The following is a 95757-nucleotide window of genomic DNA, read 5'->3' as shown; positions in this document are numbered from 1 at the left end:
GCAGGCGCCGACGAACTCACAAACCCTGCACCAGCAGTGAAGTCAGCCGTAACACTCTGCGCACCAGCAACATCGAACGCATGCGACAGAGTCGCAACACCGCCACTCACCGTGACCGGGGAGCCGATTGCAGTGCCGTTCGACTTGAACTGCACCGTACCGACAGCATTGTTCGGAGCCACGGTAGCGGTCAGATCTACCGCAGTACCCGTGATTGCCGTAGCCGGAACCGAGAGCGCCGTCGTGGTCTCCACATCCACCGGAGCCGGATCGGACACCGTCACCGTCTGAGCAGGCGCCGACGAACTCACAAACCCTGCACCAGCAGTGAAGTCAGCCGTAACACTCTGCGCACCAGCAACATCGAACGCGTGCGACAGCGTCGCAACACCACCAGTCACCGTCACCGGCGAACCGATCGCAGCGCCATTCGACTTGAACTGCACCGTACCGACAGCATTGTTCGGAGCAACCGTCGCCGTCAGATCAACCGCCGTACCTGTGATGGCAGTAGCCGGAACCGAGAGTGACGTCGTGGTCTCGACATCCACCGGAGCCGAAGCAATGCTGATCGTCGCGAGTGGACCTGCACCAGCGTTGAGAGCGCTACCCTTCGCATCTCGAGGCGTGCATCTGGTCGGAGCCCATTGCGTGCCGAGGAGACTCGCTTTTGCAAGCTGTGTATTGAAATTTTTGTCGTTGCCGTATGTAGCAGCGTCACCGGCAGTTCTGACCTTCGGCTGAATCACACCGGATGCGCCGGCGATCATCGTAATATCGATTGCAGGCATCCTGAACCAACTGTCACCGTTGGTGTTGGTGCTCCCGTCGAGGTTCTTTTTCGTCTTGGGTGCGCGGATCCCACCCTCACTGTTCGTGCTGGTACTGGGACTGTTTCCGATCACCTCGTTGTTACCCGAGATTCGGAGATATGGACCCGCCGCGTCAGGGCTTCCAGCCTCGTTGATGCGGATGACACTGGGAGCGACGTTCTCCAAGTTGAACGAGGTTCCGGGCACGATCGCCGCACTGATGAAGGTGGCATTTGCCGGGACATCGAAATCGTTCTTCAAGCGCGACAAATTGGTTGTTGTGGCGCCCGAATCCGAGTTCGGAAAAGACTGTCCATTGGATTGCATTCGGATAGTGAAGGTTTCACCCGGAGCAACTGATGTGGGGGCATCCACGGTGACAAAACTCGTAGTCACTTTGTCGACAGTGATGAGTGCTTTCGCCTGGCAAGAGGTAGAGAAGTTGAATTGGCTTTGAACTGCTGAGGCTGGGGACCCGACCAGCAGCATTCCGGCGACCATGGCGGTTCCGGTTATGGGCACGGCGAATCGCCGCAACTGAGAGATTTGGGGCATGGGCACTTCCTTCGGAAGGGCAAACATGAGCAGTGGATTCGGACAAAACGTGTGCGCGCCGTCACAACATAACGAAAAAACTAGTACGTGTACTACTTTTGGCAAGACACTTGTCCAATTCACCCCGGACTCACCCTCGTATCACCAGACGCGGGATGGAAAAGCAGGGTATGGAAACTCGATTGAACGCAAAACTATCGCCAAAGCGGCCCATCGACAACGCTTTTGGTGGTCACCGCGCCAATCGGCGGGAAAAAGTTGATATTTCGTCAGTTCAGAAAAAGTTCCAAACCTACCAGTACGAAAGTACGAAAAGGGCCGCGACGGAGTCCGTCGCGGCCCTGATTGTGTTGGTTCAGCGTGTCAGCGAAGCACATCCGTGCCGACAAACGGCACCAATGCCTCGGGCACTCGCACCGAGCCGTCGGCCTGCTGATGGTTCTCGAGAATCGACACGATCCAGCGCGTCGTAGCCAAGGTGCCGTTGAGAGTGGCGGCCGTCTGCGGCTTGCCGTTCTCGTCGCGGTACCGAACTCCGAGGCGGCGGGCCTGGAACGTCGTGCAGTTGGACGTCGATGTCAGCTCGCGGTAAGTGCCCTGCGTCGGGACCCATGCCTCGCAGTCGAACTTACGCGCAGCCGAAGAACCGAGGTCTCCGCCGGCGACGTCGATCACGCGGTACGGAACGTCGATGGCTGCCAACATGTCTCGCTCCCACCCTAGGAGACGCTGGTGTTCGGCGTCGGCGTCCTCGGGACGGCAGTACGTGAACATCTCGACCTTGTCGAACTGATGGACACGGATGATGCCGCGGGTGTCCTTGCCGTAGCTTCCGGCCTCGCGGCGGAAGCACGAGGACCAACCGGCGTAGCGCTTCGGGCCTTCGTTCAGTTCGAGGATCTCGCCCGAGTGGTAGCCGGCCATGGGTACCTCGGAAGTTCCGACGAGGTACAGGTCGTCATCCTGCAAGTGGTAGATCTCGTCCGAGTGAGCACCGAGGAAGCCGGTACCGGCCATGATTTCCGGGCGTACGAGCACCGGCGGAATCATCATCGTGAATCCGTTGGCGATCGCCTTCTGCGCAGCCAACTGCAGCAGTCCGAGCTGGAGCATGGCCCCGTAGCCGGTCATGAAGTAGAAGCGCGAACCCGAAACCTTGGCGCCGCGTTCCATGTCGATCAGGCCGAGCGACTCGCCCAGCTCGAGGTGATCCTTCGGCTCGAAGTCGAACTTCGGAATCTCACCGACGTGTTCGAGAACGATGTAATCGTCCTCGCCGCCCGCCGGCGCACCTTCTTGTACGACGTTGGAAATCGCGCGGTGTGCGGCGTCGAGCGCGGCCTGCGCCTCGTGCTGCGCGGCCTCGGCTTCCTTGACCTTTGCCGCCAGTTCCTTGGAACCTTCGAGCAGTGCGGGACGCTCCTCCGGAGATGCCTGTCCGACCTTCTTGCCGAAGGCCTTCTGCTCTGCACGGAGGTTGTCTCCGGTCAGAACGGCAGCGCGTCGGGACGCGTCGGCTTCGAGCAGAGCGTCGACCAGTCCTGGATCTTCTCCACGGGTGCGCTGCGACTCGCGGACGATTTCGGGGTTCTCACGGAGAAACTTGAGGTCAATCACGACTTCGAACTTTACCCACTCACTGCAGCTCTCCGACGGTCACGTCCACGTCGGAGAGGGGGAGATCACGATTCGAGCAGACTCAGGTAGTCCTCGCGTCCGAACATCCGAGCCGCGTCGACGGCAGTCGGGTGTCCACCTTTCGGGTTGGCTCCCCCGCTCACCAGCGCTTTCACCACCGCATCCTCGCCCTTGAAGACCGCCCCGGCAAGGGGCGTCTGGTTCTTGTCGTTGGGCCGGTTGACGTCGGCGCCGCGCTCGATCAGGGCAACGACGGCGTCAGCGTGACCGTGGTACGCCGCCAACATGACGAGCGTGTCGCCACTCTCGTTGGTCAGATTGACGGGAACTCCGGCATCGACGTACGACGCCAGCCCGGCTGCGTCACCGGTTCGTGCCATGTCGAAGAGCCGGCCCGCCAGCTCGACAGCCTCGGGATCGAGTGGGGTGTTTTCGCTCATGACTACAAAATACTCACAGACGCGATTGTGAGTTTTGTAGTGAAGGTTCGATATCGCCACGGCAACAGGCATGATGGAATCGATGTCCGAAGACAAGATCGAGAAGTCGCCAGATCCGGCAGATCCCCAGGGGACGCCGGCGAAGAAAACTGTCTCAGCGAGTCGCACCCGTCGGGTCCTGGCTGCTGTGGCGGTAGGTGCGGTGGTCGCCGCGATCGCAACGATCGCGATTTCCGGTGGATTGAACAAGGACGACTCGTCCTCGGTCAGTGTCAGTGGCGGCGGTCCCGCAGCGACGGGATCGACTCGCGACGACGCCTTCACCGCGGCTGCGGCCGGCGACTGCCTCAACTGGACGCCTGCGACCGAGTCGGGCGGGGACCGCACGGACATGTCAAAGGTTCAGTGCGGAACTGAACACCGCTTCGAGGTTGCCGGACCACTCGACCTCTCGGTGTTCCCCGGCGCCGAGTTCGGCCCCGGTTCCCGGTACCCGGGCGCCCTTCGGTTCGCCGAACTACGCGACGAGCACTGCACACCCATCGTCATGTCCTACCTCGATTCGAAGTTCGATCCCAAGGGCAAGTTCAGCGTCGGCCTGATGTTCCCGAGCGAATCGGGTTGGGCTTCGGGTGAGCGCGCACTGCGTTGCGGCTTGCAGTTCTCGACCACGACCGGCGAACTACAACCGTTCGTGGGCCGCGTGGCGGACCAGGACCAGTCGAACGTGTGGGACGTCGGCACGTGCATCGGCATCAACCAGAACCTCCCGACCGATCCGGTCGATTGCGCGAAACCGCATGCATACGAGGTTATTTCGGTGATAGACCTCGGCACTCAATTCCCGGGCGCAATGCCGTCGGTCGAAGATCAGGACCGCTACCTCGAGGGCGTCTGCACTCAGGCGTCCAACGAGTATCTTGGTTCCGCAGACGCGCTTCGCGACAAGACGCTGACACTGTTCTGGGACAACATTTCACTGGAAAGCTGGTTGGCCGGCAGCCGCCGAGTCAATTGTTCGATCGGCAAAGAGGTCGAAACCGGCGGGTTTGCCGCGATCACCGGAAGCGCCAAGGGCGACATCCTGATCAACGGCGCCGCTCCGGTCCCGCCACCCGCTGCACCGGAAGGTCGGTCGTTGCCGACGCCGTTGCCCGGCGCAGCTCCGCCGTCGTAAGCCATGACGGTAACTATGACGCCCGACCGGTTCGAGGAACTGGTCGGCGAGGCGCTCGATCTGATTCCGCCCGAACTTGCCAAGGCAATCGACAATGTCGTGGTGCTTGTCGAAGCACGTGACGAGGAAGAGCCGGGGCTGCTCGGTTTGTATCAGGGCGTCGCTCTGACCGAGCGGGATTCTCATTACGGTGGGTACCTGCCGGACACGGTCACTATTTTCCGCGATTCGATACTCGACATCTGCGCATCCGAGGACGAGGTTGTTCACGAGGTTGCCGTGACCGTCATCCACGAGATCGCGCACTACTTCGGCATCGAAGAAGACAGATTGCACGAACTCGGCTGGGGCTGAGGGCAAAGTCGTCCGATTTCGGGGGGAACCAAAAGCGGGCGGTAGGCATCAAAGTATGTGCGGGGGGATATCGACGGCTGTGCGCACGGCCTCCCGACCACTTATCCGCCCTGGTCAGGAAGGAGTTCGGCACTATGCACGTCGACCCTCAAGCCCTAGTTGCCGCCGCAATGGAACTCGAGTCTGCGGCGACGCGATTGCGCGGAATCGTCTCTACTGCGCAGCCGACGCTACGCGTTCTCCCAGCGGGATCCGAAGAAGTGTCCGGTAGCGCGGCAAATTACTTCAACACCATCTCGGGCAGCCTTGCCTCGTCCACCGATCGGGCAATCGAGGAGCTCACCGCGGCTGCGGCAGCTCTGCGCAAGAATGCAGCTGCCTACGAGCTCGAAGACCAGCTCACCAAGTCCAGCCTGGCAGCCGCACCGATCTGATCGACAGAAATCGAGCTCGGTAACTCGGCAACACAGTCACACTTCCTGGGGGGAAGAACAATGGTCGGCATCACCGGCGTCATCTGGTATCCACGGGGCGCAGCACCCAACTCCGCAGCACTGGTCGCCGGAGCCGGGCCGGTCCCTCTCGGCGTGGCGGCCGGGGCCTGGTCCACCGTGTCGTCCGGACTGACCGACACCGCTGCATCAATCTCTCGCGTGATGGCGGACCTTCGCACCGGGTGGTCCGGAGAAGCAGCGGATGCCGCATTGAGCAAGTTCGCGCCGTTTCAGGAATGGGCTGCTGCTGCCGCGTTGCTCGCGGGAGAAACTGCAGGTAAGGCCCAGGTGCAGTCCGGTTCGTACACGGTTGCCACCCTCGCCATGCCGTCCCTGGCCGAGATTGCAGCAGTTCAAGCGGCCAAGGTCGCCGCGTATTCCATCGGCGGGGCGCTGGTAGGCGGAGCCGCTGCAGCCGAGGCTGCCGAAGAAGCTCTCAAAATTCGAGCGGCGGTGACAATGGAAACGTACGACGCCGCAACGGCCCATCTGGCCGTGCAGCAGAACTTCGACTCACCACCGTCCATCGCGGAACCCACAGCTGGGGCATCCGCTTCGGCCGAAAGCCCAGGCAGCGCCGCACGACAGTCCGTCGTGCAAGCGGCATCCACGCTCGCTGACGCAATCGCGGATCCCGTGCGCGCCGCCACCGCTGCTGTCGCATCCGTAGTTTCCAACCCGGTATTTGCCGCCGCTGCCTCACAGGCCGGTGCCATCTCCGGTGGAGTTGCCACCGCAGCCAGCGCCACCACCACCGCAGTCACAGGCGCCACCACTGCCGCATCAGCTCTCGCGACGGCAGGAGCAGGACTCACCGGACTGGGCGGCGCGGGACTCGGCGGCGCAAGACTCGGCGCTTCCACACCATCACTGTTCGGCACCCCGTCGGCAAGCCGGGCACCGGCACAGGTCAGCGCAGCATCCGCGACTACCGGAGCCGGAGCAATCGCGGGCTCGTCGTCGAGCAGCAGCACCGGTCGGCACGCTCTTCCTGATCCCTCCACCGGCCAGAGCGCCACGCGCCAGAACCCCGTGACCTCGCCGGTTCAGGGCACCGCGGATACCGTCAAGGTGGATCCGGCCCGAACCGCAGGCGGATCTGCGCCGATCGCCGGCGGCCGTCATGCGGCCCAATCTGAAGACGAGACCGAGCACGACACACCCGATTACCTGAAGCACTTCGAGCACTTCGCCGACGGCCGAACAGTCATCCCGTCCGTGATCGGTGGCGCACTCGAAACTGCAGAGCATTGATGGTGGACCTCGGCACCTCACCTGAGGGGTGGAATTTACCTGTCGTCGCCCTGTCACAGGACGAAATCGACTATGTACGTGAGCGACTCGGACTCGATGCGCTTCCCGTGGTTCTCGGTGGCGCGACGGTTCACGGCAGTGCGAGCGCTCACCGTACGGCGATGCAGTCCGCGGCAGATTCACTCTCCGAGCGCGATCTCCTCCCCGGCGGGGAGATCCATCACGAACTCAGTGCCCGCCTGCGCGTCCTGACCCACCCCAAGTGGGAGTTGGCGCTGCGTCGGCATGTCGGCGGAAGCATTTCACGCCTCTGCGTCGCGCAGGGCGAATTCCTTTGTGTCGAAGCGACTTCAACTGATTCTTCGTTCGCATTGCGCAGCGTCACCGCCGAAGCGACTGCACCCGTTGTCACCGCGCTCGGCAGCGCCGAAGCAATGCCGATTGCCGTGATCAACGCACCGACCGAGATGCTCAGCCTGGCATTCGGCGCCGGCCCGGATGCAGGCAGCGTAACCTCGGCCTTGATCAACGCCGGGATACCCGAAGACGACGCGCGCCAACTGGGTAGCGCAATCGTCACATGCACCGCCTTCGCCGAATTGGTCGGAATACCACACAGTTTGGGAGCGACGACGCTCATGACCGGCGCAGTGACTGTGTACGACACCTTGTCGGGTCGGCTGGTCGGTTCGACCACTCGGGCCGCCGACGGCACCGAATGGACGTCCATCAGTTCCGGAACATCCCATCGCCTCCGACAAGCCGTGAACGCGCTGGTAACCGAACTCGAGGAATCGGCGCCGGAGACTTCCGGGTAACCTCGGGGCGTCCCTTCAACGCCCGGAGCCTTACTTCAGCATGCAGTTCTCGCGTCAACCGTCGTCACCGGGCGAACAAGGCTCGGTCGCCACGATCGACCGGCCGAACGAAGAACGGGCAACAACACCGCACCGACAAGACCTGAACGGACTGCGTGGCCTCGCCATCGGTTTGGTGGTCGTGTTCCACGTGTGGTTCGGACGGGTATCGGGCGGGGTGGACGTCTTCCTGGTTCTGTCCGGATACTTCTTCGTCGGCTCACTGGTTCGACGCGCCGAAGCCGGGGGTTCACTCAACCCGGTCCCGGCACTGCGGCGGGTGTTTCTGCGGCTGTTCCCCCTGATCGCGGTGGTCAGCATTTTGACCGCACTGGGGACCGCGTTGCTGCTGCCACGCACACGCTGGGCCGATCTGGGCGATCAACTGATCGCGGTGCTCGGGTTCTTCCAGAACTGGCAGCTCGCCAGCACCGCAAGCGACTACCTGGCCGCCGACGGCTCGGTCACTCCCCTGCAGCACCTGTGGTCGATGGCCGTACAAGGTCAGTTCTATCTCCTGGCCATCGCACTGGTCTCCGTGATCGCTTATGTCGCTTCACGCGTGAATCCCAACTATTTCCGCCCGTCACTCGCGGTCACCCTTCTGGTTCTGACCGCAGGATCTTTCCTCTACGCACTCGCCAAATCTTCGCGTCACCAAGCCTGGGCGTACTACGACTCCGGCGCCAGGTTGTGGGAATTGGCCCTCGGTGGTCTGCTGGCCGTTCTGATGACCAGCACACGCAGTCGGCAGATCGCATCCCTGCCGTTCTCGGTCAGAGCAACGATCGGCTGGGCGGGGCTTTCGTCGATCCTGTTGTGCGGCATAGTGCTCGACGGCGCCCAGCAGTTCCCCGGCCCGTGGGCGCTGGTGCCGGTGCTGGCCACTCTTGCGCTGATCCTGTCCGGAGTCGGCGACGACACGCCTTGGACGTCGAAGACGCTCGCCCATCCGGCACTGACGTGGCTCGGCTCGTTCGCATTCGCGCTGTACCTGATTCACTGGCCGATTCTGGTGTTTGCACTCGTGATCACCGGACGCCCCGAAGCCGGCCTGCTCGGTGGGGCACTGATCATCGCCCTCTCCGTCGCGGGGGCGCTTGCACTCCGGCGCCTGATCGAGGTTCCGGTGGAACGTGGAGGCCGCTCGCGCCGGTACACCGTCCTGGCATGCGTCGTCACCGCTGCCGTGGTCCTCGCCGCTTCGGTCGCCTGGCAGTCGTACGCGAGCAGCCAGACGACGGGCCAGCGGGCAGTCGACACCCTCGACCTCTTGACCCATCCCGGCGCACTCGCGCTCACCGACGGTGCCGAAGTACCCAAGGCGTCGATGGTTCCCTCGATCTTCGATGCGCCACTGGACCTTCCGGCCAGTACGCTCGACGGCTGTATCGCCGATTTTCTCGAGCGGGACGTCGTCCACTGCACCTACGGCGACGCCGACGCCGACAGAACCATCGCCCTCGCAGGTGGTTCGCACTCCGAGCACTGGCTCACTGCGCTCGACGAACTCGGCAAGAGTCACGGGTTCCGCGTCGACACGTATCTGAAGATGGGCTGCCCGCTCACCATCGACTCCATGCAGACGTTGTCGGACAACGACTATCCGGATTGCGTCGACTGGTCGCGTGGAGTGCTGACCGAGTTGGCCGACGCCTCACCCGATTTCGTGTTCACGACGGCAACCAGGCCGAGTTCCGACGGCCCTGGCGACGTGACGCCCGAGTCTTACGTACACGTGTGGGAGGAACTGGGGCGCGACGGTATCGACGTACTCGCCATCCGCGATACCCCGTGGCTGCACCACGACGGCGTCGCCTACCGCGCGATCGACTGTCTGGCGACAACCACGTCACCCGATCACTGCGCGATGCCACGGTCCGAAATGCTCAGCGACGTCAATCCGGCGCCGTCGGCGATCGGCGATCTGACCAACGTCCGTCTACTCGACCTCAGCGACGGCGTCTGCGGACCGGAGTTGTGCCGCGTCGTGGAGGGAAATGTGTTGGTGTATCACGATTCCCACCACCTGACAGCCAGCTACGTGAGCACGCTGTCCGCTGAACTCGGGCGCCAACTGAGCGTCCAGACCGGTTGGTGGTGAAGCCGACCGTCAGCCCATCACGTCGTCGGCACCGGGGATGAGTCGATGCTCGAACGGCGGGTTGACGGTTCCCCAGCGCAGGCACTCCCAACCGCCGTCGACCGAAGGCAACAGTTCGACGGTCTCGGTGTTGGCCAAGTGGTTGTTGGCTGCGAACAGACCGGGGACACCGGCAAGCTGGGCTGCGACAAGACGGATCGCCGCACCATGACTGACCACGACGATGTCGCCGCCGTCTCGTGAGCCTTCGAGAAATTCTTCGCGCAACGAATTGACGACGGGGACGTACCGCTCCAGGACGTCGTATCCCGTTTCACCACCGGGGATGCGAGCGCCGAGGTTGCCGGTGTGCCAGTGATGGAACGTCTCCATGAACAGTCGGTGCGCGGCCTCGTCGGTACGATCTTCGAGGTCACCGGCCTGCACCTCGTGCAATCCGTCCCGCACATCCAGAGTGACACCGGCGGCCTGCTCCACGAAACCTGCGGTCTGCCGGGCACGCAAAGCCAACGACGATACGAGTGCCAGCGGAGGCGCCGAAGCCAGGCCGATGCCCAACGTCTCGGCCTGCGCCAACCCTTCCGGCGTGAGCTTTGCTCCGGGTAGTGCGGTGTCGAGACGTTTGGCGACATTCGCCTCCGTCTGACCGTGCCGAACGAGGATGAGCCTTCCGGTCATCGTTCTCCCCCTCCATGCTTGAGTTCGTCGATCCACCGAATCGCTTCTTCGTCCGAAGGAGGTTGTGGCCCGGTCGAATTCGCTGTCGCCCACGACCCCAGGAAGCGGACTCCGGATTTACGATGCAGCGCACGCATCGCCTCGGCCACCAGCGAGTCCTCGACGTGTCCGACGCAGTCCACGAAGAACCGGTACGTGCCCAATTCCGTTCGCATCGGCCGTGATTCGATCCGAGTCAGGTCGATACCGCGAGCGGCGAATTCGGAGAGTGCACGCACCAGGGAGCCGGGAGCGTTGTCGAGATGAAGCACCAGCGCGGTGCGATCGGCACCGGTCCGCGCCGGAACCGGGGCCGGCTTGGTGACCAACACGAAACGTGTGCGGGCGCCGCCTACATCGGCGACGTTGTCCGCCAGGCTGTCGAGTCCGAGCATCTGACCTGCCAAAGCCGTGGACACACCGGCGTCGACGGTTCCGGCCTGCACATCCAGGGCCGCACCGGCGTTGGACGACGCCAACACCACCTCGGCCTGGGGCAGGTTCTCGGCGATCCATCCGCGGACCTGCGCGCCCGCATGCGGGTACGCGCCGATCGTTCGGACCTGATCGGCGGTGGTCCCGGCCCGAACCAGGATGGAGAAACTCACGTCCAGATCGGTTTCGGCGACGATCTGCAGCGGAGAACCGAGAGCGAGTGAATCGAGCGTCGGAGCTACGCCGCCTTCCACCGAGTTCTCGAAGGGAACCACGGCTCCGTCCACGGAACCGTCGCGAACCATGTCGAGAGTCGCCGGTGGACTGCCGGCCGGTACTCGCTCGACGGTTTCGCCGAACGCGCCCTCAGCCTCCAACTGGGCGAGAGCTATCTCCGTGAAGGTTCCCGACGGACCGAAATACGCGATTCTTGGCACGCCTAAAAGATTACGCACCGACCCACGCCGGTCACTGCAAACCCGCGGCACGCAAAGCCGTTTCCACTGCAGGCAGATCCGCGACCTCGATCGTGAGCAGCACCTCACGCATGGCCGACGCGGCTTCGGGGATCAGCGCGGCAAGTTTTTCCGGCCTCGGATCGACCATCGCGGCGCGCACGTCGTCGCCGCGCAGTGCAGCGACGGTGCCACACAGCAGGGCGATCACCTCGTCGCCGTCGGCCGCGCGGGCTACGAAACCGACGGACTCGTGCGCGAGTACCGCCAGGAAATCAGCCACTTCGGTGGGCGTAAGACCGGCGGCGAGTCCGGGGATCCGGCCACCTTCGCACAGACGCAGCGCCGCTTCGGCGGGTGTCAGATCCTCTTCGCCGCCGTCGACATACACAGCGAGCGGAGCGGGCAGGCGCAGCGCGATCGCGTCGTCGATCTGGTCGGTGGTGACGTCGACGTCGAATCGGACGGCCTCGTACGACGCTTCCGTGTCCGCACGCAGTTCTTCCGGATCGATATCGAGACGGACGACAACCCGGCCTGCTGCTTCGCCACCGATCAGAACCGACGCCGGAACAACCGGGAGAAAGAGTGCTTCGAGGAGTCCGCGCGAGTTTCTCGGGGCGGGCAGCCCGAGTGAGAGAGGAATGGCCACAGACAAACCGTAACCCCGGCGCAGGCGGCGGATTCCACGCGAGTTGCGCAAAAGTCTTGCGATTCACACCGAAGCGCCTTAGGTTAGGGTTACCTCATCATCCGATGGAGTTCGAGAGAACACCCGCCAAGGGGGCAGCATGGCAACGAAGACCAGCACCGGCCCGTCCACCGCCGAACGCGTCCGCAGCGCCTGCGTGCGCGCACAAGACGCAGTTCTCGCCATCGAAGGCAGCGATCCCACCGTCACGTCGGTGCATCACCTGCGTTCGAACGGTGACGTCGTCGTTGCAGTCCCACATGCCTCCGCAGCTGCGGCCCTGGCCTGGAACTCCGGCGGCGGCGGCCTGCCTGCCGTCCTCGAGATCACCGATCACGCACCACTGCGGCTGCGTGAGCCCGTACGCTCCCTCGTGTGGCTTCGCGGCTCGTTGCACGCCGTGCCCGACTACGAGGCACGCGTTCTCGCCGACGACGTCGCATCCGAACATCCCCACCCGGGGCTCCTCGACATCGGCCACACCTCGGTCCTCCTTCGCTTGAGCCTGGCTTCGGCTGTAGTCGCTGATTCAACGGGGGCAGAACCCGTCGCCGTGGACGAACTGCTGAACGCCAGCCCCGATCCCTTCTGGGAAATGGAGACCGCATGGCTGCAGCATCTCGACGAAGACCACCGCGACCTCGTGGACCTGCTCGTGCGCAAGCTTCCCCCGTACATGCGCACCGGACGCGTTCGCCCACTCGGCATCGACCGCTACGGACTTCGCCTGCGGGTCGAGGATCACACCGGTGACCGCGACGTGTGGATGCCGTTCGCCAACCCCGTCGACGACGCTCCCGCGCTGAGCCGCGCCATCCGAATGCTGGTCGGGTGCCCTTTCCTCAACGGCCTCCGATCGGGCGGCGCATCAAACGGCTAGCGTTGCGCGGGTGAATGCCCGCGAAACCGTCCGCACCTGGTTACGGCCGCCGTCTCCCGTCCCGGCCGGCCCGGCCCTCGATCCGGCCGCCAGACGCGGAGTCTGGATCGAGATCACCATCGTTCTGCTGGTCACGTTCGGACTCAGCGGATTGTCCGGGATCCTCTCGCTCGCCGAATCCCTGGCGACGCCGGTTGCGCTCTCGGATCAGACGGTTGCACTCAACCCGTCGCGGGCCGCCATCGACTGGATCGACCTGGCGCGCCAATTGCTGGGCGTCGCAAAGCTTCTCGCGTGGGCAGCGCTGGGACTCTATCTACTGTGGCGTTCGGGGATCGGTCCACGTGCTGCGGGACTGACCCCCAAGCCTCGATTCGGGCGCGACATAGCACCGGGATTCGGCCTCGCCGCTGTGATCGGTCTCCCCGGTCTGCTGTTCTATCTCGTGGCTCAGGCACTGAGCATCAACCTCACCGTCCAGGCCAGTGCGCTCGACGATCACTGGTGGCGAGTGCCGATCCTCGTACTGTCCGCGATCGCGAACTCCGGTGCCGAAGAGGTGCTGGTCGTCGCCTACCTGATCACTCGCCTCCGAACGCTGGGTTGGAGCGAGAACAAATCACTGCTCGCGTCGTCACTCCTGCGCGGCAGTTACCACCTCTATCAGGGATTCGGTGGCGGCGTCGGAAACGTGATCATGGGGCTCGTGTTCGGCCGGTACTGGCAGCGCACCGGGAAACTCTGGCCGCTGGTCATCGCCCACGCTCTCATCGACATGGTGGCGTTCATCGGTTACGCCCTCCTGCGCGATCACGTCTCCTGGCTGCCGTGACCGGTACCGTGAACTGGTGACCGGCGACTCCGAATATCCTCAGCGCCCTCCGCGGCGCCAGCCGCCAGGGCCACCTCCGCGTGGACCGATGCCTCCGAGGCAGAACCCTCCACGCCAGAATCCACCCCGTCAGGGCCCACCCCCGCAGCGGCGTCCACCGATGCCGCCGGAAGGGCCGACGGTCATTCGCCGCGACGGACGCCCGCAGCAGCAGAATCCGGCCAATCAGGCCTGGTCACAGGTCCCACCACAAGCGCCGCAGCAGCCCAGGCGTGAGGACTGGGCGCCGACCCAGCGCCCGCAACCGTTTCAGGACGACCCGCGCAGGCAGGGCCCGCCGCGTCAGGATCCGCAGCGCCAGGCGAAGTACGCGCCCGCACCGCCGCGCCGAACCCCGCCGAACGCCCCGCCGCGCCCTCCCGAACCTCCGAAGCAGCGACGCCCCCGCAAGCGTCGTAGCTGGGGTAAACGTATCGGCATCACGTTGTTGGTCTTGCTGCTCGCGCTGGCCGGCGCGCTCTATTACGTCGACAGTTCGCTCAATCGAATCGACGCGCTGCCCGACTACGCGGGACGCGTCGCCGATACTCCGGGCACGAACTGGCTGATCGTCGGGTCCGACAGTCGTGAGGGGCTCACCCCCGAGCAGGAGCAAGCCCTTGCGACGGGCGGTGACACCGGTCCCAAGCGCACTGACACGGTCATCTTGGTCCACGTCCCCAAAAGTGGGAAGACGACTATGGTCAGCATCCCTCGCGATTCGTACGTTCCGATTCCCGGCTACGGGTCGGACAAGATCAACGCCGCCTTCGCCTTCGGTGGCGCTCCATTGCTGGTGCAGACCGTCGAAGAGGCAACGGGGCTTCGCATCGACCACTACGCCGAGATCGGATTCAGCGGGTTCGCCGGCATCGTCGACGCCGTCGGTGGCGTCAACGTGTGCCTGGCACAGCCGATCGACGATCCACTGGCCGGGATCAACCTCCCCGCCGGATGCCAGGACTTGAAGGGTTCGGACGCACTCGGGTTCGTGCGAACTCGCGCAACGGCGCTCGCCGACCTCGACCGCATGAACAACCAGCGCCAGTTCATGTCGGCGTTGCTGTCGAAGGCGACGAGTCCGACCACGTTCCTCAATCCGTTCCGGTTGTGGCCACTCGTCTCCGATACCGCCAAATCTCTACAGGTCGACGAAGGCGATCACATCTGGAATCTGGCCTCACTCGCCTGGGCGCTTCGCGGCGGGATGACCACCACGACGGTTCCGGTCGCCGGTTTCGAGGACGTGGACGGTTCGGGCAACGTGTTGTTGTGGGACAAGGCGCGCGCTTCGCAGTTCTTCGACGCCCTGGCCAACGATCAGCAGATTCCACAGGATCTGATCACCACGGGGTAATCGCCCTGAGTTCCGGTAGTACCGCGGGAGGACAAGCCCGGCGAACAAATCGCTTTCCGGCAGGACGCGGAATCGGCGGCCGAAAAATACCGTGAAGGTATGAACACAACACACCGCCGATTCCGCACTCTCGCCGTCGTTGCCGCCGCCGTCGGAGCTGCTGCACTCGTGACGTCCTGCTCCGGAACCTTCGAGAAGTTCGACGAATCCAAGGCGTACAAGAAAACCGAAACCTTCTCTTTTGCACAAGCATCCAACGGAATCGACACACTGCCGAGTTGGGTTCCCGCCGGCGCAACGGGTATCGACGAGGTCATCCGCACCACCGGCAACGAACGCATCCTGCGAATGACTGCGAACATCGCGGAGATAGATCACAACAGCTGCATCGCACGACCCACCGTCGAAACTCGTCCCGCATCGTTGTCCGCACAGTGGTGGCCGACGGGGGTCGAGAAGGGCAGTTCTTTTCAGTGCGGCGATTGGTACGTCGGCGAAAAGGACTCGTTCGTCTACGGGTACCGACCGGAAACTGTGGGCTTCGTCATCGATCAGCTCGACAAGAAGTAGCTCCCTCTCAGCGGCGACGACCCAGTAACCTGTTGGGATGACACAGGCGAAGAACTCGAGCGAATTCACCACTCTGCTGCGTCAGCAGATCCGTAACGAGTTCACTGCATCGCAGCAGTACATCGCGGTAGCGGTGTACTTCGATGCACACGATCTTCCGCAGATGGCCGCGCGCTTCTACAGCCAGGCCACCGAGGAACGCGGTCACGCGATGATGATGATCCAGTACCTGCTCGACAACGACCTCGACGTGGACGTTCCGGGCATCGACGACGTCGTGACGAAGTTCGACAGTGTCCGGGCTCCGGTCGAGTTGGCACTCGAGCAGGAGAAGACGGTCACGGAGCAGATCACGCAGCTGGCACGCACCGCGCGCGATACCGGCGACTACCTGGGCGAGCAGTTCATGCAGTGGTTCCTCAAGGAACAGGTCGAGGAAGTGGCAAGCATGACAACACTTCTCACCATCGTCGACCGCGCCGGCGACAACCTGTTCCACCTCGAAACGTTTGTCGCACGCGAGATGAACACCCCGGCCGCTGCCGACGCAATGGCGCCGACGCCCGCCGGCGGCGGCGTCTGAGGGCCACCGGCCTACCGAGTCTCAGGCCGCTCGGCGGCGTTCAGTGATCTGAGGAAATTGTTGTACGCCTCAAGATCACTGTCGCCGTCGATCTCGGCGCGGCGGTCCAGGTCGGCATTCATCCGTTTGTCGTCGCGGTTCCAGCGCATCGCGAAGATCACGACCACCACCAGCGCGACGGGCTCTCCGTACGACCACGCGAGGGCGCCCGCCAGCTGCTGATCCTGCATCACGTCCACGCCCCACTCCGGAGGCGGATCCACGAACGTGGTCAGCAGCGGCTTTGTCGCCATCATGAGTACGACGCCGATGAACACGTGCAGCGGCATCTCCACGAACAGGTCGAAACACCGGCCGAGGTAGCTCTGTCGCACCGGCAGTGGGCCGGTGGCGAGCACCGGCATGATGAATAGCAGACCGCTGGCGAGAAAGAAGATCTCGAGAAAGACGTGTCCAGCCGGTAACGCCGAGACGGTGTCGAAGATCGGCGACAGGTAGATCCCGTAGTAGCTGAACAGAAATACCGGGATCGTGAACCCGGGGTGCAGCATCCACCGCGCCGGACGGCTGCGCAATGCCGAGAGGGCAAGCGCGAGAATGCCTTTTCCTATTCCTCGGTGCGGCGTCGAACGTAGTAGCAGCAGTCCCGGCGAGCCCAGTACCCAGAGCGGCGGGATCGCCATCGAGAGCGTCAGGTGTTGGAACATCCAGACGCTGAAGAGTTCGTAGCCGTAGCTCTCGACCTTCAGTCCGGTCACCGCGATCAGCAGCAGGCACCCACCGAGGAAACACGCTGTCCGATGCCACGGCCACGGTCGCCCACTCGCGCGAACTCGCTGAGCGCCAGTCCAATACCAGAGTGCAAGAACAACTCCCAGGGCAGGAAGAAGCGGGAGGGATGAGGTATCCCACTCCAGCATCTGCCCGATCGACGGCGGCGGCGTGTCATTCACGAACGCTTCACCGGCGGGTCCTCCTTCGTCTCCATGCGGGTACCGTCGACTCTACACCTAACTACTATGTTGGATAGTATTTAGGAATTCGACGGAAGGTACAGGTGCACAGCAGTGTCCAGAAGCATGAAGATATCCGCCGCCCTGATCGCGGTGTTCGCGGTAGCACTGATCACGTTCATCACCGTCGATCCGATTCGGGCAGACAACGAGAACGCCGATCGGGCAGCACAATCCACCGCCGTCCTCACCGACGACGCGTACCGATTGACCTCGGCCGCCGACGGCAAGGTGAACCTGGTCGAGTTCCTCGACTTCGAATGCGAAGCCTGCCTCGCGCTGTACCCGACGATGGAGCGGATCAGAGCGGAGTACGAGGGTCGAATCACGTTCGGCATCAGATACTTTCCGATTCCGAGTCACACCAACAGCACTCTCGCGGCGCAGGTCGTCGAATCCGCATCTCGCCAGGGCAAATTCGTCGAGATGTACAAGCAAATGTACGAGACGCAGTCGCAATGGGGTGAATCCGCCGAATCACAGGAGGCGCTGTTCCGTTCCTACGCACAAGATCTCGGACTTGACATGGCCCGATTCGAATCCGACCTCGGCAGCCGCGGCGTCCGCGAGCGGGTCGAGCGCGACTTCGAAGAAGGCCGACGCCTCGGCGTCCAAGGTACTCCGACGCTGTTCCTCAACGACGTGAAGCTGGACCAGATGCCGAGCTACGAGCAGTTGAAAGCCCAGATCGATTCGGCCTTGGGAGAATGATCAGGTCAGAACAGCGCAGATCCCCGCGGAGACGGCCACCGTCACGGCTGCGGCAACGGCCGTCGTGACAGCGGCCGGCGCACAGGCCGCCACCGCGCAGGTCAGTCGCCGAGGCGACGCCACGTCGCCGTCGACCAGGGAACTCAATCGCACCGCGGTCGCGCTGCCGCGATCGCTCAAGCTCCAGTCCGGCTGAGGAAGCGGCGATTTCGACACCACGGCAAGGGCGGAACGCACCGCAGCCGGGCTGGTGACGCGAGCGGCGTGTCTGTCCGCCGACAGTTCGACGATCGCGCCGACGGCAGCGGGTGCCGCCGCGAACAACGGCACTCGCGGAAGAACAGCGGCCAAGACTTCGCACGCACCGACAATTCGGTGATGACCGCCGCTCAGGTGTGCACGCTCGTGCGCGAGGACAGCATCCCGCTCGCCTCCACTGAGAGCGGATGACAAGCCTTGCGTCGCAACAACAAATCCAGGCTTTCCGGCGACGCTGTACGCCATAGGCAGCGGATGATCCAGCCACAACACGTCGGACTCCGAGTTGTCGCGGCGCGCGACGATCGAGAGAACATCACGATGGAAATCTCGGACCCTCGCGTGCTCACGTGCCTGCTTGCGGCCGGCCAGCACGATCCGAACAGCGATCACACCCACCACAGCAACGGCTGTGCCGGTGATCAGTTCACCCACCCATGAACTCGTGCCGTGCGCGAAGGCGCTGAAACACCGAGCGATACCGTCGACCAGCCCCTCGACCGGCGCGTGGCTCGGCCACACCAGAACCAAGACCGCGGAGAGAGCGAGATACAGAGCCGACGCCATGCTGCCGAGCCACGCCGCGAGCAGCACCGCCGGTGACAACGCCGAGGAAACGGCTCGCAACACTCTCGGAACCAGGAATCCCACGAGCATCGCACCGAGAAACATCGGCAACGCCAATGTCATTGCACACCTTCCCCGGAAAGACCCCGGCGCAGGGCCTCGTTCTCGGCATCTGTCATGGTCTTGGCGAAGTGCAACAGCACGGCAGCGGAATCGGAACTGCTGTCCAACAATTCGCGCAGTGCTCTGGATGTGGCCTCTTCACGGCTGCGACTCGGCCGATAGAAGTAGGCGCGACTCTTCTTCTCACGACTCACCCAGCCCTTGTCGTAGAGATGCGTCACGACGGTCAGGATGGTGGTGTACGCAAGTTGTCGACGCTCACCCAGGGTCTCGACCAGATCCTTGACCGAGAGCGCGTCGTCGGACTGCCAGAGCACATCCATGACCTCGGCTTCGAGTCCGCCCAGCCCCTGCATTGCTCCTCCATCGCGTCGTGACAGAACTTCAGTCGCCCGTGGTCTTCTCCCCGAACGACACGCCCCGGGAATTCAGGTACACGAGCGGATCGGTCTTCTGTCCGTCAGATTGCCACACCTCGTAGTGCAGGTGTGGTCCTGTCGATTGTCCACGATTGCCCACGGTCGCGATCAACTCACCCGCCCGCACCTTCTGACCCGCAACCACGAGCGCCTCGTTGATGTGTCCGTAGACGCCGACGGTCCCGTCGTCCTGCTGGATGCGGACCCAGAGCCCGAATCCCGCGGCGGGACCGGATTCGAGCACAACACCGTCGGTCGCCGACACGATGGGCGTTCCGATCGCGTTCGCGATGTCGAGACCGTAGTGGGTGGTTCCCCACCGTGGACCGAAGTTGGACGTCATCGTCCCGCTGACGGGGGCCATCACCTGTGGCTTTTCGGCCTCGAACGCCAGCGCCGCTCGCTCGGATTCGAGTTGTCGCGTCTTGCCGAGTTGTTCGGCTATTCCGGCAAGATCCGTCGGCCGGACAAGGTCGAGGATCTCCGGCGCCGACACCGCAGATGCATCCTCGACTGCAATCGGCGGCGGCGACGCGTGCCCGATGGAAGTGCCGGACGCGAGGATTGCACCCGTCGCCACGGAAACCGCGGCCATGCGCCCGCCGGGTCTGATCGGCTCGGATTTTCGATGTCTTCCCACTTCTCGGTCCTCGCGTCGATGACAAATGAAGGTCTACGCCGCCACCTTACAACTATGTTGCATAGTTTTTAAGACATGCACTATTGCGCATATATGCATATGTGTCTATGCTGGCGTCGACGAAAGGACCTTCGATGTCACACGGACACGGGCACGGAATCTCCCCCGCCGAGGCTGCGACCAGCAACAGCGGCAAGCATGTCAACAAACTGTGGATCGCCGCCGGCCTCGGGTTGGTGACCTTCGTGCTGCAGGTGACGGTCGGCCTCTTCACCTCGTCACTGGCCCTGCTCTCGGACTCGGCGCACGTGTTCACAGACATCTTCGGCATCTTCATGGCGCTCGCCGCGATCCTCGTCGCACAGCGTGCCGCCCGGCGCCCCGACCGTACTTTCGGCATGTACCGCGCGGAAGTGTTTGCGGCACTGGCCAATGCGATCCTGCTCTTCGCAGTCGCCGGGTGGGTGCTTTACGAGGCCGCCAGCCGCTTCACGGATCCGCCCGAGGTTCCCGGCCTTCCCGTCGCGACAGTCGCCGTCGTCGGTCTGGCGATGAACGTCATCGCCTTCCTCATGCTGCGCAGCGGCGCGAAGGAAAGCATCAACATCCGCGGCGCCTACCTCGAAGTCATGGCGGACATGGTCGGGTCCGTCGGCGTCCTGGTCAGCGGCTTGGTCACGCTCGCGTTCGGTTGGCGCTACGCCGACCCCGTCATCGGCGTCGCGATCGGCCTCTTCGTCTTGCCACGTGCCTTCAACCTGGGCCGCCACGCCGTTCGCATCCTCCTCCAGCAGGCTCCCGACCGCATCGACGTCACCTCGATCATCGAGAAGATCAACGCTCTGCCGGGAGTCGTCGACGCGCACGATCTGCACGTCTGGACACTCACCTCGGGGATGGAAGTTGCTTCCGTTCACGTCACCGCGGTCAGTGACGCCGATCCCACAACGGTGCTCGCAGCAACCCGAACCTTGCTTGCCGAGGTATTCGAACTGGGGCACGCCACCGTACAGGTGGAACTACAGGGAAGCGACGGTAAATGCGCGGAACTCGCCTGGTGAAATGGACATTCCTAAATGAAACATTCGAATTCACCGGGCTCGATAACCTCACCGAATTCGAAGAAAAATTAGGTCTTCTTTAGTTTGGGAACGCTTACCACAATAAGGTCATACTGGGATGACAGGGCCTCTGACCTGCACTATCTTGGAATTCATGACTTCTGGGGAGACTCACATGACCAAATTCCACGCACTACTCCGAGACCAGATTCGCAACGAGTTCAACGCTTCGCATCAGTACATCGCGACAGCGGTTTACTTCGACAATGCGGATCTGCCACAGTTGGCAAAGCACTTCTACAAGCAGGCTGTGGAAGAGCGTAACCACGCCATGATGATCGTTCAGTATTTCCTCGATCGCGACATCAATGTCGAACTCACCGGCGTCGACGCCGCGAAGGCCGACTTCAAGGATGCCCGCGAGCCCATCGCTCTCGCGCTGACGCAGGAGAAGACGGTCACCGAGCAGATCGTCCAGCTCGCGAGCACTGCCCGCGAAGAAGGCGACTACCTCGGCGAGCAGTTCATGCAGTGGTTCCTCAAGGAGCAGGTCGAGGAAGTTGCAAGCATGACAACACTTCTCACCATCGCGGACCGCGCAGGCGCCAACCTGTTCGACCTCGAAGACTTCGTGTCCCGCGAGATGAGCACCGTCGGTGACACCACCGGTGCACCGAGCGCAGCCGGCGGAACCATCTAGCCTGCAGCACTCACGGATTTTGCCCTCGAGCCGAACGGTTCGCTTCCTGCCAGCAGGATCGAACTGATCAGCTCGGGGGCATCTGTCATCGGTACGTGCCCAAGGCCGGGCAGAACCATCAACTTTGCCTGCGGGAACGGCTTTTTCACGCGCTGCGCCTGATACACGGGCAGGATGAGATCGCGTCGACCCCACGCAACCGTCACCGGCACAGTGGGATCCACGATGGGCGGCAGCACGAAGTCCATCTCGAGACCGAGATCGACGAGTTCGTTCGACACGAGCGAACGGCAGTCGGCCAACGCCGCTGCATAACCGACATGACTCGGATGAGCGAAGAACGCGGCGAGCGCCGGATAGCGAATCAGCTTGTACCGCAATGCGCGTGGCAATCCGTCACCCATGAGCTTGGCCGTGCCGCGCAGTGCACGGAACGTGTTGATCGCTCGCACCTGATCGAGGTGATTGACAAAGAACCCGGCCGGCGAAAGAGCTGTCGCCGACGCGACATCTCCGCGCGCTGCCAGCGAGAGGGCAATCCAGCCGCCGAGGGAGTTTCCCGCGACGTGGGCACGCTCCCCCGCCGGCGTCACTTCCTTGACGAACTCACTGACATCGTCGATCAGCTGTCCCATGACGTCCGGACCGAGTTCGGGCAGCAGCGACTCTCCGTGACCCGGCAGGTCGACGGTGACGACGCGGCGGTACGGCGTCAGCTGGTCCAAAAGCGAATCCCACGCCTGCCGTCGATGGACGATGCCATGGACGAGCACAAGCGTGGGACCACTACCGGAGATGTCATGCGACAAGGTCATGTCACCAACATTAACCGTAACTTCGCGTAACGCCTATAGTTCGGGCGAAAAAATCAGCGCAGCGTGACCTGACGACCACGAAGTCCGTCGCGCGAGCGAAGCTCGGCCGAGGTCAGCGGAGCATCGACGGCCAGAGCCTCGGCAAGACGCTCACCGAGCTCGACGGTTGCCGCTACCCACTCGTTTGCATGCTTTTCGCGGTCGAGGTCGAAGACGGGAACCAACAGGCCGTGGGTGCGGAACGAGCCTGCGTAGCGCGAGCCCTCACCCAGATGCAGTCCACCGGTCGCGTGCACGCGCGCCAGCGCGAGCATCAGGTCGTCTTCGCTCTCGGGACGAACCCAACGCAGGTGCGCCTTCTCGCCGGCGTCGACCCACCACGCGGCAACGAGGCCGTCGCCTTCGAGGCGTGCAGAGGGCATGATCGCCGAGTTGGCGTGCTGCACGGTGGCGGCAACCTCGGGATCGGTTTCGACGCCCTCGGGGATCCACCAGTTGAAGTTCTGGTGCACGGTGATGTCGAGCAGGGCCGAGGGATCGACGACAGCGGTGACTGCGGGGGTCTCGGAATCGGGGTTCGCGGCAGAAAGCGCGTCGCCGGGGGCCGCGTCCTTGATCCAGTTCACCGAAGCGGCGAGGTCTGCGCCGAGGTCGGCCGAGTGCGCCTGAACCTGGACACCGACAAATCCTGTGGCCGTCTCGCCCTCGTCGCGGACGAGTGCGGCAACAGCGCCGGGGAGGACCGTTGCCAACGTGACGGGACGGTCGGAGCCGATGACCGGCAACGGAGCCGTGGCGGACGGAACGAATTCGCGCAGCGCAACCAGATCGCACTCGGCGGCAAGGCCCTCGAACGGGCGGCTGACTACGCCGGCAGCGGCTTCACGCTCTGCTTGGCGTGCCGCCAGCTTCTCTGCGCGTGCGCTGCCCTGCTTCGGTCCACTGTTTCTTTTGCTCTTCTTGGCCACGAGGGCAAAATCTACACGCTGCCCAGCCATTGCTTCGTGCGCCCGGGATGGTTGGTGGCAACCCAACTGACCCCGAGCTCACGACACAGGTCCACATCCGCCTTGTCGTCGACGGTCCAGCAGTACGTCGCGCGACCCGCAGCAGCGGCCCGATCGACCAGATCGGGATGTTCGCGCAGCGCCTTGATCGACGGCCCGATCGCCGTAGCGCCCACAGCCGTCGACGCACCGCCGCCGAGGTACCGCGACGCGTCACCGAGCAGGACCGTCGGCAGCAGCGGTGCCGAACGACGCACTCGCCACACCGCACTCGCCGAGAAAGACATGACGACAGCGCGCGAATGATCGGCCGACGGCGGTGACGCGATCCCGAAGCGGTGCAGTTCCGCCAGGAGTTTGGCTTCGACCAATCCGCCGAACCTCACGGGGTGCTTGGTCTCGATGAACAGCTTCACCGGGCGCGCAAAATCCAGAGCGAGGGTGATGAGGTCGGAGAGAGTCAGCAGTTCGGCCGGTTCGCTCGTCGACCCGTAGTCCAGAGCGTTCAGCGAATCGAGCGTCATCTCGCTGACGATCCCCGTGCCGCTGGAGGTGCGGTCGACCTTGCGGTCGTGAACGCAGACCAGGTGTCCGTCGCGGGTGAGCCGGACGTCGCATTCGAGCCCGTCGGCACCCTCCTCGAGGGCCAGTTCGTAGGCGGCGAGGGTGTGCTCCGGCCGCGCAGCCGACGCACCTCGGTGCGCAACGACGAGTGGACCTCGACGATCTGGGCTCACAGGGCAGCGGTCTCCTTCTCGTCCAGCACCGTCTTCTCTTCCAGCACCGTCTTTTCTTCCAGCACCGAGCGCGGCACTGGCACCCACCGGGTTTCCGATTCCGGTTCACCGCGCCAGCTCTTGCGCTCGATCCGGCGGATCACGACGAGTGTCAACGCCGCGGTGACGGCAGCGATCAGTGCGATGAAAGCGTTCAGCAGAACCCCGTCGGCCATTGCCTGAATCCCCGGGCGTGATCGCCAGTACGCGTTGACCACCAGCAGCAGAGCGCTGAATCCCCAGAAGCCCCACCAGATCTTGACCAGCAGGGTTCCGCGCGGATCGCGGCGGACCAACTCGAAGAGATAAACGGCCGGCATCACCAGGTTGAGGATCGGCACAGCGCAGCCGACGACAACTTCCGACGCTGTGCGTGGATCGGATTCCCGGACACCTGCGAAGTGTTCACGACGCCGACGAAGCAGCCAGCACACAGCGGCGATTGCCGCGAAGACCGAGATCAGCAGTCCACCCAACTGAGTGAAGTACACGGCGGCGTCGGAGACCGTGAGCAGCGGCTGCGGGATCAGCCTGGTGCGGTTGCGGACCAGGATCGCGTATCTGCCCAGTTCGGCGAACACTGCCAGTCCGTAGAGGATCGTTGCGAGCGTCAGCAACGGCCCGGCTCGGTCGGCCATCCGGTCCGCTCGCGAGGGCGGCACCGGTGAGGTGTCGACGACGTCCCGGAGTCCCCACTGCGGGACAGCGTCGTAGCGCGGAGTGGAGAAGCTACGACGCACTGGTGCGTCCCCCACGCCGCGGGGGTCGGACGGGGAGCGCGCGATCCAGCGGAAGCCACGGCGGTTGGGCGGTTGGTAGATCTCGGTGCGGGTGGGGATCAGCAGGACGCCGCTGCAGCGCGGGCACCACTGCGTCGGGCCGCCGACGACAGGCCAGCGTGCGGCGCACCGGGCGCAGACCTGAACGACACTCACAACTTCGATTCTGTCACGCCGTATCGGTAACGGCAGCAAATGGATTCACTCCCGATTTGTGATCGAACCTCCACCGCGTTCACCTGCATTGTTCGAATAATGTGACCTCCACCACTTAAAAACTCGAGTTATCCACAGTTTCCACAGGTTCATCCACAGTTCTGGATGAATGAATCGGGCTTTATCCACAGGTCACGGGCAAGACCCTGAGAATTTGCTGACAGGTGTTAGCGAACGATGCACAGGCTCGAGGATGAATTTGACACCGCAGGTCAGTGAACTTTCGGGCGTCGACGTCATTTATCCCGGCAAAGTTCACAATCCATTCAGAAAATGCTCCCGAAAAGACAGAAAAGACCGGTATCCCCTTTTTATGAGAAGTCGGTTTTTGACACACCTGGAAGCATGACCGTCGATGACTTCTCCACAGCCCGAGCCAACTCTGACGTTCACCCCGAGACGGGTCACGCAGCTCGCGTTCGTGTTGATCGGATGTCAGCTCGTCATTCGCGTCTGGGTTGCCGCGAGCAATTACTTCTACTGGGACGACCTCATCCTGATGGGCCGTGGAGGACGCTTCCCACTCTTCTCGAGCGAACTCCTGCTCTACGACCACGACGGTCACTTCATGCCCGCGGCCTTCTTCTTCACCGGGTTGATCGCCCGTATCGCGCCGTACAACTGGGCGCTGTCGGCAACGCTGCTCGTCATCGGTCAGGCCGCCGCGTCGTTGGCGCTTCTGCGCACTCTTCGGTTGGTCCTCGGCCGGCGACCGGCAATGTTGATTCCGTTGATCCTGTATCTGTTCGTCCCGCTGACACTTCCGGCGTTCTCGTGGTGGGCAGCCGCGCTCAATGCATTGCCGCTCCAGATCGCGCTGGCCTGGGCATGCGGCGACGCGATCAAGCTGTACCGCACCGGGCAGGTGCGCTACGTGTTCTCGGGCACCGCGGTTTTTGTCATCTCCTTGCTGTTCTTCGAGAAAGCAGTGCTCGTTCCGTTCGTGGCACTCGCTTTTCTGGTGCTGTACTTGCGCACACAAGGTGAAGGAACGCCGATACGAAGTGCGATCACGAAGTGCCGACTCCTGTGGACGGCCTGCGCCGCCGTGCTCGCGATCTGGATTCCGGTGTATCTGACAACTGTCGAATCTCCGATCACCGGATACGGCCGTTCGATGTCCACCGAACTGCTGCATCACGGAACGTCTTTGGGGATGCTTCCCACTCTTCTCGGCGGCCCCTGGCGCTGGGAGCGGTGGATCCCCAGCCCCGCCTGGGCCGATCCGCCGACGCTCTTGGTGGTCGCATCCTGGGCCGCGCTGCTGACGACGGCCGTGATGACAGTGCGTGCCCGACGCGGCTCTGCCTGGATCTGGGCTGCCGCGGCGCTGTACTTCCTGGCCTCCGTGGTGGCGATGACCGCTACCCGATCCGACGCCGACACCACTTACGAGTTGGCGCAGACCTTGCGTTACTTCACGGATTCGGCGACGGTGTTCGCCCTCGCCGCCGCTCTTATTCTCGCTGCGCCTCGGCGACGTCCGGCCCGTTTGCCCGTCGCAGTCGCCGCCGGCCTGTCAGTGCTCTTCGTGATCAGTTCGCTCGTCTCGACCGTCACGTTCGTCGACATCTGGCGCGAGAACCCGACCCGCGACTACCTCGCGAACGCGCGAATGTCGTTGTCACAGAATCAGGATGCTCCACTGCTCGAGCAACCCGTCGCGATCGAAGTGCTCCTTCCCGTCGCCTTTCCGAACAATTTGGCAAGCAACGTTCTCGCGCCGCTGCCTGATCGCCCCGAATTCTCTTCCAGCACTCCGATTCTGCGCACCATCGACGACAGCGGTCAGATCGTCGATGCCGAAGTGACCTGGACGAGAAGGATTCCCGAAGGAACGGCGCCGAACTGCGGCACCCGCGCCGAAGGCCCGACCGAGCTCCCCCTCGACGGCCCCCTGGCCGGCTGGGAATGGACGGTTCAGCTCAATTACCTCGCCAGCGCCGACGGAACGATCGATGTTGCGTTGGAGTCCGGTGACGCAGTATCGGTACCCGTGACGCAGGGTTTGCACCCGGCATTCGTGCGCCTGGTCGGCCACGGAAACAGTGTGAAGATCACGCCGACAACGCCGGGACTTACGCTGTGTTTCGGCGCCGGACAAGTCGGTGCCGTCGTCCCGACCCCCGCAAAATAGTGGCAGAGTGGAAGTCATGGAGCTGCGTATATTCACCGAACCCCAGCAGGGCGCTACCTACGAACAACTACTGACTGTTGCCCAGACCGCCGAAAAACTTGGCTACGGCGCATTTTTCCGCTCGGACCACTATCTCGCCATGAATTCCGACGGCCTTCCCGGGCCCACCGACGCGTGGATCACGCTCGCCGGAATCGCCCGCGAAACATCCACCATCCGCCTCGGCACTCTGGTGACGTCGGCTACGTTCCGTCACGCCGGACCGCTGGCCATCTCGGTCGCACAGGTCGATCAGATGAGTGGTGGCCGCGTAGACCTCGGCATCGGTGCCGGCTGGTACGAGGAAGAGCACCAGGCGTACGGCATCCCGTTCCCGGCGCTCAAGGATCGCTTCGAACTGCTCGAGGAAACTCTCGACGTCGTGACCGGTCTGTGGCGTACTACGGTCGGCGACACGTTCGACTACGACGGTAAGCACGTGCAGATCAAGAACTCTCCCGCGCTTCCCAAACCGCACCAGGTCGACGGTCCGCCGATCCTGATCGGTGGCACAGGCAAGAAGAAGACTCCGGCGCTCGCCGCTCGGTTCGCAAACGAGTTCAACATCCCGTTCAAGTCCCTCGAGGAAACGAAGGACATCTTTGCGCGGGTTCGTCAGGCTTGCGTCGAGCACGAGCGCGATCCGAACGAATTGGTGTACTCCAACGCTCTCGTCCTGTGCTGCGGCCGCGACGAGGCGGAGATCAAGAAGCGCGCCGAGGCTATCGGACGCGACGTCGACGAGCTACGTGAGAACGGTCTGGCCGGAACACCTTCGGAGCTGGTCGACAAGATCGGCACTTTCGCCGAGGCCGGTTCACAGCGCGTGTATCTGCAGACTCTCGATCTCGCCGATCTGGATCATCTCGAACTCGTCGCAAGCGAGGTCATGCCCCAACTGCAGTAAAGAATGGGCCGGGATCTACAGCGCGTTCGCGTCGAGGAACGCGCGTAGGTCTCGGTCCCACTGGGCCGAGCGGGAACGGTCGAGAAAGACGCGCACCAGCATGAAAGCGATGACCAGCAGCGACATCACGCTGAACCAGGTGAAAACCCCGGTCACCACGGCTGCGACGTCGGCAGCGCTCTGAGTGATCGGAGCTACGGTCTTGTCGCCCTGATCATTGACGTAGATGGGGACCTCGGTGCCGGCGGGCGTCGCCGAGTCGACAGTGACATCACCCGTATGAACCTGGCCGTTCCAGTTCCACTGCGCGCTGGCCATTTCGGTGGTCGGCGCAATGTAATCGGCTGTCGAGGCGGTGGTCTGCGTCGAATCTGCAGTCGTCGTCGCCGAAATGCTGTGTAATTCGGCGGATTGTTTGGCGATCAGTGCGTTCTGGCTCGAAGCAGTCGCAGCCCCTGCCCATACCGCGAGAGGCAGCAGAAGAATCGCGAAAATGATCAGACCGAAGGACATGAACCCTTCGATCCGATCACTGCGGCGAACCATCGGATCGTGGCCTACATGAATGGTGCGTCGGAGCAGCGACGCAGTTCCTCGCGTACTACCTGACATTGTGAGCTCAGTTCTCTCGACGACACACTCTTACATCGAGATTCCCTTTGTTTCGATCTAGTTGCAAGTGTTAACGAGCTGAATCACATGTGTCCTCCAACACCTGTCCAGTTATTCGCTCGGCGGAAGGATGTCCGTCTGCGCCGGAACCTGATCCTGACGGAGCAATCCGACCGGGCAACTGACGCCCGTGGCATGCACCGGGCAGTAACCGCCGGGATTCTTCGCCAGATACTGCTGGTGGTAATCCTCCGCGTAGAAGAAGTCGCGCAGCGGGCCGATTTCGGTGGTGATCGCTCCATATCCGGCTTCGGCAAGCCGTTCACCGAAAGCGACGGCCGACGCATGAGCGATTTCTTCCTGCTCCGCGGACGTCGTGAAGATCGCCGAACGGTACTGCGAGCCCTGGTCGTTACCCTGACGCATCCCCTGCGTCGGATCGTGGTTCTCCCAGAAGTGCGCCAGGATCTGCTCGTAGGAGATCACTGCGGGATCGAAGACCACCAGCACGACTTCGGTGTGACCCGTACGTCCGGAGCACGTCTCTTCGTACGTCGGGTTGGGCGTGAAGCCGCCCGCATAACCCGCAGCGGTCGTGTACACGCCGGGAAGCTGCCAGAACTCCTTCTCGGCGCCCCAGAAACAACCCATCCCTACGACGACCGTCTGTAGTTCGGCCGGAAACGGCGGCGTCAGCGGATGCCCGTTGACGTAGTGCGCGGTCGGAACCGGCATTTTCTGCTCTCGGCCCGGGAGTGCGTCCTCAGGCGCGATCAGCGTGGATTTTGCGGACGCTCGTCCCAGAATGTCGTCGTACCAGCTCATGCTTCGATGCTACGCGCGAGCGACTGTTTCGCCACGCCGTGATCGCCCGGGCGCCGGGCAGCTCCACCCACCGGTAGCCGATTTCTGCTACCGCGGCCGTGGCCAGAAGGAAGAGCGCAAACGCCAGCGTCGGTCCGACGTACAAAACAGTGTTCTCGACGACGCGGTACAGGATCAGGGTGTGCACGAGATAGATGACGTAACTACGCGTCGAGAGCCACTTCACGACCGGCCAGCGCGTCGGGACGCCGTCGTAGCGGCCGATGAGAACTACCGCTGCGGCGACTACCGAAATGGTCCACAGATAGTGCTCACCGGCCCAGTAGACGCGGAACTGGGTCGCCACGATGATGACGTGCATCTGGACGAGGACGGCCGCGATCAGCCAGCGGCCGGGAGCGAGCTTCGCCCACGCGAGGTACATGATCTGGCCGAGGAAGACGGCCGGCAGCGTCGCGGCGATCTTGGACAGCATCGGCACGGTGTACGGCAGCGGCGCGTAGACGTTGTAGAGCAGCACCAGCGAGCACAGCGCACCACCGGCGAGCGGCATGACGATCGGTCGCAGCCGCAGTATCGGGCGAGCCGCGACACATGCGAGATAAAAGAGGAATTGGACGGTGAGTGTCCAGGTCACTCCCAGAACTGCTACCTCGGGCTTGAGAAAGAATCCGCCGAGAAAAAAGCTCATCAACGCTTCGGTATCGGAAATACCTTCCTGACCGCTGAACATTCCGTTGATTCCGAGGCGGACCAGAAGAATGGCAATCGCGGTCGCCACCCAGAATGCGGGCAGCAGTCGACTGAATCGGTTGGTCAAGAACTTTCCGGGGCCGTCGCGAATCGCGGACCGCGTCACCAGAGCGCCGGTAAGCATCATGAATACTGCGACGCCGACAAAAGAGAGGTGCTGGTTGAGTTCGGCAGGCTCGATCAAAACGCCGTAGACGACGTCGATCACCCACCAACCCGAGCCGAGATCGTCGATGACGTAGAAAGAGATGTGGGAGTAGATCACGGCGGCAACCGCCAGGGCTCGCAACAGGTCAGCGCCCGGAAGATTCACCCGAGGCGCGGCCGCCTCTGGTGATTCCGGGAGGAAAACTGGTGCGGGCATCGCGCAAGTTTAAGGTTCCGTTCACCCTTACGACGAATTTGCGCATATTAGCTTACCCTTAGATCGGGGCAAGTTCGGTTTCCCAAACTTTATTCTTTGGTGATTACTACCTGAGCCGGACTGTTGCGGACGGTGTACGAATGTTATTGGGTGGAAACCCGAAGAATGATTTGCACATACGCGAGTGACGTCACGCCGTGACCGGTGATCGACGCACTCTAAAGCACCAGGGCTCACCAGCCCGCAAAGAAGGGACCCTCGTGTCTGTTTACACGCTGCCGGAACTCCCCTACGACTACGCAGCCCTCGAGCCGCACATCTCGGGCAAGATCATGGAGCTGCATCACGACAAGCACCACGCGGCTTACGTTGCCGGTGCCAACGCTGCACTCGAGAAGCTGGCCGAGGCTCGTGAGAACGACACCATCGCAGCGCAGGCCAACCTGCTCGAGAAGAACCTGGCGTTCCACCTCGGTGGCCACACCAACCACACCGTTTTCTGGAACAACCTCAGCGCTGACGGTGGCGACAAGCCCGAAGGTGAACTCGCCGCAGCGATCGACGACAACTTCGGTTCGTTCGATCTCTTCCGCGCTCACTTCTCCGCGAACGCCAACGCCATCCAGGGCTCCGGCTGGTCCATCCTCGCGTGGGACTCGATCGGACAGCGTCTGATCATCGTCCAGCTCTACGATCAGCAGGGCAACATCTCCATCGGCCTCACGCCGCTGCTGCTCCTCGACATGTGGGAGCACGCTTTCTACCTCGACTACCAGAACGTCAAGGGCGACTACGTCAAGGCATTCTGGAACATCGTCAACTGGAACGACGTTTCGGCTCGCTTCGACCGTGCACGTACCCAGACCGCAGGTCTGATCGTCTAGTCACGCTCTTCTTGCGAACGGCGGCGCCTCACCAGGGGCGCCGCCGTTCGTGTCAGCAGAGCACCACCGAGCAGGACCGTCGTGGCTCCGAAGACCAATGCCAGTGTGCGAGTTCCGGAGTCACCGCTGCCCGCGGTGGTCTGATTCACGGCCACCGGATCCGACAGCACCGAGGTCAGCTGAACCTGCTGCGGGGTGGTCATCGCGGGAATACCGGATTTTGCGCCGTCGAGGCCCGTGACCAGTGACTTGGCGATTCCTTGCAGCGTCGTGAATCCCTGGGTGATCTGATCGGTCACGTCACCGAGCATCTGCGGCGCCTGATCAGCGATGGGAATGAGGCCGTCGTTCAATTGTCCGGCAGCACTGCTCAGTTGATCGCTCGCGCCTTGCAGCTGCCCGACAGCGGTGCGGACTAGATCACCGAGCTCCGTATCGGGCCCGACCGAGCCACCCAACAGCGCCGGAACGGTGCCCAATTGCGCATTCAGCGCACCGAGATCCGAACTCACACCGGCCAGTTGCGCTGTCACGTCAGGCGGGATCGGAAGGCCGTTCAGCGCAGTCTGCAGCGCGTCGATTCGTGTCTTCAGTTCCGCGGTCGAGGTCGACGCCTCCCCCAGCGTCAGGCCCAGTGAGTCCGCGCGCGTGGCCAGCTCTTCCGCCGACCCCGACGCCTGATCGACAACACCGGACACCTGATCCGCGACGCTCATCAGCTCCAACGCCCCGGACCGTGCGGTCTCGAGGTACGGCAGCAGAGTGCCTGCGCCTGCTTTCACCTGATCGATGGACTTTCCGGCCTCGTTGGTTCCGGCGACCAGAATCTGTGCGGTGGTGAGGTTTTGATCGATCGAGCGTCTGGCGGCCGACGTCTGAGCCAGCAGGCCCTTGATGCCGTCCGCGCCGACCTGCGCCGATACGGCCCGAGTCAACTCGGCCGACTTCTCCGAATCCGAGCCCTTCACCTCGAGGTCGACGCTCGCCTGCCGTGGATCCATGCCGAACATCGACGCGACGGTTTCGCTGAAGTCCTCCGGCACGGTCAACGTCGCGAAGTAGTTCCCGCCGGGGTTGTCGACCACCTGGAAGTCGAAGTCTTCGTTCTTGCCCAACGTGTCCACCAGCGTGTCGCCGGCCCGAAGTTCCTTGCCGTCGAGCGTGGTTCCCGCGTCGGCGTTCACGATCGCGACGGTGTTCGAGGTGTCGGCACCGCCCGCGAAGATCACGAACCCGATCCCCGCCACCGCAGCCGCGACGATCGCGGCCACACCACCGACTGCCAGCCGTCGACCGAGTCGTGACGGCCGGCGATGGGAGTTTTCTGTGGTGTTCTCGGCGCTCATGGGCGAGACGATAAAGCAACAACTTGTAGAAACACTGAGAGCCCTAGCCTGCGGGCGTGGCCGGCTTCTCAGACTCCTCTGGTTCCTCCTTCGGCATGTCCCGAGGGCCACTGATCAGGATGTCGGCCCAGCGCGTGGCTGGGTCGATATCGAGCAGGACGGCCTTCACCAACAACGAGAGCGGGATCGCCAACAGCGCTCCGAGCGCCCCGAGAACCCACGACCAGAAGACAAGTGAGAGGAACGTCATCGTCACCGACAGTCCGACGGCGTCGCCGACGAACTTGGGTTGGATGATGGACTGGATCACGAAGTTGATGACGGAGTAGACGACGATCACCCACAGCATCAGCCACGGCCCGCCCTGCAACAGTCCCAGGAGCGCCGGTGGAATCACGCCGATGACGAACCCGATGTTGGGGATGTAGTTGGTGATGAAGGACAGCAACGCCCACAGGACGGGCAGCTGAATGCCCATGAGCCACAGCGCGCCACCGTCGAGTACCGCCACGATGAGACCGAAGACCGTCGAGACCACCAGGTATTTGCGAGTTCCGGTGGCAAAGGTGGAGAGCGCGTAGGAGATTTCGGGACGTTGCTCGGACAACACATGCAACCGCGAGCGGATGCTCATGCCGTCGAAGGCCATGAACAGCAACAACGCGAGAATGAACACCAGATCCGACAGGATGCCGAGCAGGCCCTCCAGTCCGCTTTCGAGGACGCCCACAACCTTCGTGAGATCGACACTGCTGAGCGTGCTTTGGATCTGTTCGGTGCTCACTCCGAAGTCGGCCAACTTGTCGCGGCCCTCGTTGAGGAGGTTGGTCATCTCCTCGGAGTACTGCGGCAGGATCGTCGCCAACTGAGCCGTCGACACGATCAACGACGCCGCCAACCCGAGCAGGATCAAGTACACGGTGACCAGTGAGCCCAACATCCCGACCCACTTGGGCCACCCTCGGCGCTGTGACCAATCCTGAATGGGCTGAACGGCAATCGTCAGCACCAGGGCCAGGAATACCGGTCCGAGGATGCCGCCGAACACCTTCATTCCGCCGACGGCGACCACGGTGGCGGCAATACCGAGCAGGACGATCAAACCGCGCGGGATCGACCAGTTCTCGCTACCGGACAGCGTGGGGATCGGAGTGGGAGCCTCGACGGCCGGCTTTCCCTTCTTAGAGAACACCGGCTTCCTTTGCCCGGCTCCTGATCTGGAATGCTCCCACGATCATGAAGAGGCCGAACAGGATTGCGTACCAACCCAACAACCAGATGAGGCTGATGATGCCTTCGCCGGGCGCGATGAGAAGAATGATGCCGAAGATGACAGCAAGCACCGATGCGGCGAGCAACCATCCCCAACTGGATCCGGGCAGCGCCTTCATCTTGAAGGCGCCGACAATTCCGAAGATTCCGAACATGATGGCGTAGAAGGCAATTATGTACAGCAGCACCAGCGCAGTGATGCCCGGCCAGACCAGCGCGACGATGCCGGCTCCGACCGAGACGACGCCCGTGAACACCCACCAACCCCACGAGCTCAGATGCTCGCGGTCCCGAATGGCGCGAACTATCGTGATCAAACCGTCGGCGATGGAGTAGATACCGAACAGGAAAACCAAGGCCACCAGGGTAATTCCCGGCCACACGAGCGCGATGATTCCGAAGATCACGCCGAAGATTCCGCGGATCAGGATCATCCACCAGATCTCTTTGCCGTACTGCACGAACGGATTCTGCGTGACCATCAGTAGCCTCCGAAACAAGCGGGTGTCTCTGACCGATTCAACAGCTCTTCAAACAGGGCAGTACCGACAGATCGTATGACTCTTGTGACCTTTCCGCCCATCGAAACGCGCGGCTGATACCGAGTTGTGCTCTTCGGGTACGAAGCGAGGGGACTTTCAGCCTGCTTCTCGAATACTTGCTTCTCGAATACCGGGCGCAGTCCACGATCCCGACAGCACTGCAGCCTTCGGCCAGTACAGGCGCAGAAAGACGTTGAAGTCGCCGGACGGAGCCGGCAGCCAGTTCCGCTCCTTCTCACCACCAGGGGATTCGTGCTGAAGATAGATGTCGAGGGAACCGTCGTCGGCAAACACCAGATCGCTTCGATCGCCAATCGCGTATCGGTCGATCGGGTTGTCCACGAAGAACTGCCGCTCGTTCATCATCGTGAGCGACCAGAAGCCCTCGACCGGTGGCAGCTCGTCCTTCTCGAAGTGCAGGACGTACTTCTTCGCCCCGGTCAGCGGCTTCCCGTCGACGTCCGTCGTGGCATGCGGGTACACGGCATCAGCGTCGAGATTGGCCCCGAAACCGAGCCAGACGATCAGAGCCCGCTGAGCGTAATGGGTTCCGTAGTGCCCCAAGCCGCGGTGCATCGTCCAGCCGTTCTTCGGACTGCCCTCGGCCTCTTCGGCGATCTCGCTCAGCACGTCCATACCGGTTCGCGCAGCTCGATCGAGGGCATCACGTACCTCCTGCGGACGCGACCTCCAGGGCAAGGAGGAGCCGATTCCTATGTCGGACAGTTGTTTCATCATCTCGGTGTCCTCCGGACGCGGAGGATTGTCGTCGAGAAGTGCGTCGAGTCTGGTGAAGAATGCCTCGCCGTCCATGGCGGCCACCTGGTCCACCGGCGGCGTCCGCGTGTCGACGGCAGGGTTCACCGGCATTTCACCAGGCGTGTAGTCCTGCGGGTCACCCGTCCACTCCGACAGAGGAGTGAGTCGCGTCCGGTCCTGCAGGCTGTGCACTTCTGCCAGGTCTGTTCCCCCCGACGTCGCGTAGCGGGCGACTATCCAGTTCATCGCCGTCGGAGACCGCAGCAGCGTCAAACCCTTGGGCACGTTGCCTTTCCAATTCGGCCCGGCCACCAGGTACGGTCCCCCGGTCCGCCCGACTGTCCGAGATCCCGGAACCGTGAACACGTCGCTCCACGCGTCGAGGATGGGGACCAGCCAGTACCGCGTGCCGAAGTCCGGCAGTGAGAGCACCTGCGGTTCCGTCGAGACGTCCAGCCACCCCGACGAGTAGAGAGTGTCCGCGTTGGGTGAGACGACATCGGTGAAGGTCGCATCCGGCGTCGTACGCGCGTATGCGAACTGGTTGAGCGGGGCTTTCATCGCCACCGGCGAAGGCACCGCCGTCATGACATCCCGCGATACCGCAGCAATCAACAGGGGATATCCGAAGATCCACGCCTGCGTTGCCAGGTCTTCCAGCCGAGAACGGTTCTTCGACAGAGTCATGTCTGCGCATACCACCGCCCTCACCAGCGCAAACCTGGCTGGCACTCTCCCTGTCTTGTGTGCCAGTACCGAATGGGTGCATATTTCGATTACCCAACGAGGTGTGCCGGACCGACGCATGCGCGTCTGCCCGAGATTTGCCCCAGCACCGAGGGAGGAACAGAAATGAACAGAAACGAAGCAATAGGCATTTCTCCGTTCCAAGCCGCTGGGTCTTTGCAGGGGTTCGTCATTTCCGGTCGTTGGCCGGACACCACCCAGGAGTGGGCGCAGCTTCTCGCATTGGCTGTCCGCGTGGCCTCGATGCCAGGTTTGTTGCCGACCACGACGGTCTTCGGGGTCCGTGAAGACGTTCCCGAAGATCCGCAGCCGGGCACCGTCGGTCTGGTGGTCGCCGAAGGTCCGGTACTCGGCGATTTCGCCTTGACACCCGGCCGTTTCTCCGACCATCAGCCACCGGCGCTGATCATGCTGCACCCACCGTCGGAAACCACGCCCAGCCTGCCGGAATGCGAGGGCAGCGCGTCGGGGTGCGTACTGCTGCCAGGCCTTCCCTATCTGGGTTTGGAGCATCGTGCGGCGTGGGTCGAGGCTGAGCCGGACGGCACAGTCGTCTCCATGATCAGTCGTGTCGGCATCGATCCGATCAGCGATCCCGACACCGCTGTTTTGGCCATGCTCCTCGCCTCGTGACGGCCCCGGTAAGCGATAAGTTCGGACTCCCAAACTTGCTGTGCGCTTTGCCAATTCGTTTCAGGCGCGCTAACGTGGGCAGCAACGAAGGGGAGTAGCCCCCAATCGCCCGTGTCGACATACTGGTTCGACGCGCTCCGCCTGGTGCGGATCGCGAAGCACCCGGCCTGGCGAACCGAAGGTCCTGTGGCCTCGGTGGGCGAGACCTTCGGCCGGACAAGCGCACCCACTGCGCCTGCCCAGGCCGGAGGCTCGCATTTTTCCTCCGACCTACACCGACCGGAGGAGTAAATCTTGCTTGCCGCAATACTTTTGAGTTTCGGCGTCATTTTTGTCGCAGAACTCGGTGACAAGTCCCAACTGATGGCAATGACGTTTGCCTTGCGCTATCGCTGGTGGGTCGTCCTCGGCGGAATCACCGTCGCCACCACCCTTGTTCACCTCGTCTCGGTCGCCGTCGGCCACTACCTGGGCGTCGCCCTCCCCACCGCGGCGATTTCCATCGTCGGCGGTATCGCTTTCCTGATCTTCGGCCTCTGGACCTTGCGCGGTGACGATCTCACCGACGACGAGCAGAACAAGGCCGGTCGCGTCACGCGATCCGCCTTCATCGCCGTCGCCTCGGCCTTCTTCCTGGCAGAACTCGGCGACAAGACCATGCTCGCCACCATCACCCTTGCGACCGACAACGACTGGATCGGCGTCTGGATCGGGTCGACGGTAGGCATGGTGGCGGCCGACGCTCTCGCCATCATCGTCGGCTCGGTGCTGGGCAAGCACCTTCCGGACGGATTCATCAAGATCGGCGCCGCGGTGCTGTTCTTCGTCTTCGGTGTCTGGCTGCTGCTCGAGGGCATCTTCCCGGACTCGTCGGCCGGCATCATCGGCGGTGGCGTTGTCCTGGCCGTGTCCGTGCTGGGCGCACTGGCTCGGATGATCTGGAAGCGCTCCCGTGCGACCGACTCCGCTACGCACCTCGTCGACGACAATCGGACGCCGATCGACTGACGCTCAGCGAAGAAGGTCGCCGGCACCCCAAATCGCGACCGGGACATGACCTTCTGCCACTCCGCTTGGTCCGAGCAGCTGTCCGAATCGCTTCATCGGGTACAACGAGACACGTCGATCAAGGATCCGCACACTACCGATTCGACGGAGTCGATCCTCGACGACAAGACTCTGCGCGAGGCTGCTCAGCCACACGCTGATCAACATGTTCGCTGTTCCGGTGGTCGCTACCAACAATCTGATCTCCGGCCAACTCGACACAAGATTGCCGAGTTCGTCGGTGGAACCGTCCACAGCGACGTCGAAGATCACTTCGAACGGTGAACCGACGGCCTGTTGCGAGACATCGCAGCGGAAAATCAACTGTTGCGACGCAGTCAGTTGGGCCAAGCGCCGTCGAATCGCAGTCTCGTTCGTTCCACAAATCGCGGCGAGACGCGCATAGCTGGCACGTCCGTCACGGCCGAGCGCCTCCAACAGGGCACCGTCGGACTCGCGGAACTCTGTCGGATCTGCCGGCACCGCAGCGCCCTTTGTCGATGCCGTTGCCAGCTGAGCCCGACCCGCTTGCCCCAGAGCGCCCGGCTCCCAGCTGAACCCGTCCCGGTACACCTTCACCCCGACCCGGCTTCTGATCGACAGAATTCCAGGATCGGCGGCAAGGTGCTCACACACCAAAGCGTCCAAACTCTTGTGGTCGGCGGCCACGACTCCGACGAAATATTCGTACTCGCCTTCCGTCCTGGCCAACAGATAGGCACAGGAGAGTTGACGTAACAGCTCCCCCACGTCGGCAACGGAATCCTGTGTGGTCCTGATCAGGAGATAGCCGAATATGTGGGTTCGACCGATTGCGACCGCGTTGACCCACGAATGACCGTTCGAAACGAGGCGACGCCACCGGCGGGCGATCGTCGTCGAATCCATGTCGAGCACTGACGACAACTGCGTCCACGACGCGCGGGGGTTGAGCTGAAGTGCATTGATGATCTCCAGATCAGATTCCGCGATGACAAATGCGTCGGATTCCGGCTTCATCGGCCCAGTATTGCCGGATTACTGCATTCTGGTCGGTGATCCCTGCCTGTTTGCCAAAGATGTGTGAATCACTTCACAGGTTCACCACTTGGAGGCCCAGTGCTTCGCTCCACCAAAGTCACGGTCGCGTTGCTGTTCGTCGCGTACGCGATCGACTACATAGATCGGCTGGCGATCAACCTCGCTCTCCCCTTGCTCGGTGAGGAGTTCGATCTCGACTACTCCCAGCGTGGATTGATCATCTCCACGTTCTTCATTGCATACACGCTGGCCCAACTGCCTGGTGGACTGCTCGCCGATCGATACGGCGCAGTCCGGATGGCTCTGATCGGGTTGGTGGCGTGGAGTGCCTTCACCGGCCTCACTGCCCTTGCCTGGTCGTTCGGGACGCTTCTGGTTGTTCGCTTTCTCTTCGGTCTCGCGCAGGGAGTGTTTCCGGCAGCTGCAGTAAAGCTCGTTGCCGAGCGGAGCATCCCGGAGCAACGTGCCACTGCCACAGGATGGATGAACAGTTCCAACGCCGTCGGTACGCTTCTTGCCATCGTTGTTGCGGCAGCACTTCTCCCGTTGATCGGCTGGCGTGGAATGTTTCTGGCCGTCGCGGCGCTCGGCGTACTATCGCTCGTCAGCATCAAGTTGTGGCTCCCGCCGGCACTTCCGGCGGAGAACGACCACGGTCCGGATTCCTCCTGGGACAACATGCGCACCGTACTTCGCTCCCGCGCGATGTGGCTCTTCGCCTTGATGTTCTTCGGATACGACTTCGTGATCTGGGGGATGTCGTCGTGGGTTCCGTCGTACCTCCATGACGAACGTGGAATCGCCCTCTCGAGTGCAAGCCTCCTTCTGATTCCGGCTACCGTGGTGGCCGCCGTGACCACCGTCATCGGCGGGCGAATCTCCGATCGGCTGGCTGGCAACAGTCGTGTCGTCGTGGTGCCGTCCATGCTCGCGTGCATCGTGATGCTCGTTTCGATTCCTTTCGTCTCCAACACGGCCTTGTTCGTCGTTCTCGTCACCCTCGGATCTGCCGCTGCCTCTTTCGCTTTCATGCCGTGTTTTGCACTGCCCCTGCGGGCTCTGCCTTCTTCGGTGGTCGGGGCCGCCTCGTCGATGATCATTTTCGGCGGCATGGTCGCCGGAATAGTCGCACCGCTTGTATTCGGATTCATCGTGGACCATCTCTCCTGGTCAGCGGCGTTCGTATCGCTCGCACTCGGGCCCGTCGTGGCGATCGTCGCGGTCATGGCAGCACCACAAACCCGAGAAAAGATGTTGAACCTGGTGCAACTGAAAACCGCCAACTGAAAGAAGATCAACCATGAATCAACTGCTTTCGAATCTCGAGTTCGGAGACCCGTCGCGGTTGCGAACCGTCGAGCCGCACTGGTTCGAGCTCTACCGCGACCTACACGCACACCCCGAGTTGTCCGGCGACGAAACTCGCACCGCCGCAATTGTTGCCGAGGAACTTCGGCGAATCGGCGGCTGGGACGTCACGGTCGGGGTCGGCGGTACGGGTGTCGTCGGTGTTCTCGAAGGGAGCAGCGGTCCGGTGATCCTGCTACGCGCCGACATGGACGCGTTGCCGGTGGCAGAAGACACCGGGCTGTCCTACGCCTCCAGAACTGATGGAGTCATGCATGCGTGTGGCCACGATGTCCACGTAACCGCGCTACTTGCCACGTGCGCCGCACTTTCCGCGGATCCGACATCGATCACCGGGACTGTTGTCGCGGTCTTCCAGCCTGCCGAGGAGACCGGCTCCGGCGCTCGTGCGATGGTCGACGACGGAATCTTCGACCGCTTCCCACGACCGGACCTCTGCCTGGGACAGCACGTGGGCCCGACTCCTGCGGGGATGTTGGTCAGCAAACCCGACATCTTGATGGCAGCATCCGACACGATACGAGTGGTCTTTCACGGCCGTGGTGGACACGCGTCCTCACCGTACGCATGCATCGACCCTTTGTTGATGGCAGCGTCTTTCGCGCTGCGCATTCAAAGTCTGGTCGCTCATGAAGCGGCAACCCCGACAGCACCTGTGCTCACGGTGGGAGCCTTGCACGCCGGCACAGCTGCGAACATCATTGCCGACGACACCGAACTGCTACTCAGCCTGCGAACTTTCAGTGCATCGTCGCGAGATCACATGCTCGAATCGGTGGGCAGGATCGCTCGCGCAGAAGCTGACGGGGCAGGCGCCGTCGAACAGCCGGACGTTCATGCGTACAACGGCTTTCCGGCCACGGTCAACACTCCGGACGCCACGTCCACGGTGATGTCCGACCTGCGACAGGCTGGCTTGGGAATGCATACTCTGTCACAACCACTTTCGGGTAGCGAGGACTTCGGCATCTTCGGCACCGCCGCCCAATGCCCCTCCGTATTCTGGCATTTCGGCGGAACGGCACTTCAAAGTTTCGACGGAACCGCCCTTGCCGCGCTCGCTGAGGGACGGATACCACCCGGCACGCCGTCGAATCATTCACCGCGCTTCGCCCCAGATCCCGCCGCGGCCCTACCCGAAGGTGTTACAGCCATGACCGCGGCCGCGCTGGGAGCCCTTGCGCGGAGCGCGTGATTCCCACACAGACTTACCCAGGGAGATAACGTCATGTCAGACGAACTGCACTACCTCAGCGCCACCGAAGCCATTGCTCACTTTCGCGCGCGGGAATTGTCTCCGGTCGAACTGCTACAGGCAATCATCGACCGAACCCAGAAGTTCGAACCTCACATCAATGCCTTCACCGAAGAGATGTTCGACGAGGCACTCACCGGCGCTCGGGAAGCGGAGAGCCGATATCTCGGCCACGGACCCGATCCGCGGCCGCTCGAGGGAATTCCGGTAGCTGCCAAGGAAAAACACGCTATTGCCGGAAAGTCTCTGACCGAAGGTTCGCTGGCGGGGCGCGGCAACATCGCCCGCGAGAACGCACCCGTGATCGACCGAGTTCTGGCAGCAGGCGGCCTGATTCACGCACGCACGACGACACCGGAATTCTGCGTCGCGGCGTTCACACACTCTCCTTTGTGGGGCGTGACCCGCAATCCCTGGAACCTCGATTACAGCCCCGGCGGTTCATCCGGAGGTGCGGGCGCCGCACTCGCCGCCGGAACTACCACTCTGGCAACAGCATCCGACATCGGCGGGTCGACACGAGGCCCGGCAGGCTTTACCGGCACCGTCGGTCTCAAGGCCTCGTACGGGCGTATCGCCGGGGTCGCCCCGCTGTCCATGGATTCCTACCGTGGCGACGGTCCGATGGCCCGAACTGTTGACGACGCAATTCTCTTGGCCAACGTTCTGATCGGGCCGGACCCGCGTGACCATTCTTCGCTGAAGCCGGCGATCACGCTGCCACACGAGTACCCGTCGGTCGAGGGAATGCGAATTGCCCTGTGCCTGCGGCTCGGTGACTTCCCCATCGAACCTGACATCGAGGCGAACACACGGGCTCTCGCACAGTCGTTGGTCGATGCCGGCGCGATCGTCGAGGAGATCGAACTGCCGTGGACTCGCGACTCGATGGCAGCAGCGGTGAAGGTGCATTTCGGAACGATCATGGGGGCATCCGTCGCGGAAGTTGCTCGCGCCCACGGCGATCTTCTCGCCGATTACACGCTCGACAACGTCGCGATCACGTCGAAGGGCGCTGCGGAAATGTCATTTCTGGACGGCCTTCGCAAGGAAACCCAAATGCAACGAGAGCTCGCCGAGGCGATGGCTCCCTTCGATGCGCTGATCTGCCCGACTTCGGGCACCATCGCCTTCCCGGCAGGCGAGTCTTTGCTCGACGGCCTCACTGTGGCGGGTCAGCACGTGAATACCACCGCCGAAGCACTTCTCACATTGCCGTTCAACGTCGCCAATCGGTGCCCCGTATTGGCGGTGCCGAGTGGACACGCACACAACGGCGTTCCCACGGGCGTCCAGATCGTCGGCCATACGTACGACGAACCGACCGTGTTCCGGATCGGCAAAGCACTGGAGAAGATCCTCCCGTGGGCATACACCGACCAGCATCAACCGAAGCTGAATGTGGTGGCGCCGGCTTCCTCGTGATCGCTGAGGAGATCAGAGCTTGGCCCTGATCTCCTCAGCGATCGGCTGGAACTGCTCGAGGAATGTCAGGGCCCAACCGAAGGACGCGACGCCCTCGTAGTCGAACGAGTACACCTGATCATTCTTGACGGCGCGCAGACGCTGGAAGATGGTGTCGTTCGCCAACTTCTCGTTGATGGGGCCCTTGCCACTGTTGGTGATGATGACGTCGGCCTCGTCGAGTAGCTCCAACTGCTCCTTCGGGAACCACTCGTTGCTGCCGGCGGGAATTGCGAGCGAACGGTCGTTGAACTGGAACCCGGCCTCGCTGATGACCGTCGTCTGATACTTGGTCGGCGAGTACAGCGAGAAACCACTCTCCTCGAAGTACGTGGTGTAGACGACCTTCACCTTGCTCAGCACATCAGCGTTGTCGCTGCGGAACTTGGCGATCCGCGCCTCGTACCGATCTGCCAACTCTTGAACCTTCGCGCTCTGGTTCAGCGCGTCCGCGACTCCGAAGGCGCGCTCCTTCCATGCGTACTGCCCGTCCTCGGCAAAAACCGCGGTCGGTGCGATCGACCGGATCTGCTCGTAAAGATCCGGGTTGTTCTCCGACAGCAGGTTGGTCATCACGATCAGGTCGGGAGACAAAGCCGCTATCGCCTCGGCGTTGGGCTCGTACCAGCGTCCCACCTTCGGGAGAGACCGCAGAGCGGACGCATAGGGTTCCGGGACGCCGTCGGCGTTCTCGTAGTCGACCGGCAATCCGACCGGTGTGAACCCGGCGTCGAACATCGCGGGGCCCGTGTAGTAATCGGCGCTGACCACCCGTTGCGGGTTGGTGGGCACTTCCACCTGCCCCAGAGCCGTGTTGATGGTGCGCATCGAACCCTCGGCCGATTCACCGGAGCTGGTTCCGCAGGCCGTGAGCAATCCGATCCCCGCCAAGGCACCGGCTCCGAGGAAACCGCGTCGGGTAAGTGCTGCGGTGATGCGAGCGAATTCGGCATCGGTGTCAGCGCTGGGCAATAGAAGTGATGTCATGAAAGTGCCTCCAAAGCGCCGGTTTCGAGTTCGTTGAGCCAATTGATTGCAGTGCCGTAGTCGGTGACCTGAGTGCTGATTCCGAATACCCGGCCCGAAGCTGCTGCCGGAATGCGGCTCCACAGCGGGCTGGCGAAGACGGATTTCATTCCTGCAGAATCAGTTCCGTTCGGCTGCTTCGGGTAGATGACGACGGTGACGTCCCGCAGCATTTCGAGTTGTTCGAGCGGGAAGGCTTCGAAGCCGGTGGCTGGGCGCAGGTCCGGGATGAATTCGCCGCGGGTCACGTTCAGGTCGGCGAGCATCGCGCCGGTCACTCCGGTTGGATACAAGATGGAGAAGTGCCCTTCCGAACCACCGATAGCAACCTGGGCCCACCGATTCTCGCCAAGCTGCGCGGCGTATTCGGTGCGGATTCGCTCTTGCATCGCCTGATACTTCTCGCGATTCGACGTCAATGCCGAACCCTTGTTGACCGCGTCTGCGACACCCTCGGCGACAGCGCGCCAATCCGATCGGTTCGTGCCCGAATACACCGCTGTCGGAGCAATTTTCGAGAGCTCGCGGAACATGTCCTCGTCGATCTCGTACGCATCGCCGACGATGAGATCAGGCGCGGCAGCCACGACGGCTTCGCGGTTGACCTCGAGGAAAACCCCCACCGTGGACAAGCCGTCGATGAACTTCTGCTGTGTCGGGGTGAACTGGTCGATGTACGCGCTGTAGTCGAGCGTCGCGACGGGTCGGGCGCCGACGGCTTGCAACTGCCACGGGGTGTTGTATGAGACGGCGACGATGCGCTGCGGATCGACGGGAACATCCACGGATCCGTAGTGCGTCTGCACAGTACGAGTTGCGCCGTCCGCACCGTCCCCGCCCTCCCCACTACTGCATCCGACGAGAGCAAGTGTGGACAGCGCGGCGGCACTTCCGCCGAGAAAGCCGCGTCGAGTCAGGGCAGCGGTGATGCGAGCGAACTCTGCATCGGTATCTGGAGTCGGTAACAGGAGCGATATCATGGGTTTCCTGACGGTTATCCGAATTAGGGTTACCTAAAATTACTCTCACCTGCGCCGTTACGGTGAAGCCTCTTGGCCAAGACATATCTCTTTCGCGCCAAGCCTCCAATCGTTGAACTGGTATTACCACTTGACCTCTTACCGAGAAGCGGGTTACGGTCGGTACATGTTTCAACCCGTTGCACGTACCTCGGCCTCCGGCGCAGTCTTCGACCAGATATCGGTGAAAGTGCTGGCCGGAGAGCTGGCTGCGGGTGAGGTACTACCCAGCGAGCGCAAGCTCGCCGAGGCATTCGGCGTCTCGCGGCCCGCAGTCCGCGAGGCAATTCAGAAGCTCGCCCAGGCCGGACTCGTCGAGGTCCGCCAGGGCGAGTCCACGTCGGTGCGCGATTTTCGACGCCAGGCCGGACCCGAACTTCTCCCCCAGCTGCTGGTGCGCGACGGCGTCCCCGACCTGAGCGTGGTGCGCAGCGTCCTGGAAACTCGCGAGTTGATGGGACCGCAGATCGCTGTGCTGGCCGCCCGTCGCATCTCCGCGGAATCCGCCCGAGAACTCGACACGGCCGTTGATCAACTAGGCGCCACCGAAGATCCAGTGGAGTTGCAAGACCGCGCTCTGGCGTTCTGGGACGTCGTCGTCGACAGCGCAGATTCCATTGCCTTCCGTTTGATCTTCAACAGCCTTCGGGCTGCATACGAGCCGGCTATGACTGCACTTGCATCCGTCATGGTCGCCGAAGTCGGCCAGACCGACCTGTATCGAAAACTGGCCTCCGCCATCACTTCACACGACGAGCCAACTGCCGAGGCGTCAGCCGCACAGCTCCTTCACACCGGCACGACGGCAATCGGCGACGCTCTCACCTTCCTGGAAGGACTGAAACCATGAGCAAGCCTCTTACTCTCGCCGATGCGGCACGGACGTTCCGCAAGTCACCGACGCCGTGGATGATCGGCACCATGCTGCTGGCCGCCGCGGCGGCGCGCATCGCAGTGGGCAACTGGCAGATCACCGACGCCCTCGTTCCGCTCGTGATGCTTGCCGCATTCCCCTTCGTGGAGTGGATCATTCACGTCTTCGTTCTTCATTGGAAGCCACGAACCATTGCCGGCGTCACACTCGATTCACGGCTGGCGCGCAGCCATCGGGAACACCACTTTGCGCCGCGAACCGTCTCACTCATCTTCATCCCGTGGCAGACGCTCCTGATCGTGATTCCCGTTCTGACAGCCGTCGCCCTCCTGGCATTTCCCCGCGTCGAACTCGGTCTGACGTTCCTGACCTGCATTTCCGTGCTCGGCCTCGGTTACGAGTGGACACATTTCCTCATCCACAGTGACTACAAGCCGAAAACTGCTCTCTACCGGTCAGTTTGGCGCAACCACCGCAACCACCACTTCAAGAACGAGCACTACTGGTTCACCGTCACCACCGCGGGAACTGCCGATCGAGTACTGGGCACGTACCCCGATCCCAAATCCGTCGAGACCTCCCCGACAGCCAAGAACCTGCACGGCGCAGCGTCCAAGCTGTGAAGGAAGACCGGTTCCTGGCCCCCAGCTGGCAATGAACTTGAACTTGCCTGTGTATCAGCAATTTTCGTTGAAACTCGTCAGAACCGTGCTTAGTGTCGATGGAGTCAGAAGTTCGAAAAACGCTGTAACCGAAGGACACAACACATGTTCAACGATGTATTCAACAACGTGATCCACCCGATGGTCACGAACTTCCAGCAGTTGGGCCCCCAGCAGTTCATTCCGCAGCAGTTCATCCCACAGGGAGTGTTCCAGCAGGCGCCGCAGGCAGCAGAGCAGGCAGTGACGATCTTCGGTAGCTGATACCGCAATCCACAGATAGCGCCACTCAGGGGTCGTCCGTCCAATATGCTGGACGGACGACCTGAGTGCCTCCGCCTGACAAGGATCCCCATGACCGCGAACACCCCCATCCACGCTTTCACCGACGACGCCCTGGGCGACCTCGACGCCACCGGCGTCGCCGCCCGGATCGAATCAGGCGAGGTGACCGCACGGGAAGTCATGGAGGCATCGATCGCCCGCGCCGAGGCAGTGCAGGGGCAATTGAACGGTCTGGCCTGCACTGATTTCGATCGTGCCCTCGCCAGGAGCAACCGGCCCGCCAAGGGCGTCTTTGCCGGTGTCCCCACCGCGATCAAGGACAACACCGACAGCGCCGGCCTTCCCACCCAACAGGGCAGTACCGCCTTCACCGCGGTCCCCGCCAAAGCCGACAGCGATTTTGCGAAGCAGTTCCTCTCCACCGGGGCCATTTCGATCGGCAAGACCCGACTGCCCGAGTTCGGGTTCAGTGCGTCCACCGAATACATGACGGAAGAACCCGTCCACAACCCGTGGAATCCGGCGTACTCGTCGGGCGCTTCCTCGGGAGGCGCAGCCGCGCTTGTTGCTGCCGGCGTACTCCCGATCGCGCACGCCAACGACGGCGGTGGATCGATTCGCATTCCCGCCGCTGCCTGCGGACTCGTCGGACTCAAACCCACTCGCGGACGCACCATCGCCGATCCGGCCGACAAGTCGATGCCGATCCGGTTGATCGCCCAGGGCGCCGTTACTCGGACTGTTCGCGACACTGCACGATGGATGTCTGCGGCTGAGAACTACTACCGCAATCCGCGACTCGCACCGGTTCGCTTGATCGAAGGACCCAGCTCAACCCGCCTGCGCGTCGGCGTGATCGCCGATTCCGTCACCGTCACCAAGACGGACGACGAGACGCGCAAGTCCGTCGAAGCTACGGCCGAACTCCTTGCAAGCCTTGGCCATCATGTCGAGGACGCAGCACTGCCCGTCGGCCCCGAATTCATCGACGACTTCAGCATTTACTGGGGCTTTCTGTCGTTTGCCATCTCCACCGGTGGCAAACAAATGCTCGGACCCGACTTCGACAAGTCCGGCACCGACAATCTCACCAAGGGCCTCTACACGCTGTACCGGAAGAACCTGGTGAAGACGCCGCGCGTGCTCTACCGTCTGCGACGGCTCCAGCAGCAGTACAGCGCCATGTTCTTGAAGTACGACGTCGTGCTCTCGCCGGCTCTGGGGCACACCACCCCCGAGCTCGGATACCTCTCTCCCGCTCAGCCTTTCGAGGAGCTTTTCGACAAGTTGATCGCGTACACGTCGTTCACGCCGCTGAACAACATCTCCGGAGGTCCCGCGATTTCGCTACCGATGCATCAGACCAGCCATGGTTTGCCGTTGGCTTCGCATTTCTCCGCCGATCTCGGCGACGAGCGCACGCTCCTCGAATTGGCCTTCGAACTGGAAGAGGCTCAGCCCTGGAGAAGAATCCAGGACTGAGCCCCACCCGATAAATACCCTCAGTCTCGCGGCAATCCGAGCATGCGCTCACCGATCACGTTGAGCTGCACCTCGGTTGTGCCGCCGTAGATGGTGGTGGCACGGCCCGAAATGAGCTGCTCCATCGCCTTGTCGCTTGGCTGACCTGGGATGCTGACCGCTCCGGCAGCACCCAGTTCGGCGACGACGAACTCGGCGATCGACTGGCTGATCTTCATCGCCAACAGCTTGCCGACGCTCGACGTCGTACTCACGTCGATTCCCGAAAGTTGCTTGAGCACAACGCGGGAGCCGATGAGGTCGATCGCCTGGCTCTCGGCCACCAGCTCACCGACGCGGTAGCGTCCGATCGGGCTCAGGTCTGCCGACTTCGCGAACTTCAGCAGATCGGAGTCCGAGGCGTACGCCTCCATCTTCTGGCTGAGCGCGACGCGCTCGCCGGCCAGCGTCGTCCGGGCGACGTTCCAACCGTCGTTGACCTCACCGACCACGTTCTCGTCGGGGATGAACACGTCGTCGAGGAACACCTCGTTGAACAGCGCCGAGCCCGTCATCTCACGCAGCGGGCGGACGGTGATGCCCGGTGTCGACATATCGAGCACGAAGTAGGTGATGCCCTGATGCTTCGGCTTGGTGGCGTCCGTGCGGGCGATCAGCATTGCCCAGTCGGAGAACTGAGCAACCGTGGTCCAGATCTTCTGACCGGTGATCTTCCAACCGCCGTCGACCTTTTCGGCCTTCGTCGACAGTGATGCGAGGTCGGAACCAGCACCGGGCTCGCTGAAGAGCTGGCACCACACCAGCTCACCCTGCAGGGTCGGCACGGCCAGCTCTTGCTTCTGCTTGTCCGAACCATGCGCCACGACGGCCTGCACTGCCCACGTTCCCATCAGAAGCTGCGGCATCGAGATACCGGCAGCCTTGATTTCCTGGGAGATGACGATCTGCTCGAGCGGAGCGGCGCTGCGCCCGTACGGCTTCGGCAGGTGAGGCTGAACCCAGCCGCCGTCGCCGAGCGCGATCAGCTGGTCGTCCTCGTCGAGCTCGACCAACTTGGCAAGCTCGGCCGCGATGCCGCCGCGGATCTCCTCCGCCTCTGGCGGCAGTTCGAGAACCGAAGCCCGGCTGACACCGTCAAGTGCCTGCTGCGCAACACGGTTGGCACGATCCTCGCGGGTACCGAGAATGCCGCGGATCGAGAGCGCGCGCCGGTAGTACAGGTGGGCGTCGTGCTCCCACGTGAAGCCGATGCCGCCGTGGACCTGCACACAATCCTGCGCTACCTGCACTGCGGCGTCCGGCACGATGACTGCTGCGATATCGGCGGCAAAATCTGCCGTGTCGTCGCCCTTGTCCAATGCGCTTGCCGCATCCCACACAACGGCGCGTGCCTGCTCGAGCGCAATGCCCATCTGCGCACACTTGTGCTTGACGCCCTGGAACTGGCCGATGGGTCGCCCGAACTGCACGCGTGTCTTGGCGTACTCCGACGCAGTGGAAACGCACCAGGACATGACGCCGACGTCTTCGGCGCCGAGAACGACTGCGGCAATGGACCGTACCCGCGCCTCGGTGAGACCGTCGAGTATCCGTTCGGCGCTGATCTGAGCATTGTCAGCTTCGATCCGCGCACTACCGCGCAGCACGTCGATGCTGTCCTGAACGGTGATCGCGACTGCGCTGCTCTCGAGCACCGCGTAGCGAACGCCCTCGGGCAACTGGATCGGAACCAGCAGTACGTCGGCGTGCTCACCACCGAGCACACCGTCGAGTGCGCCCGTGATCTTGTACCCACCGTCCGACGACTCGGCCGCCAACGGTGCACCCAAGGCGACTGCTGCCGTACGACTTCCGTCGATCAGACCGGGCAGGAACTCGGGTCCCGCCTTGGAATCGGCGACACCGAGAACGGCACTTGCCAATACCGTCGGAACGAACGGGCCGGGAGAGACTGTGCGGCCCAATGCTTCCAGTGCCACTGCCAAGGTCAGCAGGCCGGCGCCGTGACCACCTTGCTCTTCCGGAACCGCGAGCCCGAGAAGGTCCTGCCCGACGAGCGCCGTCCAGAACTGGGGGAACTTGTCCTCGGTCCGCGACTCCACGGCCGCGCGCACCTGCTCGGTGGTGATGGTGCGCTCGGCGAAGGAGCGCACCGAATCTGCAAGCGCGGTGTGCTCCTCACTCAGCCCGAGACCGAGTTCGTATGCGTTGCGTGCCATGCGCTTACAGTCGTTCTGCGAGGTCAGCGGTGGTCCAGGGACCCTCGCTCTCGATGGTGTTCACACCGTGCCAGCCGGCGAGTTCCGTGATGGCCCCACCCTGAACGGCATACACCTTGCCGGTGAGCTTGCAGTCCGCCGCCGCTAGATAGGCCACCAGCGGGGAGATGTTGGACGGCGCAAACGCATCGAACTCACCCTCGGGGACCTCGGCCGCGAAGAGCGCACCCATACCGGGTGTCGCCAGCGTCAGCCGAGTACGCGCGATCGGCGCAATAGCGTTGACACGCACGCCGTATCGATCGAGCTCGTCAGCGGCCACCAGAGTCAGGGCTGCGATGCCCGCCTTGGCGGCGCCGTAGTTGCCCTGGCCCGCGTTGGGCATGAAGGTACCCGAAGCCGAAGCGGTGTTGATGACCGAAGCGTTGACGGTCTCGCCTGCCTTGCTCTGGTCCTTCCAGTACGCGGCAGCGTGGTGCAGCGTCGCTGCGTGCCCCTTGAGGTGCACGGCAATGACTGCATCCCACTGGCTCTCGTCCATACCGGCGATGAAGGCGTCACGAAGAATGCCGGCGTTGTTGACCAGTACGTCGAGTCGGCCGAACTCGCTGACGGCCTGCTTGACGAGGCCCTCGGCGCCGTCCCAGGTGGCGATGTTGTCGGTGTTGGCAACAGCCTTGCCGCCTGCAGCGACGATCTCGTCGACTACCTGCTGCGCGGGGCCGGCATCTGCACCGGAACCGTCGTTTGCGCCGCCGAGGTCGTTGACCACGACGCTCGCACCCTCACGAGCGAAGAGCAGCGCATGCTCACGGCCGATGCCGCGTCCTGCTCCGGTGATGATCGCTACGCGACCGTCGAGACTTCCCATCAGTTCAGATTCCCATCAGTTCAGTTGTCGGACATGAAGACTCATTTGTCGGCGATGACCGCGAGGCCGTCCTTGATCACGAGGTCGCCGACCGCACTGGTTTCGTACGAGTACGACGTGGCTCCGTCTGCCGAACTCGACTTGTAGAACACCGTCTCGATGTCCTGTGTCGGGAGTACGGGTTTCGCGAATCGCACTGCGAGACGGCGCAACCGCTCGGTCTCGCCGCCTGCCAGTTCGGTCAGGGCTCCCCACGACGTGAACGCCATCGTGCACAGTCCGTGGTTGATGATTCCGGGGAGCCCGGACATCCGAGCGATCTCCTCGTCAAGGTGGATCGGCATCGGATCGCCGGAAGCCGGTGAGTACCGGAACGTCTGGTCCTCGTCGATATGCTGGTTCACCACCGCTGCGGGACTACCAGCGCGAAGAGCGTCGTCGAATCGGTGTTCGGGAGCCTTCTCGCCCAGTCCGGGGCCCGCGTCGACCTTGCGGAAGAACGCTGTCATCCATTGCTCGTTGACCAATTCACCCTTGTCGGTTTTGGTTTCGACGTAGATGACGACGGTGGACCCGTTGTCCCGGCCCTCGAATCCGATGGGCTTGGCGCGAGCGACCAGATGGTCGCCAGGGTAGATCGGACGGTGGAACAGGAAGTCCTGCTCACCGTGAACGAGCTTCATCAGCAGTTCGACCGGCGCCACCGACAGCGCAGCGGGTGCCATCGACATGAAGACGGGTACCACCGCGAAGACCGGCGGAGCGATCTCGCCTTTCAGGTGTCGCTCGATGGGGTCGTTTGTGGCAGCGGCATATTCGGCGATGCGCTCGGCTGTCACCTCGAAGTGCTCCGGATCGGTCCATACGTCCAGCCCGGACGTATCGAATTCGACCGCGTTGGTCTTCGGTGTCGTCATCGAGCCGTTACCCGACCAGCTCGGCGAACTTGGCCAGCGAGGCCTCGAGATCAGCCTTGGCGTTCTTGGCAACTGCCTTGCCGATCGGCCCGACGATCATGGTGCCCTTGAAGCTGGCGTCGACGGTTGCCTTCGAACCGGCACCGTCGGCCTCGACCGAGAGGATGAATTCGACGGTGACGCCGGCCATTCCGGTTCCGGCGATCTTCACCATCTTCGGAACCTCGACCTCTTCGACGGTCCACTCGATCTTGTTGGCCATACCCATCACGGAGACGACCTCGGTGAACTTGGCGCCTAACGCGACCTCGGTGGGGAGTTCACTCTTCCAGCCCTGGTGAATGGTGAGCCACTCTTCCCAGCGCGACAGGTCGGAGAGCGCATCCCAGGTCTTCTCGGGGGATGCGGGCAGTACAGCGGAGACGGAAACGGAAGCCATGATGAAACTCCTAGTGGGTAGCTAGCGGGTTGAGGGTGTGATTCAGCGTGCGTAGGGCTTGTATGCGGTCACGACAACTGCACCGCCGAGTCCGATGTTGTGCTGGAGGGCGACCTTCGCGCCGTCGACCTGACGCTTGTCCGCGGTTCCGCGGAGCTGCCAGGTGAGTTCGGCGCACTGCGCGAGGCCTGTTGCTCCGAGGGGGTGGCCCTTCGAGATGAGGCCGCCGGACGGGTTGACCACCCAGCGTCCGCCGTAGGTGGTGTCGTCGGCGTCGACGAGCTTGCCGCCGTCACCTTCGGCGCACAGTCCAAGTGCCTCGTAGGTCAGCAACTCGTTGGTGGAGAAGCAGTCGTGGAGTTCGATGACGTCGACGTCGTCGGCGGTGATCCCGGCCTGGGCGTATACCTTCTCGGCGGCCTTGCGGGTCATGTCCGCGCCGACGAGGCTGATGGCGCTCTTGTCCTCGAAAGTGCTGTTCATGTCGGTGACCATGGCCTGTCCGACGATCTCGATCGCCTGAGCAGCGAGCCCGTGCTTTTCGACGAATGCTTCGCTGGCGATGATCGCCGCGCCGGATCCGTCCGAGGTGGGCGAGCACTGGAGCTTGGTGAGCGGCCCGTGGATCTGGCGTGCTTCGAGGATCTGCTCGAGGGTGTACTCGTCCTGGAACTGGGCGTACGGGTTGTTCAGCGAGTGCTTGTGGTTCTTGACGGCGATCTTCGCGAACTGCTCTGCAGTGGTTCCGAAGCGTTCCATGTGCTCGACGCCCGCGGCGCCGAACATGTACGGAGCCGGCGGCATCGCGAACTCCTGCAGCTCGGCGAGAGCGAGGAGGTGCCGCATGAGGGGCTGTTCACGGTCGTCGTAGGTGGATCCGAGGGACCCGGACTGCATCTTCTCGAAGCCCAGCGCGAGTGCGCAGTCGGCCTGACCACTCTTGACCGCCTGCGTGGCGAGGTAGAGCGCGGTCGATCCCGTCGAACAGTTGTTGTTCACGTTGACGATGGGGATACCTGTCAGACCGAGCTCGTAGACAGCGCGCTGACCTGCGGTGGACTCGCCGTAGACGTAGCCGACGTATGCCTGCTCGACCTCGGTGTAGTCGATACCCGCGTCTTCGAGCGCCTTGGTACCCGACTCGCGTGCCATATCCGGGTAGTCCCACTCGCGGGCTCCCGGCTTCTCGAACTTCGTCATGCCGACGCCGACGACAAAAACCCTGTTACTCATTGCCACTCCTGAAGAGAACGGTATCTGTGTGTGACACGCTGTCCCACCAAAGTATGTGAGACATCTTGTCCAGTCAATGGCGGGGTGAGTATCGTTCGATTTATGACAAAAACAGCCGAGTCGGCGCAGCCCGACGGGCGCAGCACTCGCTGGAATGATCACAAGGAGCAGCGCAAAGCGCGGATCCTCGACGCAGCACTCGATGCAGTCAACGAAGGTGGCGCCGACGTCGGCGTCCAGCAGATCGCCGAGCGCGCCGACGTCCCCCGTTCCGTTGTCTACCGGATCTTCAAGGATCGAGCCGACCTCGACGAGCAGCTGCGAGTCCGCATCCTCGAGATGATGATGACCGACCTGACCCCCACCCTCACGCCACAAGGCACCGTCGGCGAGGCCATCTCACGGGCCGTCGAGACCTACCTCCAGTGGATTGTGAAATATCCACGACTGCACCACTTTTTAGGCAAGGGCTCGCCGAGTACGCGGGCCACCGGTTCGAAAGTGGTGACCGGAACCAAGACGGCAATCGCCGTCCAATTGGGAAATTTGTTGGGCACGATCCTCACCAGCCGTGGCAAACCGTCGAAGATGGCTGAGCCCTTGGCTTTCGGCGTCATCGGATTGGTCGACGTCAGCGTCAACCGTTGGCTCAGCCAGCCGGGTTCCGATGTGACCAGTGCGGAATTGGCCGAATTCCTCGAACGCTCCATCTGGCAAGTCCTCGACGGCAATCTCCGGAGCATCGGTGTCGACATAACGCTGTCGACCCCCATCGCCGACCTGTGACAGTCACCGAACTACCCTGGACACTCGACGGACGGGGACTTCAACTGATCCAGGTTCCATCACTCGCCCTGCACGCACTGGGTGAAGACAACGCCACTCTTGCAATGGAACTCGCACCCAACCTCCTGACCCCGTATCTCCTCGGCGAAGAATGCCAGGGCTTGTGGCGCTACCGGAGCAAGCAGATAGCAGAGAATCCCCTCGACAGCGCGTGGATCACCCGCATCGCAGTCGATGCCCGCACCTCGACGCCGGTGGGGTTGGCCGGATTCCACGGTCGCCCCGATGCGCGCGGGATGGTGGAGGTCGGATATCGCATCGACCCGGCGTTCCGGCGCCAGGGCTACGCACGGGCCGCCCTCGAGATACTTCTCGACGTCGCAAGTCGCGAATCCGAAGTACACACCGTTCGAGCGACCATCAGCCCGGACAATGCCGCATCTCGAAACCTGATCAGCCAGTACAATTTTTGCGAAGTCGGTGAGCAGTGGGACGAAGAAGACGGTCTGGAGACCATCTTCGAAGTCAGTGCCTCTCCGGAACCGTGACAGCCGTCAACCCGCTGGTTTTATCGGTCCAGTGAATGGCACGGTCCTCCAGCATCACCGGCGTCCACAACCTGTATGTCTTCACCTGATGGTGATGACGACACAGGCATTGGAGGTTGCTCGCAATGGTCCACCCACCACGTCTCGGATCGGAAGGATCGAACTCGGTGATGTGGTCGAGTTGGCACCTGTTCGCGGGCACCGAACAACCAGGGAACCGGCAGTGACCGTCCACGGCCCGCACCAATGCGGCCAGAGCCGCTCCCGGAGCATAGGTCAGCGCGCCGGGAGGTGGATCGTGCTGGGCGCCGTGCCCATCCGATCTTCGAACGATGTCCGGGGATCGCGCGACCAACCGTTGCATTGCCCGAATCCGATCCCCGCAGCCGTTCGGTTCGCGACTTGGGCGATCACGTCGGGTGACAAGCGGCAGGACAGTGGGAGCATGCTGCCGACGCGGTCGATTCCCCGCGACCTGGGCGCGGAAATCGACGAACAAGGCCTGCCAGGTGGAATCAGCGGAGAGCTCGCGAGCAAAATCAGGATCGATCGGCCCGTATCCGTCGATGCTCGCGGGATCTGACGTCAATCCGAGGAGCGTCGCCAGATCACACACGATGTGCAACAACGGCTTCCGACGTGAGGATGCAGTCGATCGAGCTGCTGGGGATACTGCCTCGCACGTTTCGCTGCCACACTGGCAAGTCAGCCCCTGTTCGCCGTGCAGGAGAGCTACCAGTGCGTCGGCCCTACGGGTCGAGACATTTCGTGGATCGTGGTTGCAGACGCTTCCGGCGGCCTCGTTGATCAGGCCAAGCGCTTCGACGGCCTCGGTCGCACTGAGTGTTGCCTGCAACTGGGCGAGTCCGTGACGGTCTGCACGCGTGCGAACATCGCGGTGTTCCAGCATCTTCCGGCGACGTTCGGCGGCAGCATCCGGATCGTAGGCAAAAAGCTGGCGCTCGATGTCGCGCTCCAGTTGCCCGGGCGGAAGACGGTGCGCCGAGGCAAGTACCCGGCGCTCGAGTGCTGCGATCGCCTCCGGATCGGCCCCGGTGAGTCCGTCGACAATCTTGCGCACACGCGCATAGTCCAACTCGCCGGCAGCGAAGGCGGCCTTGGTGAGCGGAAGGAACTCCCGTAGGGCATCACCGATCTCGATGTGGACTTCGGCAGTACGACGCGAGCACGTGAGCATGACCGCGATCTCGTTGCATGCGATCCGCCACGCCTTGTCGACATCACCGGACACGTCGAGTTCGGCGTTGAATCGCGACTCCGACAACATGGATGCACCGAGCACCTTTTGCGCGGCTAGCATGTTCTCGCTCTGCGCCGTCGCAAAGAGCATGTCCGGCAACACGAGTGGGTCGACGACAGGACGGCCGTCATCGACGGATGTCCCCACACCGCTCGTCAATCCATCATCGAACATACATTCGACACTAGACCCGCCCACCGACAAGAAAACTAGGGTGCCGGTTTGTATCCCTTACCCTGCATCCAGGCGAGCACATCCAACACCCTGATGACCGGAACGGATTCGACGAGACCTGCTCGTGCACGTAGATCGAGGAGTCGACTCTGCAACTCGTCTTCCCGCATGGCTACGCGAACAGGTTCCAGGTGGGCCGACTTCGTTCCCAACTCCCGCCCGATGACGTCGTCGTAGATCGGGAAGAGTCGCGGACGCTTGCGCGCGATCAGTTTGGACGCCATGGTTCGCCCGACACCGTGAATCTCTCGAAGCGCCGTCTCCAACCGCCACACCGGGGATTCCGGAGTGAAGGGATCGGGTTCGTTCGACAGATCGCGATCCGGGCCCACGTCCGCCAGGAGTCGGTTCAGTTCGGCATTGTTCTCCCCGAGCAGGAAGAAGGCTCCTTGCGCCGGAACCTGAACCGACAGAAGAGTCACCGCAACAAGATCTTCCGCGGTGAAGATGTTCGCATCACGATCGCGATTGCCACTGGGATCCCAGGAATCCCACAACGCACCGGTTCGGAGATAACCGGTCTTTCGGAGCGGCCTCGTGAAATATTCCTGCAGCACGTCGACCGCGCCGTCATCGTCCCCGTCTCGCAGCACACGCGGGAGTCGGATGGGCAACTGATCAACCATGGTCGAGCGACCTTTCCAGTACATATTTGGCGAACCCGGCGTTGTGATACTGCCGAAATGGGCCCTTGCCCTTGGCAACAAGATGCTCCGCGAGCGGACGAACCGTCGTCATGTCGACGGGCAGTTGAGCAAACTGTTCCAACGCATCCGAGTCCTCGAGACTGCAGTCGATCACGGTCCCGTCGCCGTCGGCGGACGCCAACTCGGTGCGTCTGATGGCGACCAGATCGTGCTTGGCGTCGAGTTCTTCGATGCTGCAGCCGGTTCGCGATTCCAGTGCCGAACTGGATACGTAGACGGACATGACGTGCTCGATCGGCTTACCGCCGACCAGATGGCACTCGACGCTCAGAATCTCCATCGGACCGATATTGAGCGTGAACAAGCGATGGCGCTCCGCGGATCGGTTGGTCGACGGCAGGCAACTGATCGTCCACTGTTCGATCTCGACGGCGGCCGGAGCGTCGAACGCGTAGGAGAGAACCTCGGCAATCAGTTCGGCGAGATCTTCGAAGAGCGGGTCGCGCTGCAACCGCTCGAAATTCTCGACAGAAGCGGCGGGACGCACAGGCGCCTTGCTCACGCAGGTCCCCTCTCGTCCGGTGCTTTGCTCTCAGACCTCGCGTCCAAGGTACCCAGCCCTACGCGGGTCTCGCGCGTTCGCCCTCACATACACCCTCGCGTTATGGTTCTCGACACGTACCACCGCCTTACCGATCGCTAACTCGAGGAGCACACGAAGTGGAAATCAAGGGAACCGCAGCACTGGTCACCGGAGCGGCATCAGGCCTCGGCGCCGCAACAGCCAAGCGCCTCGCCGACGCCGGCGCTACCGTCTTCGGCCTGGATCTGCCCGCGTCGATCGAGCGCGCAGGCGACAACGTCCCCGCCGGCGTCACCCTCATCCCCACCGACGTGACCAGCGGCGAAGAGGTCGAAGCAGCGATCAACCAGATCGTCGAGTCGGGCTCCCCGCTGCGCATCGTCGTCAACTGTGCCGGTGTCGGCTGGGCCGGACGCATCCTGTCCAAGAAGGGTCCGCACGACCTCGAGCTGTTCCGCACGGTCATCACCGTCAACCTGCTCGGCACCTTCAACGTCATGCGCCTGGCCGCCGACGCCATCGCCAAGACCGAGGCCGTCGACGAGTCGGGCCAGCGCGGCGTCGTCATCAACACCGCTTCCGTTGCTGCCTTCGAAGGCCAGATCGGCCAGATCGCGTACTCCGCCTCCAAGGGCGGCGTGCACGGCATGACGGTTCCGGCTGCCCGTGACCTTGCGCAGTTCGGCATCCGCGTCAACACGATCGCTCCCGGCATCATCGACACCCCGATGCTCGCAGGCGTCACCGACGAGTACCGCAAGGGCCTCGAGGCCGGCGTTCCGTTCCCGTCCCGCCTGGGCCAGCCGTCCGAGTACGCGCAGCTCGCGCAGATGATCGTCGAGCACGACTACCTCAACGGCGAGACCATCCGCATGGACGGCGCACTGCGCATGGCGCCGCGCTAACCTCCCTGCTGTGCGCCTTTATTAACCGCCCGCGGTTAATAAAGGCGCACAGTTGTCAGAACGAATGAAAATACCCACCGTTGGAGTGGGCAGTTGCGCTGAGGTACTCGGCTACTTCCTTCGCCGGCATCGGTCGGCTGATGTAGTAACCCTGAACCAATTCGCAACCGGCGGTAAGCAAGAGCCTCAGCTGGTCGGCCGTCTCCACGCCTTCCGCCAATGACTGCATACCGAGCGCCTTCGCCACCTCGACCACCGAAGTGACAACTGCCGAATCACCCTCGCTCAGTTCGGTGATGAACGACCGGTCGATCTTGAGGATGTCCAACGGCAGTTTCTTCAAACTCTCGAAAGACGAATAGCCGGTTCCGAAGTCGTCCAGGGCAATCGCAATTCCGGTGGCACGCAGGCGATCCAACTCGGCGACGGCAAGCTCCTCCACTGCTCCCGTCTCTGTGATTTCCAGCTGAAGCCGTTTGCCGGACAGACCGCTTGCCTCCAGCGCATCGTTCACGGCCGATCCGAACCCGGACGACATCAGTTGCACCGGAGAGACGTTCACCGTCACGTAAGTGTCGTCGGGCCACGTCGCGGCTTCGGCGCACGCCATGTTCAGTACCTGAAGCCCCAGAGGGACTATCAAGCCGGTCTCCTCCGCGACATCGATGAAAATGTGCGGTGCAAGCACGCCCCGCACCGGGTGATTCCAGCGAAGCAGTGCCTCGAAACCCTCGACGCGGCCGGTGTCCGCACGAACCTGCGGTTGGTAGTACAACTCGAACTGCCGAGACTCGATCGCAAGCCCAAGTTCTTGCAGGGCCGATGCTCGCTCCCTGGCCCGCGCCCGCAGCACCGGTGAGTATCTTCCTACCCGGTTCTTGCCGGCGGATTTTGCCGCATACAGCGCCAGGTCGGCGGACATGACAAGCGTGTCCGCATCTTCGGAATCTGCGGGTGCGCCGGCATAGCCGATCGATGCACGAACCTCGATGCGATTCCCCCGCACGTAAAACGGCTCACGCAATGCATCCAGATAGCGAGCGAACACCTCTCCGCCGTCCCCTGTTCCCCGCAAGACGACGCCGAATTCGTCACCACCGATTCGCGCACACATGGCGCCGTCGACCACCCGATTGAGCCGTGCAGCAACGGAAATCAACAATTTGTCACCGACAGGGTGCCCTAACGTGTCGTTCACCGACTTGAAATTGTCCAGGTCGAGGATTCCGACAAGGACTTCCTCGCCGGTTCGGACGGTGCCGAGCGCGTCGGACAGCTCCGAGCCGAACGTCCGGCGATTCGGGAGCCCGGTCAGTCCGTCGGTTGCAGCAAGCCACAGAATTCGCCGCTCGTAGTTGTACTTCTCGGTGATGTCCGAGCCCACGCCTCGCCAACCCACGAACTCCGTGGCCTCGGATAGCCTGGGATGACCCGACAGAGACCACCATCGGTCGACGCCGTCGACACGAACGGGAATGACGACCTCTCGAAACGGCATGAGGCGGTCGAGGTGATCTCCGATGACCTGGACCGCGGCTCGGCCACTCTTCGTCGAACCCACGTCGAGCCGATCCAACAATCCGCGCAGCGACAGGGTTCGCAAGTCGGAGACGGGAACTCCCGAGATCTGCGACAGCCGAGCGGAGGTGTGCGACAACGTCCCGGTGGTGTCGACTTCCCACAGCCAGTCGCGTGACCCACCCTCGAAATCGTCGAGAAGCAAACTGACCGTCTGGCGCTCGGCAGCAGCCTCGAACTCGGCAAGACAACGACTTCGGAACGACGCCCAGAGGTACACGACGCCGATAATCAGTGTCACCGAGTACACGACCAACTGGAACGAGAGGACAGCATATTCCGTAGTTCTCTTGGGCAGGATAACGACGAGCAATCCGATGCTGTGCACCAGAATCCACGCTACCGCTATCGACCGAACCGTCGACAATGCTACGGCGCCGGCGCCCATGACTCCGGCGAATGTCGCTAGAAGCACAAGCTTTCGCGAGTTGTCCGTCACGGGAAGCATCGCGGCGGCGAGAACGACAAGCAGAAGCCCGAGCAGGATCACCTCGAGCATGAGCGCCCAGTAGTCGTACCTCGTCGTATGTTTGGGCGTGTACCGGCCCTTCAGGACGACTCGCGGTATCCAGACGCGCACCGAATTGAGGACGACCAAGAAGGCCGCAGAACCCCAGATCACCCGAAACTCGTTGTGACCGGGGGGTACGACATACACAAGCAAAGCGCACACGCTGAGTACATTGACCATGTTGGCCAGTGGCGCGACCGTCGTCACCTGCAGTATCTGGCGTGCGAAGAGGTCGCGCCGCTCGACGTCAGACAGTTCGGCGTCGCTCGCACTCGAAGTCAGCCTGCTCAGCATGCAACACCCTCCATCGTGGAGCCGACCAGATGAAGGTAGCGCGGATGCGGGTTCCGGACACACGATGACGAGAAACTACGAGTTGAAACATACTGTTCAATAGGATGTTTCAGACAATCGCGACAGAACGGATCAGCGCTACAACTCGGAAGCCAGCGGAATTTCCTTCTCCGCGCGGTCCGTCATCCACTCACGGAGGACCTTGGTGGCAATGACGTCGTCCTCGTTGTACTGCAGGATGCGTGTCCGCTGCGTCTCGTCCGGCTCACCGTCGTAGCCGACCGCCTCGCGGTACCACGCCATCGACGCTTCACCCCCGGCCTCGGCGTCACGCCAGTTGAAGCCGGCGACGGGCGCAATCTTCTTGAGCCCCTTGCCGTTCGGGCAGATGAACTGATCACTCACTGCTTGATAAATGTCGACCCACTGCGGACTGTCGATGAACTCGCGAATCTCGTCCTTACTCGGAATCCCGGGTTCACCGGCAAACCTGCGCGCCGAGTCCAACAACCACTTATCCTCGGCTGAACGCGAATAACAGTATGCGGCAAAGGTTTTACCCGAAGCAGCGGCCGCGGCACGCTCCGCCATCAGCCAGCCCCAGAACTCTGCGAACGACCGCGCCTCGTCACGCGTCGGCAGCGGATCCCACGTCGCAAATCCTCGATACATCGAGAAGCCGCCGACATTGAGCAACGTCCCCCACAGGTACGCGCCGTGCTCCTGATAGCTCTCCATGTCGACGTCGATCTCGATGTCCGCCCGAGTCACCGAGATCTTCTCGAACCGCCGCACCAACGGAGCATCTGCCAACCACGCCTTGGCGATCACGACTGCGTCGTCGAAATTTCCGTGCGGCCAATCCTCGAGCGGCTCACCGTCCCAGGCGGCCAGCTGATCGATCGTGTTGCAGCCCACGTCGCGCAGAAGCTCGGCCCGCGATCCGACAGCGACGAGGCTGACGTCGCGGTTGCGGACCAATTCCTGCTTGCATTCGGTCCACCACGGGCACGACTTGCACTCGCTCACCTGTGACGGAGACGTCAGCACCTCACCGCGGGCCACAGCGATACGGTCGGCGAAACGCTCGTCGTAATCGTCGAGAATCGCGCTGAGGTCGTGGACGAGGATGCAGTCTCCGTTGTATCCGATCGCGCCTGCCGTCAGCGACGGGCTCGCCAGCCCACGACGCTCGAGCATCCGATAGACCTGCGCGACGCGCATCTGATCGCGGACCTGACTGCGGACCTTGCGTTTGGGATCGGCCGCGGGCTCCCATTCGAAGAGCCCCGAGGTGATCGCGCCCTGGCCGGGATCGGTCACCTTGTGATTGACGACAATGACGGGGATGTACCCGCCACCCTCGTCGTCACGGATGAGCATTTCGCAGCGACCCTTGCGTCCGGTGTCGCGCTCGACCGGCAAGACCGCGCCCCAGATCCGGTCCGCGCCGGCCTCACAGGCAGCCAAGGTGTCGCGAGCCTGAGCCGACGCCGATTGGTCGGGGTTGATCTTCACCCAACGCTCGGGAGCAGCACCGATCACGAGTTCGGCGATCTCCGCGCGCTTCGCGATCGCGGCATCCTGGCGCTGCTTGACGCCGGTGTCGACGGGTTCCGAAGCCGATTTCCCGGGAAACAACCCGTCCAGACGCACCCGATGACGGCATCGGGTCAACGCCCCCGAATCGATGATCGGGAGCTGGGGCGCGGGGTTGTTAACGGAACACACGATGACGAAGATTATGTGCTCCCCTAGGCTGAAGCCGAAGCGCAGGTACCTGGCAACACACAAACACCTGGAAACGGGGTCCTTTTCGATGGGGTTGTTCAAGAAGCGAAAGTCTCGTGCCACCCGCAAGGCGGAGGCAAAGGCTCTCAAGCACAAGGCTGAGGTCGAGGCGAAGCTCAACGCCAAGAGCCAGCGTAAGCGCGACAAGGTCGAGACCAAGTCGCTCAAGAAGCTGGAGAAAGCCGAGATCGAGTCACAGCACAAGATCGAAAAGGCGCAGATCGCGACCCTGAAGGCGCAGGAGAAGGCCGCTGCGAATCAGGGCCTGACCGTCGCCAAGGTGCGTAAGTACCTGGGAGTGGCACGTCTGCTTGCCCCCGTTCTCCTGCCGATCGCTTACCGCGCAGCCACGGCGGTGCGCGCCCAGCTCGACACCACGCGTGCACAGAAGATGGGCATCGCCGTCGACCAGCTCGGTGACTACACCGGTCACGGCGCGAAGTTGAGCGCTCGTATCGCCGGCGCCGAGAGCTCGGTCACCGAGATCCTCAGCCGCAAGCCCGACGACGCGGAGACGCAGCGTTTCGCCGCCGCCATCCGTGAGCGCCTCGGCGACCTCAGCACGGCAGTTCGCGCTGCCGAGCAGATGCCGCAGGCTCGCCGTAAAGCAGCTCACCAGGCGATTTCTTCCGAACTCGACGGCGTCGAAGCAGATCTGCTCGCACGTCTCGGCGTGCGCTAGACCTGAGAACGCCAGTGAGAGCAGCCGAGCAGTCCGCGACCCTCCGGGGGACAGCTGTCGGTTCCGCTTCGGCTGCTCTCGCTGTCGCCGCGCACGGGATCGGCGGAGGCGAGCTGCCACAGTCGTCGTCGCTGACCCTGTTGCTCGCCGTCTGCGCAACCGTCGGCGCCGTGACGGCCACCCTTCCCGCCCTCTCACGGGGGCCCGCTGCCTTGATCGTTGCTCTGGGTCTGGGTCAGTTGGCCGCGCACACCACCATGACGCTCTCCGAGCACGCTCATTCGCCCGCTCCGGGATTGGTGATGCTCGGTGCTCACGCCAGTGCCACCGTCGCTTGTGCGGTGGCGGTCCTGGCCGCCGAGCGCCTCTACCGAGTTGTCACCCACGCTCTCCACATCGTCCTGGCGTCTCTGGCTCCCGCCGCTGTCACTTCCCGCGGCCACACCGTCTCGACCGGAATCCATCACGGACCTGTCGACGCTCTACTTCGCGCCAGCATCTCGCGGCGCGGTCCTCCTGCCCTGGTCTGAAGATTCGTAGAACGCCCCACCCCTTCACCAGACCAAGAGGACACTTCCCGACATGAAGAACACCCTGATTTCGCGCGCGGTTGTCACGACCGTCGCTACCGGCAGCGCCGTGCTGCTGGCCGCCGGAATTGCTTCAGCACACGTCAGCGTCGTCGCACCAGGAGCTGCGCAGGGCGGATACTCCGTTCTCACGTTCCGCGTGCCCACCGAATCCGACACCGCTTCGACCACCAAGCTGACGGTCGCACTCCCCGACCTCAAGTCGGCACGCACCGAACCGATGCCCGGCTGGACCGCAGTCGTGGAGAAGGACCCCACCTCGTTGGTCGCCAAGTCCGTGACGTGGACCGCCGACCCCGGCGTCGGAATCGCCCCCGGCCAGTTCCAGCAGTTCGTCCTTTCTGCCGGCCCGCTGCCGGAGCAGGACGAGGTCGAGTTCAAGGCCGTCCAGACGTACAGCGACGGCAACGTCGTCAACTGGGATCAGGAAGAGCTTGCCGACGGCAGCGAGCCGGACAAGCCCGCCCCGACGCTGACTCTCGCCGCGTCCACCGGCGATGCCCACGGAGCGCCTGCTGCCGAGACGTCCGCCGCATCCGAAGCCGCTGACTCTTCGTCGGACAACACCGCCCGCTGGCTCGGCGGCGTCGGCCTGGTGCTCGGCGCGTTGGGCGCTGCACTCGGCCTCGGCGCACTGGTCAGGAGCAAGCGCTGATGAGTACCCGGATCAAGGTCATCGCCGTCGGCATGCTCGCGATGCTGGCCACGATGCTCGGAATGGGCACGGCCAGTGCACACTCCGCGGTCGTCGGCTCCAACCCGGAAAACGGTGCGTCCATTCAGGTTGCGCCTGACACGGTTTCGGTCACGTTCAACGAGGCTCTGCAGGCACAGTTCGCGGCGCTGACGGTCACCGGCCCGGACGGCAACCTCTGGACCAAGAGCGATCCGTCCGTCGAAGGACCCACTGTCAGTGCAGACCTCGGCGATCTCGGGCCGACCGGCGTCTACACCATCGCGTACCGCGTCACCTCCGCTGACGGTCACCCCGTCAACGGAACCCTGACGTTCACCCTCACCGAGGCGGGGTCGGGCACTCCCGGCGCTGCCGCCGCGTCGAGTACGGGTGAGTCGGAGTCCGGCAGCATGCCGGTGTGGATCTTCATCGTCGCCGGCGTCGTCGTGTTCGGCGGTGCGCTGTTCTTCGTGCTCCGTAAGCCGAAGTCGAGCTGATCGCGTGACGGGTACGGCAAACAGGTGGTGGTTGCTGTTTGCCGTACCCACAGCTCTGCTGGGAGTCCTGATCGCCTGGGGCCTCGCCAGCCCGTCGGGACCCGAATCGTCGAGCACGGTCCGCGTTCTCGCGATCGGATGTGGTTCGTTGACCCTCGGCATCGCGACGCTCGCCTGGATGGGCCGCAGTGAACGCCGCCCGGCGACAACCCCCGCCGTCATGTGGACTCAGCTCACCGCGGTGGCAGCAGTGTGGCTCGTCGCCGAGATCACGCTCCTCGTGCTCAATGCCGCAGCGGCCGACGGCGCCCCGGTCACCTCGCTGACCATCGGGCACTTCGGCGCATTCGTCTCCGAGGTCAACGTCGGCCGCGTCGGCGTCGCGATCATCGCGTGCGCGTTTGCCGTCGTCTGTTACGGCATCTACGGATTCACCAATCCCGAGACGGTGCCCGTCGCACCGGCATTGGTCGTCTCCGCGTTGGCGCTCGCTGCCCGCCCGATCACCGGGCACATGGCGCAGCAGAGCTTCGGATCGATCCTCGACGCCGTTCACGTCCTCGCTGCGGCCTTGTGGTTCGGCGTGCTCGCCGCACTCGCGCTTGCCGTACCGTCGCGCGGTGCCTGGGCGATCTGGTTGCCCAAGTACTCCGCTCTCGCCTGGCGATGCGTCCTCGCGCTGGTCGTCACCGGTATCGTCAACGCCGTCGTGCGACTCGACTCACTCTCCGCCTTCTACGACACCGCATACGGTCGGGTGATCCTCGCCAAGATCGTGGCGATCGGACTGCTCGTCGCCCTGGGATGGTGGTGGCGCCGGACATGGGTGGTCGCGAGCGCTGCACACCGCATGAGTTCGGACGGATCTCTGCGTCGCGCCATCGGTGAAGTTGTCTTCATGGCCATCGCATTCGGGCTTGCCGCGGCCCTTGCGACAACTGCGTAAGACGTGCCTCAGCGCGACATTTCGTGACCCGCACATTTAACGTTTCACGTCGAGATTTAACCTCTACGTGAGTTTATTTTCCCAGCTTGCGGCGGTTTCCGGCCCCCCTTAGCGTTGCTCGCATGACGGAGGCCCAACGCTCGTTTCTCGTCTGCGCTTCGCAGCGCAGCGGCAGTACTTTGCTGGTCGAATCCCTGCGAGCAACCGGGGTCGCGGGTGAGCCGGAAGAGTTCTTCCAGTACCTCCCCGAGACCTCGCGATCGCCGCAACCGAGGCAGTGGTTCGAAGACGTCACGGACGAGTCCGTCCTGGGTCTGCTCGCCCCGTTCCACCCGGGCACGCCGGACACTCGCACCTCCGAACAGTGGCGCACACAACTTCTCGAACTCGGCCGAACCCCCAACGGAGTCTGGGGTGGCAAGCTGATGTGGAACCAGACGCCGCTCCTACTCGATCGCGCGGCCGGATTGCCCTGGCGCAGTGGGACGGACCTACGTTCCGCACTCCACGACACCCTCGATCACGACCTGCAGTTCATCCACGTCTATCGAGAAGATGTCGTCGCTCAAGCTGTGTCGATGTGGCGCGCCGTGCAGACACAGGTTTGGCGCGACGACGCGACTCCACCGAATCTCTCGGACGGTGCGCAGTACAACGCAGTCGGAATCGCGCACCTGGTGACGATTCTCGGTGAGCAGGAACGCCAATGGAAGCGCTGGTTCGAGGAAGAGGACATCTCTCCCATCGAAGTCGGGTTCCGCGATCTCACCGAAGACCCGCAGTCCGTGGTCGCAAAAACCCTCATCTCCCTCGGCCTCGACGGACAACTGGCCCCGCCACCGCCGCTGCGTCGTCAGAGCGACGGACGATCCCGCGAATGGGTGCAGCGTTATCGCATCGACGCCGAACAGAACGGATATCCCGTCACATGAGCACCGTCACCGATGTCGTCGACGAACTCCGAGTTCTCGAATCCGAAGCGGTTCACATCATTCGAGAGGTGGTGGCAGAACTCGAGAGACCGGTACTGCTCTTCTCGGCCGGCAAGGACTCGATAGTCCTGCTTCGTCTGGCCGAGAAGGCGTTCCGGCCCTCCCCACTCCCTTTCCCGGTCCTGCACGTCGACACCGGTCACAATTTCGAGGAGGTCATCGAATTTCGCGACCGTCGAATCAAGGAGGGCGGGCACACACTTCTGGTTGCTTCCGTTCAGGATTCGATCGACCAGGGCAGAGTGCAGGAGTCGACCGAGACCAGCGGATCGCGAAACCGCCTGCAGACCAGAACCCTGCTCGACGCTCTCGAAGCTGGAAGGTTCGACGCCGCGTTCGGCGGCGCCCGCCGGGACGAGGAACGTGCGCGCGCCAAGGAAAGAGTCCTCAGCTTCCGTGACGAGTTCGGCCAGTGGGACCCGCGAGCGCAACGGGCCGAACCGTGGTCGCTCTACAACGGTCGGATCAGACGCGGCGAGTCCGTTCGTGTCTTTCCGCTGAGCAACTGGACCGAGCTCGACATCTGGCGCTACATAGCCCAGGAGGAACTGGAACTGCCGTCCATCTATTTCGCGCACCAGCGGAGGGTATTCGAGCGCGACGGAATGCTCCTCGCTGCTTCCGAATTCAGCACCGACGCCGAGAACGCCGCGGCAACGACCGAGTGGGTGCGATATCGAACCGTCGGCGATCTGACCATCACCGGCGCCGTTCGATCGCACGCCACCACTATCGACGACGTCGTCACCGAAATCTCGGCCGCGACGGTTTCCGAACGAGGCGAGACTCGCGCAGACGACCGAACGTCGGTCGCCGCGATGGAAGACCGAAAGCGTGAGGGCTACTTCTGATGACGACCACCATCACTCGCCAACTCCTGCGACTGGCCACGGCGGGTAGCGTCGACGACGGCAAGAGCACGCTGATCGGCCGACTGTTGCATGACACCGACAGTCTGCCAACCGATCACCTCGATTCCGTGACCGACGAGCACGGTGTCGCCGACCTGGCTGCACTCTCCGACGGACTACGTGCCGAGCGTGAACAGGGCATCACGATCGACGTCGCGTACCGATTCTTCTCCACCCCGACAAGAAGTTACGTACTCGCCGACACCCCGGGGCACGAACGCTACACGCGCAACATGTTCACCGGAGCATCCAACGCTCACGTAGCGGTCCTGCTGGTCGACGCGAGGACCGGCGTGCTGCGTCAGACCCGTCGGCACGCCAGAATCGCCGCACTGCTCGGTGTTCCGAACCTTGTAGCCGTGGTGAACAAGATCGATCTGGTGGACTTCGACGAAGCGAGATTCGCTCAGGTGCAGGAAGAATTGCGGGCCTTGGCACGGCAAGTCGGACGCGAGGACGTACTCGCCATACCGGTCTCCGCGAAAGCCGGCGACAATGTCGTGACGCGGTCCGAGAACACCGCGTGGTACGAGGGGCCGACGCTCCTCGAGTACCTCGAAGGCGTCGAACTCCATGCGCCCGCGACGCACATCGAGGAGCTTCGGCTTCCCGTGCAATGGGTTTCGCGCCCCGATCCGCAGAATCGTCGCCGGTACACCGGCCGGATCTCGGCAGGCACACTGAGCGTCGGAGACGAGGTAGTGGTCCTGCCGTCCGGATCGAAGAGCACCGTGATCAGTCTGGACACTCTCGACGACAACCGCAGTACTGCCGTTGCACCACTGTCGGTTTCGGTGGAACTGGCCGACGACATCGACGTCGGACGTGGCGACGTTCTGGTCAGTGGCGGTGCGCAGGCTCATTTGCCGGTTCTGGCCCGAGAACTCGAAGCCACCATCTGCTGGTTGTCCAACACACCGTTGCGCGCGGGCGATCGGATAGCGCTCAAACACACGTCCCGGACCGTGCGAGCGACCGTCCAAGAACTGCACACCCGTCTCGATCCTGAAACGCTCGACGAGCAGGACAGCCCAGTCGAATTGGGACTCAACGACATCGGAACGGTCACGCTCCGAACCAGTTCCGTGGTGGTCGCCGACACCTACGACCACAATCGGGACTCTGGCGCCTTCATCCTGATCGACGAGCAGAGCAACGACACCGTCGGCGCCGGCACCATTCTCGAACCACGCGTCGTCGTTCCCGGCGAGCAGACCCGCAACGACATCAAGTGGCATCCGTCCTCACTCGAACGTCAACGGCGATGGGCGTCTACCACCCAGAGGGGCGCGACGATCTGGTTGACCGGCCTACCTGCATCCGGAAAATCTACCGTCGCAGTCGCTGTCGAACGTGCGCTCGTCGACGCGGGACGCACCGCGTATCTGCTGGACGGTGACAACGTCCGCCACGGTATCTCCGACGATCTCGGGTTCTCGCCGGGAGACCGAGCCGAGAACATCCGACGCGTCGGGCATCTCACTCGACTGTTCGCCGACGCCGGCGTGGTGGCGATCGCGTCGATGGTCTCGCCACTACGTTCGGATCGAGCAATTGCGCGCGCGCTCAACGAAGCTGCCGGGCTCACCTTCCTCGAAATTGCCGTCACCACCCCCGTCGAAGAATGCGAACGCCGTGATCCCAAGGGCCTGTACGCACGTGCGCGGGCGGGTGAACTGAAGGGGCTCACCGGAATCGACGCGCCTTACGAGACGCCGGAGGACCCGGACCTGGCATTCGACACAACCGGCGCTGACATCAACGAGCTGGTCGAGCGGGTCATCGCATTGTTGGAAGAGCGCGAAGCCGCAAGGCCCTAGGGATTTTCGGTGTCCGACTCGAGGTAACCGCGGTCCGCACTGTAGGCGGACCGCACGTTGGGTCGGACACCGATCTTCTCGAGGTACGCCGCCATGCGGTGCACCGCCATCGCGCTTCCCAATGCCTCGTCCGGGAGACGATCGTCGGTTTCGGCGCGCCACGTGTGAAGCTGCGAGGACAATTCCGCCTGTATTGCCGAGACTTCCGGTCGATCGATCAGATTGATCTTCTCGTCCGGGTCGGCACGGAGGTCGTACAGCTCCCGGGGTGCGCGTACCGCAAGATGCTCGGTGCCGAGCGCTTTTCCGGAAAGACTGTCCTCGATGTCGAGCGGTAGATCCAGAGCCGGGCGGACGGCGTAGTTCTCGATGTAGCTGTAGTCCTTGGTGCGCACCGCACGAATGGGATCGAAGCTGTCGTGAAAGGTCTTCTCCGTGAACAGGGAAGTACGAACGGGTTCGGACGGCTCGGTTCCGCGGTCGACGAGGGCATCGGCGTGCGAGCGCCCTTCCACCTCGGTGGGGACGTCGATTCCGAGCAGATCGAGAATGGTCGGAACAAGATCCACACCACTGAACAGTGTCTCGTATTCCTTTCCGCCACTGCGATACCGCGCGGGAGGCCGAGCGATCAAGGCAATACCGGTACCCGGGGCGTAGAGCGTCGACTTGGCACGCGGGAACGCCGCGCCGTGATCAGTGAGGAAGAAGACCCAGGTGTTCTCGTCGAGCCCCTCTTCCTCGAGGGTCGCGAGCAGTTCCCCCACCGCGGCGTCGGCCACCTCTACGCTGCCGTGGAATTCGGCCAGATCCTCGCGCACCTGTGGCACGTCCGGAAGGTATCCGGGGACCTCCAGGGCTGCGGTGTCCGCCGGGGTATAGCGATCGGCGGGGTACGGGCGATGCGTTTCGAAGAATCCCGTGGTGAGCAGGAACGGCTCGGGCGGGAAGCGTCGTAGCCAGTTCTGGGCACGCGGAACCACGTAGTCGCAGAACGAGTTGGTGACGTCGTACTCGTGGTAGCCCAGTCGCTTCGGATACGCAGTCTCGTGCTGCATGCCGAAGAGCGAGGTGTACCAACCGTTGTCGGAGAGGATCTGCGGGAGCGTCTGCACCTCAGCGTGGTACTCCCAGCCGTGGTGCGCCAACCCGATCAGACCGTTGTTGTGCGGATACCTGCCCGAGAAGAGCGATCCGCGCGAAGGCGAGCACAGCGGCGCCGTCGCGTGTGCGTCGGCGAACCGGATACCTTCTGCCGCCAGTCGGTCGAGATGGGGGCTGTTGACCCCGGCGACACCGTAACTCGCGAGGTGTCGCCCCAGGTCGTGCCAATGAATGATCAGGACGTTATCTCGCGCAGCCGACACGTGGGCAAGGCTAGTTGCCCCGCCCACGTGCGGCAACAGCTCGAATCAGCAGGATCTCAACTGTTTCTGCCGAGTTGTCTGATCCATCCGCGGGTATCGGCCGGGTCGATGACGTCGTCCAGTTCGAACGTGGTCGCCGCCATCAGCGCCTTGCCCTGTGCGTAGGCCAGTTCCACGAACTGACCGAACAGCGTTTCCCGAGCCACCGGATCTTCGACGGACTCGAGTTCCTTGCGGAAACCGAGATGCACAGCACCTTCCAGACCCATCGGCCCGATCTCGCCCGTCGGCCACGCGACTGTGAACTCGGGGGCGTGGAAGGAACCACCGGCCATTGCCATGACGCCCAACCCGTAACCCTTGCGCAGGATGATCGTTCCGAACGGCACGGTGAGGCGAGCACCGGCAACGAAGAACCTGCCGAACCTTCGAACCGTCGCCTCCTCCTCCGAATCCGGGCCCACCATGAATCCCGGTGTGTCGCACAGCGTCACCAGAGGGATGCGGTGCGCTTCGAGCAGTTCCAGGAAATCCGAAGCCTTGTCCGAGGCTTCCGCGTCTATCGCGCCGCCGAGATGCTCGCTGCTGTTCGCCAGCACACCGTACGGAACTCCTTCGACACGAACGAGTGCGGTTACTACACCGCGTCCGTAGTCTCGACGCAGTTCCAGGACGCTGTCGACGTCCGCGATTGCGTCGATCGCTCCACGAACGTCGTACGAGCGCAGGCGATTCTCCGGCACCACATGCCGCGAGAGCCGCGGATCCGGAGCGGTCCACTCTCCGCTCGCACCCTGGAAGTAGCCGAGGTACTGCTTGGCCAGCGCCACCGCATGAGCGTCGTCGTCAGCGACCAGGTGTACGACGCCGTTGCGGCGCTGGACGTCGATGGGGCCGATGTCCTCGGGGCGAAAGTTTCCGAGCCCGCCGCCCTCGACCATGGCAGGACCACCCATCCCGATGTTGGCGTCCGGTGTCGCGATCAGGACGTCGCACGCGCCGGCCAGGGCCGCGTTGCCTGCGAAACAGCGCCCGGACACGACGGCGACCATGGGCACCCGCCCGCTCAGCGCCGCCATGGCGCGGAAGGTTCCCAGCTCGAGGCCTGCCCCGGCGCCGGCGTCGGTGTCACCGGGGCGACCGCCGCCGCCTTCCGCGAACAGCACTACCGGAACTCGCTTGCGATCGGCGATCTCGAGCAGGCGGTCGGTCTTGGCGTGATTGCGCATGCCCTGGGTACCGGCGAGCACCGAGTAGTCGTACGAGATCACGACGCTCTCGCCGCCGCTGATGGTCGCTACTCCGCCGATCAGTCCGTCGGCGGGTGTGTTGGCGATCAGGTCTTCCTCGCTGCGTCGACTGCGCTGCGCTGCCAGCGCGAGAGCGCCGTACTCGACCAGGCTGTCGTCGTCGACCAGGTCGTAGACGTTCTCGCGAGCAGTCCGGCGTCCCAGCTTGTGGCGTTTCGCCACGGCTGCGGGCCGGGCCGGGTCCAGGGTCACCTCGTGGCGAGCGATGATTTCGGCGAGGTCGGGACGGACGTCGTCGAGGTCCACCTCGTCGACCTCGGCGAGCTTCGATCCTGCGCTTGCACTACGGACGACGAGCAACGGTTCGCCCGCGCCCACCGACCTGCCCGGTGACGACAGGACCCGGACCACTTCGAGATCACCGGGCGCCGAGAGAACATGCTGCATCTTCATCGCCTCGAGGACGGCAACCTGGCCACCCGCATGGATACCGTCACCGACTGCCGCGAGTTCGACGACGATGCCCGCCATCTGTGCACGGACCACATCCTCGTCCGGTGCCACGTCCACAGACGAGGAGGGCGTTTGTGGGCCCACTTCGGGGACAAGGTCCGCCAATCGAGAACCCAACCAGTCGACGTCGACCAGGCCGTCGCGGAAGTCCTTGTCCGACAGTATTGCCTGCAGAAATTCGAGGTTGGTCGCTACACCGTCGATGGCGAACTCACTGAGAGCAGCAATCGACTTACGCACCGCGGCAGGGAAATCCGCTCGACGCGTGTGGGTGACGACCTTCGCCAGCAGCGAATCGTAACGCGCACTCGGCGAGAGTCCGACCGTACCGAAGGTATCCACGCGCACGCCGGGTCCGCCCGGAGGAGTGAAGTTGTCGAGCGTGCCGGAGGACGGCAGCGCATTGCCGTCCGGCGTCATGGTTTCCATGTTGACGCGGGCCTGTATCGCAATCCCCGAAGCGTTTGCCACGGATCCGACTGTCTCCGAGCCCTTCTCGACAGCGATGATCCCTGTTGGCAGGTCCAGGTTCTCGAACGGAACTCCGTCCGCGATCGCGAGCTGCACGGCGACGAGATCGACTCCGGTGACCTCCTCGGTCACCGTGTGCTCCACCTGAATTCGGGGATTGACCTCGAGGAAGACGAACCCGCGTTCCTCGACCAGGAACTCGACCGTCGCGATGCCTCGATAGCCGACCTCGGCGCACAGCCTCGCCGCCGCAGCGTGAAGACGCTCGCGCAGGGCCCCCGACAGCCCCTGCGCGGGCGCAACCTCGATCAACTTCTGATGGCGACGTTGGACGCTGCAATCGCGGTCACCCAGAGCGAGCGCGTGGGTTCCACCTTGCCCCGGTGCCGCCACGATCTGCACTTCGATGTGCCGAGCGTGCTCACTGAGTACCTCGGCGAACAGTGCCGAACTGCCGAATCCCGACTGGGCTTCGGCCGCACACACACGGTACGCGTCGTCGAGCGCTTTCGGGTCGCGCACCGCGCGCATGCCGCGGCCACCGCCGCCGCTGAGCGCCTTGATCATGATGCCGCGGGAGTTGCGCTCGAAGAATTCACGCACCTCGTCGAGGTCGGCGTTCGCCGATGTCGACGGCAGGACCGGCACTCCTGAGTCGACCGCCGCAGTGCGGGCGCTGGCCTTGTCGCCGAAAGTCCGGAGAACCTGGGCGTCCGGGCCGACGAAGACGATGCCCGCCTCGGTACACGCCTGCGCGAATTCGGCATTCTCACTGAGGAATCCGTAGCCCGGGTGCACGTGCGTGGCGCCCGTTTCGGCCGCGATCTTCAGCAGTGCGCTCTGATCCAGGTACGCGGATGCGCCCGACGCTCCGAGCGGCACCGACTCCGTGGCCGCCGCGACGTGCGGACTGGACGCGTCGTCCTCGGCGTACACCGACACCGTCTCGATCCCGAGTTCACGGGCAGTTCGAATGATCCGCAGCGCAATTTCGCCGCGGTTCGCAATCAGCAATCTCACTTGTCCCCCTGAGTGCGCTCGAACAGATCGCCCTTGCGCACCTTTCCTGTCGCTGTCATCGGAAGCGCCTCGAGCACTTCCACTTCGGGCACCTTGTACGTGGCCATGTTCTCCTTGGCCCACGAGACGATCTCGTCGGCCGCAGTGTCGGAACCCTCGACCAGTTGGACAAACGCAAAAGCCACCTGCCCCTTGTCCGGGTCCGGTTTCGGCACCACCGCAGCCTTTTCGATCGCCGGGTGCAGCATGAGCAGCGCTTCCACCTCGGAGGGAAAGACACTCATGCCGTTGGTCTTGATCATTTCCTTGTTCCGCGCCAAATAGTGCAAACCGCCACGCTCACTGAACTTTCCGACGTCACCGGTCTGCAGCCAGCCGTCACGGATGGCGTCGGCGGTGGCCGCCTCGTTGCGGTAGTACGCGGAAAGGATGGACGGGCTGCGCACGATGATCTGCCCGTGCTCGCCGACGGGAACCGGCCTGCCGTCGTGATCGACGATCAGAACGTCGGTGCCGGGCACCGGAATTCCGCAGAACACCGGCTCGCTTTTCAGGTCGTAGTCGCCGTCCTGGAAGCCGAGGGTGATCGTGTCCGCGGTGTGGGTTTCGGTCATGCCGTAGCTCGCTTCGCGCAGAACGCCGCCGGTAGCCTCGCGCCACCGCTGGCGCGTGGCCGGATCGAGTTTGAGAACGAACGAAACTGCCATGACGTTCTGGAGTGTCGAGAGATTTCGCTCCGCGAATCCTGGCGTGTCCATCAGTTCGACGTAATTGTCGACAGTTCCGACCAGCGAGGTCACGCCGTAAGCCTCGACAGCGTCGAGCGTGGTCTCCGCATCCCAACGATTCAGCAGGACCACGGTTCCGCCGTTGACGAGCGGAACCAGGATGCCGAAGTCCTCACCTGCGATCCAGAAGATCGGCAAGAACACCAGGGACACCGGCGGATTGGCACCCACCTGGTCACCGCCCGCAAGCGTCGCGGTGGCCGCGGTGTAAACCATGTGGCGCTGAGTGTGCTCACAGCCCTTGGGCATTCCCGTCGTTCCGCCCGTGTAGTTCAGGGCGGCGAGGGAATCGAGTTCGGTGGCGACAGGAGTCGCCCGCTCACTGGTGATGATCGACTGCCAGTCGCTCAGGCGCGGATCGTCGACCTCGAAGGGCAGTTCGACGGTCGGGATCGCCGTCAGCATGTCCGACACTGCAGTCTTCGCGACGTGTTCGAGTGGAGTCTGTGAGCGAACCTTCTTCACCAACTTCGAGAAGGTGTTCTGCGTCAGTAGGACCTTGACGCCGGCATCGTTGAGTTCGTGAATCAATTCATGTTCACGGAAGAGTGGATTGATCGGCACGTGAACCGCACCGACCTTGAGAATGCCGAGCATCGCGATATGGAACTGAGGGCAATTGACCAGGTGAACGCCGACGCGATCGCCGCGTTCGACTCCGAGTGACAGCAGCCATCCGGCAAAACGATCCGAAAGCTCGTCGTATTCGGAATACGTGATGACCCGGCCGTAGAAGATGATGGCAGGAGTATCCGGCCGCTCGATCGCCCAATGCCGCAAGTAATCGACAAGTCCCCCACCTTCGAGCGGATACTCGACGGCGCGGGGAATGCCGGCGGGCCAATGCGCTTGTTGCAGCGCAGAGATCTCCGCCAGAGCCGCTTCGAGCACGTCTTGTTCTGCCACCGATCACTCCATTCGTAAAAGAAATCTATTTCGACTCTTCGAACCCGATCAACCGCTCGGACATCGTCGTCATATCTGCAATGAACTGGTTCTGCTCTTCGACACTCGCCTTACTCAGTCGTGCTCCACCGGCCATCTGTGCGTCCGAGATCATCTGAACGAGCACCGGGGGCGAAACACAGGGATCTACGTCGTGAACCTGTCGAATCCGTTCGACAAAGCGGACGTAGCGGCTCACGAGCTTTTCGCGAACCGCCGACCAACTGCGCTCGACCTCGGAATCCACCCGCGCCCGATGCTCGATCACCGCGAGCAGGTCACCGTAGGTGTACACGGCCGTGATGAACGCCGACGTGGTCGTTCGGAGAACTTCGCGTAGATCCTCGGCCGCCGGGCCCTCCATGTGCTGAGCGTCGAGGAAGCGTCGGCACATCATTTCGGCGACGGCGCGGAAGACCTCGTCCTTCGACGAGAAGTACGCGTAGAAGGTCGCCCGGGACACATCAGCCCTGGTCGTGATCGTCTCGACCGTCACGGCGTCGTATCCGAGTTCGCCGAAGCAGAGGGCAGCGGTGTCGAGCAGTCCGGCACGGCGTGGACCGTCGCCGAGTTTGCGGGCTGTCCGCGCTCGCTCCTGCGTTTCACTGGTGGTCACCGTCACAGTGTGTGTTGACGTTGACGTCAATGTCAAGAATCGCGAGCCCGGCGCCCCACTTCGGCTTTTTGTTCGGGTCACCCTTTCACACCCCGCATATCGGGTGTAAGACTCTGCCTCTAATGTTTTTCGCCTTTCCCAGAAGGAGTCAATTCCGTGCCGGAAGAATCCGCCTCGCCCTCCTATTCCACAATCAAGGAAACAGTTGCAGCTTTGATGCCGGCACTGGAGTCGGAACTCGTCGAACTTGTTCGTATTCCGTCGATAGCAACAGAAGGTTTCCCCAGCGAGCCCCTGTTCGAGGCTCACGACCTGATCGTTTCTCTATTGGAGAAGTCCGGAGTCACGAAGATAGAGAAACTCGAAATAACAGGTAAAACTGCGCCGGTCATCATTGCAACAGTTCCCGGTCCAGAGGGAGCCCCGACCGTATTGATGTATTCGCATTACGACGTCGTTCCCGCCGACGACGTCGAACTCTGGGATTCACCGCCTTTCGAACCGAGCAAGCGTGACGGCGCGATTTACGGCCGCGGTACGGCAGATTCGAAGGCAAACGTCATCGGCATGATCGGCGCGCTTCGCGTCTTCGACGGAAAGCCGCCGGTGACGGTCAAGCTCGTCATCGAAGGCCAGGAAGAATTCGGCAGCCCCTTCGACAACTATCCGCCGGAAGCCCCCGAATTGTTTGCGGCCGACGCAATGGTCATCGCCGACGTCGGGAGCGTTCGGCCCGGATCACCGACCCTGACCGTCGCACTGCGCGGATCGGCCCAGGTGATCGTCGAACTCACCACTCTCGGAGCCGACAAGCACAACGGCCTCTACGGCGGCGCCGCACCGGACGCCCGCCTCGCGCTCATCCGCGCACTGGCGTCGCTGCACGACGACAACGGTGACGTGGCGATCGACGGCCTCCTGCGCGAACCGTGGACCGGCAGTTCATACACCGAGGACGAGTTCCGCACCCTCGCCGAGATCCAAGACGGGCTTCCGCTGCTCGGAACCGGCGGCATCGGCGAACGCATCTGGTCGGGCCCGGCCATCACCGTGACGGGAATCGACGCTCCCCCTGTGGACGGTGCGGTCAACGCCGTCGCAAGCACTGCCCGCGCCGTGATCAATCTGCGCGTACACCCGCGCCAACCTGCCATCGAGGCGCAGGCTGCTCTGGTCCGGCACCTGGAAGCCCTGCGCCCCTTCGGTTTACAACTGACTGTCACCGCGGGAGAAACCGGCGACGGGTTTGCGGCAGCCGAAGGTGGACCGGCCTTCGACGCGGCATTGTCTGCATTATCGCAGTCGTGGGGTGAACCGGCCGGGCTGATGGCAGGCGGCGGCTCGATCCCCCTCGTGATGGCCTTGGATACAGCAGTGCCCACCGCCGAGAAGCTGTTGTTCGGCGCCACCGACGGTTACGCGAACATCCACGGCCCCAACGAACGCGTCCTGCTCGACGAGCTCGAGAAGGCCGTCGTCGCCAAAGCACTGTTCTTCCAGGAGTACGCACACACCTTCGAGGGGAAGAAATGAGCACCGAGACCGATACGGGATCCGCGCAAACGCCCGCCAAGAAGAAGTTCGAGTTTCCCGGTGCGGTCACGATGCTCGCGATCGTCACCATTCTGGTCTGGGTTGCGGCACTGTTCATTCCGGCCGGACGCTTCGGCGTCGACGTGGACGGCTCACCCGTTCCCGGCAGCTTCGAAACCGTCACGTCTCCGCTCTCGTTCTGGGAACGAATCCAGCAACTGATCCTCTCCCCCGTGAACGGCCTGTACGGCGTCCAGGATTCGATCACCGGGTTCGTCGACACCGACAACATCGGACGGCTCTTCGGTTCGGTCGGCGTAGTCCTCTTCATCATGGCGCTCGGTGCGTTCATCTCGGTCAGCTTTGCCACCCGCAGTCTGGAAACCGCTGTCTCCCAGCTGGCTACCAAGCTCAGCGACAAGGGCTGGTTGCTCATCACCGTCATCATGGTGCTGTTCTCGCTGCTCGGTTCGACAATGGGCTTCTCGGTCGAGACGTTCGGCTTCTACGCCCTGCTCATCCCGCTGATGACGGCACTGGGTTACGACCGCATGGTCGCGGCCACCATGATCATCCTCGGCGCTCTGGTCGGAAACATGGCGTCGACCGTCAATCCGTTCTCGATCGGCGTCGCCTCCGGTGAGGCAGGCGTCTCCATCGGTGACGGCATCGTGCTGCGCGTGATCCTGTGGATCGTATTGACCGCTGTGGCAGTGGTATTCGTTCTCCGCTACGCCGCAAAGGTGAAGAAGGATCCGTCCAAGTCGCTTGTCGGTTTCGACATCGCGGACGACGAAGACGAAGAGCCGGCCGAGCCGGTGGACATCGACGGCAAGCTCACCGGAACTCAGAAGCTGGTACTGCTCATCACCGGACTCACCTTCGGACTGATGATCTTCTCCGTCATCCCGTGGTCGAGCATCTTCGGCGCCACTACCGGTCCGGCCGAGTACGACGCGTACCACGTCACGGCAACCGAGCCCTACTGGTTCGAGTTGAACTGGTGGTTCCCGCAATTGGCGATGCTGTTCATCCTCGCCGCCGTTCTCGTCGGCATAGTCGCGAAGATGGGTGAGAAGAAGATCGTCTCCCTGATCACGCGTGGAGCCGGCGACATGGTCGGACCGGCGATCGTCATCCTGCTCGCTCGCGGCGTCTCGGTGATCATGACCAACACCGAAACCCTCGACACCATCCTCAACGCGATGGAGCAATTGGTCAGCGGCGCTTCGGCGGGGGTCTTCGCGATCCTGGTGATGCTCGTCAACATCCCGCTGGCGTTCCTGATCCCGTCCAGTTCTGGTCACGCCACCCTGGCGATGCCGCTGCTCGCGCCGCTGGGCGACTTCGCCGGAGTCAGCCGAGCACTCGTCATCACCGCCTTCCAGATGGGCCACGGCCTGATGCTGATGGTTGCCCCGACCAACGTCGTCGTTGTCGGCGGGTTGGCCATGGCGAAGGTCGGCTACGACAAGTTCCTGCGTTTCGTCTGGCCACTGCTACTGATCAACTTCGTGATCGTTGTCGTGGTGATCGGCGCAGCAGCGGTATTCGAGTAGTTCAGGCGTGGTGGGCCTCGCGTGCCGCCGTCTCCAGACGGTCGGTGTACTCGGCCCACCACGCCTCATCACCGGGAGCCAGATTGTTGTCGCCCGCTTTCATCCCCGCGGCGCCGTCGATCAGCTCCCGCACGATGTCCGCGTGGCCGGCGTGCCGATGGGTCTCGGTGACAACGTGAACGAGTATCTGGTGCAGCGTGACGTCGCGACGATCCTCCGGCCAGTGCTTCACGAAGCCGGGGGCGTCCAGATCGTGCTCCTCGATCGTGGCGTCGGCGAAAGCCCAGGTGCGGCGATAGGTTTCGACGATGTCGGCAGTGGACTCGTCGGCGCGGGCCCACATGTCGACGTTGAGTTCCTCCGAGCGCAACCACGCGGGGAGATCGGGAACCCGACGGCCGAACGTCGGGCCGAAATACCCGAGCTCGACGCCGATCATGTGTTTGACCAGACCCAGCAGGTTTGTCCCTGTCCGGGTCATCGGACGCCGAATGTCATACTCCGACAGCCCGTCGAGCTTCCAGACGAGCGCATCACGTGCTGCCTGCAGGTACCGCTGGAGATCTTCCTTTTCCGAGTTGGTGGTCATGAAACCAACCTAAACCGAGTGGAGCAGACATTGACAGCGGTCGAGGATCTGACCGAGGTTGCCTCCCGGGCCGTCGCCGCCGAGCGTGACGCCCGGTCGGTGCGCTGGCACAACCCGGCAGCCGTCCGCAAGGCTGCCGCGGCCGTCCGTGATTCGCTCGACGACGAACGATCAGCGCTGAGCCGACCGTCGTACAGCGGGTTGTCACCGTCGCCGCACATGGCGCGCCAACTCGAACTGATCACGACGTTGGAGCCGCCACTGCCCGCCGACGCCGGCATCGGCACCGCCGCGCAGGCCGAGGCCGACGCCGTCGCCGCGGTGACCACCGCACGGATAGCCTTGCGCGCCGCCCACCTTGCGGTTCTCGAAGCACGCGTCGCCGCGCTCGATGCCGGTGACACCGATACCGTCGCCGCCGCGATCCGCGGTTACGTCCCGCTGAACTCGGGCAACCCCGTCGTCCGGCACGTGCAGGATCTCGGCTCCCGGATCCGTGAGGAAGCACGGCACGTGGTGAGTGGTAAGCCTCGGTCGATCGCGTTTCGGCTGGGGCTGAGCCTCGGAATGGGCTTGGCGTACCTGGCATTCATTCGCCTCTTCCAGTGGGACGCCAAGGAAGATCGACTGCCTTATCTTGCGCTGTACGCACTCTCGGGTGTGGTCGGAAGCGTCGTGTGCACCAATGCGCTCAGCTTCGACGCCGGCCGCGTCCGTGCTGCGTTGTCCGGTGGAACCAGGCTCTGGCACGTACTGGTCGCGAAGAACGCGGTGATGCTGCTTCTCGTCGGCAGCGCCGGGTTCCTGCTCAGCGCCGTCCTCGCGTGGCGCTCCGGAAGCAGTGCCGACCTGGTGAAGGCGTGCGGCCAGGTGCTGACCATGATCCTGCTCTGGTTGGGGGTCGCGAACGTGATGTCGGTGAGCTTGCCGCTGCGGGCAGAACCGATGACGGCGCGGCGCCACGACGGCACGTGGAAGCAGTTCCTGCTGTCCTTCGTCATCTCGTACGGTGTCGGACTGATCGTCAATCTGATGCTCTACTGGCGCGTCTGGGCAAAGACGACGCTGCTCGAGCAGATGGGCGGTCCGTGGATTCCGGTCCTGCTGCTCCTCGCGAGCGCGGCCGCGACGTGGCTGTTGCTGACCGTGCTGGCCGTACTCCTGGCCGAGCAACCGCGCTTCCGGCGCGCCTTGCACCGGGAGATGGTGGTCTACCGCGAAGAAACCAACCACTTGCAGGCGACCATTCAGCACAATTCCGGCTAATGTAGCCGTGCGTGGCTGATCCGGGCACGTCGCGAGTACACGCAGTGTCGAGGAAGGCGTGACCCATCATGTCCGTAAAGCCTGGCGCGGCCGCCACAACGGCCGCCGTGAGCACCGCCTCCTGGCTACCACTCATCGTGGTGGTCCTCACCCAGATTCAGGCGTCGTTCGCCGTCAACGCCCTGACCGTCTCGATGGCCGGCATCACCACCGATCTCGACACGCCCGCAACAAGTGTCGGCACCGCGATCACCGCGGGCACCTTCGCCATGGCTGCCTTCATTCTGTTGGGGGCCAAGATCGGCGCCCGTTACGGAACGCGTCTGGTCTTCCAGATTGCCGTCGCGATTCACGGCCTCGCAATGGCCGCGGTCGCCCTGAGTCAGAGCCCGGCAATGCTGTTCGTGGCGCAAGCTGCATCCGGCGCCGTGATCGCCCTCATCGCTCCCGCATTGACGGTCTTCATCGCCACGAACTTCAGTGGCGATCAGCAGGCAAAGGCCATCGGTTACCTGGCAGCAGCAATCCCGGCGGCCGGTGTGCTTGCGCTGCTCATCGCCGGTTCCTTCGCGACGACGATCGGGTGGCGATACTCGTTCGCCCTCGTCGTGGCTCTCGCGGTGGTCAACCTGATCCTGAGCTTCCGGGTCAAACCTGTTCCCCCGCAGAAGGACATCACCATCGACTGGGCCGGCGCCGGCATTGCTGCCGTTGCCGTCATCCTGCTCAGCTTCGGTTTCAGCGGCCTGAACTCGTGGGGCGTCATCCTGGCCACCGACGCTGCGCCGTTCTCGGTCATCGGTGTTTCACCCGCGGCCATCCTGATCGTCCTCGGCACCATCTGCGCGCAGGGATTCTTCCAGTGGACGCGAAGCCGCAAGGCGCAGAACAAGCCTCAGCTCTTCAACCTCGACGTCCTCAAGACCGGCGCCGAGCGCGCCACCACGATTTGCATGGCGACGATGATGTTCGTGGGAACCGCGGCCAACTTCCTCATTCCGCTGTACATGCAGATCATCCAGGGCCGCAGCAGCTTGCAGACGTCGTTCTCGATCATCCCGTACACACTTTCGATCTTCATCGCGAGCACCGTCGTCGCGCGTCTGTACAAGACGTACTCCCCGCGTCTGATCGCACGAGCCGGGTTCGTCGTCGTTGCCGCTGGACTCATCCTGTTGGCCTTCACCATTCGTGGCGACTGGCATCAGATCTTTGTCGTCATCGGACTGATCACCCTCGGCCTCGGGCAGGGCGCCATCGTTGCGCTGGTGTTCAACACCCTCCTCACCGCAGCCCCCAAGGAACTGGCCGGCGACGTCGGCGCCTGGCGAGGACTGGTACACAACATGTCCGGCAGCGTCGGCATCGCGGTGGCCAGCGTGTTCGCCGTCGGAATCCTGGGTACCCTCGTCAGCTCGCAGCTGATCGACAACCCCACCATCCCGGCATCGCTCAAGGTCGAGTCAGGGATCAATCTCGACCAGGTCAACTTCGTCCCCAACGATCAACTCGTCGTGACGCTCGAAAACACCTCCGCGACACAGGCACAGATCGACGAAGCCATCCGGATCAACACCGAAGCGCGCTTGCGCGCCCTGCGAACCTCGCTACTCGTCCTCGCCGGACTCTCCCTGCTCGCCATCATTCCGGCCGGCCGCATGCCCAACGAAGTACCTGCTCTGGAAGAACCGCAACCCACGAAGGGCAAGAAGTAACCGATGTCCAACCAAGACCAATTCGGTCCGATCGAATACGTTGCCGTCGAGTTTCCCGGCGGTGCACCGACCTCCGCGGGATTCGAGCAGCTGCTCACTCTCGTCGACTCCGGCGTGATCCGCATCCTCGACCTCGAGTTCGTCACCAAAGCCGCCGATGGATCAGTGGCCGTCGTACCGGCATCGACCTTCGAACTCGCAGATTTCGATCTGGCGCAGTTCGACGGCGCAGCCTCCGGACTGCTCGACGCCGGCGACATCGCCGCCGTTGGTGACGAGTTGGCCACCGGTAGTGTTGCCGCCGTGCTCGTTTACGAGGAACTGGCCATACTGCCGGTGATCGACGCGTGGACACGCAGCGGCGCAAAGATTGTCACCGAAGGCCACCTGAGCTTGGACGAACTTGCCACCGCACTCGACAACACCGCACCAGGCAATACGGAGAAGGACGCATGAGTTTCTTGAGGCGAGCCGGCCGGGTAGCCGTCGCAAGCTCCATTCACGGCAATGTTCAGCGCCGTCAGCGGACCCGTTGGGCCGCCGAAGATCAGGCTCGCGCAGCGCAGGCCCAGCCGGTGCCGCCGATTCCCGATCTACCACCCCTGCCACCGCAGGCAGCTCCGGCAGCATCGATGGACTTGAAGCTCGAACAGCTCACCAAGCTGGGCGAACTCAAGAATGCGGGAGTATTGACCGAGGCCGAGTTCGAGACCCAGAAGGCACGTATTCTCGCCTGACCTAGCTGCGCCTCCCGAGTGCAAAAGCCATGACGGGAAGCTGCGTCGTCGCGAGATTCAACAGAGATGCCACTCGCGCATCCGTGAATCCTGCGATGGCGCAGCCCGCAAGTCCCATCGCCTCGGTCACGAGGTACAGATTCTGAACCAGCACACCGGCATCCACGTGCATCGTGCGGTAGTGCCGCATCGCGTACTTCTCGAGCGGAGCTTCGACGTCGGCGACCACAAACAGAAGAACCGGGAACACGTCGACGAACTCGGGTTGGAGAAGGCTCGCTCGAAGGTGCTCTCGCACGTCGCCTGGCCGGACAGCTTCGGCACGGCCTCGGGCATATCGGTATACCCCGACTCCGAGCTCGTCTCCGGGTCGGCTGAGAACAAACGACAGCGTCAGTTCGCGCATCCCGCCCGCCGTCGGGCTGCTGACAAGGCTGTGGTGCAACACGTTTGACAGCTCGCCTGCTCGGAGCGCCGTCTGTGCGGGGTCGTAGCGGCTCCGTCGTGCCTGCAAGACGTCCGCGAACCCGCAGGCCGGCAGTGGCGTCGCGGCCGGCAGTTCCACGGATTCACACGTCACCGGCGGCAGTGCGTGCTCGTCGAACGGTAGCTCCGACGGACTCACCGTCCGGTCCAACACTGCATGCAGCGATACGACGGCCTCGATTCGCTCGAGTGCGGTCACGAACCCGGGTGCAGCAGGCGAGACACCTCGCCGGCCCCGTCGATCGAGACCAACTCGCCGGCGAACCACGCCTCCGGAACGGCAAAGATCGCATTCAACGCCGCGGCGGGGGTTCCGGCAAATGCCGTCCGCGCAGCATCCAGGGTGGATTCCCGAGCCGACTCGGTGGAGTAGACGACGAGGACAGCCTTCGGCGACTTCGCGAGCACCGATTCCGTGGCTACCTGGCCGAAGTACTTTCCGTCGGGAAGGTCGTTCTCAAAAAGATTGCTTCCCCCGGCGGCCTCGAGCACACTGCTGTAGAGGCCCCTGGCCAGAGCATAGGACTGTCCCTCCGAAACCTGAACCATCACAGTGGGAACCGGCTCCTGCCCGGCGACAGATGCCTCGGTTGCTGCGAGGGACTTCTTGCCGTCGGCCAGGAGGGTTGCTGCCGCGTCACTTGTTCCGGTCAAGGCGCCGAGACCGTCGAGGTCGGACCAGACGTCGTCGATCCGCCCCTCGGTGACGGCCTTGTGGCAGTAGCCGCTGTTCACGAAGATCGGGATGCCGAGGTCACGCAATTCGTCCATGGTCTGCAATCGGTCACCGTCGAACCAGTATTCCCCGTCGGAGACGATCAGATCCGGACGGGCGTCGAGCAATGCTTCTTTCGCGGGAACTCCGGTGCTCAGTACCGGCACGGCCGCGAACTGATCAGCGAGTTCGGGGCTGGGAGGAGAGAGGTCGGTATTCGATTGTCCGACAATGCGGTCGGCGGCGCCGAGCTGAATGAGAAGTTCCGTCATCGACGGATACAGCGAGACAATCCGCTCCGCCGTCTTGGGCACCGTGACCTCGCGATCACAATTGGTGACGGTGATCTTCTCGGACGACGACGCCGCCGAATCCGCCGTGGAGTTTCCGCATGCGGTCAGTACTGCGGTGGCGGTAACGGCCGAGCACAACAGCGCGGCAGTACGTATCGAGGATTTCAAGACACTGCTTCTTTCGTGTGTAGGAGCGGAGGGGCGAACGAGAGCAGGGGGCGCCCGGTCAACGGATGAGTGCCGAGATGCACCTGAACCCCGAATACTTCGGACAGCAGGTCCTCGGTGAGGACCTCGGCCGTTGGTCCTGTCGCGACAACTACCCCGCCGGAGAGCAGACAGACGTAGTCGCAATACGCTGCGGCCAAGGCGAGTTCATGGATCGCGACAATCGTCGTGGTACCGAGTTCGGCGACCAATTCCATCAATTCGAGTTGAGCACGGATGTCGAGGTGGTTGGTGGGCTCGTCCAGGACCAGCACCGACGGTTGTTGAGCGATCGCCCGGGCCAACATCACACGCTGCTTTTCTCCGCCGGACAGTTCGGCGAAGAGACGTGATCCAAAGCCCTGCATGCCGGTTCGCATCAGTGCTGCGCTGACGATGTCTCGGTCGATCTCGCCGAGTCGAGAGAACGCGCTGTGATGCGGCGTCCGACCCGTTGCAACCACCTCGCGGACACTGAACGAGAAATCGGATGAATGCTCCTGCCCCACAACACCGATGATGCGTGCCGCCGATCGAGGCGAGAGATCGTCCCAAACATTCACCTCGTCCACCTTCACGATTCCGCTTCGCGGCTTCATCGAGCGATACAACGCGCGAAGGAGGGAGGACTTTCCACTGCCGTTCGGTCCGACGAGTCCGACCACGCTTCCCTCGGGCGCTTCGAGGTCTACACCCGAAACCACGAGGCGTCCGCCCCGAACGACGTGAATTCCGCTGGCCGACAATCTCATGACTGCGCACCGCCGTCCCGTCGAAGCAACCAGAGGAAGAACGGTGCACCCAATCCGGCGGTGATGATCCCGAGTGGTAATTCGTTGGGCGCATCCAACATCCGAGCCGCAAGATCGACGATCACCAGGAAGGTGGCACCAACCAACGCGGTCGCGGGGAGCAGCTTGCCGTGATCGGAACCGACCAGAAGTCGTACGGCGTGCGGCACGAGCAGCCCCACGAAACCGATTCCCCCGGCGACGGATACGACAACCGCGGTCAGCAACGACGCGATCACCAGTAGTAGCAACCTGGTACGGCGCACGTCCACGCCGACCGATTGCGCGCTCTCGTCTCCCATGGCCAACGCGTTGAGTTGGCGCGATTGTGTCAACAGAATTGCCGCACAGACGGTGATCACCGCGGCGGGCACACCGAGATCCGACCAACTGGCCCCGCTCACCGAACCCAGCAACCAGAAGAGCACTCCCGAAAGCTGACTCGGATCGGCGCGCAACTGCACAAAACTTGTTGCAGCCGAGAGCAGATAGCCGATGGCAACTCCGGCCAGGACCATGCGCAGCGGGACGAGCATTCCCTCTCGCCGACCCAGTACGAGAACCGCGATCAGGGAGATCATGGCCCCCAGGAAGGCTGCCACCGGGACACCGATCGACAGGCCGGTGCCGATGCCGGTCGTCATGATCAGTACTGCACCGAAGGATGCTCCGGAACCCACGCCCAGAATGTACGGATCGGCAATCGGGTTGCGCACCAACGCTTGCAGCACGGCGCCGGCCAACGACAATCCGGCGCCCGCCAATGCCGCAATCAGAATGCGCGGTACCCGCAATCCCCACACGATCCGATCGAGCAGCGGGTCGACCGGCGGACCGCCGACGTGTGCGTACAACACCGCGAACACGTCGGCAAAGGACACCGACGCGGCACCCGACCACACCGCGACGGTGGAGACCGCGACAAGCACAACCGCCGTGGCCAACAGAAACGGGACGTACCCGCGCTCGCCGACGGGATGTGGACGCGACGGCACTCGTGGTGCTGCCTCGCTGGTCAGCGTCATCGCACTCCTGAGTCGGTGGGGTTCGCAGTCATGAACAGGTGGATCTAACCATAACGACAGTCGTTTTCATTAATAGTCACATGCTCATCTGTGCGGGTAAGGGTCGGTCCGCAGCGCGCTCGCCCACGCGAATAGCGCCCCGACCAGCGCAAAGATGCACGCAACGAGGTAGGCGGTGCCGATGTCCCAGCGTCCTGCGATTGCCCCGGCAATCAAGGCGCCGACCGGCGAACCACCCCAGGCGACCATCCTCGCCGTGGTGTTCACGCGCCCCTGCAGACGATCCGGAGTCAGGCGCTGACGTGCACCGATGCCATTGAGGATGGTGACGGTCGCACAGCCGGAGTAGACGACGAGCGCCGTGATCGCGGCGCCGGTATTGCCGGTTGTCGCAACGACGAACAGCACCACCGGGCCGATGGTCAGCGCCCCGACCGTGATCGCCCCGACCGGCCACTGCGCCGGTAGGCGTGGGAGCAAGACTGCCCCGACCACTCCACCCACGGAGACGGCCGTCCACACGGCGCCGATCATCGGACTCGACGTCGAAATCCCAAGCCTCTCGGATGCGTACACCACCAGGAGCGCCGTAACCGCACCCTGCGTCAGCGAATTGACGAAGCCGACGCCGGTCAAGGCCCGCAGAAGCGGCGACTGCCAGAGGAAGTTGAGGCCTTCGCGTATGTCACGCGCAATTCCGGTTCCCGACTTCTTCGGCGCCGCAGGAGTAATCGAAAACGAGGCTCCGATCGAGGCCATGGCCAGCCCGGCCAGTATGTAAGCCAGTGCATCAGCACCCAATGCGTAGGCCGGGCCGATCGAGGCCACAAGCACGCCGGCTATCGCCGGAAAGACAACATCGATCAGCGTGCTGGACGTCCACAGCGCACTGTTGGCGGCCGGTATCCTCTGCCCACCGACCAGAGCAGGCAGCGCTCCGAAAGCAGCGGCGTCGAACCACACGAAACACGTTCCGATGCAGATCGATACGCCGACGGCATGCCACGCCGTCAATACGCCGAGTGCCTGCGCTGCCGGAATACTCGCCAAAGCAAGTGCAGCTACGGCCTGCGCACACAGTATGACCGTCCGCCGGTTGACTCGGTCTGCCACGGCGCCGGCGAACAAGCCGAACACGAGATACGGCAGAACCGTCCCCGCAGCCGCGAGCGAGGTGAGAAACGGAGACCGGCTGATGTCGAACACCAGGATCGGCATGGCCACTCCGGTGACCGCCGCACCGGCTACGGCAATCGTACGAGCCGTGAAGAACAATCGAAACGATCTGTCCCGAAAGACATGTGGTTGCGCTTCGACGGATCCCGTCGTCGGGGTCTCGCTCATGTATGCACTCTCTTGTACCTGTTGCTCTCCGTGGCGATCTTTCGTACGGTGGCATCGTAATGGAAATGGTTTCCATTACGGAAGGGATGACAATGAGCAACATTTCGTTCGACAGCGTCTCCAACTCGGCTCCGGCCAATGCACTCCAGGGCGTCGGCACCAACGCTCTCGTCGACAACCCGTTCACCTTCGAGCCGGTTGCCGAGGCAACGTCCGCACACGCCCTGCAGGGTGTGGGCACCAACGCCCTCGTCGACAACCCGTTCAGCTTCCAGAGCTGAAACCTCCCCTGATCCAGACTGTTTCGACAGTCTGATCTGCCGATGACCCCGCCCGCATCCGACTCGTCGGGTGCGGGCACCGACAAGGAGATCCGTGTACGCCCTCGCCGACGGACACCAGCTGTATCCGACCCCGGACGGTGTTTGGCATTACCTGACACCGGACGAGAACGCGGTCACGATCGGCGCGCCGGCCGAAGACCTCGCGGAACTCGACAACTTTCTCAGGCGCTCTGGTTCGGTGCTCGGCCCGGGAGCTATCGAGATCGCCGACGCCCTCGTCTCTCGCGGCGTGCTGGCTGTTCCAGGTCAAGTGCCAGAGATTCCGCGCCCACAGCGTGTGCTGATGGACGGGATCGGGCCCGTTGCCGATGCTTGCATCGCCCTGCTCTCCAAGGCTCTTCCGCATCTCGAGGTCGTATCCACTACTGCGCCAATCGAACACGACGTTGCGTCTTCGGACCTCGTACTGTCGGTTGCCGGTGCTCCTCCTCACGACGAGTGGTCGGAACTCGATACCTGGTGCCGCCGAAACCAAACACCGTGGCAACGCGTCCACGCGGAGCTGGGTGAGATCTGCATCGGACCCTTCTTCGACGGTATCGGCAGCGCAAGCTACCGGGACGTCTGCGGTCGACGGCTTGCCGCGTCGCGCGTCCCGGATCATCTGCAGGCACTGTGGAATCACCTCGCCGGCAGCGAACCTCGCCCGCTCGAACTTGAACCCACCGCAGCCGCAATGGCCAGTGCGCTTGCATGTTCGGACGTCGTGGCTGGTGTACATGGCGCACCGCCATCACACCTTCACCACCAGATCCGGATGAATCCGCGAACCCTCATGATGACTCGCCATCCCGTGCTACCACTGCCCGGCGGCGTTCTCGAACCCGCGCCGACGCTCCGGTGATCTCACTCGGCGTGAAGATCCCGGCAGCAGACGGTTCTTCGTTGGCTACGGATGTGCTTCTCCCACCGGATTCTTCACCGCGGGGACTGATCGTGATCCGCACCCCGTACGGGCGTGGATGGCATCTGGCGGAGGGGATCGAATGGCGATCGCGAGGAATTGCATTCATCTCGCAGGACGTACGCGGACGGCACGATTCCACCGGCTCTTGGGAACCGTACGTCCACGAGCGCGAGGACAGCGCCGCCCTGGCCGAGTGGCTGCAGGATCAGCCGTGGACACCGGAGTGCGTCATCGCAAGCGGGGCTTCGTATGCGGCCGGAACCGCCTGGGCATTTGCTACCGAGACCAACAGCGCCGATCGGTCATTTCGTGTAGACGGCGTCGTCTCCAAGGTGCCGACCATCGGAAGCGACCGCGTCAAACGTGATCCCTCGGGGATACTTCTCCTCGCCGAGCATCTGGCGTGGTGGGGCGAGCACGGAGATTCGTCTTCCTCTCGTGAGGGTTTCATCCCTGCCCTGATGCGCTCGGATTCGTCTTTGCTGGAACATCTCCCGGTGCAGTCGATGATCGAGGAGGTTGGTCTGACCTCCGATTCACCGGGCTGGTTGACGCCGATCCTTCGCGCTCGTAAACGCGAAGACTTCGGTGGCGATGATCTGGTGTCCGCGGACGAACTCTCCGAACTCGACATCGCCGGGCTGCACATCGGCGGTTGGGACGATGCGATGATTCGGGAGACACTGCGGCACTTCACGTCCGTGGGGCGCGGGCCGCAGAGTTTGATCGTGGGCCCCTGGGCGCACGACCTCCGCCCTGGAAGGGTCGGCGAGACAAGTTTCGGCCGCCTTCAGGTCGAGTGGATGGAATCGGTATTCGCTGCGCGGCCCCTGACCATCAATCGGGTATTCGACCGGGGTGTCGGCGAATGGTCGACCGAACCGTTTGTCACGGGTGCGAATCGCGTTCATCTCGAACCAGATCGGAAGGATGCGGCCTACAGCTTCCTGTATGACGCCTCACGGGACCGAAACAACTGTGTTGTCTTGACTTTCGATATCAAGCACGACTCCGTACTCTCCGGAACACCATCGGTGGAGCTGAAAGTGCATTCACCCGAGGGCGAAGCCGATTGGATCGCCGAACTGAGCGTCGTAGATCCCGCTGGAGTTACCAGATCGATCGCACGTGGCGCGGGTGTCAGCCTGCAGCCGACGATGGTGACCATCGATCTGGATCCCGTGTTGCACACTGTGCGCGCGGGTGATGTCTTGTCGCTGCGGATCGCCGGATCGGACTTCCCCCGCCTCGCACGCAATCTCGGAGACGGTGATCGCTATCGAGGAACACGCAGTACCGCACTGCACCAATCATTTTCCGGGTCGTTGACCCTGCCGATACTCGGAGGAACTGACGGTGGATGACTTGCTGGTCGACGCCCGGAGCGGCGTGCTGACCTCACTGGAACCACACATTCGCTCGGACATGCCGACGGGCTGGGTCGGTTGGGCCGCGAGGGTGGCCGACACCAGAAACTTCGGCGGCAGCGGTTCACTGTTTCGCGCGGACCCTTACGGATTCGGGGCTTCGATACGCGACGATGCAGCAGCTCGCGGGGCGGCGACCGGTGAGGCCGTCGAAAGATATTGCGGCAACGTGGTCCCCGAGGATCTGGTCCGCAGCAGTGCATCAGCGCTGGAACTGGCCGGCTCACGGGTCGTCGATCCCGCTGAATTTGCGTTGTACAGCGAGGATCAGTACCGCCTTCCCGGATTCCCCTTTGTTCCCTTCACCTCTGATCTGAACATTCGCTGGGCATTGGGTCACACCATGGACGAGAAAGTGCCCACCTACGTGCCTGCGGCCCTGACTTATCTCGGGTACTACACAGGCACCCGTCGCTGCGAGCCACCGATCGCGTCGTTGCAGTACGCCGGAATCGCAGCGGGACGCTCACGCGACGAGGCCGAGATGTCAGCTCTGCTGGAACTTCTCGAACGCGATGCCACCGCGCTGTGGTGGTGCGGGGACCGGTCACAGCCGGCGATCGAGCTTTCCGACTGGGAGCGGTTGCCTACGCACCGCCAACTCGGGGATCTGGAGAGCCAGACCCGGAGCGTTCGAGTGCTGCTGCTTCCCTCCCCCTTCGGCATTCCCGTCGCCGCAGCGTGGATCCGCGATGACCGACGTGGACTGGTCGCGCTGGGCACAGCTTGTCGACCGACGGTGGAGGCGGCAGTCTCGAAGGCACTGGTCGAGGCGTACGCGGTACTTGCCATCACGATCGACCTCGCCGACCCCGACGGGCCGACCTGGCGCAGCGTGGCGGACGGAACGCTGCCGGCGCACCTGTACAAACCCTTTCGGGCCGACCGTCGTTACCGGGACGAGTTCGATCCGCAATGGAAAGACGTCGTCGATCTGCCGACCGTTGCCCAACTTTATCTTGATCCCACGATGGCCCTGGCCGCGGAGGAACATCTCTTCGACTACACCGAAACACTCTCGGTATCAGAGATTCCCGTCGAAGCGCCGGTGGATCTGGCTTCTCTCGTAGCGCTTCTGACCTCACGGGGGCACCAGCCGATTTCCGTCGATCTCACCACCGGCGACATCTCGATTGCCGGGTTGCACGTCGTCCGCGTCCTGACTCCGGGCCTGTACAACAATGCCCCGGCAGCCTTTCCCCTTCTTGGAGGTAGCAGATTGACCAGCGCATCGACCACCCATCTGCATCTGCCGGTCCCCCTCGCATGACATCTTCGCTCGTCGACCGCCAAACTGGGATCATTCGAGAGCTGGTCGACGCCGTTGTTCCCCAGCACTTTCCGCCCGAGTTCAAGCTGATTCACTCGTATGTCAGTGATTCAGCACGCTTTACACCCTGGTCCAGCGACTCGGCGGGCGCCGGATATTGCTTCGATCTGGGTGACCGTGCGCGGCCTACCGCAGCTGCGATAGGCGAAGCGGTGGAACGGTATTGCGGCAACATCGTCGCCAAACCGATCGTCCGCGGGTCCGCCGAAGCGTTGATCGGAGCAAGCATCGAGCTGCCACAACTCGCGCGTTTCGACGCTGCCCAGTACGCGCGGCCACAGTTCCCGTTCGTCGAACCAACCGACGATCTGGAGATGGACTGGACTCGCGGAGCCGACCTGATCACGGGTTCGGATATCTGGGTACCGGCCGAACTCGTCTGGGGTTCGTATCCTCATTTCGTCGCCCGGACGGGTCCGGCGATCTCTCCGGTGGCTCAGGCGGGTCTCGCCGCCGGACCCTCGGTGAAGTTCGCAATCGACAATGCCTTGCGCGAGATAGTCGAACGAGACGCGATGACGTTGTCCTGGAACGGAAGACGCGGCGTTCGGATCGTCACCGGCATTCCCGAGGTGCTTCGGCGACTGGGGAATCACGGCACCCTCTCGACCAGGTGGTTGTCATTCGACAGCGATTTCGGGATCCCGGTGCTCGGCGCCCTCGTCCACGACGGACTCACCGGATACTCGACCATCGGTACCGCCTGCCACGAAGAAGCCCAGACGGCTGCGTTCAAGTCACTCGGCGAAGCGCTTCAGCTGCAGCTGCTTTCCGCCGACTACGACAACCCGGAGAGCGGCATCGGTCGAGCCGCGGCCTCCCCGACCAGTCCGCTTGCGCCTTGGCGAGCTGACCGAAGCTATGCAGGCGCCTACCGATCGGATTTTGCCGACGTGATGGACTACGGATGCCACCTGCAACTTCACCTGGACCCGGAGATCCAAGCACGATTCGAGAGTGAGCTGGTCGGTGCCGTCGTCGGCGAGGTGGGACTCGACTCTCTGACATCAGCCGCCGGCACCGAAAGCGCTCTGACGGCAGCCGGTTTCCGGCCGGCATGGGTCGATCTCACCACAACTGATGTTCTCCACGCCGGCCTGCACGTCGTCCGCGTCGTCGTACCCGGTTGTCTCACCAATGCGGCCGCCGGATTGCCGTTTCTCGGCTCGCCCCGACTAGTGGACAGTCTTGCCGGACGATCGGCTCGCACCATCCCATTGCCGCACTGACAGTTCGGGAACCGCCGCTTGCAACGACTCGGTGGTTTCCACCGCGTGGAACCACGTCGGCTTCGAGATCGCGGCATCCCGAATCACCCGCACGGCGCGCGCGGCGATAGCTGCCGTCGCGACCGACTGGCTACGCCCCGAAACCCACAGCGCCGGGCCGGTATCCGCTCGGGCCATCGCTACCCAACGATCCGAGCCCCACAGCTTCTTCGGCACGACCTTCTGTAGCGCGGGTGCCCACGTCATGGCCGCAAGTCCGAGCGTCGCGGTGGACGTGTCCAATCGCAGGTACGTCCTGACCGGAACACCGAGGTCTCGCGTCAACGCATGCTGGTCCGAAAAGTCGGCCCGCACAGCAGGACCGGTGCGGTAGCCGATCGCATCGGCCGGTATTCGAAACGTCTTCATCCCGGTGTAGTTGCGGACCGATCGTCCGTCGGGATCAGGAAACCTCGTGCCCAACATCCCGTACGTCCACGCCGTTGCGGCCGGTCCGTGTAGTTCTCCGCCGCCGAGGCCGATCACGATGTCCACGGGTCCGTCGCCGAGTCGATGCGCCTCGGTTGCAAGGACACTGGTCAATCCCGGTGCCAATCCGACGCCCATCAGGACGGGTCCGTCGACCGCTTCCAGTTCTTCGCAGTAGTTCGAGGTTGCCGTGACGTCGACGAATGCCGCCCCACCGCGTACCGCTTCGTCGGCCAGGCG

At 63.1% G+C, this 95757-nt stretch carries 93 protein-coding genes (1 of these 93 only partly in view); 48 read left to right on the top strand and 45 right to left on the bottom strand.

The features are described 5' to 3' along the window. The 3 genes from AC1Q6C_RS10985 to AC1Q6C_RS10975 all read right to left on the bottom strand — a co-directional run. Positions 1–1073, bottom strand: a 1073-nt coding sequence (locus tag AC1Q6C_RS10985; protein ID WP_492666615.1) for an Ig-like domain-containing protein, incomplete at its 3' end; no start/stop codon positions are given. A 657-nt stretch (positions 1074–1730) separates the two neighbouring features. After that, the gene (serS, locus tag AC1Q6C_RS10980) at positions 1731–2984 is read right to left on the bottom strand and encodes a serine--tRNA ligase (RefSeq protein WP_007736032.1); all 1254 of its coding nucleotides are present in this window, start codon (positions 2982–2984) and stop codon (positions 1731–1733) included. Positions 2985–3049: 65 nt separating this feature from the next. Then, the gene (locus AC1Q6C_RS10975; RefSeq protein ID WP_047272770.1) at positions 3050–3445 is read right to left on the bottom strand and encodes an ankyrin repeat domain-containing protein; all 396 of its coding nucleotides are present in this window, start codon (positions 3443–3445) and stop codon (positions 3050–3052) included. A gap of 70 nt (positions 3446–3515) precedes the next feature. Between AC1Q6C_RS10975 and AC1Q6C_RS10970 the strand changes: the two genes are divergently transcribed. The 6 genes from AC1Q6C_RS10970 (at position 3516) to AC1Q6C_RS10945 (ending at position 9685) form a co-directional block, all read left to right on the top strand. Beyond that, complete coding sequence (locus AC1Q6C_RS10970; protein WP_003945397.1) at positions 3516–4622, top strand: septum formation family protein; 1107 nt, start codon at positions 3516–3518, stop codon at positions 4620–4622. Between the two features lie 3 nt (positions 4623–4625). Further along, positions 4626–4976, top strand: coding sequence for a metallopeptidase family protein (locus tag AC1Q6C_RS10965; protein ID WP_007736028.1), 351 nt, complete (start codon positions 4626–4628; stop codon positions 4974–4976). A gap of 134 nt (positions 4977–5110) precedes the next feature. Then, on the top strand, positions 5111–5410 hold the full coding sequence (locus AC1Q6C_RS10960; RefSeq protein WP_003945399.1) for a PE family protein: 300 nt from the start codon (positions 5111–5113) through the stop codon (positions 5408–5410). A 60-nt stretch (positions 5411–5470) separates the two neighbouring features. After that, entirely contained in the window at positions 5471–6724 is a 1254-nt protein-coding gene (locus AC1Q6C_RS10955) for a PPE domain-containing protein (RefSeq protein ID WP_030535831.1), read from the top strand. Next, positions 6724–7542: an ESX secretion-associated protein EspG gene (locus AC1Q6C_RS10950; RefSeq protein ID WP_065351768.1), complete on the top strand. Its 819-nt coding sequence runs from the start codon at positions 6724–6726 to the stop codon at positions 7540–7542. Before AC1Q6C_RS10955 ends, AC1Q6C_RS10950 begins: the two co-directional genes overlap by 1 nt. Positions 7543–7582: 40 nt before the next feature. Next, complete coding sequence (locus tag AC1Q6C_RS10945) at positions 7583–9685, top strand: acyltransferase family protein (protein ID WP_065351767.1); 2103 nt, start codon at positions 7583–7585, stop codon at positions 9683–9685. Positions 9686–9694: 9 nt separating this feature from the next. On the opposite strand, the gene AC1Q6C_RS10940 is transcribed toward AC1Q6C_RS10945, so the two are convergent. From AC1Q6C_RS10940 to AC1Q6C_RS10930, 3 genes are read right to left on the bottom strand one after another with little or no spacing between them, the layout of a single operon-like run. Next, positions 9695–10363, bottom strand: coding sequence for a histidine phosphatase family protein (locus AC1Q6C_RS10940; RefSeq protein WP_058038060.1), 669 nt, complete (start codon positions 10361–10363; stop codon positions 9695–9697). After that, positions 10360–11274, bottom strand: a complete 915-nt coding sequence (gene pheA / locus AC1Q6C_RS10935) for a prephenate dehydratase (protein ID WP_003945402.1) — start codon at positions 11272–11274, stop codon at positions 10360–10362. Before pheA ends, AC1Q6C_RS10940 begins: the two co-directional genes overlap by 4 nt. Before the next feature lie 31 nt (positions 11275–11305). Continuing rightward, positions 11306–11944 carry a hypothetical protein gene (locus tag AC1Q6C_RS10930; RefSeq protein WP_065351766.1) on the bottom strand — a complete coding sequence of 213 codons (639 nt, stop codon included), beginning with the start codon at positions 11942–11944 and terminating at the stop codon, positions 11306–11308. Positions 11945–12083: 139 nt separating this feature from the next. Between AC1Q6C_RS10930 and AC1Q6C_RS10925 the strand changes: the two genes are divergently transcribed. From AC1Q6C_RS10925 to AC1Q6C_RS10905, 5 genes are all read left to right on the top strand, one after another. Continuing rightward, positions 12084–12863, top strand: coding sequence for a DUF2470 domain-containing protein (locus AC1Q6C_RS10925; protein WP_003945406.1), 780 nt, complete (start codon positions 12084–12086; stop codon positions 12861–12863). A 10-nt stretch (positions 12864–12873) separates the two neighbouring features. Then, positions 12874–13695 (top strand): CPBP family intramembrane glutamic endopeptidase, encoded by an 822-nt coding sequence (locus tag AC1Q6C_RS10920; RefSeq protein ID WP_372025854.1) that lies wholly within the window; start codon positions 12874–12876, stop codon positions 13693–13695. Positions 13696–13855: 160 nt separating this feature from the next. Continuing rightward, a complete protein-coding gene (locus AC1Q6C_RS10915; RefSeq protein ID WP_192712857.1) occupies positions 13856–15091 on the top strand; it encodes an LCP family protein in 1236 nt (411 codons plus the stop codon). Positions 15092–15190: 99 nt separating this feature from the next. Beyond that, positions 15191–15661, top strand: coding sequence for a hypothetical protein (locus AC1Q6C_RS10910; RefSeq protein WP_125050177.1), 471 nt, complete (start codon positions 15191–15193; stop codon positions 15659–15661). A 37-nt stretch (positions 15662–15698) separates the two neighbouring features. Then, positions 15699–16244, top strand: coding sequence for a ferritin (locus tag AC1Q6C_RS10905; RefSeq protein ID WP_003944176.1), 546 nt, complete (start codon positions 15699–15701; stop codon positions 16242–16244). 11 nt (positions 16245–16255) lie between these two features. Here AC1Q6C_RS10905 and AC1Q6C_RS10900 read toward each other — a convergent pair whose 3' ends face one another. Beyond that, complete coding sequence (locus AC1Q6C_RS10900; RefSeq protein ID WP_007736006.1) at positions 16256–17197, bottom strand: cytochrome c oxidase assembly protein; 942 nt, start codon at positions 17195–17197, stop codon at positions 16256–16258. Between the two features lie 126 nt (positions 17198–17323). Here AC1Q6C_RS10900 and AC1Q6C_RS10895 point away from each other — a divergent pair, with 126 nt between their 5' ends. After that, positions 17324–17968, top strand: coding sequence for a DsbA family protein (locus tag AC1Q6C_RS10895; RefSeq protein WP_054188666.1), 645 nt, complete (start codon positions 17324–17326; stop codon positions 17966–17968). On the opposite strand, the gene AC1Q6C_RS10890 is transcribed toward AC1Q6C_RS10895, so the two are convergent. From AC1Q6C_RS10890 to AC1Q6C_RS10880, 3 genes are read right to left on the bottom strand one after another with little or no spacing between them, the layout of a single operon-like run. Next, positions 17969–18916 (bottom strand): M56 family metallopeptidase, encoded by a 948-nt coding sequence (locus AC1Q6C_RS10890; RefSeq protein ID WP_003944128.1) that lies wholly within the window; start codon positions 18914–18916, stop codon positions 17969–17971. Then, positions 18913–19272 (bottom strand): BlaI/MecI/CopY family transcriptional regulator, encoded by a 360-nt coding sequence (locus tag AC1Q6C_RS10885; RefSeq protein WP_003944179.1) that lies wholly within the window; start codon positions 19270–19272, stop codon positions 18913–18915. Before AC1Q6C_RS10885 ends, AC1Q6C_RS10890 begins: the two co-directional genes overlap by 4 nt. A gap of 28 nt (positions 19273–19300) precedes the next feature. Then, positions 19301–19930: a M23 family metallopeptidase gene (locus tag AC1Q6C_RS10880; protein ID WP_075831782.1), complete on the bottom strand. Its 630-nt coding sequence runs from the start codon at positions 19928–19930 to the stop codon at positions 19301–19303. Positions 19931–20109: 179 nt separating this feature from the next. Here AC1Q6C_RS10880 and AC1Q6C_RS10875 point away from each other — a divergent pair, with 179 nt between their 5' ends. Next, positions 20110–21036, top strand: a complete 927-nt coding sequence (locus tag AC1Q6C_RS10875) for a cation diffusion facilitator family transporter (protein ID WP_492666614.1) — start codon at positions 20110–20112, stop codon at positions 21034–21036. A gap of 154 nt (positions 21037–21190) precedes the next feature. After that, positions 21191–21736, top strand: coding sequence for a ferritin (locus AC1Q6C_RS10870; protein ID WP_030535839.1), 546 nt, complete (start codon positions 21191–21193; stop codon positions 21734–21736). Here the strand turns inward: AC1Q6C_RS10870 and AC1Q6C_RS10865 are convergent. The 4 genes from AC1Q6C_RS10865 to AC1Q6C_RS10850 are packed head-to-tail and all read right to left on the bottom strand — an operon-like array spanning position 21733 to position 25269. Further along, positions 21733–22551, bottom strand: coding sequence for an alpha/beta fold hydrolase (locus AC1Q6C_RS10865; RefSeq protein WP_003944129.1), 819 nt, complete (start codon positions 22549–22551; stop codon positions 21733–21735). The two genes, AC1Q6C_RS10870 and AC1Q6C_RS10865, sit on opposite strands and share 4 nt — an antisense overlap. A gap of 53 nt (positions 22552–22604) precedes the next feature. Beyond that, on the bottom strand, positions 22605–23519 hold the full coding sequence (locus tag AC1Q6C_RS10860; RefSeq protein ID WP_003944127.1) for a DUF5926 family protein: 915 nt from the start codon (positions 23517–23519) through the stop codon (positions 22605–22607). An 11-nt stretch (positions 23520–23530) separates the two neighbouring features. Continuing rightward, entirely contained in the window at positions 23531–24295 is a 765-nt protein-coding gene (locus tag AC1Q6C_RS10855) for a glycerophosphodiester phosphodiesterase (protein ID WP_003944175.1), read from the bottom strand. Beyond that, positions 24292–25269: a DUF4328 domain-containing protein gene (locus tag AC1Q6C_RS10850; RefSeq protein ID WP_492666613.1), complete on the bottom strand. Its 978-nt coding sequence runs from the start codon at positions 25267–25269 to the stop codon at positions 24292–24294. The genes AC1Q6C_RS10855 and AC1Q6C_RS10850 overlap by 4 nt, the downstream gene beginning before the upstream one ends. Positions 25270–25684: 415 nt before the next feature. On the opposite strand from AC1Q6C_RS10850, the gene AC1Q6C_RS10845 reads away from it, so the two are divergent. Next, the gene (locus AC1Q6C_RS10845; RefSeq protein WP_492666612.1) at positions 25685–27466 is read left to right on the top strand and encodes a hypothetical protein; all 1782 of its coding nucleotides are present in this window, start codon (positions 25685–25687) and stop codon (positions 27464–27466) included. A gap of 16 nt (positions 27467–27482) precedes the next feature. Then, positions 27483–28412, top strand: coding sequence for an LLM class F420-dependent oxidoreductase (locus AC1Q6C_RS10840; protein WP_058038067.1), 930 nt, complete (start codon positions 27483–27485; stop codon positions 28410–28412). A gap of 15 nt (positions 28413–28427) precedes the next feature. Here AC1Q6C_RS10840 and AC1Q6C_RS10835 read toward each other — a convergent pair whose 3' ends face one another. The 3 genes from AC1Q6C_RS10835 to AC1Q6C_RS10825 form a co-directional block, all read right to left on the bottom strand. Further along, positions 28428–29024, bottom strand: coding sequence for an Rv1733c family protein (locus AC1Q6C_RS10835; RefSeq protein WP_223304488.1), 597 nt, complete (start codon positions 29022–29024; stop codon positions 28428–28430). A 111-nt stretch (positions 29025–29135) separates the two neighbouring features. Beyond that, positions 29136–29849, bottom strand: a complete 714-nt coding sequence (gene msrA / locus AC1Q6C_RS10830; RefSeq protein WP_020905733.1) for a peptide-methionine (S)-S-oxide reductase MsrA — start codon at positions 29847–29849, stop codon at positions 29136–29138. After that, a complete protein-coding gene (locus tag AC1Q6C_RS10825; protein WP_047272742.1) occupies positions 29788–30966 on the bottom strand; it encodes an acyltransferase family protein in 1179 nt (392 codons plus the stop codon). The genes msrA and AC1Q6C_RS10825 overlap by 62 nt, the downstream gene beginning before the upstream one ends. Positions 30967–31226: 260 nt before the next feature. On the opposite strand from AC1Q6C_RS10825, the gene AC1Q6C_RS10820 reads away from it, so the two are divergent. Continuing rightward, positions 31227–31850, top strand: a complete 624-nt coding sequence (locus AC1Q6C_RS10820; protein WP_003944189.1) for a superoxide dismutase — start codon at positions 31227–31229, stop codon at positions 31848–31850. On the opposite strand, the gene AC1Q6C_RS10815 is transcribed toward AC1Q6C_RS10820, so the two are convergent. From AC1Q6C_RS10815 to AC1Q6C_RS10800, 4 genes are all read right to left on the bottom strand, one after another. Next, positions 31847–33196 (bottom strand): YhgE/Pip domain-containing protein, encoded by a 1350-nt coding sequence (locus AC1Q6C_RS10815; protein WP_030535844.1) that lies wholly within the window; start codon positions 33194–33196, stop codon positions 31847–31849. The two genes, AC1Q6C_RS10820 and AC1Q6C_RS10815, sit on opposite strands and share 4 nt — an antisense overlap. A gap of 43 nt (positions 33197–33239) precedes the next feature. Next, complete coding sequence (locus tag AC1Q6C_RS10810) at positions 33240–34388, bottom strand: AI-2E family transporter (protein WP_270008828.1); 1149 nt, start codon at positions 34386–34388, stop codon at positions 33240–33242. Beyond that, positions 34378–34950 carry an HdeD family acid-resistance protein gene (locus tag AC1Q6C_RS10805; protein ID WP_042453221.1) on the bottom strand — a complete coding sequence of 191 codons (573 nt, stop codon included), beginning with the start codon at positions 34948–34950 and terminating at the stop codon, positions 34378–34380. The genes AC1Q6C_RS10810 and AC1Q6C_RS10805 overlap by 11 nt, the downstream gene beginning before the upstream one ends. Before the next feature lie 156 nt (positions 34951–35106). Beyond that, positions 35107–36456: a DUF1254 domain-containing protein gene (locus tag AC1Q6C_RS10800; RefSeq protein WP_003944160.1), complete on the bottom strand. Its 1350-nt coding sequence runs from the start codon at positions 36454–36456 to the stop codon at positions 35107–35109. 165 nt (positions 36457–36621) lie between these two features. On the opposite strand from AC1Q6C_RS10800, the gene AC1Q6C_RS10795 reads away from it, so the two are divergent. Further along, positions 36622–37149 (top strand): hypothetical protein, encoded by a 528-nt coding sequence (locus tag AC1Q6C_RS10795; RefSeq protein WP_003944138.1) that lies wholly within the window; start codon positions 36622–36624, stop codon positions 37147–37149. Between the two features lie 294 nt (positions 37150–37443). Then, positions 37444–38157: a TMEM165/GDT1 family protein gene (locus AC1Q6C_RS10790; RefSeq protein ID WP_058227350.1), complete on the top strand. Its 714-nt coding sequence runs from the start codon at positions 37444–37446 to the stop codon at positions 38155–38157. Positions 38158–38160: 3 nt separating this feature from the next. Here the strand turns inward: AC1Q6C_RS10790 and AC1Q6C_RS10785 are convergent, their stop codons facing one another. Beyond that, the gene (locus tag AC1Q6C_RS10785) at positions 38161–39195 is read right to left on the bottom strand and encodes an Lrp/AsnC family transcriptional regulator (protein ID WP_054781284.1); all 1035 of its coding nucleotides are present in this window, start codon (positions 39193–39195) and stop codon (positions 38161–38163) included. A 99-nt stretch (positions 39196–39294) separates the two neighbouring features. Here AC1Q6C_RS10785 and AC1Q6C_RS10780 point away from each other — a divergent pair, with 99 nt between their 5' ends. The 3 genes from AC1Q6C_RS10780 to AC1Q6C_RS10770 are packed head-to-tail and all read left to right on the top strand — an operon-like array spanning position 39295 to position 43264. After that, positions 39295–40503: an MFS transporter gene (locus tag AC1Q6C_RS10780; protein ID WP_047272739.1), complete on the top strand. Its 1209-nt coding sequence runs from the start codon at positions 39295–39297 to the stop codon at positions 40501–40503. Positions 40504–40516: 13 nt separating this feature from the next. Further along, positions 40517–41779 (top strand): amidohydrolase, encoded by a 1263-nt coding sequence (locus tag AC1Q6C_RS10775; protein WP_492666611.1) that lies wholly within the window; start codon positions 40517–40519, stop codon positions 41777–41779. A gap of 33 nt (positions 41780–41812) precedes the next feature. Next, positions 41813–43264, top strand: a complete 1452-nt coding sequence (locus AC1Q6C_RS10770; protein ID WP_073513196.1) for an amidase — start codon at positions 41813–41815, stop codon at positions 43262–43264. Between the two features lie 12 nt (positions 43265–43276). On the opposite strand, the gene AC1Q6C_RS10765 is transcribed toward AC1Q6C_RS10770, so the two are convergent. Beyond that, the gene (locus AC1Q6C_RS10765) at positions 43277–44290 is read right to left on the bottom strand and encodes an ABC transporter substrate-binding protein (protein WP_047272737.1); all 1014 of its coding nucleotides are present in this window, start codon (positions 44288–44290) and stop codon (positions 43277–43279) included. Then, positions 44287–45309, bottom strand: a complete 1023-nt coding sequence (locus tag AC1Q6C_RS10760) for an ABC transporter substrate-binding protein (protein ID WP_063315278.1) — start codon at positions 45307–45309, stop codon at positions 44287–44289. Before AC1Q6C_RS10760 ends, AC1Q6C_RS10765 begins: the two co-directional genes overlap by 4 nt. 166 nt (positions 45310–45475) lie before the next feature. On the opposite strand from AC1Q6C_RS10760, the gene AC1Q6C_RS10755 reads away from it, so the two are divergent. The 4 genes from AC1Q6C_RS10755 to AC1Q6C_RS10740 all read left to right on the top strand — a co-directional run bounded on the left by AC1Q6C_RS10755 (position 45476) and on the right by AC1Q6C_RS10740 (position 48651). Continuing rightward, complete coding sequence (locus tag AC1Q6C_RS10755) at positions 45476–46198, top strand: FadR/GntR family transcriptional regulator (protein ID WP_063315279.1); 723 nt, start codon at positions 45476–45478, stop codon at positions 46196–46198. Continuing rightward, positions 46195–46845: a sterol desaturase family protein gene (locus AC1Q6C_RS10750; RefSeq protein ID WP_020968076.1), complete on the top strand. Its 651-nt coding sequence runs from the start codon at positions 46195–46197 to the stop codon at positions 46843–46845. The genes AC1Q6C_RS10755 and AC1Q6C_RS10750 overlap by 4 nt, the downstream gene beginning before the upstream one ends. A 144-nt stretch (positions 46846–46989) precedes the next feature. Further along, the gene (locus AC1Q6C_RS10745; RefSeq protein ID WP_003944172.1) at positions 46990–47148 is read left to right on the top strand and encodes a hypothetical protein; all 159 of its coding nucleotides are present in this window, start codon (positions 46990–46992) and stop codon (positions 47146–47148) included. Positions 47149–47238: 90 nt separating this feature from the next. After that, a complete protein-coding gene (locus tag AC1Q6C_RS10740) occupies positions 47239–48651 on the top strand; it encodes an amidase (RefSeq protein ID WP_230359360.1) in 1413 nt (470 codons plus the stop codon). Between the two features lie 20 nt (positions 48652–48671). Here the strand turns inward: AC1Q6C_RS10740 and AC1Q6C_RS10735 are convergent, their stop codons facing one another. Genes AC1Q6C_RS10735 through AC1Q6C_RS10715 form a run of 5 tightly spaced genes read right to left on the bottom strand, consistent with a single transcriptional unit; the run spans position 48672 to position 54330 of the window. Beyond that, the gene (locus AC1Q6C_RS10735; protein ID WP_193595733.1) at positions 48672–50870 is read right to left on the bottom strand and encodes an acyl-CoA dehydrogenase family protein; all 2199 of its coding nucleotides are present in this window, start codon (positions 50868–50870) and stop codon (positions 48672–48674) included. A gap of 4 nt (positions 50871–50874) precedes the next feature. Then, entirely contained in the window at positions 50875–51741 is an 867-nt protein-coding gene (locus AC1Q6C_RS10730; RefSeq protein WP_007735961.1) for an SDR family oxidoreductase, read from the bottom strand. Between the two features lie 41 nt (positions 51742–51782). Next, positions 51783–52658: a MaoC/PaaZ C-terminal domain-containing protein gene (locus AC1Q6C_RS10725; RefSeq protein WP_050655961.1), complete on the bottom strand. Its 876-nt coding sequence runs from the start codon at positions 52656–52658 to the stop codon at positions 51783–51785. Between the two features lie 7 nt (positions 52659–52665). Continuing rightward, the gene (locus tag AC1Q6C_RS10720; RefSeq protein ID WP_030535858.1) at positions 52666–53097 is read right to left on the bottom strand and encodes a type II toxin-antitoxin system Rv0910 family toxin; all 432 of its coding nucleotides are present in this window, start codon (positions 53095–53097) and stop codon (positions 52666–52668) included. A 42-nt stretch (positions 53098–53139) separates the two neighbouring features. Then, a complete protein-coding gene (locus AC1Q6C_RS10715; protein ID WP_007735955.1) occupies positions 53140–54330 on the bottom strand; it encodes a lipid-transfer protein in 1191 nt (396 codons plus the stop codon). A gap of 102 nt (positions 54331–54432) precedes the next feature. Between AC1Q6C_RS10715 and AC1Q6C_RS10710 the strand changes: the two genes are divergently transcribed. Further along, on the top strand, positions 54433–55116 hold the full coding sequence (locus AC1Q6C_RS10710) for a TetR/AcrR family transcriptional regulator (protein WP_007735953.1): 684 nt from the start codon (positions 54433–54435) through the stop codon (positions 55114–55116). Further along, complete coding sequence (locus tag AC1Q6C_RS10705; RefSeq protein WP_376135958.1) at positions 55113–55664, top strand: GNAT family N-acetyltransferase; 552 nt, start codon at positions 55113–55115, stop codon at positions 55662–55664. The genes AC1Q6C_RS10710 and AC1Q6C_RS10705 overlap by 4 nt, the downstream gene beginning before the upstream one ends. Here AC1Q6C_RS10705 and AC1Q6C_RS10700 read toward each other — a convergent pair. From AC1Q6C_RS10700 to AC1Q6C_RS10690, 3 genes are read right to left on the bottom strand one after another with little or no spacing between them, the layout of a single operon-like run. Continuing rightward, complete coding sequence (locus tag AC1Q6C_RS10700) at positions 55642–57099, bottom strand: HNH endonuclease signature motif containing protein (RefSeq protein WP_042453242.1); 1458 nt, start codon at positions 57097–57099, stop codon at positions 55642–55644. The two genes, AC1Q6C_RS10705 and AC1Q6C_RS10700, sit on opposite strands and share 23 nt — an antisense overlap. 35 nt (positions 57100–57134) lie before the next feature. Further along, positions 57135–57785: a DUF6308 family protein gene (locus AC1Q6C_RS10695; protein WP_492666610.1), complete on the bottom strand. Its 651-nt coding sequence runs from the start codon at positions 57783–57785 to the stop codon at positions 57135–57137. Then, positions 57778–58368: a hypothetical protein gene (locus AC1Q6C_RS10690; RefSeq protein ID WP_030535862.1), complete on the bottom strand. Its 591-nt coding sequence runs from the start codon at positions 58366–58368 to the stop codon at positions 57778–57780. Before AC1Q6C_RS10690 ends, AC1Q6C_RS10695 begins: the two co-directional genes overlap by 8 nt. A 158-nt stretch (positions 58369–58526) precedes the next feature. Here AC1Q6C_RS10690 and AC1Q6C_RS10685 point away from each other — a divergent pair, with 158 nt between their 5' ends. Further along, positions 58527–59294 (top strand): SDR family NAD(P)-dependent oxidoreductase, encoded by a 768-nt coding sequence (locus AC1Q6C_RS10685; RefSeq protein ID WP_003944195.1) that lies wholly within the window; start codon positions 58527–58529, stop codon positions 59292–59294. A 55-nt stretch (positions 59295–59349) separates the two neighbouring features. On the opposite strand, the gene AC1Q6C_RS10680 is transcribed toward AC1Q6C_RS10685, so the two are convergent. Next, positions 59350–61677, bottom strand: a complete 2328-nt coding sequence (locus tag AC1Q6C_RS10680; RefSeq protein ID WP_030535863.1) for a putative bifunctional diguanylate cyclase/phosphodiesterase — start codon at positions 61675–61677, stop codon at positions 59350–59352. 138 nt (positions 61678–61815) lie between these two features. After that, entirely contained in the window at positions 61816–63372 is a 1557-nt protein-coding gene (locus tag AC1Q6C_RS10675; RefSeq protein ID WP_058227446.1) for a TM0106 family RecB-like putative nuclease, read from the bottom strand. Between the two features lie 124 nt (positions 63373–63496). On the opposite strand from AC1Q6C_RS10675, the gene AC1Q6C_RS10670 reads away from it, so the two are divergent. The 8 genes from AC1Q6C_RS10670 (at position 63497) to cysC (ending at position 70582) form a co-directional block, all read left to right on the top strand. Continuing rightward, positions 63497–64150, top strand: a complete 654-nt coding sequence (locus AC1Q6C_RS10670) for a DUF6474 family protein (RefSeq protein ID WP_003944178.1) — start codon at positions 63497–63499, stop codon at positions 64148–64150. Positions 64151–64164: 14 nt separating this feature from the next. Further along, positions 64165–64680, top strand: a complete 516-nt coding sequence (locus AC1Q6C_RS10665; protein ID WP_492666609.1) for a hypothetical protein — start codon at positions 64165–64167, stop codon at positions 64678–64680. Between the two features lie 52 nt (positions 64681–64732). Continuing rightward, positions 64733–65395, top strand: a complete 663-nt coding sequence (locus AC1Q6C_RS10660) for a YcnI family copper-binding membrane protein (protein WP_054188685.1) — start codon at positions 64733–64735, stop codon at positions 65393–65395. Then, positions 65395–65913 (top strand): copper resistance CopC family protein, encoded by a 519-nt coding sequence (locus AC1Q6C_RS10655; protein ID WP_003944137.1) that lies wholly within the window; start codon positions 65395–65397, stop codon positions 65911–65913. Before AC1Q6C_RS10660 ends, AC1Q6C_RS10655 begins: the two co-directional genes overlap by 1 nt. A 4-nt stretch (positions 65914–65917) precedes the next feature. Next, positions 65918–66859, top strand: a complete 942-nt coding sequence (locus AC1Q6C_RS10650) for a copper resistance D family protein (RefSeq protein ID WP_003944164.1) — start codon at positions 65918–65920, stop codon at positions 66857–66859. A 122-nt stretch (positions 66860–66981) separates the two neighbouring features. Next, a complete protein-coding gene (gene stf0, locus AC1Q6C_RS10645; protein ID WP_007735934.1) occupies positions 66982–67791 on the top strand; it encodes a trehalose 2-sulfotransferase in 810 nt (269 codons plus the stop codon). Then, positions 67788–68702 (top strand): sulfate adenylyltransferase subunit CysD, encoded by a 915-nt coding sequence (gene cysD, locus AC1Q6C_RS10640; RefSeq protein ID WP_047272728.1) that lies wholly within the window; start codon positions 67788–67790, stop codon positions 68700–68702. The genes stf0 and cysD overlap by 4 nt, the downstream gene beginning before the upstream one ends. After that, entirely contained in the window at positions 68702–70582 is a 1881-nt protein-coding gene (cysC, locus tag AC1Q6C_RS10635; RefSeq protein ID WP_058227363.1) for an adenylyl-sulfate kinase, read from the top strand. Before cysD ends, cysC begins: the two co-directional genes overlap by 1 nt. Here cysC and AC1Q6C_RS10630 read toward each other — a convergent pair. The 4 genes from AC1Q6C_RS10630 to AC1Q6C_RS10615 are packed head-to-tail and all read right to left on the bottom strand — an operon-like array spanning position 70579 to position 77558. Next, positions 70579–71949, bottom strand: coding sequence for a sulfatase family protein (locus AC1Q6C_RS10630; protein WP_209910793.1), 1371 nt, complete (start codon positions 71947–71949; stop codon positions 70579–70581). The genes cysC and AC1Q6C_RS10630 overlap by 4 nt on opposite strands. A gap of 56 nt (positions 71950–72005) precedes the next feature. Beyond that, positions 72006–75203 carry a carboxyl transferase domain-containing protein gene (locus AC1Q6C_RS10625; RefSeq protein ID WP_492666608.1) on the bottom strand — a complete coding sequence of 1066 codons (3198 nt, stop codon included), beginning with the start codon at positions 75201–75203 and terminating at the stop codon, positions 72006–72008. After that, the gene (locus tag AC1Q6C_RS10620) at positions 75200–76897 is read right to left on the bottom strand and encodes an AMP-binding protein (RefSeq protein ID WP_116057475.1); all 1698 of its coding nucleotides are present in this window, start codon (positions 76895–76897) and stop codon (positions 75200–75202) included. The genes AC1Q6C_RS10625 and AC1Q6C_RS10620 overlap by 4 nt, the downstream gene beginning before the upstream one ends. A gap of 25 nt (positions 76898–76922) precedes the next feature. Continuing rightward, positions 76923–77558 (bottom strand): TetR/AcrR family transcriptional regulator, encoded by a 636-nt coding sequence (locus AC1Q6C_RS10615; protein WP_019746323.1) that lies wholly within the window; start codon positions 77556–77558, stop codon positions 76923–76925. Positions 77559–77708: 150 nt separating this feature from the next. On the opposite strand from AC1Q6C_RS10615, the gene AC1Q6C_RS10610 reads away from it, so the two are divergent. Further along, positions 77709–79085, top strand: coding sequence for a M20/M25/M40 family metallo-hydrolase (locus AC1Q6C_RS10610; protein ID WP_030535870.1), 1377 nt, complete (start codon positions 77709–77711; stop codon positions 79083–79085). Further along, positions 79082–80644 carry a YfcC family protein gene (locus tag AC1Q6C_RS10605; RefSeq protein ID WP_007735924.1) on the top strand — a complete coding sequence of 521 codons (1563 nt, stop codon included), beginning with the start codon at positions 79082–79084 and terminating at the stop codon, positions 80642–80644. The genes AC1Q6C_RS10610 and AC1Q6C_RS10605 overlap by 4 nt, the downstream gene beginning before the upstream one ends. A 1-nt stretch (position 80645) precedes the next feature. Here the strand turns inward: AC1Q6C_RS10605 and AC1Q6C_RS10600 are convergent, their stop codons facing one another. Further along, positions 80646–81233 carry a DinB family protein gene (locus AC1Q6C_RS10600; protein WP_007735923.1) on the bottom strand — a complete coding sequence of 196 codons (588 nt, stop codon included), beginning with the start codon at positions 81231–81233 and terminating at the stop codon, positions 80646–80648. 18 nt (positions 81234–81251) lie between these two features. Between AC1Q6C_RS10600 and AC1Q6C_RS10595 the strand changes: the two genes are divergently transcribed. From AC1Q6C_RS10595 to AC1Q6C_RS10580, 4 genes are all read left to right on the top strand, one after another. Beyond that, positions 81252–82499 (top strand): hypothetical protein, encoded by a 1248-nt coding sequence (locus AC1Q6C_RS10595; RefSeq protein ID WP_007735921.1) that lies wholly within the window; start codon positions 81252–81254, stop codon positions 82497–82499. A gap of 68 nt (positions 82500–82567) precedes the next feature. Further along, positions 82568–84214, top strand: a complete 1647-nt coding sequence (locus tag AC1Q6C_RS10590) for an MFS transporter (protein ID WP_007735913.1) — start codon at positions 82568–82570, stop codon at positions 84212–84214. A gap of 3 nt (positions 84215–84217) precedes the next feature. After that, positions 84218–84670, top strand: a complete 453-nt coding sequence (locus AC1Q6C_RS10585) for a DUF6325 family protein (protein ID WP_007735911.1) — start codon at positions 84218–84220, stop codon at positions 84668–84670. After that, a complete protein-coding gene (locus tag AC1Q6C_RS10580) occupies positions 84667–84951 on the top strand; it encodes an SHOCT domain-containing protein (RefSeq protein WP_007735909.1) in 285 nt (94 codons plus the stop codon). The genes AC1Q6C_RS10585 and AC1Q6C_RS10580 overlap by 4 nt, the downstream gene beginning before the upstream one ends. A gap of 1 nt (position 84952) precedes the next feature. Here AC1Q6C_RS10580 and AC1Q6C_RS10575 read toward each other — a convergent pair whose 3' ends face one another. From AC1Q6C_RS10575 to AC1Q6C_RS10555, 5 genes are all read right to left on the bottom strand, one after another. After that, the gene (locus tag AC1Q6C_RS10575; protein WP_007735907.1) at positions 84953–85636 is read right to left on the bottom strand and encodes a SagB family peptide dehydrogenase; all 684 of its coding nucleotides are present in this window, start codon (positions 85634–85636) and stop codon (positions 84953–84955) included. Next, the gene (locus AC1Q6C_RS10570) at positions 85633–86613 is read right to left on the bottom strand and encodes an ABC transporter substrate-binding protein (RefSeq protein WP_007735904.1); all 981 of its coding nucleotides are present in this window, start codon (positions 86611–86613) and stop codon (positions 85633–85635) included. The genes AC1Q6C_RS10575 and AC1Q6C_RS10570 overlap by 4 nt, the downstream gene beginning before the upstream one ends. Next, positions 86610–87404, bottom strand: a complete 795-nt coding sequence (locus AC1Q6C_RS10565) for an ABC transporter ATP-binding protein (RefSeq protein ID WP_047272721.1) — start codon at positions 87402–87404, stop codon at positions 86610–86612. The genes AC1Q6C_RS10570 and AC1Q6C_RS10565 overlap by 4 nt, the downstream gene beginning before the upstream one ends. Further along, positions 87401–88468 (bottom strand): FecCD family ABC transporter permease, encoded by a 1068-nt coding sequence (locus AC1Q6C_RS10560; RefSeq protein WP_042453275.1) that lies wholly within the window; start codon positions 88466–88468, stop codon positions 87401–87403. Before AC1Q6C_RS10560 ends, AC1Q6C_RS10565 begins: the two co-directional genes overlap by 4 nt. An 84-nt stretch (positions 88469–88552) precedes the next feature. Continuing rightward, entirely contained in the window at positions 88553–89812 is a 1260-nt protein-coding gene (locus AC1Q6C_RS10555; RefSeq protein WP_007735895.1) for an MFS transporter, read from the bottom strand. A 92-nt stretch (positions 89813–89904) separates the two neighbouring features. Here AC1Q6C_RS10555 and AC1Q6C_RS10550 point away from each other — a divergent pair, with 92 nt between their 5' ends. The 5 genes from AC1Q6C_RS10550 (at position 89905) to AC1Q6C_RS10530 (ending at position 95049) form a co-directional block, all read left to right on the top strand. Further along, a complete protein-coding gene (locus AC1Q6C_RS10550) occupies positions 89905–90093 on the top strand; it encodes a streptamidine-related RiPP repeat protein (RefSeq protein WP_003943543.1) in 189 nt (62 codons plus the stop codon). A 94-nt stretch (positions 90094–90187) separates the two neighbouring features. Further along, positions 90188–91000, top strand: coding sequence for a hypothetical protein (locus tag AC1Q6C_RS10545; RefSeq protein WP_007735892.1), 813 nt, complete (start codon positions 90188–90190; stop codon positions 90998–91000). Continuing rightward, positions 90997–92427: a CocE/NonD family hydrolase gene (locus tag AC1Q6C_RS10540; protein WP_116057478.1), complete on the top strand. Its 1431-nt coding sequence runs from the start codon at positions 90997–90999 to the stop codon at positions 92425–92427. The genes AC1Q6C_RS10545 and AC1Q6C_RS10540 overlap by 4 nt, the downstream gene beginning before the upstream one ends. Further along, positions 92420–93760, top strand: coding sequence for a YcaO-like family protein (locus AC1Q6C_RS10535; protein ID WP_007735889.1), 1341 nt, complete (start codon positions 92420–92422; stop codon positions 93758–93760). Before AC1Q6C_RS10540 ends, AC1Q6C_RS10535 begins: the two co-directional genes overlap by 8 nt. Next, positions 93757–95049, top strand: a complete 1293-nt coding sequence (locus tag AC1Q6C_RS10530) for a YcaO-like family protein (protein WP_116057479.1) — start codon at positions 93757–93759, stop codon at positions 95047–95049. The genes AC1Q6C_RS10535 and AC1Q6C_RS10530 overlap by 4 nt, the downstream gene beginning before the upstream one ends. Here AC1Q6C_RS10530 and AC1Q6C_RS10525 read toward each other — a convergent pair. Further along, positions 94996–95757, bottom strand: the 3' portion of a protein-coding gene (locus tag AC1Q6C_RS10525; protein ID WP_193604658.1) for a saccharopine dehydrogenase family protein. It continues 210 nt past the right edge of the window; only the last 762 of its 972 coding nucleotides appear in the window; the start codon falls outside the window, past its right edge; the stop codon is at positions 94996–94998. The two genes, AC1Q6C_RS10530 and AC1Q6C_RS10525, sit on opposite strands and share 54 nt — an antisense overlap.

The organism is Rhodococcus sp. MT28 (genome assembly GCF_058792695.1).
This window is presented reverse-complemented; position numbering and strand designations above follow the sequence as displayed.

Coding starts and splice junctions, on each gene's coding strand:
- AC1Q6C_RS10750 (WP_020968076.1), top strand. CDS start 46,195: ATGAGCAAGCCTCTTACTCTCGCCGATGCGGCACGGACGTTCCGCAAG.
- AC1Q6C_RS10800 (WP_003944160.1), bottom strand. CDS start 36,456: ATGACTCTGTCGAAGAACCGTTCTCGGCTGGAAGACCTGGCAACGCAG.
- AC1Q6C_RS10555 (WP_007735895.1), bottom strand. CDS start 89,812: ATGAGCGAGACCCCGACGACGGGATCCGTCGAAGCGCAACCACATGTC.
- AC1Q6C_RS10775 (WP_492666611.1), top strand. CDS start 40,517: ATGAATCAACTGCTTTCGAATCTCGAGTTCGGAGACCCGTCGCGGTTG.
- AC1Q6C_RS10735 (WP_193595733.1), bottom strand. CDS start 50,870: ATGGCACGCAACGCATACGAACTCGGTCTCGGGCTGAGTGAGGAGCAC.
- AC1Q6C_RS10560 (WP_042453275.1), bottom strand. CDS start 88,468: ATGACGCTGACCAGCGAGGCAGCACCACGAGTGCCGTCGCGTCCACAT.
- AC1Q6C_RS10785 (WP_054781284.1), bottom strand. CDS start 39,195: ATGAAGCCGGAATCCGACGCATTTGTCATCGCGGAATCTGATCTGGAG.
- AC1Q6C_RS10815 (WP_030535844.1), bottom strand. CDS start 33,196: ATGAGCGCCGAGAACACCACAGAAAACTCCCATCGCCGGCCGTCACGA.
- AC1Q6C_RS10955 (WP_030535831.1), top strand. CDS start 5,471: ATGGTCGGCATCACCGGCGTCATCTGGTATCCACGGGGCGCAGCACCC.
- msrA (WP_020905733.1), bottom strand. CDS start 29,849: ATGAGCTGGTACGACGACATTCTGGGACGAGCGTCCGCAAAATCCACG.
- AC1Q6C_RS10965 (WP_007736028.1), top strand. CDS start 4,626: ATGACGGTAACTATGACGCCCGACCGGTTCGAGGAACTGGTCGGCGAG.
- AC1Q6C_RS10710 (WP_007735953.1), top strand. CDS start 54,433: ATGACAAAAACAGCCGAGTCGGCGCAGCCCGACGGGCGCAGCACTCGC.
- AC1Q6C_RS10890 (WP_003944128.1), bottom strand. CDS start 18,916: ATGACATTGGCGTTGCCGATGTTTCTCGGTGCGATGCTCGTGGGATTC.
- AC1Q6C_RS10825 (WP_047272742.1), bottom strand. CDS start 30,966: ATGCCCGCACCAGTTTTCCTCCCGGAATCACCAGAGGCGGCCGCGCCT.
- AC1Q6C_RS10660 (WP_054188685.1), top strand. CDS start 64,733: ATGAAGAACACCCTGATTTCGCGCGCGGTTGTCACGACCGTCGCTACC.
- AC1Q6C_RS10805 (WP_042453221.1), bottom strand. CDS start 34,950: ATGGTCACGCAGAATCCGTTCGTGCAGTACGGCAAAGAGATCTGGTGG.
- AC1Q6C_RS10585 (WP_007735911.1), top strand. CDS start 84,218: ATGTCCAACCAAGACCAATTCGGTCCGATCGAATACGTTGCCGTCGAG.
- AC1Q6C_RS10975 (WP_047272770.1), bottom strand. CDS start 3,445: ATGAGCGAAAACACCCCACTCGATCCCGAGGCTGTCGAGCTGGCGGGC.
- AC1Q6C_RS10605 (WP_007735924.1), top strand. CDS start 79,082: ATGAGCACCGAGACCGATACGGGATCCGCGCAAACGCCCGCCAAGAAG.
- AC1Q6C_RS10715 (WP_007735955.1), bottom strand. CDS start 54,330: ATGAGTAACAGGGTTTTTGTCGTCGGCGTCGGCATGACGAAGTTCGAG.
- AC1Q6C_RS10845 (WP_492666612.1), top strand. CDS start 25,685: ATGACTTCTCCACAGCCCGAGCCAACTCTGACGTTCACCCCGAGACGG.
- AC1Q6C_RS10700 (WP_042453242.1), bottom strand. CDS start 57,099: ATGTTCGATGATGGATTGACGAGCGGTGTGGGGACATCCGTCGATGAC.
- AC1Q6C_RS10730 (WP_007735961.1), bottom strand. CDS start 51,741: ATGGGAAGTCTCGACGGTCGCGTAGCGATCATCACCGGAGCAGGACGC.
- AC1Q6C_RS10915 (WP_192712857.1), top strand. CDS start 13,856: ATGCCGCCGGAAGGGCCGACGGTCATTCGCCGCGACGGACGCCCGCAG.
- AC1Q6C_RS10865 (WP_003944129.1), bottom strand. CDS start 22,551: ATGACCTTGTCGCATGACATCTCCGGTAGTGGTCCCACGCTTGTGCTC.
- AC1Q6C_RS10670 (WP_003944178.1), top strand. CDS start 63,497: ATGGGGTTGTTCAAGAAGCGAAAGTCTCGTGCCACCCGCAAGGCGGAG.
- AC1Q6C_RS10550 (WP_003943543.1), top strand. CDS start 89,905: ATGAGCAACATTTCGTTCGACAGCGTCTCCAACTCGGCTCCGGCCAAT.
- AC1Q6C_RS10745 (WP_003944172.1), top strand. CDS start 46,990: ATGTTCAACGATGTATTCAACAACGTGATCCACCCGATGGTCACGAAC.
- AC1Q6C_RS10600 (WP_007735923.1), bottom strand. CDS start 81,233: ATGACCACCAACTCGGAAAAGGAAGATCTCCAGCGGTACCTGCAGGCA.
- AC1Q6C_RS10870 (WP_030535839.1), top strand. CDS start 21,191: ATGACTTCTGGGGAGACTCACATGACCAAATTCCACGCACTACTCCGA.
- AC1Q6C_RS10910 (WP_125050177.1), top strand. CDS start 15,191: ATGAACACAACACACCGCCGATTCCGCACTCTCGCCGTCGTTGCCGCC.
- AC1Q6C_RS10950 (WP_065351768.1), top strand. CDS start 6,724: ATGGTGGACCTCGGCACCTCACCTGAGGGGTGGAATTTACCTGTCGTC.
- AC1Q6C_RS10740 (WP_230359360.1), top strand. CDS start 47,239: ATGACCGCGAACACCCCCATCCACGCTTTCACCGACGACGCCCTGGGC.
- AC1Q6C_RS10940 (WP_058038060.1), bottom strand. CDS start 10,363: ATGACCGGAAGGCTCATCCTCGTTCGGCACGGTCAGACGGAGGCGAAT.
- AC1Q6C_RS10565 (WP_047272721.1), bottom strand. CDS start 87,404: ATGAGATTGTCGGCCAGCGGAATTCACGTCGTTCGGGGCGGACGCCTC.
- cysD (WP_047272728.1), top strand. CDS start 67,788: ATGAGCACCGTCACCGATGTCGTCGACGAACTCCGAGTTCTCGAATCC.
- AC1Q6C_RS10760 (WP_063315278.1), bottom strand. CDS start 45,309: ATGATATCGCTCCTGTTACCGACTCCAGATACCGATGCAGAGTTCGCT.
- AC1Q6C_RS10530 (WP_116057479.1), top strand. CDS start 93,757: ATGACATCTTCGCTCGTCGACCGCCAAACTGGGATCATTCGAGAGCTG.
- stf0 (WP_007735934.1), top strand. CDS start 66,982: ATGACGGAGGCCCAACGCTCGTTTCTCGTCTGCGCTTCGCAGCGCAGC.
- AC1Q6C_RS10885 (WP_003944179.1), bottom strand. CDS start 19,272: ATGCAGGGGCTGGGCGGACTCGAAGCCGAGGTCATGGATGTGCTCTGG.
- AC1Q6C_RS10795 (WP_003944138.1), top strand. CDS start 36,622: ATGAACAGAAACGAAGCAATAGGCATTTCTCCGTTCCAAGCCGCTGGG.
- AC1Q6C_RS10765 (WP_047272737.1), bottom strand. CDS start 44,290: ATGACATCACTTCTATTGCCCAGCGCTGACACCGATGCCGAATTCGCT.
- AC1Q6C_RS10720 (WP_030535858.1), bottom strand. CDS start 53,097: ATGGCTTCCGTTTCCGTCTCCGCTGTACTGCCCGCATCCCCCGAGAAG.
- AC1Q6C_RS10840 (WP_058038067.1), top strand. CDS start 27,483: ATGGAGCTGCGTATATTCACCGAACCCCAGCAGGGCGCTACCTACGAA.
- AC1Q6C_RS10725 (WP_050655961.1), bottom strand. CDS start 52,658: ATGACGACACCGAAGACCAACGCGGTCGAATTCGATACGTCCGGGCTG.
- AC1Q6C_RS10970 (WP_003945397.1), top strand. CDS start 3,516: ATGATGGAATCGATGTCCGAAGACAAGATCGAGAAGTCGCCAGATCCG.
- AC1Q6C_RS10770 (WP_073513196.1), top strand. CDS start 41,813: ATGTCAGACGAACTGCACTACCTCAGCGCCACCGAAGCCATTGCTCAC.
- AC1Q6C_RS10680 (WP_030535863.1), bottom strand. CDS start 61,677: ATGCTGAGCAGGCTGACTTCGAGTGCGAGCGACGCCGAACTGTCTGAC.
- AC1Q6C_RS10590 (WP_007735913.1), top strand. CDS start 82,568: ATGTCCGTAAAGCCTGGCGCGGCCGCCACAACGGCCGCCGTGAGCACC.
- AC1Q6C_RS10945 (WP_065351767.1), top strand. CDS start 7,583: ATGCAGTTCTCGCGTCAACCGTCGTCACCGGGCGAACAAGGCTCGGTC.
- AC1Q6C_RS10580 (WP_007735909.1), top strand. CDS start 84,667: ATGAGTTTCTTGAGGCGAGCCGGCCGGGTAGCCGTCGCAAGCTCCATT.
- AC1Q6C_RS10960 (WP_003945399.1), top strand. CDS start 5,111: ATGCACGTCGACCCTCAAGCCCTAGTTGCCGCCGCAATGGAACTCGAG.
- AC1Q6C_RS10835 (WP_223304488.1), bottom strand. CDS start 29,024: ATGTCAGGTAGTACGCGAGGAACTGCGTCGCTGCTCCGACGCACCATT.
- AC1Q6C_RS10895 (WP_054188666.1), top strand. CDS start 17,324: ATGAAGATATCCGCCGCCCTGATCGCGGTGTTCGCGGTAGCACTGATC.
- AC1Q6C_RS10875 (WP_492666614.1), top strand. CDS start 20,110: ATGTCACACGGACACGGGCACGGAATCTCCCCCGCCGAGGCTGCGACC.
- AC1Q6C_RS10695 (WP_492666610.1), bottom strand. CDS start 57,785: ATGGTTGATCAGTTGCCCATCCGACTCCCGCGTGTGCTGCGAGACGGG.
- cysC (WP_058227363.1), top strand. CDS start 68,702: ATGACGACCACCATCACTCGCCAACTCCTGCGACTGGCCACGGCGGGT.
- AC1Q6C_RS10905 (WP_003944176.1), top strand. CDS start 15,699: ATGACACAGGCGAAGAACTCGAGCGAATTCACCACTCTGCTGCGTCAG.
- AC1Q6C_RS10880 (WP_075831782.1), bottom strand. CDS start 19,930: ATGGCCGCGGTTTCCGTGGCGACGGGTGCAATCCTCGCGTCCGGCACT.
- AC1Q6C_RS10655 (WP_003944137.1), top strand. CDS start 65,395: ATGAGTACCCGGATCAAGGTCATCGCCGTCGGCATGCTCGCGATGCTG.
- AC1Q6C_RS10755 (WP_063315279.1), top strand. CDS start 45,476: ATGTTTCAACCCGTTGCACGTACCTCGGCCTCCGGCGCAGTCTTCGAC.
- AC1Q6C_RS10925 (WP_003945406.1), top strand. CDS start 12,084: ATGGCAACGAAGACCAGCACCGGCCCGTCCACCGCCGAACGCGTCCGC.